This is a genomic window from Micromonospora sp. NPDC049049 (genome assembly GCF_040649115.1).
Taxonomy (GTDB): Bacteria; Actinomycetota; Actinomycetes; order Mycobacteriales; family Micromonosporaceae; genus Micromonospora.
The window spans coordinates 1-114,602 of record NZ_JBEZEX010000022.1; the positions used below are offsets into that span (position 1 = coordinate 1).

Annotated in this window: 99 protein-coding genes (1 of these 99 running past the window's edge); 40 read left to right on the forward strand and 59 right to left on the reverse strand. The window is 70.1% G+C overall.

Annotated elements, in window-relative coordinates; all coding sequences use genetic code 11:
• Positions 1–110: 110 nt before the first annotated feature.
• Together AB0B68_RS21745 and AB0B68_RS21750 are read right to left on the reverse strand one after the other, a co-directional pair.
• Positions 111–1,244 carry a cupin domain-containing protein gene (locus tag AB0B68_RS21745; RefSeq protein WP_357206654.1) on the reverse strand — a complete coding sequence of 378 codons (1,134 nt, stop codon included), beginning with the start codon at positions 1,242–1,244 and terminating at the stop codon, positions 111–113.
• Between the two features lie 13 nt (positions 1,245–1,257).
• Positions 1,258–1,518, reverse strand: a complete 261-nt coding sequence (locus AB0B68_RS21750; protein WP_357206652.1) for a hypothetical protein — start codon at positions 1,516–1,518, stop codon at positions 1,258–1,260.
• A 198-nt stretch (positions 1,519–1,716) separates the two neighbouring features.
• On the opposite strand from AB0B68_RS21750, the gene AB0B68_RS21755 reads away from it, so the two are divergent.
• Complete coding sequence (locus tag AB0B68_RS21755) at positions 1,717–3,297, forward strand: helix-turn-helix transcriptional regulator (RefSeq protein ID WP_357262154.1); 1,581 nt, start codon at positions 1,717–1,719, stop codon at positions 3,295–3,297.
• 27 nt (positions 3,298–3,324) lie between these two features.
• Here the strand turns inward: AB0B68_RS21755 and AB0B68_RS21760 are convergent, their stop codons facing one another.
• Positions 3,325–4,335: an aldo/keto reductase gene (locus AB0B68_RS21760; protein ID WP_357262157.1), complete on the reverse strand. Its 1,011-nt coding sequence runs from the start codon at positions 4,333–4,335 to the stop codon at positions 3,325–3,327.
• A 114-nt stretch (positions 4,336–4,449) separates the two neighbouring features.
• On the opposite strand from AB0B68_RS21760, the gene AB0B68_RS21765 reads away from it, so the two are divergent.
• Positions 4,450–5,058 carry a TetR/AcrR family transcriptional regulator gene (locus AB0B68_RS21765; protein WP_357206646.1) on the forward strand — a complete coding sequence of 203 codons (609 nt, stop codon included), beginning with the start codon at positions 4,450–4,452 and terminating at the stop codon, positions 5,056–5,058.
• Positions 5,059–5,069: 11 nt separating this feature from the next.
• Here AB0B68_RS21765 and AB0B68_RS21770 read toward each other — a convergent pair whose 3' ends face one another.
• Genes AB0B68_RS21770 through AB0B68_RS21785 form a run of 4 tightly spaced genes read right to left on the reverse strand, consistent with a single transcriptional unit; the run spans position 5,070 to position 8,682 of the window.
• On the reverse strand, positions 5,070–5,951 hold the full coding sequence (locus tag AB0B68_RS21770) for a TauD/TfdA family dioxygenase (protein WP_357206644.1): 882 nt from the start codon (positions 5,949–5,951) through the stop codon (positions 5,070–5,072).
• A gap of 18 nt (positions 5,952–5,969) precedes the next feature.
• Entirely contained in the window at positions 5,970–6,749 is a 780-nt protein-coding gene (locus AB0B68_RS21775) for an ABC transporter ATP-binding protein (protein WP_357206642.1), read from the reverse strand.
• A complete protein-coding gene (locus AB0B68_RS21780; RefSeq protein ID WP_357262160.1) occupies positions 6,733–7,779 on the reverse strand; it encodes an ABC transporter substrate-binding protein in 1,047 nt (348 codons plus the stop codon). The genes AB0B68_RS21775 and AB0B68_RS21780 overlap by 17 nt, the downstream gene beginning before the upstream one ends.
• A gap of 36 nt (positions 7,780–7,815) precedes the next feature.
• Positions 7,816–8,682, reverse strand: coding sequence for an ABC transporter permease (locus AB0B68_RS21785; protein WP_357262163.1), 867 nt, complete (start codon positions 8,680–8,682; stop codon positions 7,816–7,818).
• Positions 8,683–8,909: 227 nt separating this feature from the next.
• Here AB0B68_RS21785 and AB0B68_RS21790 point away from each other — a divergent pair, with 227 nt between their 5' ends.
• Positions 8,910–11,747, forward strand: coding sequence for a BTAD domain-containing putative transcriptional regulator (locus AB0B68_RS21790; protein ID WP_357207938.1), 2,838 nt, complete (start codon positions 8,910–8,912; stop codon positions 11,745–11,747).
• 43 nt (positions 11,748–11,790) lie between these two features.
• On the opposite strand, the gene AB0B68_RS21795 is transcribed toward AB0B68_RS21790, so the two are convergent.
• From AB0B68_RS21795 to AB0B68_RS21815, 5 genes are all read right to left on the reverse strand, one after another.
• Positions 11,791–12,630 carry an AfsR/SARP family transcriptional regulator gene (locus AB0B68_RS21795; protein WP_357262166.1) on the reverse strand — a complete coding sequence of 280 codons (840 nt, stop codon included), beginning with the start codon at positions 12,628–12,630 and terminating at the stop codon, positions 11,791–11,793.
• A gap of 311 nt (positions 12,631–12,941) precedes the next feature.
• Positions 12,942–13,571 (reverse strand): VOC family protein, encoded by a 630-nt coding sequence (locus tag AB0B68_RS21800; RefSeq protein WP_357262169.1) that lies wholly within the window; start codon positions 13,569–13,571, stop codon positions 12,942–12,944.
• Positions 13,572–13,637: 66 nt separating this feature from the next.
• On the reverse strand, positions 13,638–14,828 hold the full coding sequence (locus tag AB0B68_RS21805) for an MFS transporter (RefSeq protein ID WP_357204946.1): 1,191 nt from the start codon (positions 14,826–14,828) through the stop codon (positions 13,638–13,640).
• 148 nt (positions 14,829–14,976) lie between these two features.
• Positions 14,977–15,861, reverse strand: a complete 885-nt coding sequence (locus AB0B68_RS21810; protein ID WP_357204949.1) for a pyridoxal-phosphate dependent enzyme — start codon at positions 15,859–15,861, stop codon at positions 14,977–14,979.
• A gap of 8 nt (positions 15,862–15,869) precedes the next feature.
• A complete protein-coding gene (locus AB0B68_RS21815; protein WP_357262172.1) occupies positions 15,870–16,406 on the reverse strand; it encodes a hypothetical protein in 537 nt (178 codons plus the stop codon).
• A 273-nt stretch (positions 16,407–16,679) separates the two neighbouring features.
• Here AB0B68_RS21815 and AB0B68_RS21820 point away from each other — a divergent pair, with 273 nt between their 5' ends.
• The gene (locus AB0B68_RS21820; RefSeq protein ID WP_357204955.1) at positions 16,680–17,090 is read left to right on the forward strand and encodes an STAS domain-containing protein; all 411 of its coding nucleotides are present in this window, start codon (positions 16,680–16,682) and stop codon (positions 17,088–17,090) included.
• Between the two features lie 158 nt (positions 17,091–17,248).
• Here AB0B68_RS21820 and AB0B68_RS21825 read toward each other — a convergent pair whose 3' ends face one another.
• Positions 17,249–17,962, reverse strand: coding sequence for a GAF and ANTAR domain-containing protein (locus tag AB0B68_RS21825; RefSeq protein ID WP_357204958.1), 714 nt, complete (start codon positions 17,960–17,962; stop codon positions 17,249–17,251).
• A gap of 230 nt (positions 17,963–18,192) precedes the next feature.
• On the opposite strand from AB0B68_RS21825, the gene AB0B68_RS21830 reads away from it, so the two are divergent.
• Positions 18,193–18,903, forward strand: a complete 711-nt coding sequence (locus AB0B68_RS21830; protein ID WP_357262175.1) for a DNA alkylation repair protein — start codon at positions 18,193–18,195, stop codon at positions 18,901–18,903.
• Here the strand turns inward: AB0B68_RS21830 and AB0B68_RS21835 are convergent.
• The gene (locus AB0B68_RS21835) at positions 18,900–21,179 is read right to left on the reverse strand and encodes an LLM class flavin-dependent oxidoreductase (protein ID WP_357262178.1); all 2,280 of its coding nucleotides are present in this window, start codon (positions 21,177–21,179) and stop codon (positions 18,900–18,902) included. The genes AB0B68_RS21830 and AB0B68_RS21835 overlap by 4 nt on opposite strands.
• A gap of 277 nt (positions 21,180–21,456) precedes the next feature.
• Here AB0B68_RS21835 and AB0B68_RS21840 point away from each other — a divergent pair, with 277 nt between their 5' ends.
• Both AB0B68_RS21840 and AB0B68_RS21845 read left to right on the forward strand, forming a co-directional pair.
• A complete protein-coding gene (locus tag AB0B68_RS21840) occupies positions 21,457–22,392 on the forward strand; it encodes a hypothetical protein (protein ID WP_357262181.1) in 936 nt (311 codons plus the stop codon).
• A gap of 252 nt (positions 22,393–22,644) precedes the next feature.
• Positions 22,645–24,276 (forward strand): cellulose binding domain-containing protein, encoded by a 1,632-nt coding sequence (locus AB0B68_RS21845; protein WP_357204986.1) that lies wholly within the window; start codon positions 22,645–22,647, stop codon positions 24,274–24,276.
• A gap of 85 nt (positions 24,277–24,361) precedes the next feature.
• On the opposite strand, the gene AB0B68_RS21850 is transcribed toward AB0B68_RS21845, so the two are convergent.
• From AB0B68_RS21850 to AB0B68_RS21880, 7 genes are all read right to left on the reverse strand, one after another.
• A complete protein-coding gene (locus tag AB0B68_RS21850) occupies positions 24,362–25,348 on the reverse strand; it encodes a LacI family DNA-binding transcriptional regulator (protein WP_357204970.1) in 987 nt (328 codons plus the stop codon).
• Positions 25,349–25,460: 112 nt separating this feature from the next.
• On the reverse strand, positions 25,461–27,188 hold the full coding sequence (locus AB0B68_RS21855; RefSeq protein ID WP_357262184.1) for an IlvD/Edd family dehydratase: 1,728 nt from the start codon (positions 27,186–27,188) through the stop codon (positions 25,461–25,463).
• An 87-nt stretch (positions 27,189–27,275) separates the two neighbouring features.
• Complete coding sequence (locus AB0B68_RS21860) at positions 27,276–28,160, reverse strand: carbohydrate ABC transporter permease (protein WP_357204976.1); 885 nt, start codon at positions 28,158–28,160, stop codon at positions 27,276–27,278.
• Positions 28,160–29,101: a sugar ABC transporter permease gene (locus AB0B68_RS21865; RefSeq protein ID WP_357204979.1), complete on the reverse strand. Its 942-nt coding sequence runs from the start codon at positions 29,099–29,101 to the stop codon at positions 28,160–28,162. Before AB0B68_RS21865 ends, AB0B68_RS21860 begins: the two co-directional genes overlap by 1 nt.
• A 75-nt stretch (positions 29,102–29,176) precedes the next feature.
• Positions 29,177–30,517, reverse strand: coding sequence for an extracellular solute-binding protein (locus AB0B68_RS21870; RefSeq protein ID WP_357204983.1), 1,341 nt, complete (start codon positions 30,515–30,517; stop codon positions 29,177–29,179).
• 104 nt (positions 30,518–30,621) lie between these two features.
• A complete protein-coding gene (locus AB0B68_RS21875; protein WP_357262187.1) occupies positions 30,622–32,805 on the reverse strand; it encodes an alpha/beta hydrolase-fold protein in 2,184 nt (727 codons plus the stop codon).
• Between the two features lie 171 nt (positions 32,806–32,976).
• Positions 32,977–33,999 carry a LacI family DNA-binding transcriptional regulator gene (locus AB0B68_RS21880; protein ID WP_357203918.1) on the reverse strand — a complete coding sequence of 341 codons (1,023 nt, stop codon included), beginning with the start codon at positions 33,997–33,999 and terminating at the stop codon, positions 32,977–32,979.
• Between the two features lie 729 nt (positions 34,000–34,728).
• On the opposite strand from AB0B68_RS21880, the gene AB0B68_RS21885 reads away from it, so the two are divergent.
• Positions 34,729–36,252 carry an alpha-N-arabinofuranosidase gene (locus tag AB0B68_RS21885; RefSeq protein WP_357262191.1) on the forward strand — a complete coding sequence of 508 codons (1,524 nt, stop codon included), beginning with the start codon at positions 34,729–34,731 and terminating at the stop codon, positions 36,250–36,252.
• 110 nt (positions 36,253–36,362) lie between these two features.
• Here the strand turns inward: AB0B68_RS21885 and AB0B68_RS21890 are convergent, their stop codons facing one another.
• From AB0B68_RS21890 to AB0B68_RS21920, 7 genes are all read right to left on the reverse strand, one after another.
• Complete coding sequence (locus AB0B68_RS21890) at positions 36,363–37,937, reverse strand: alpha/beta hydrolase-fold protein (protein WP_357262194.1); 1,575 nt, start codon at positions 37,935–37,937, stop codon at positions 36,363–36,365.
• A gap of 321 nt (positions 37,938–38,258) precedes the next feature.
• Positions 38,259–39,776: an aldehyde dehydrogenase family protein gene (locus AB0B68_RS21895; protein WP_357262197.1), complete on the reverse strand. Its 1,518-nt coding sequence runs from the start codon at positions 39,774–39,776 to the stop codon at positions 38,259–38,261.
• On the reverse strand, positions 39,773–40,975 hold the full coding sequence (locus tag AB0B68_RS21900) for a fumarylacetoacetate hydrolase family protein (protein WP_357262200.1): 1,203 nt from the start codon (positions 40,973–40,975) through the stop codon (positions 39,773–39,775). The genes AB0B68_RS21895 and AB0B68_RS21900 overlap by 4 nt, the downstream gene beginning before the upstream one ends.
• Positions 40,972–42,153, reverse strand: a complete 1,182-nt coding sequence (locus AB0B68_RS21905; RefSeq protein WP_355006254.1) for a mandelate racemase/muconate lactonizing enzyme family protein — start codon at positions 42,151–42,153, stop codon at positions 40,972–40,974. Before AB0B68_RS21905 ends, AB0B68_RS21900 begins: the two co-directional genes overlap by 4 nt.
• Before the next feature lie 8 nt (positions 42,154–42,161).
• Positions 42,162–42,992: a carbohydrate ABC transporter permease gene (locus AB0B68_RS21910; RefSeq protein ID WP_196926036.1), complete on the reverse strand. Its 831-nt coding sequence runs from the start codon at positions 42,990–42,992 to the stop codon at positions 42,162–42,164.
• Positions 42,989–43,942, reverse strand: coding sequence for a sugar ABC transporter permease (locus tag AB0B68_RS21915; protein ID WP_357262203.1), 954 nt, complete (start codon positions 43,940–43,942; stop codon positions 42,989–42,991). The genes AB0B68_RS21910 and AB0B68_RS21915 overlap by 4 nt, the downstream gene beginning before the upstream one ends.
• A 75-nt stretch (positions 43,943–44,017) precedes the next feature.
• Entirely contained in the window at positions 44,018–45,265 is a 1,248-nt protein-coding gene (locus AB0B68_RS21920; protein ID WP_357203931.1) for a sugar ABC transporter substrate-binding protein, read from the reverse strand.
• Between the two features lie 161 nt (positions 45,266–45,426).
• Here AB0B68_RS21920 and AB0B68_RS21925 point away from each other — a divergent pair, with 161 nt between their 5' ends.
• Positions 45,427–46,221: an IclR family transcriptional regulator gene (locus AB0B68_RS21925; RefSeq protein WP_357262206.1), complete on the forward strand. Its 795-nt coding sequence runs from the start codon at positions 45,427–45,429 to the stop codon at positions 46,219–46,221.
• Positions 46,222–46,240: 19 nt separating this feature from the next.
• Here AB0B68_RS21925 and AB0B68_RS21930 read toward each other — a convergent pair whose 3' ends face one another.
• Entirely contained in the window at positions 46,241–46,555 is a 315-nt protein-coding gene (locus AB0B68_RS21930) for a chorismate mutase (protein WP_357203935.1), read from the reverse strand.
• A gap of 139 nt (positions 46,556–46,694) precedes the next feature.
• Here AB0B68_RS21930 and AB0B68_RS21935 point away from each other — a divergent pair, with 139 nt between their 5' ends.
• The gene (locus AB0B68_RS21935) at positions 46,695–47,579 is read left to right on the forward strand and encodes a CDP-diacylglycerol diphosphatase (protein ID WP_357203937.1); all 885 of its coding nucleotides are present in this window, start codon (positions 46,695–46,697) and stop codon (positions 47,577–47,579) included.
• 9 nt (positions 47,580–47,588) lie between these two features.
• On the opposite strand, the gene AB0B68_RS21940 is transcribed toward AB0B68_RS21935, so the two are convergent.
• Positions 47,589–48,206 carry a TetR/AcrR family transcriptional regulator gene (locus AB0B68_RS21940; protein ID WP_357262209.1) on the reverse strand — a complete coding sequence of 206 codons (618 nt, stop codon included), beginning with the start codon at positions 48,204–48,206 and terminating at the stop codon, positions 47,589–47,591.
• Between the two features lie 81 nt (positions 48,207–48,287).
• Between AB0B68_RS21940 and AB0B68_RS21945 the strand changes: the two genes are divergently transcribed.
• Positions 48,288–48,716: a hypothetical protein gene (locus tag AB0B68_RS21945; RefSeq protein ID WP_357203941.1), complete on the forward strand. Its 429-nt coding sequence runs from the start codon at positions 48,288–48,290 to the stop codon at positions 48,714–48,716.
• Between the two features lie 247 nt (positions 48,717–48,963).
• On the opposite strand, the gene AB0B68_RS21950 is transcribed toward AB0B68_RS21945, so the two are convergent.
• The 3 genes from AB0B68_RS21950 to AB0B68_RS21960 form a co-directional block, all read right to left on the reverse strand.
• Positions 48,964–49,554 carry a WHG domain-containing protein gene (locus tag AB0B68_RS21950; protein WP_357203945.1) on the reverse strand — a complete coding sequence of 197 codons (591 nt, stop codon included), beginning with the start codon at positions 49,552–49,554 and terminating at the stop codon, positions 48,964–48,966.
• Positions 49,547–50,383 (reverse strand): alpha/beta hydrolase, encoded by an 837-nt coding sequence (locus AB0B68_RS21955; protein ID WP_357262212.1) that lies wholly within the window; start codon positions 50,381–50,383, stop codon positions 49,547–49,549. Before AB0B68_RS21955 ends, AB0B68_RS21950 begins: the two co-directional genes overlap by 8 nt.
• 75 nt (positions 50,384–50,458) lie before the next feature.
• On the reverse strand, positions 50,459–51,109 hold the full coding sequence (locus AB0B68_RS21960) for a hypothetical protein (RefSeq protein ID WP_357262215.1): 651 nt from the start codon (positions 51,107–51,109) through the stop codon (positions 50,459–50,461).
• Between the two features lie 185 nt (positions 51,110–51,294).
• Between AB0B68_RS21960 and AB0B68_RS21965 the strand changes: the two genes are divergently transcribed.
• A complete protein-coding gene (locus AB0B68_RS21965) occupies positions 51,295–51,897 on the forward strand; it encodes a class I SAM-dependent methyltransferase (protein ID WP_357262218.1) in 603 nt (200 codons plus the stop codon).
• Between the two features lie 80 nt (positions 51,898–51,977).
• On the opposite strand, the gene wrbA is transcribed toward AB0B68_RS21965, so the two are convergent.
• Entirely contained in the window at positions 51,978–52,577 is a 600-nt protein-coding gene (gene wrbA, locus AB0B68_RS21970) for an NAD(P)H:quinone oxidoreductase (RefSeq protein WP_355006269.1), read from the reverse strand.
• 195 nt (positions 52,578–52,772) lie between these two features.
• Here wrbA and AB0B68_RS21975 point away from each other — a divergent pair, with 195 nt between their 5' ends.
• The 3 genes from AB0B68_RS21975 to AB0B68_RS21985 all read left to right on the forward strand — a co-directional run bounded on the left by AB0B68_RS21975 (position 52,773) and on the right by AB0B68_RS21985 (position 59,406).
• Positions 52,773–55,598 carry a BTAD domain-containing putative transcriptional regulator gene (locus AB0B68_RS21975; protein WP_357262221.1) on the forward strand — a complete coding sequence of 942 codons (2,826 nt, stop codon included), beginning with the start codon at positions 52,773–52,775 and terminating at the stop codon, positions 55,596–55,598.
• 69 nt (positions 55,599–55,667) lie between these two features.
• The gene (locus AB0B68_RS21980; RefSeq protein WP_357262224.1) at positions 55,668–57,233 is read left to right on the forward strand and encodes an alpha/beta hydrolase; all 1,566 of its coding nucleotides are present in this window, start codon (positions 55,668–55,670) and stop codon (positions 57,231–57,233) included.
• Positions 57,234–57,522: 289 nt separating this feature from the next.
• Positions 57,523–59,406, forward strand: a complete 1,884-nt coding sequence (locus AB0B68_RS21985; protein ID WP_357262227.1) for an alpha/beta hydrolase-fold protein — start codon at positions 57,523–57,525, stop codon at positions 59,404–59,406.
• Between the two features lie 67 nt (positions 59,407–59,473).
• Here AB0B68_RS21985 and AB0B68_RS21990 read toward each other — a convergent pair whose 3' ends face one another.
• Complete coding sequence (locus AB0B68_RS21990) at positions 59,474–60,187, reverse strand: alpha/beta hydrolase (RefSeq protein ID WP_357206379.1); 714 nt, start codon at positions 60,185–60,187, stop codon at positions 59,474–59,476.
• A 184-nt stretch (positions 60,188–60,371) separates the two neighbouring features.
• On the opposite strand from AB0B68_RS21990, the gene AB0B68_RS21995 reads away from it, so the two are divergent.
• The 3 genes from AB0B68_RS21995 to AB0B68_RS22005 all read left to right on the forward strand — a co-directional run bounded on the left by AB0B68_RS21995 (position 60,372) and on the right by AB0B68_RS22005 (position 62,895).
• The gene (locus AB0B68_RS21995; protein WP_357262230.1) at positions 60,372–61,610 is read left to right on the forward strand and encodes an MFS transporter; all 1,239 of its coding nucleotides are present in this window, start codon (positions 60,372–60,374) and stop codon (positions 61,608–61,610) included.
• A gap of 198 nt (positions 61,611–61,808) precedes the next feature.
• Positions 61,809–62,603: a hypothetical protein gene (locus AB0B68_RS22000; protein WP_357262233.1), complete on the forward strand. Its 795-nt coding sequence runs from the start codon at positions 61,809–61,811 to the stop codon at positions 62,601–62,603.
• Positions 62,604–62,724: 121 nt separating this feature from the next.
• The gene (locus tag AB0B68_RS22005; protein WP_357262236.1) at positions 62,725–62,895 is read left to right on the forward strand and encodes a hypothetical protein; all 171 of its coding nucleotides are present in this window, start codon (positions 62,725–62,727) and stop codon (positions 62,893–62,895) included.
• A gap of 394 nt (positions 62,896–63,289) precedes the next feature.
• Here the strand turns inward: AB0B68_RS22005 and murQ are convergent, their stop codons facing one another.
• Positions 63,290–64,183: an N-acetylmuramic acid 6-phosphate etherase gene (gene murQ / locus AB0B68_RS22010; protein WP_357206386.1), complete on the reverse strand. Its 894-nt coding sequence runs from the start codon at positions 64,181–64,183 to the stop codon at positions 63,290–63,292.
• 253 nt (positions 64,184–64,436) lie between these two features.
• Here murQ and AB0B68_RS22015 point away from each other — a divergent pair, with 253 nt between their 5' ends.
• The 3 genes from AB0B68_RS22015 to AB0B68_RS22025 are packed head-to-tail and all read left to right on the forward strand — an operon-like array spanning position 64,437 to position 70,097.
• Positions 64,437–66,002: a sodium:solute symporter gene (locus tag AB0B68_RS22015; protein ID WP_357206388.1), complete on the forward strand. Its 1,566-nt coding sequence runs from the start codon at positions 64,437–64,439 to the stop codon at positions 66,000–66,002.
• 11 nt (positions 66,003–66,013) lie between these two features.
• A complete protein-coding gene (locus AB0B68_RS22020; RefSeq protein WP_357262239.1) occupies positions 66,014–67,198 on the forward strand; it encodes an anhydro-N-acetylmuramic acid kinase in 1,185 nt (394 codons plus the stop codon).
• Positions 67,199–67,223: 25 nt separating this feature from the next.
• Entirely contained in the window at positions 67,224–70,097 is a 2,874-nt protein-coding gene (locus AB0B68_RS22025) for an FAD-binding and (Fe-S)-binding domain-containing protein (protein ID WP_357262242.1), read from the forward strand.
• A gap of 70 nt (positions 70,098–70,167) precedes the next feature.
• Here the strand turns inward: AB0B68_RS22025 and AB0B68_RS22030 are convergent, their stop codons facing one another.
• From AB0B68_RS22030 to AB0B68_RS22055, 6 genes are all read right to left on the reverse strand, one after another.
• Positions 70,168–71,091, reverse strand: a complete 924-nt coding sequence (locus AB0B68_RS22030; RefSeq protein WP_357262245.1) for a SpoIID/LytB domain-containing protein — start codon at positions 71,089–71,091, stop codon at positions 70,168–70,170.
• A 6-nt stretch (positions 71,092–71,097) separates the two neighbouring features.
• Positions 71,098–71,982 (reverse strand): peptidase inhibitor family I36 protein, encoded by an 885-nt coding sequence (locus AB0B68_RS22035; protein WP_357202257.1) that lies wholly within the window; start codon positions 71,980–71,982, stop codon positions 71,098–71,100.
• Positions 71,983–72,015: 33 nt separating this feature from the next.
• Entirely contained in the window at positions 72,016–72,879 is an 864-nt protein-coding gene (locus tag AB0B68_RS22040; RefSeq protein ID WP_357262248.1) for a peptidoglycan-binding domain-containing protein, read from the reverse strand.
• A 197-nt stretch (positions 72,880–73,076) separates the two neighbouring features.
• Positions 73,077–74,018, reverse strand: a complete 942-nt coding sequence (locus AB0B68_RS22045) for an NBR1-Ig-like domain-containing protein (RefSeq protein WP_357202262.1) — start codon at positions 74,016–74,018, stop codon at positions 73,077–73,079.
• Between the two features lie 127 nt (positions 74,019–74,145).
• Entirely contained in the window at positions 74,146–76,179 is a 2,034-nt protein-coding gene (locus AB0B68_RS22050; RefSeq protein WP_357202265.1) for a hypothetical protein, read from the reverse strand.
• A 67-nt stretch (positions 76,180–76,246) separates the two neighbouring features.
• Positions 76,247–77,485, reverse strand: coding sequence for an MFS transporter (locus AB0B68_RS22055; RefSeq protein ID WP_357262251.1), 1,239 nt, complete (start codon positions 77,483–77,485; stop codon positions 76,247–76,249).
• A 45-nt stretch (positions 77,486–77,530) separates the two neighbouring features.
• On the opposite strand from AB0B68_RS22055, the gene AB0B68_RS22060 reads away from it, so the two are divergent.
• The gene (locus AB0B68_RS22060; RefSeq protein ID WP_357262254.1) at positions 77,531–78,076 is read left to right on the forward strand and encodes an ABATE domain-containing protein; all 546 of its coding nucleotides are present in this window, start codon (positions 77,531–77,533) and stop codon (positions 78,074–78,076) included.
• Positions 78,077–78,164: 88 nt separating this feature from the next.
• On the opposite strand, the gene AB0B68_RS22065 is transcribed toward AB0B68_RS22060, so the two are convergent.
• The 3 genes from AB0B68_RS22065 to AB0B68_RS22075 form a co-directional block, all read right to left on the reverse strand.
• A complete protein-coding gene (locus AB0B68_RS22065) occupies positions 78,165–78,311 on the reverse strand; it encodes a hypothetical protein (RefSeq protein ID WP_167337290.1) in 147 nt (48 codons plus the stop codon).
• A 124-nt stretch (positions 78,312–78,435) separates the two neighbouring features.
• Positions 78,436–79,077 carry a GNAT family N-acetyltransferase gene (locus AB0B68_RS22070; RefSeq protein WP_357262257.1) on the reverse strand — a complete coding sequence of 214 codons (642 nt, stop codon included), beginning with the start codon at positions 79,075–79,077 and terminating at the stop codon, positions 78,436–78,438.
• Positions 79,078–79,273: 196 nt separating this feature from the next.
• The gene (locus tag AB0B68_RS22075) at positions 79,274–80,485 is read right to left on the reverse strand and encodes a cellulose-binding domain-containing protein (protein WP_357262260.1); all 1,212 of its coding nucleotides are present in this window, start codon (positions 80,483–80,485) and stop codon (positions 79,274–79,276) included.
• Positions 80,486–80,919: 434 nt separating this feature from the next.
• Here AB0B68_RS22075 and AB0B68_RS22080 point away from each other — a divergent pair, with 434 nt between their 5' ends.
• Entirely contained in the window at positions 80,920–81,306 is a 387-nt protein-coding gene (locus tag AB0B68_RS22080; RefSeq protein WP_357202276.1) for a YciI family protein, read from the forward strand.
• Positions 81,306–82,526, forward strand: coding sequence for a DUF6596 domain-containing protein (locus tag AB0B68_RS22085; RefSeq protein ID WP_357202279.1), 1,221 nt, complete (start codon positions 81,306–81,308; stop codon positions 82,524–82,526). The genes AB0B68_RS22080 and AB0B68_RS22085 overlap by 1 nt, the downstream gene beginning before the upstream one ends.
• A 27-nt stretch (positions 82,527–82,553) precedes the next feature.
• Here the strand turns inward: AB0B68_RS22085 and AB0B68_RS22090 are convergent, their stop codons facing one another.
• Positions 82,554–83,108 carry a hypothetical protein gene (locus AB0B68_RS22090; RefSeq protein WP_357262263.1) on the reverse strand — a complete coding sequence of 185 codons (555 nt, stop codon included), beginning with the start codon at positions 83,106–83,108 and terminating at the stop codon, positions 82,554–82,556.
• A 116-nt stretch (positions 83,109–83,224) separates the two neighbouring features.
• Between AB0B68_RS22090 and AB0B68_RS22095 the strand changes: the two genes are divergently transcribed.
• Positions 83,225–83,593, forward strand: coding sequence for a VOC family protein (locus AB0B68_RS22095; protein ID WP_357262266.1), 369 nt, complete (start codon positions 83,225–83,227; stop codon positions 83,591–83,593).
• A 223-nt stretch (positions 83,594–83,816) separates the two neighbouring features.
• Entirely contained in the window at positions 83,817–85,937 is a 2,121-nt protein-coding gene (locus AB0B68_RS22100; RefSeq protein ID WP_357262269.1) for a ThuA domain-containing protein, read from the forward strand.
• Between the two features lie 80 nt (positions 85,938–86,017).
• Here AB0B68_RS22100 and AB0B68_RS22105 read toward each other — a convergent pair whose 3' ends face one another.
• The 3 genes from AB0B68_RS22105 to AB0B68_RS22115 form a co-directional block, all read right to left on the reverse strand.
• Positions 86,018–88,345 (reverse strand): M14 family zinc carboxypeptidase, encoded by a 2,328-nt coding sequence (locus tag AB0B68_RS22105; protein WP_357262272.1) that lies wholly within the window; start codon positions 88,343–88,345, stop codon positions 86,018–86,020.
• Between the two features lie 427 nt (positions 88,346–88,772).
• The gene (locus tag AB0B68_RS22110) at positions 88,773–89,726 is read right to left on the reverse strand and encodes a cyclase family protein (protein ID WP_357262275.1); all 954 of its coding nucleotides are present in this window, start codon (positions 89,724–89,726) and stop codon (positions 88,773–88,775) included.
• A gap of 20 nt (positions 89,727–89,746) precedes the next feature.
• On the reverse strand, positions 89,747–89,995 hold the full coding sequence (locus AB0B68_RS22115) for a hypothetical protein (RefSeq protein WP_357202296.1): 249 nt from the start codon (positions 89,993–89,995) through the stop codon (positions 89,747–89,749).
• A gap of 234 nt (positions 89,996–90,229) precedes the next feature.
• Between AB0B68_RS22115 and AB0B68_RS22120 the strand changes: the two genes are divergently transcribed.
• The 4 genes from AB0B68_RS22120 (at position 90,230) to AB0B68_RS22135 (ending at position 95,597) form a co-directional block, all read left to right on the forward strand.
• Positions 90,230–91,423, forward strand: a complete 1,194-nt coding sequence (locus tag AB0B68_RS22120; RefSeq protein ID WP_357262278.1) for an amidohydrolase family protein — start codon at positions 90,230–90,232, stop codon at positions 91,421–91,423.
• A gap of 369 nt (positions 91,424–91,792) precedes the next feature.
• Positions 91,793–93,217, forward strand: coding sequence for a family 43 glycosylhydrolase (locus AB0B68_RS22125; protein ID WP_357262281.1), 1,425 nt, complete (start codon positions 91,793–91,795; stop codon positions 93,215–93,217).
• Positions 93,218–93,372: 155 nt separating this feature from the next.
• On the forward strand, positions 93,373–94,953 hold the full coding sequence (locus AB0B68_RS22130) for an RICIN domain-containing protein (RefSeq protein WP_357262328.1): 1,581 nt from the start codon (positions 93,373–93,375) through the stop codon (positions 94,951–94,953).
• A gap of 119 nt (positions 94,954–95,072) precedes the next feature.
• On the forward strand, positions 95,073–95,597 hold the full coding sequence (locus AB0B68_RS22135; protein WP_357262284.1) for a hypothetical protein: 525 nt from the start codon (positions 95,073–95,075) through the stop codon (positions 95,595–95,597).
• 52 nt (positions 95,598–95,649) lie between these two features.
• On the opposite strand, the gene AB0B68_RS22140 is transcribed toward AB0B68_RS22135, so the two are convergent.
• Entirely contained in the window at positions 95,650–96,915 is a 1,266-nt protein-coding gene (locus tag AB0B68_RS22140; RefSeq protein WP_357262287.1) for a PHB depolymerase family esterase, read from the reverse strand.
• Between the two features lie 173 nt (positions 96,916–97,088).
• Here AB0B68_RS22140 and AB0B68_RS22145 point away from each other — a divergent pair, with 173 nt between their 5' ends.
• From AB0B68_RS22145 to AB0B68_RS22155, 3 genes are all read left to right on the forward strand, one after another.
• Entirely contained in the window at positions 97,089–98,237 is a 1,149-nt protein-coding gene (locus AB0B68_RS22145) for a sensor histidine kinase (protein WP_357262291.1), read from the forward strand.
• Positions 98,234–98,896 (forward strand): response regulator transcription factor, encoded by a 663-nt coding sequence (locus tag AB0B68_RS22150; RefSeq protein ID WP_357202653.1) that lies wholly within the window; start codon positions 98,234–98,236, stop codon positions 98,894–98,896. The genes AB0B68_RS22145 and AB0B68_RS22150 overlap by 4 nt, the downstream gene beginning before the upstream one ends.
• 98 nt (positions 98,897–98,994) lie before the next feature.
• A complete protein-coding gene (locus AB0B68_RS22155) occupies positions 98,995–99,639 on the forward strand; it encodes a DUF2306 domain-containing protein (protein WP_357262294.1) in 645 nt (214 codons plus the stop codon).
• On the opposite strand, the gene AB0B68_RS22160 is transcribed toward AB0B68_RS22155, so the two are convergent.
• Genes AB0B68_RS22160 through AB0B68_RS22195 form a run of 8 tightly spaced genes read right to left on the reverse strand, consistent with a single transcriptional unit; the run spans position 99,626 to position 105,839 of the window.
• Entirely contained in the window at positions 99,626–100,447 is an 822-nt protein-coding gene (locus tag AB0B68_RS22160) for an IclR family transcriptional regulator (RefSeq protein ID WP_357262296.1), read from the reverse strand. The two genes, AB0B68_RS22155 and AB0B68_RS22160, sit on opposite strands and share 14 nt — an antisense overlap.
• Positions 100,444–100,824 (reverse strand): 4-carboxymuconolactone decarboxylase, encoded by a 381-nt coding sequence (gene pcaC, locus AB0B68_RS22165; protein WP_357262299.1) that lies wholly within the window; start codon positions 100,822–100,824, stop codon positions 100,444–100,446. The genes AB0B68_RS22160 and pcaC overlap by 4 nt, the downstream gene beginning before the upstream one ends.
• Complete coding sequence (gene pcaD, locus AB0B68_RS22170) at positions 100,821–101,600, reverse strand: 3-oxoadipate enol-lactonase (RefSeq protein ID WP_357202664.1); 780 nt, start codon at positions 101,598–101,600, stop codon at positions 100,821–100,823. Before pcaD ends, pcaC begins: the two co-directional genes overlap by 4 nt.
• On the reverse strand, positions 101,597–102,937 hold the full coding sequence (gene pcaB, locus AB0B68_RS22175) for a 3-carboxy-cis,cis-muconate cycloisomerase (protein WP_357262302.1): 1,341 nt from the start codon (positions 102,935–102,937) through the stop codon (positions 101,597–101,599). Before pcaB ends, pcaD begins: the two co-directional genes overlap by 4 nt.
• Positions 102,912–103,484 (reverse strand): protocatechuate 3,4-dioxygenase subunit alpha, encoded by a 573-nt coding sequence (gene pcaG / locus AB0B68_RS22180; RefSeq protein ID WP_357202670.1) that lies wholly within the window; start codon positions 103,482–103,484, stop codon positions 102,912–102,914. Before pcaG ends, pcaB begins: the two co-directional genes overlap by 26 nt.
• Positions 103,477–104,226, reverse strand: a complete 750-nt coding sequence (pcaH, locus tag AB0B68_RS22185; protein WP_357262305.1) for a protocatechuate 3,4-dioxygenase subunit beta — start codon at positions 104,224–104,226, stop codon at positions 103,477–103,479. Before pcaH ends, pcaG begins: the two co-directional genes overlap by 8 nt.
• The gene (locus AB0B68_RS22190; RefSeq protein ID WP_357202676.1) at positions 104,223–104,993 is read right to left on the reverse strand and encodes a CoA-transferase; all 771 of its coding nucleotides are present in this window, start codon (positions 104,991–104,993) and stop codon (positions 104,223–104,225) included. The genes pcaH and AB0B68_RS22190 overlap by 4 nt, the downstream gene beginning before the upstream one ends.
• A 27-nt stretch (positions 104,994–105,020) precedes the next feature.
• The gene (locus tag AB0B68_RS22195; RefSeq protein WP_357262307.1) at positions 105,021–105,839 is read right to left on the reverse strand and encodes a CoA-transferase; all 819 of its coding nucleotides are present in this window, start codon (positions 105,837–105,839) and stop codon (positions 105,021–105,023) included.
• A gap of 245 nt (positions 105,840–106,084) precedes the next feature.
• Here AB0B68_RS22195 and AB0B68_RS22200 point away from each other — a divergent pair, with 245 nt between their 5' ends.
• The 7 genes from AB0B68_RS22200 to AB0B68_RS22230 all read left to right on the forward strand — a co-directional run bounded on the left by AB0B68_RS22200 (position 106,085) and on the right by AB0B68_RS22230 (position 113,332).
• Complete coding sequence (locus AB0B68_RS22200; RefSeq protein WP_357262310.1) at positions 106,085–107,545, forward strand: benzaldehyde dehydrogenase; 1,461 nt, start codon at positions 106,085–106,087, stop codon at positions 107,543–107,545.
• Between the two features lie 17 nt (positions 107,546–107,562).
• Entirely contained in the window at positions 107,563–108,744 is a 1,182-nt protein-coding gene (gene pobA / locus AB0B68_RS22205; protein WP_357202685.1) for a 4-hydroxybenzoate 3-monooxygenase, read from the forward strand.
• 189 nt (positions 108,745–108,933) lie between these two features.
• The gene (locus AB0B68_RS22210) at positions 108,934–109,908 is read left to right on the forward strand and encodes an ABC transporter substrate-binding protein (protein ID WP_357202688.1); all 975 of its coding nucleotides are present in this window, start codon (positions 108,934–108,936) and stop codon (positions 109,906–109,908) included.
• Between the two features lie 71 nt (positions 109,909–109,979).
• Positions 109,980–110,780, forward strand: coding sequence for an ABC transporter permease (locus AB0B68_RS22215; RefSeq protein ID WP_357202691.1), 801 nt, complete (start codon positions 109,980–109,982; stop codon positions 110,778–110,780).
• Positions 110,777–111,601: an ABC transporter permease gene (locus tag AB0B68_RS22220; RefSeq protein ID WP_357202694.1), complete on the forward strand. Its 825-nt coding sequence runs from the start codon at positions 110,777–110,779 to the stop codon at positions 111,599–111,601. Before AB0B68_RS22215 ends, AB0B68_RS22220 begins: the two co-directional genes overlap by 4 nt.
• Positions 111,594–112,406 (forward strand): ABC transporter ATP-binding protein, encoded by an 813-nt coding sequence (locus AB0B68_RS22225; RefSeq protein WP_357202696.1) that lies wholly within the window; start codon positions 111,594–111,596, stop codon positions 112,404–112,406. Before AB0B68_RS22220 ends, AB0B68_RS22225 begins: the two co-directional genes overlap by 8 nt.
• 38 nt (positions 112,407–112,444) lie before the next feature.
• Positions 112,445–113,332, forward strand: a complete 888-nt coding sequence (locus AB0B68_RS22230) for a PaaX family transcriptional regulator C-terminal domain-containing protein (protein ID WP_357202699.1) — start codon at positions 112,445–112,447, stop codon at positions 113,330–113,332.
• On the opposite strand, the gene AB0B68_RS22235 is transcribed toward AB0B68_RS22230, so the two are convergent.
• Positions 113,256–114,602, reverse strand: the 3' portion of a protein-coding gene (locus tag AB0B68_RS22235; RefSeq protein WP_357202702.1) for a long-chain fatty acid--CoA ligase. 180 nt of this gene lie beyond the right edge of the window; 1,347 of the gene's 1,527 nt are visible here — the last part of the coding sequence; its start codon lies beyond the right edge, outside the window; its stop codon occupies positions 113,256–113,258. The genes AB0B68_RS22230 and AB0B68_RS22235 overlap by 77 nt on opposite strands.

The window sequence follows — 114,602 nt, forward strand, 5'->3', positions numbered from 1 at the left end:
CCCCTACCCCCACACTTCCCCCCCCCCCGCCCCACCCCATCCCCGCCCCCGGGGGGGCGCTCAACCCCGGCCCGCCGCCCGGCCCGCGCCGGCCGGCCCGGACGGTTCGCTCAGATCACTACCTGTTTGGTGGTCGGCAGGCTGTCCACCATCGACTTCTGCACGTTGATCGTGTCCGCGATGATCTCGTGGGGCGTGTTCGCCATCCACTGCATCACCGAGATGTCCTCGAATCGGGGATGGCGGAACATCTCCAGGAACACCAGTGGCTCGTCGCCGGTGTTCTCGATGTAGTGGCCGTACGCGAAGGGGACGTAACCCACGTCGCCGGCCTGGAAGTCGAACGTCCGGGCGGCGGCCTGCGAGGCGAAGACGCCCATCCGCCCGGTGCCGGAGATGTAGTACTGCCACTCGTCGGTGGTGGGATGCCAGTGCAACTCGCGCATCCCACCCGGCTCGACCTCCACCAGGGCCGCGGCGGTGGTCACGGAGGCGGCGAAGTTCGTCGAGTCGGTGATCCGGACCGTGCCCCCACGGAACCGTTGCGGGGTCTGCGCGAGCATCCGGTGCTTGAAGCTGCGGGGGATGTCACCGGTCGGGCTGACCACCCGGTCCTGTTGCAGGGGCGGTGGGACATCACCCTGGAAGATGTACTTCTCCCGCTCGGGCAGGTTCTCCATCTGTTCCAGCGTCCAGCCGAAGTTCTTCGCCAGGACGTGCCGAGGGGTGTGTGCGAAGAAGTCGCTGAGCAGGAACGTGTTGTTCTCCGAGAACGCCCCGTCGTTGAAGACCAGCAGGAACTGTGCGCCGTCCTCCAGCGCCTGGATGTTGTGCGGCACGCCCTGCGGAAAGAACCACAGATCGCCGGCCTTCACGTCCTCGATGAAGTTGCGTCCCTCGTGGTCGACGGCGCTGATCCGGCAACTGCCGCTGAGCATGTACGCCCACTCCGACTGCTGGTGCCAGTGGATCTCCCGGTATCCGCCCGGCTCCAAGCCGAACTGGACACCAGCCAACTGCGTGGCGATCGGAAGGTCGCGACTGGTGACCTCCCGGGTCCAGCCGCCCTTCTCCACCCGGGTGTGCGCCTGCGAGAAGGAGAACTTGAGGTTGGGCACCAACCGGCTGTCGGTCGTCGGCGGCACCACCAGATCAGGATTCTGCCGCTCAAGCTCGACGTTGCGGCCGGCAAGGGGCGCGGCACCCTGATCGCCGCGCCGCGGCTGGGGATCGCTGTTCGCCATGATCGCTGCCTCCTCAGTCGGGTTGGATCGGATTGGGTGCGGGAAGGGATCCGCCCCGCAGCCGTAGCCGGGACGAGGCCCCCAGCAGGGCACGCAGTCCGGGCCAGCCGTACTGGACCGTGATCGCGACCGGAATCGCCGCGGCGGTCGCCATCAGCACCAGACGGGTCCACGCCGGAGCGTGACCACCCGCCCCGGTGCCGGCGTAGAGGACGAACATCAGCAGTACGACCCGCAGCCGATGCAGACCGGGAAGTTCGATGAGCTGGGCCATGACTCGATGATTGGCGCCGAACGCTGCCGGTCGCATCACGTGATCGCGCCATTGCCGCCGGTCAGATCCCGGACGGCGCAGGCCATTCCACCCAATCGAGCCGGTTCGTCGATCTGGTCGCCCCTGCCTGACGCCATGGATAGGCTCGGTCGCAGGACGGCCCTTCGACGCGCCTGGTAACAACCGGGGAGAACGCCATTGTCCGAATCACCCTTCAACGGCGGGACGCTTCCGGCCGACGACATCGCCGCCGACGCCGACCAACGACGGCACCGGCTCTTCGCCACGGCGGACCAGCTCCGGCTGGCCGGGCGCGGGATGGAGGCGCTGCACGTCCTGGCGGCCGAGATCGTCACGAGTCGCAGCGGCGAGCGCCACCGCGCCCTCCTGCTCGGGCGCCTGGCGCAGATCGTGGCACTGGAGCAGCCGACCATCGCCCTCGCCGGTCTGCGGGAAGCGCTGCACCTCCGCCTGGACGCCCGGAGCCGCAGCACCGTGCTCGCCCTGGTCGCCACGATCGCGGCCCGCACGGGACATCCGGACACCGATGCCCTGCTGCGCGACGCGGGTACCGCGCACGCCGCGTCGGGTGATCAGGCGTCCGCTCGCCATCTCGCCATCGGCCGGGCCGCCCGCTCACTCGCGCACGGCGACCTGCCGGGCGCCCAGGCCGTGCTGGCGACCCTCGACCCGGACTCCTGGGCGGCACGCGCCGACGCCCCGTCCATCAGGGCGGAACGCATCCTCGTACAGCTCGGTCTGGGCCGGCACCAGGACGCGCGGGCCGCGACCCACCAGCCGCCCGAGGCGACCGACGTCTCACTCACCGGGCTGACCGCGCTGGACTGCCTGCGCATGGTGGCCGTGGGAGAGCTACCCGAGGCGGCCGCGCTGGCCGTCACGACGCTCAGCTCCGGTTCGGCGAACCTCAGCAGGGAGGTGCGTGCCCTGTTGGTCGCGGTGATCGGCGAGGTCCGCTACCGCCGCGGCGAACACGACGACGCCCGCGCCATCCTCCGCGCCTGCCTGGCCGAGGACCGGTGGCCCGACCGTACGATGTGGACGTTCGCGTTCTGTGTGGCGATGCGCGATGCCACCCTCAGCACTCCGGCGGGCCTGCTCACCAGGGTCGTCACCGACCTGCACCGGTCAGTCCGGCCGCTCCTGCCCGTGCCGCACTTCGGCCCCCGACTGGTACGCGCGGCGATGGCCGCCGGCGACACCCAGGCCGCCGGTCGGGTCACCGAACTGGTGGAGCTGGTGTCCACCCGTACTCCGGTGCCGCTGTGGCGAGCACTGGCCGACCAGAGCCGAGGGTTGCGCGACGGTGACGCTGGCGCACTCCGGTCGGCGGTCGACCAACTGCGCACCACCGCCGCCCGGCCGGCGCTGGCCGACGCGTTGCTGGACCTCGCGAACTGCCCTCGGACGCGGTCCGGAGAAGCGCGCGATGCCGCGCACGAGGCGGCCGCCCTGTACGCCCGGATCGGTGCCCCAGGCGACCAGGCGATCGCGGACCAGCGCTGCGCCGCCCTCGCCGCCACCCCGCGCCACCGGCCCTCAATGGACGAGCTGCCGAGCCGGGGCATCGACGCGCTCACCCCCGCCGAGGAGCGGGTCGCCGAGATGCTCGCCACCGGTGCCACGAAGAAGGAGGCGGCCAGGAGCCTCTTCGTCTCCTTCCACACCGTGGACACCCAACTCCGCTCTATATACCACAAGCTGGGCATTCACAATCGGATGCAGTTGGCGCGGGCCTGGGAACGCGCCGGACGATAATCAGCCGATGAGCCGGCTCCCCCGCCGTCACTTCTCGCTGTCGAGCAGGCCCATCATGGCGGTCGCGTACCGCTGGCCGGAGGCTGCGCCGGCCGGGACGGCCCGCTCGATCTCGTCCACCGCGTCCTGGTCGAGCAGCACGTCGACAGCGGCCAGCGACTCGGTCAGCCGGTCCCGCCGCCGCGCCCCGACCAACGGCACGATGTCTTCGCCCTGTGCCGCGACCCAGGCGATCGCCACCTGACTGGTGGTCACCCCGAGCCGCTGTGCGACCCGGCCGAGCGCGTCCACCAGGCGGAGGTTGGCGGCCAGGTTCTCGCCCTGGAACCGTGGGCTGTTCGCCCGGAAGTCCGTGCCGGTCAGCTCACGCTCCGCGGACCAGTGGCCGCTGAGCAGACCTCGGGACAGCACCCCGTAGGCGGTCAGCCCGATGCCCAGCTCGCGCAGCGCCGGCAGGATGGTGGCCTCCGGGCCTCGGGAGAGCAGCGAATACTCGATCTGGACGTCGCTGATCGGTGCGACCGCTGCGGCCCGGCGGATGCTGTCGGCACCCACCTCGGAGAGCCCGATGTGCCGGATGTAGCCGGCCTGCTGCATCTCCAGCAGCGCACCGACGGTCTCCTCGACCGGTACCTGCGGGTTCAGCCGCGACGGCCGGTAGATGTCGATGTGGTCGGTGCCCAACCGTCGCAGCGAGTACGCCAGCCGGTCCTTCACCGCCGCCGCCGACACGTCGTACGGTGCCGCCTGGAAGCCGCCGTCGGGTGTCCGGCGTGCGCCGAACTTCACGCTGAGCACCACCTCGTCCCGGCGACGCTCCCGCAGCACCCGGCCGATCAGCATCTCGTTGTGACCCGAACCGTAGAAGTCGGCGGTGTCGATCAGGTTCACGCCGGCATCGATCGCGGCGTGCAGCGTCGCGACGCTCTCCGCCTCGTCGGCCGGCCCGTACAGGTCGGACATGCCCATCGCGCCGAGCCCGATGATCGACACCTCCGGACCGGAGGCACCCAACCGTCGCCGTCGTAGACCCGTCATGTTCCTCGTCTCCTTCGGTCGTCCTCGGTGCCTGGTGGCGTCCAGGGACCGCTGTGTACGCTGTGTCCATATAACCAACAAGTAGACAGCGTGTCCATATAACCGGGAGGACCAGTGGCCGAGCTCACGCCGGATGCCCAGCCGCCAGCACGCCGTGGTCGCGGCCGCCGGCCCACCGATCAGGTACGAACGGAGATCCTCACGGCCGCCGGTGAACTCCTGCTGGCCGAGGGCATGGCCGGCTTCACCATCGAGAAGGTCGCCGCCCTCGCCGGGGCCAGCCGGATGACGATCTACAAGTGGTGGCCCTCCAAGGGCGCGCTCGCCCTGGACGGCTACTTCACTGTCGTCGCGCCCACGCTGGCGTTCCCGGACTCCGGCGACATCGTGGCCGACCTGACCGACCAACTGGTCGCCTTCGTCCACCTGGTGCGGGACACCACCGCCGGACGGGTCATCAGCCAACTCATCGGGCAGGCGCAGACCGACCCGGAACTCGCCGCCGCCTACCGCGAGCGCTACTCCGCCCCCCGCCGGGCCCTCGCCGTCGAGACCCTCACCCGGGCCATGACCCGTGGGCAGCTACGCGCCGACATCGACCCCGAATCGGTTGTCGACCAGCTCTGGGGGGCCTGCTACCACCGGCTTCTCATCGCGGACCTGCCGCTCACCGAGGACTTCGCCCGCACCCTGGTCGACAACCTCATCCGCGGACTGCGCTGACCGGCAACCGGTCAGGCCACATCGCCACGCCAGGGGTCGACCGGGCCCCGCGGGTGGTCGCCACGCAGGGTGATCCGGTGTACGACCCGCCGCGCGCCGCCGTAGTCCCGGTTGGCGTAGTGCGCGGTGCTGCGGTTGTCCCACATCGCCACGTCACCCGGCCGCCAGCGGTGCCGCACCAGATGCTCCGGCTTGGTGAGGTGGGCGTAGAGCAGGTCCAGGATCGCCCGGCTCTCGACCTCGGACACGCCCACGATGTGCGAGGTGAAGCCGGGGTTGACGAAGATGCCTCGACGGCCGGTCTCCGGGTGGACGCGTACGACGGGGTGCTCCACCGGGTCGAGCCGGGTGACCGTCTCCCCCTCCCACACACTGCCCCGGCCACCACGGCGCTGCGCCAGGTAGTAACCGAACTCCCGGTTGCCGTCGTGCACGGCGACCAGTTGGTCCACCAGCCGCCGCACCGGTTCGGCGAGGGAGTCGTACGCGAGTTGGCTGTCCGCCCAGGTCGTGTCACCGCCGCTGGGCGGCAGCGTCACCGCGCGCAGGATCGAACCGAGCGGCGGACGGGCCACGAAGGTCACGTCGGTGTGCCAGACGTCGGCGAAACCGTTGTCCGCACTGTCGAGGGCGTACACCTCGGGGTGTTTCTCGTCGACACCACCGACCACGGGATGCGAGGCGGTCAGCTCGCCGAGCCGGCGACCGAGGCGTACCTGGCCATCGTCGTCGAGGCGTTGGTCGGCGAAGAAGAGGACCTTGCGCTGCACCAGAGTTGCCCGTACCGCGGCAAGTTCCGCGTCCGTGGCGTCGTGCAGGTCCAGGTCCCGCACCTCGGCCCCGAAGTGCGGCCCGAGTGGCTCCAGCGCCAGTTTCACGAGAGTGTCGGTCATGACGGTGTCCTTTCGTTGTCAGGCGGCGGCGGCACGGACGGCGTGGCCGATGGTGGCGCGCAGGGCCGCGTACTCCGGTGAGCCACGCAACTCGTCCGGCTCGACGTCGGTGCGTGGAAGACCGACGTCGAGGTCAAGGGCCACCCGACCGGGCCGCCGGGTCAGGACGATCACCCGGCTGCCGAGGAACACGGCCTCGTCCACGCTGTGCGTGACGAACACACACGTCCGCCCGGATTCCGCGCTGACCTGGCGCAGGTCCTCCTGCAGTCGCTCCCGGGTCAACGCGTCGAGGGCCGCGAACGGCTCGTCGAGCAGCAGCAACGGGTTGTCCACGGCCAGTGCCCGCGCGATGGCCACCCGCTGCTGCTGGCCGCCGGAGAGCTGCCAGGTGCGACGGTGCCCCACGTGCGGCAGGCCGACCCGGTCCAGCAGCGCGGACACCCTGCGGGACCGCTCCGGGCGGGGCACTCCGGCGTAGCGCAGCGCGAGCCCGACATTGCCGCCGACCGTCTTCCAGGGCAGCAGTCGGGGCTGCTGGAAGACCAGACCGGCGTTACGTCCCGGCACCGGTGGTCGGCCGGCCGCGGTCACCGTGCCGACCGTCGGCCGCTCGAAGCCGGCGATCAGCCGCAGCAGTGTCGTCTTGCCGCAGCCCGAGGCGCCCACGATCACCAAAAAGGCGCCCGGCGGTACGCGGAGGTCGACCGGGCCGAGGGCGGTGACGGCGGCCGAACCGCTCCCGTAGGTGTGGGTGACGTCGCGGACCTCGACCGCGGCGTCAGGGCTGGAGGACATTCGGCAGACCCTTGGTGTAGATCGCTGCCTCGAACACCGACCGGTCCGGGATCGCGTCGATCTTCTTCTGTCCCTTGAGGAAGACCGCTGCGTTGTAGAGGTTCTCGGCGAGCGCGCCGACCTTGTCAGGCGAGCCCAGCCACTCCGGGCTGGCCAGGTCGGCGGGCTTGAGGAACACGCCCTGACTCAACTGGTGCTGGGCGACGGCGGTGTCCAGGTTCAGCTCGCGACCCACGGCCGTCGCCGCGGCGGTCGGGTCGCTCGCGATGAGGTCGAGGGCCTTTGCCTCGGCCTTGCGCCACGCGTCGACAGCCTCCGGGTGCGCGTCGGCGAAAGCCGTGGAGACCACCCCGAGATCCAGTGTGGGCTTGCCGGCGGTGGCCAACTCGCGGCTGCTCACCAGCACCTTCCCGGTCTTCTTCAACTCGTCGAGGGACGGCAGCCAGGAGTACGCGGCGTCGAGGTCACCCCGGGTCCAGGCGGCGAGGATGTCCTGCGGCTCCAGGTCGACAAGCGTCACCTCGCTCTCCTTCACTCCGGCCCCTTCCAGGGCCGCGAGCAGACTGAAGTGCGCGGTCGACGCGAACGGGGTGCCGATCTTCTTGCCCCGCAGGTCGCTGACGCTGGCGACGCCGGTGCCGTTGCGTGCCACCAACGCCTCGTTGTCGCCGGCGACGTCGAGGACGAAGGCCACCTTGTAGGGCAGGTTCAGCGGCGCCGACAGGCCCCGCGCGACCGGGCTGGAGCCGATCGCGGCGATATCCACGCTGCCGGCCGCGAACGCGGTGTTGATGCTCGCGCCGGAGTCGAACTTGGTCCAGGTGATCTTGTAGTCGGGTAGCGCCTTCTCCAGCAGTTGCTGATTCTTCACGATCAGGTCGCCGCTCGGGAACGCCTGATAGGCGAGCCGGAGACTCTTGCGCTCTGGATCGCCACCGCCGCTGGCGGCACCGTCGCCGCAGGCCGCGAGTGGCACGACGGCAGCGAGCAGAGCGGCCGCGATGAGGGTTGGGGTGATCGGTCTACGCACGGGACGCCCATTCTGAGAGGTTGTGGACAGCGCGGGTCAGCTTCGACCGCGCCAGGGAACGAGCCGGTCCTCCGCCGTGCGCAGCAGTGCGTCGATGAGGAGGCCGGACAGGCCGATGGCGAACAGCCCGAGCACCACCACATCGGTCTGCGAGTACCGTTGCGCGTCGCGGACCATGCCGCCGATGCCCGGCACGCCGTTGATGGTCTCGGCGGCGACCACCGACGAGTAGGCGATGCCCACAGCAAGACGGATGCCGGTGAAGATCTCCGGCAGCGCGTGCGGGAGCACCACGTCGCGGGTGACCGCCCAACGGCCGCCGCCCAGCGCCCTGGCGGCTTCGACGAGGGTGGCGGGCGCGGCCTTGACGGCGGAGGCGGTGGCGACCGCGACCGGTGGCAGCGCGGCGATGGACAGCAGCCACAGCTTCGGCGTCTCGTCGATGCCGAACCAGATGATGAACAGGCTGAAGTACGCCAGCGGTGGCAGCGCGCGGACGAAGGTGACGACCGGCTCGGTCGCGACCCGCACCCAGGCGACGGTGCCCATCACCAGGCCGAGCACCAGCCCGGCGGCCACGCCGACCACCGAGCCGATCAGGATGCGGCGCAGACTGACACCGAGGTGCTCGATAAGCAGGTGGCCGCTGTAGCCGCGAACGCCGTCGTGGGTGGTGGACGTCTGCACCAGGCGGTCCCACACCGCACCCGGTGACGGTATGAACGTGGGGTTGTCGGTCAGCACCGCGAGGATCTGCCACAGGGCCAGCAGCGCCAGCAGGGAGACGACGCGGAGCGTGGTGCGTCGCCTCCAGCCGGCCCTCCGCTGCGCGCGCGGTGGGTGTGCCGGCGGTGCCGCGCCGCTGTCGGTGGGCGTGGTCTGTACTGCGGAAACAATTGTCACGGCTTCTCCCGATCACGATGACCTACTATTCCTACAGCTTTGGTGGGGTATCCACAAGGCCTCACCCACTGCATGGAATTCGGGGCTGGACGCCGCCACCCCACGCGTCCAGGAGGTGTGCCGGCCCGGCCAAACATGAAGATCATGTTCAATCGGTGCTAACGTCATTGCTCGATGCTCCAGCGATCGTCAGTCTCGCCCGGCCGACACCGCAACCTGAGGTGAGGATGCCCCTCCACTTCGACCTGCTCGGGCCGCTGACAGCGTCGCGGGACGGCCGGCCGGTCCCCCTCGGGTCGACGAAACAGCAGCTGGTGCTGGCCGCTCTGCTGCTACGCCCGGGTGAGGCGATCTCCGCCAACGAACTGATGACGATGGTGTGGGGCGACCAGCCGCCCGCCTCGGCCGCCGCGAACCTGCGCACCTACCTGCGAGGGCTGCGCCAGGCACTCGACTGCGCAGCGGACGAGCGCCGCCGAATCCTCACCACACCGGGCGGCTACCTGCTTCGCGTCGAACCGGACGAGCGGGATGTGGACCGGTTCGACGCGGCGGCGGCGCGCGGACGGGCAGCGCTGGCCGCCGGCGACCCGGCGGCGGCGCAGCCGGAGCTGGCCCGCGCGCTGGGCATGTGGCGGGGGTCGGCCTTCGCCGGGCTGCCACTGCCCCGGCTCCTCGCCGGCCGGGTCGCGCGGATCACCGAGCGGCGTCTGCTGACCGAGGAGGACCACGCCGCAGCGCGGCTCGCGCTCGGCGAGGGCGCCCAGGCGATCCCCCGGTTGAGGGCACTGCTCGACCGTCACCCACTGCGGCAACGGGCCTGGTCCCAACTCATGACCGGCCTCTACCAGATCGGCGACATCGCCGGGGCGCTGGCAGCCTTCCAGCAGGCCAGGCGCGCGCTGGCCGAGGAGACCGGGATGGACCCCGGCCCCGAGCTGACCCGGTTGCACGACGACATCCTGCACCACCGCCTCGGCCAGCGGACCGCGACGACCGGGCCGGTCGACGACACGTCGACCCGCGCGGCACCGGGCCGCCCTCGGCAACTGCCACTTGCCCTGCCCGGCTTCGTCGGGCGCAGCGCCGAACTCGACCTCCTCGACGCGACCCTCGGCGCCCGACCCGCACAACAGACCACCGTGGACATCGTCACCATCAGCGGCATGGCCGGCGTGGGCAAGACGACGCTCGCGCTGCACTGGGCCCACCGGGCCGCCGACCGCTTTCCCGACGGCCAGTTGTACGTCAACCTCCGAGGCTACGACGACGCGGACGCGGTATCCCCCGCCGATGCCCTGGTCGACTTCCTGGAGGCGCTCGGCGTATCTGTCGGCCGTATCCCCAGCAGCGTCGACGCTCGGGCCGGGCTGTACCGCAGCCTGCTCGCCTCGCGTCGGATGCTCGTCGTCCTCGACAACTCGCGCGACGCCGACCAGGTGCGCCCGCTGCTGCCCGGCGTGGGTCGGTGTGCCGTCCTGGTGACCAGCCGCGACCAACTCAGCAGCCTCGCCGTGGCCGAGGGCGCCCGACCGTTGACGCTGGAGGTGCTGACCGCGGCCGAGTCGACGCGGCTGCTCCGCAGCCGACTCGGTGACGTCCGGGTGGCGGCGGAACCGGCGGCGACCAGCGAGGTGATCGAGTCGACGGGACGCCTCCCGCTCGCCCTGTCCATCGTGGCGGCCCGGCTGACCGCCCGGTCCACCTTCCCGATCGACGCCGTCGCGGCCCAACTCCGCCAGTCCGAGTCCCGCCTCGAGCAGCTGGCCGACGGGGACGTCCGCCGGATCTTCTCCTGGTCGTACCGGACGCTGAGCGCCGAGGCGGCCCGCCTGCTGCGCCTGCTGGGCCTGCACCCGGGCCCCGACCTGACCGGAGACGCCGCCGCCGCGCTGCTCGGCCGCCCCCGGGCGGCGGTCACCCCGCTGCTGAAGGAGCTGACCCGGCTGCACCTGCTGACCGAGCACCTACCCGAGCGATACGCCCTGCACGACCTGCTCCGGTCGTACGCCGCCGAACTGGCCCAGGCATCCGACCTGGCCGAGGAGCGACAGGTCGCCGCGCGCCGGATGCACGACCACTACCTGCACAGCGCGCACCCCGGCGCGGTGCTGCTCCAGCCGACCTGGACACCCATCGAGCTGGAACCACCGATGCCGGCGAACGTGCACGTGCCGATGCCCGATCGGGTCGTCGCGGCGGCCTGGTTCCACGCCGAGCACCCCGTCCTGCTGCGGGTACTACGTCAGGCCGCGGAGACCGGCTTCGAGCGGTACGCCTGCCAGCTCGCCTGGGCTCTGGCCGCGTACCTCGCGCCCAGAGGCATGTTCCAGGAGCAGCTCGCAGCCCAGCAGGCGGCGCTCGCGGCGGCGCAGCGGATCGGCGACGTCCGGGCGCAGGCGCAGGCCAGCCGGATGCTCGCCCGCGCGCTCATGCGGCTCGGCGATCAGCACGCGGCCGAGCACCACGTTCAGCGGGCGCTGGAACTGTACGAACAGCTTGAGGACCTGGACAGCTTGGCGCTGATCCTGCGCCAGTACACCGAGCACTGCACCCAGTACGGCCGGTTGGACGAGGCGCTCAAGCACAGCGCCGAGGCGCTGCGGGTCTCGCAGCTCATCGGCAACCGGTACGCCGAGGCGCGCGCGCTGAACGTCAAGGGTTACCTGCACGCCCTGACCGGTGACTACCAGCAGGCCGTCGTCGACTGCGCCGAGGCGCTGACCCAACAGGAGGCGATCGACGATCGCGTCGGGCAGGCCGCGACGTTGGACAGTCTGGGCTTCGCGTACCACCGGCTCGGTGACCCGGCCAGAGCTGCGGTCTGTTACGAGCAGTCCGTCCAACGCTTCCAGGAATCGGCCAACCGGTATCACGAAAGCCTGACCCTCGTCCGGCTCGGCGAGGCGCGCGAGGCGATGGCGGACCCTCCGGCCGCCGCCGAGGCATGGCAGCGGGCCATCCGGATCTACGACGACCTGGGCCACCCCGCCGCAGACGTGGTGCGGCAACTGCTGGTGCGCGTCGCGCCCGGCCACCGCGGCCCGGTGACCCCGCCTGAGTGAGACGCCCGGCTACAGCGGCCGGGCCGTCTGAGCTGGTCGCCGATCAGCGCCTCGGCCGACAGGTGCGGGTGACCGTAGACCCCGGGCGGGTCCTTCGGAAAAACCGCCCGGCCCCGACGGCCGGGCCCAGGTCGCCCCGCAACATCGAGGTGTACGCGGCGAACAACGTCGGGGTCGGCTCGACGCCCAACTCGGTCGCCAGGCGGGTACGGAAGGCCCCGAACACGTCCATCGCCTCGCCCTGCCTGCCGGTCTGGTACAGGGCGGTCATCAGCATGATCGCCAGCCGTTCCCGCAGCGGATACTCCGTCTGCAACGCGGTGAGCGCGGGGATCGCCCGGCGGCAATCGCCCAGCCGCAGGTGCAGTTCCAGCCGGTGTTCCAGGCAGACGATGCGGCGTTCGAGCAGGTGCTGTCGACGGCTCTCCGCGTACGGGCCGGTCAGGCCCGCCAATGGTTCGCCCGTCCAACTCTGCTCGGCCTCGGCCAGTAGCGCCGCCGCCCCGGCGAGGTCGCCGGCCGCCTCGGCCACGGCGGCCCGTTCCATCGCCTCGTCGAAGTCCGCGACGTCGGTGCGGGCCGAACCGAGACGCAGCCGGTAGCCGATCCGGGAACTGTCGATCGCGGGGTCGTCGGGGTCTCCGCACGCCGCCTGAAGTGTGCGTCGCAGGCGATAGATGTACGGCGGGATCAGCTTGGCACCGGTCGCCGGGATCTGGCAGCCCCAGACGCCCTGCAGGATCGACGCCGGTGTGACCACGCGGTCCGCGTTGAACAGCAGGATCGCGAAGACCGCCTGTTGCCGGACGGGCCCGAGGTCCAGCCACTCCCTGCCGACCTCGGCGTGCAGCGGGCCGAGGGCGTGAAACCGTACCCGCGTCACGGCACCGCACCGCCCGCACCAGGACTCGTCATCGAGGTCTCCTCCCTACCGGCGGCCGGGGAACCGCGCCCCGGCGACGAGGCACGGCACGCCCGATTCAGCTCTGAACCCGGCGGTGCCGCTTGGATCGAAGATCATCGCGTCCGGGGGAATGGTAGGGCGCTCGGCGTACAACTCGCGTACATCGCCCGTACGAACAGCGCGCAGCAGGTGGCGGCGCGCACTCCGAAGCGGAGACGGTGCTGCCGGTTGAGTCATCAGGTGACTCACCGGCAGCACGTCGATCAGTAGGTCCCACGCGTGGGCGTAGCTCACTCGGGCGGCTTGGCCCCGGACTGCTCGCTGACCATGTACGCCGCGTACCAGTCGGGCCAGTTGTCGTCATGCTCGCCCGTACGTTTCTCGTGTTCACCGTGCGCGGCGGCCGCGCGCCGTAGCGCGCTCGCCAGGTCGCTCGTGGAGCCGAACGACGTGAGGCCGCCCTCGATGCGCCCGGGAAGCCTGGTCGTGATCTCCTGCATCAGCCAGGTGTTCCCGTCCGGGTCGCGCAGCGTGGCACGCGAGAAGTAGCTGCGCCGCTGCGGGTCCGGCCCGTCGACCGGGCCGTCCGGGCTGACGTGGAAGACGTCACCGACCTCGACACCGGCGGCGACGAGGGTGTCGTGGGCCGCCTCGATGTCGGACACGATCAGGTACGCCATGGCCGAGCCGGGTGCCGCCGGTGTGAGCCCGGGGCCGAACTGCACGGAGCACGCGGAGCCGTGCGGAGTCAGCTGGACGATGCCGGGCGGCGTCTGGTCGAGTCGCCACCCGAGCCGTTCGTAGAACGCCTTCGCCCGGTCGACGTCCGACACCGGGATGACGATCACCTCGAGCTTGACGTCGAGGCTCTCGATGCGCGATGTCGCGCCCGCGTCTCCCTGGTCAACCTTCGGGCTCATCCCCCGCTCCCTTCCTGATCATCACGCTACTGTCTGCGTTACTGGCTCGACCCCGACTCTCCGGCATCACCCCGGCGTTGTCCTGGTGGCCCTGCGCACCCCCAACAGGGCGACCACGGCGAGAAGGATGACGGCGACCGAGTACTCGTCGGCGGTCCTCGGCAGGCCGCCGGCGTAGACCACGAGGAAGCCGGCGATCACCGTGGGGAGACCGAAGCCGACGTAGCAGACGACGTAGAGCACCGACAGCACGCTGGCACGTTGGTGAGCCTCGACCAGCGGCATGACCGTCTTGAGACTGCCCTGGAAGCCGCTGCCGAAGCCGACGCCCCCGAGCGCGAGGCCGACGAAGAAGCCCGGGACGGACTTCGCCATGACCGACACCAACGTGACCACCATGCCCAGGATGAGCGCGGTGATCCCGGTCAGGATCACGGTCCGCGCGGCGGTGTTGCGCTGTATCAGAACGGCTGCCGACCCGAAGACGGCGAAGACGAAGAGGACGAGACCGCCGATCACGATGGACGTGCTCATGAGACTGCGGACGAGCGCTGGGCCGAGCGCGCCGAAGAACCCGGCCAGTGCCCAGACCGCGAAGAGCACCGGCACGACGACCAGGACCGGCTTGCGCACTGGACGGGGCAGGGCGATGTCCGGCCGGAGGCTGCGGCGGGCCCCGCCCATCGGGCTCACCGTCTCCGGCATCAGCGCGACTCCGACGGCCTGGATCAGCAGGATGACGAGCAGCACGACGTACACCAGTCGCGTCGGCGCGGGCAGGAACTGGATGAGCAACGCCGAGAGCAGGGCGCCGCTTCCGGTTCCGATACCGGGGGCGAGAGAGTTCGCCAGCGTGCCACGGGCCCGGTCGATGTCGAGCATGGCGGCGCCCACGGCGCCGGTGGCGGCCCCGGCTGCCAGCCCTTGCACGAGTCGGGCGACCAGCAGGGACGCAACGCCGTTGGCGAAGATGAAGACGACAAGCGCGAGCATCTGCACCGCGATCGCGACTCCCAGCACCGGCCGCCGACCGACGTGGTCGGACAACTTGCCGAAGGTGAGCAGCGAAGCGAGCACCGCGAGGGCGTAGACGGCGAACACAATCGTGGTGGTGACAGGCGAGAAGTGCCAGCGTTCCTGGTACGTACCGTAGAGCGGGGTCGGAGCCGCCGACGCGGCCAGGAACGACACGAGGATGGACGCCAGCAGCACCAGGGAGACCGTCGGCGTGAGTCGGGCCCGCCCCGCGATTGGCATGTCGGTGCTCCTCGGCTGCGTGGAGAGCGGTCAGCCTGGGCGTTCCGCCGGCCCCCGGGGCCACGGCGGGCTACCCGTTCGGCACCGACACATGCCCACGGCTCAGCCTCGGTGTCCGAGGGCACCGCCGTGCGTGCCTGGCTGGTGCCTACAGCTCGGGGTGGCCGAAGAGCCCCGGCAGCCCGCCGCTGTGCAGGAAGACGACCCGGTCGCCGCGCGGGAAGCTGCCGGCCAGCAGCGCCGCCATCGCCCGACCGGTGTACGTCGGGTCGAGGAAGACCCCCTCCGTACGCGCTGTCACCTCCAGCGCGTCGCGAACGGCGTCGGTCAGCGTGCGGTAACCCGCACCCACCTGGGTGCCGTCGATCCGCAGCTCCCCGGGCTCCACCTCGCCGACGAGCAGCCCGGCGACCGTCGCCCGTGGGTCCGGCACGGCGCCGACGTCCACGCCGACCACCCGCTGCACGCCCAACTCCCGCACCAGGCCGGCCATCGTCCCGCCGGACCCGAGCGCCGTCACGACCTCGACGCCGTCGGCGTCCGGCAACTGGGCCCGCAGCTCCCGACCGCAGTCCACATAACCCTGTACCGACGCGGGAGAGGTGCCGCCGAACGGGATGACGTACGCCGATCGTCGCTCCCCCTCAGCAGCCGCCACCTCGGCGGGCGGACGGTCTCCGCTCCAGACGATCTCCGCGCCCGCGAACTCGTCGAGCAGCAGGTTTCCCCGCCTGGTCTCCGGGGGCGGGCCGGCGAGCACCAGCACGCAGGAGAGGCCGAGCCGCGCGGCCGCGGCCGCGGTGAGGCGGGCGTGGTTGCTCTGCGGCGCCCCTGAGGTGATGACAGTGGAGGCGCCGACGGCCATCGCCTGCGCGCAGGCGTACCGGAGTTTACGGATCTTGTTGCCACCCCCACCGAGGCCGCTGAGATCGTCACGCTTGAACCAGAGCTCGGCCAGCCCCAGCCGGGCGGCAAGCCGGGGCGCGGCCTCCAGCGGCGTCGGCCAGGTACCGAGGGGAACGGGTGTGATCATCCCTTCAGCTAAGCACTCCGCGCCCAGGCTGTCCGGGGCAGCGGTCCGACGTCCGAGTGACGACCGGGACGGAGCGCCGCGTGCCGCTGCCCGGGACCCGCCCCGTCGCGGGCGGCGAGCGCGTCGGCCACCGCTCCGGTGGCGAACGCGTAGATGGACTTGTGCAACACGTCGATGGCGAGCTCGGAGCGGGGCCAGGTGAACGGTGGCGCCCCCACGCCGGTGGCGTTCTCCAGGATCTGGTCGTTGCTCAGGCGCAGCGCGGTGAACATCGTCGACGCCCAGACGCCCCGCAACCCGGCCTGCGCCATGACGCTGCGCAGCACACCGACCAGCACGCCCTGGCCGTAGTGCATTGCCAGGTTCTGCCACCGGGGCGGCTGCCCGGGGGATTCCGGCAGGCCGGTCAGCCGTGCCAGAACCCGGGCCGGAACGTAGGAGTCGGGTCGACCGGTCACCCGCTGTTCGATCTTCTCCGCGGCCGTCATCACCGCTGTCCCGGCCAGACCCGCCACCAGTCCCTGCCACACCGCTCTCTTCAGCATGTGCGGGCCCTACCCCCCGGAAGCTCCCCTACACCCCCACATGCCGCCGACCCGCGAATCGTCGGTCGGCGGGCGCCGGGTTGGTTTGAGCCCCAACCCCGCGGGTACGGTCCTTGTCGGGTCAAGACATGCGCCCTCCAGTGGTCACCTCGCCTCGGCACGCACGCGGCGGGCGGCCACCCTCGTCGAGGGCGGAGGCATCGTGTGACCGACCAGAACCCCCCATTCCGGTCTTCAGGACCCGACCCGCAGTACGGCCCGGACCGGCCCATCATGTCGCTGTCGTTGAGCCGTGACGGCTCCGTCAGCCAGATCAGGGTCGTCGGTGAGATCGACATGAGCAACGCCCACCTGCTCACCGAGCTGGTGGAGGTCCTCTGCCGCACGCCCACGCCACTGGTGGTCGTCGACCTCGCGGCGGTCCGCTTCCTCGGCGCGCACGCCGTCAGCGCCCTGCTCCACGCCGGCCACGTGGCCGCCCAGGCCGGCGGTCGGCTGACGCTTCGCGACCCCTCGCCGTTCGTCCTCCGGGTGCTCGACGTGGCCGGCGTGCTGGGGCGTCTCCACCTCCACGGCACATCCACGCCGACCGGTGCTCGCCTCAGCGGCGTGGTCCCACCCCTGCCCCGCCGTGCCGCACCGCCGCGTCAGCCTCTCGGCCCGTCCGTCGCCGCCCAACCGTAGGCGGCGCGGCCACCGTCCCCCCGACAAGGACAGACGACCGGCTCGACGAGGAGCGGCAGGCCAAGGAGGCCCTGCAAACCCTGATCAAGGGTGCCGTGGACGCCGACGGCTTCGACACCGGCATCGTCCTCCGCGATCTGTCGACAGGCAGGGCGCGTTCACCGCTTGGTCCTGCCCTCCGCCTGGGCGACCAGGGACTCCGCGACCTCGCGCACCTTCCGGTTGGTGTCCTGGGAGATCTTCGACAGCAGTGCGAACGCCTCCTCGGACGAGCACCGCCGGCTCCCCATGATGATGCCTTTGGCCTGCTCGATCACCGCCCGATTGCGCATCGCCTCCTGCATCTGGGCCGCCAGCGTGGCGGCGTTCTCGTACAGGTGCGCGTTGGCCAGTGCCACCGCCGCGTACGCGCCGAAGCCCTCCGCGCTGGTGATCGAGGGCGGGCCGAAAGCGTTCACCGAATCGCTGTAGACGTTCAACGCGCCGACCACCGATGCCTGGACGGGAAGCCCGATCGAGAGGGAACTCCCCACCCCGGCGGCGCGAGCCCTCTCCGCCCATACCGGCCAGCGCTCCTCGGTCGCGATGTCCGGCACCGAGATGGTGTCACCGCTGGCGGAGGCATCCAGGCAGGGACCCCGGTGCTCCTCGTACTGCCACTCGTCCAACTGACGGGCCAGCTCGCCGGTAGATGCCCCGGTCCAGCCGACCCGACCCCGAACCAGCGTGACAGTCACCTCTCTCGTCCCGGCGATGCTCGCCTTGGCGAGCTCGGCGATCCGGAGCAGCATGTCATCGAGGCTGACCTCGTCGAATCTGACCTTGCCCAGCTCGGCCAACGCGTCCGCGGGATCCATCGTCGGCTGCATCATCGCAATAGACCCTTCTCGGTCGGCGTCCGCCAGAGTGACAGTTCCGGCGCGGCCCGCGGGGTGGGCGTCAGCAATCCTGGTCCTACCCCTCGGGTCCCCCGCTCACACCCGGCCCAGGCGTGGTGGCCGGCGCCCGTACCGGGCAGCTCACGCGGCTCACGGCCGCAGGTGCCGGGCCGGTGTCCGGACGTCCACGCGATGCCGGCCGGCCCTCGGTAGCGTGGGCGGTCATGGCCACCAGCGCCGACGTGCGTCGGGCACTCGCCAGCCTCGCCGACCCCCGTCGCGCCGAGGCATCGAGCCGGTTCCTCCAGATGGTTCCCGGCGGGTACGGCGAGGGCGACCGGGCCCTCGGTGTCTCCGTGCCCGACCAGCGCACGGTGGCCGCCCGGTTCTGGCGCGACCTGTCGCTGGCCGAGACGACGACGCTGCTCATCGAGGGCGCGCACGAGGAGCGGTTGACCGCGCTGTTCATCCTGGTGCGCAAGTTCGCCAAGGGCGACGAGCAGGAACGGGGTCGGATCTTCGGCACCGTCCTGGCCAACACTGCCCGCATCGACAACTGGGATCTGGTGGACTCGTCCGCGCCGTACATCGTCGGCCCCTGGCTGATCGACAGGGACCGGGGCGTCCTGGACCGGTTGGCCGAGTCGAGCCTCGTGTGGGAGCGGCGTACCGCCGTCATGGCGACCTTCGCCTTCATCAAGGCCGGCGACTTCGAGTGGACCTTCCGGCTCGGCGACCGGCTCCTGCACGACCCGCACGACCTGGTCCGGAAGGCGGTGGGCTGGATGCTGCGCGAGGTGGGCAACCGGGACAGAGCGGCGGAGGAGGAGTTCCTCGCCCGCCGCTACCGGGTCATGCCACGGGTGATGCTGCGGTACGCGATCGAGAAGTTCGAACCACAGCGTCGCCGCGAGTACCTGTCCGGCATGCTCTAGTCGACCGCCACGGCCGGTGGGATGGGGAAGTTCCGGTTGAAGACGTTGTCCGGGTCGTAGCTGGCCTTGATGGCACGCAGGCGGCCGAGGGTGGGCTCGGGCCAGGCATCCAGCAGTCGAGCCGGATCGGTGTCGCTCTCGAAGCTGAGGTACAGGCCGTCGAGGTGCGGGTACAGCTCGGTCCACAGCTTGTCGAGCTGGGGTCGGCGCTCCGGAACGGTGGCGGCGAGCACCGAGAAGTTCTGCTGCCGGTGCGGGTAGGCGGTCGCGTCCCGGGCGACGTCGTTGACCGCTCCACCGACGGACCGCACCTGCATGATCATCACGTCGCCGGAATGGATCATGTTGTCCACGAGGTCGGCCACCTGCGGTGTGACGTGGTGCAACAGGCCGCTGCGGGTGTCCTCCAGCCCCTGCCCCCGATGCTGGTTGCCCGGCGGAATGACGATCGCCGGGTACGGCACGAGCTGCGCCTGCTGGTCGAGGATCGGTCCGATCTCCAGGAACGGGCTCAGGGCGGACTGCGCCGCCTCGACATCGTCACCGGCGTAGACGAGGGTCACCTGGGCAGCCGGGGGGTTGCCACGGCGGCCGGGAAAGAGGGAGAGGAAGCTCGTCAACTCCCGTGGTGCGTCCTCGACCAGCTGGCCCCACCGGAGCAGCAGTCGGGCGGTGTCGGTCGCGTCCGCGACAAGCTGCGCGTGAACGACGTTGTCGACCTCGTACGCCTCCAGCTCGAGCGCGGTGACCACACCGAAGTTCCCGCCGGCGCCCCGGACGGCCCAGAACAGGTTGGGGTGATGCTCGTCGTCGACGCGGAGCAGGCGACCGTCCGCGGTGACGATCTCGGCGGCCACGACGTGGTCGATGGTCAGGCCGTACCTGCGCGCCAGGTAGCCGACGCCACCGGTGGTGGCGAGACCACCGACGCCCACGTCTCCGTAGTCGCCTGAGCTCATGGCCAGGCCGTGCGGGGCGAGTGCCTGGGCCACGTCGCCCCACCGGGCACCCGGTTCGAGCCGCACCCGACGGGTCGCCCGGTCGAGCACCTGGACCCTGTTCATCCTCGACATGTCGATGACGACTCCCCCGTCGTTCGTCGACCGGCCACTGATGCCGTGCCCGCCGCTGCGCACCGACAGGGGGACGTCCTGGGTCCGGGCGTACGTCACGGCGTCGACCACCTCGGCGGCGTTTCGCGGACGGATCACCAGGGCCGGCGACCCGTGCCGGCTGTAGGTGTGGCGCACCCGCTCGTACTCCGGGTCACCGGGCTCGACGGCGCCGCTGACCAGTGACGGGGGCAGCGCGTCGTAGTCGAGAGCGGGGTGCCGCTCGGCCAACGCGACGGTTGTGCGGGTCGGCCCGCCGCCGACCTCACCGCCGGCGCGCTCCCTGGCTACCGCCTCCCGCAGCGCGGGGGCGATCTCCTGCCCGAGGGTCTGGATGAGGCGTGGATCGTCACGGCCGATCAGGAAGGTGCTGAACCCCTCCTCGACGACCAGCGGAAGGAGCTGGTCGACCCACTGCGCGACAGGACCCTGGAGGAAGCCGCGGCTGCGCGAGGAGACGTCGACAGTGAACAGGTTGAGCAGCCGTCGGACCTCCCGGGGCTCGCGCCCCGCGGCGATGGCCGCCTCGTCGATGAGCCGGTTGGCGGTCACCCGGTCCGGGGACCGCAGGTATTCCAGCGTCGGCAGCCAGCCGTTGGCCTTCTGGCCGGTCAGGGCCAGCATTTTCGGCTGGTACGCGCCGAGCCAGATGTCGATGTCATGTGCCGGCTTCGGGCCGCGCTGCATGCCGGGTACGGGGTAGTACTCCCCGGTCAGCCGCAGCGGGCCGGTGGCGATGTCGTCCCAGACGCCGCGCAGGACATCGATCGCCTCCCGCAGCGCCGTGACGCCCTGGCCTGCGGTCAGCCGACGAGCTCCCATGCCCTCGATCCCGTCCCAGAACGCTCCGCCGCCGAGGCCCAGTTCGAAACGGCCGTGCGACAGTCGGTCCAGGCTCGCCGCGGCCCGGGCCAGCACGGCCGGCGGGCGCAGCGGCAGGCTGAGGACGTTCCCCGAGATCCGGATCCGCCGCGTGCGGGCGGCGACCCAACTGAGCAGTGTCCAGGTGTCGAGGAACTCCGCGTTGTACGGGTGGTCCTGGAAGGTGACCAGGTCCAGCCCCGCAGCCTCGGTCTGCTCGGCCAGTGCCACCACCTGGTCCGGGTTGTGCACGCTGGGTGTCAGGAACGACCCAAACCGGAGTTCGTGCCCGTAGTCCGACATTGCTTCACCATCCACGCGATCGTTTGATCAACTGATCATGTTGTGCGCCTATCGTCTGTCACACAACTTATCTGCATCGCCAATCATTCCTGGAGTGCGGTGATGTCAGACGAGAATCAGCGCGGACTCAACGCCGCGAAGCTCGACGCCGAGAAGACGGTGAGCGCCGCCCCCGAGTCCGCCCGCCGCCCGCCCCGTCGGCCCTTCCCTCCTGGGAGGGAGTGCCCTCCCCTGCCAGCGGGGCCCGCCCACCCTGGGACGCCGGCAGGATCGGTCCATGACGACATCGACACAGATCGTCGGGCGGAGCGTCCATGGTCTGACGTACGCGGTGCTCGGCTGGGCCGTGGCATACGGGGGCGTGCGTCTGGCCTGGACGGTCGGCGAGGCTCCGGAGTTCGGGCGGCTCGGGCTCGACCTGCTCGGCTTCACCGGTTGGTGGTCGGTGGCGTTGTGCGCGGTCGCGGGCGGGCTGGCGGTTGCCCTGGACCGGGTGGCGACCTGGCGGCCAGCGCTTGCGGGGCTCGCCTGGGCTGTCGCTGGAGCGCTGGTCGCGGCAGCCGCGATCCTGCTGCCGGAGCTGGTGGGCTTCCTGCTGTTCACCGTCGGCCCGTTCTTCGACCCGTTGGCGTTCGTCAGCAGGCTCGGTTGTGTCACCGGAGCGGCACTGCTCGCTCTGGCCACCGGGCGCTATCAGCGGCGCACGCGGGGCGACTGCCCGGCCTGCTGCCGGACGGTCCGACCAGGTACGCGGCGCTCGGCACCCGCCCGGTGGGCGCGCTGGGCCGCGTGGGTCGCCGTGGGCGGTCTCGTGACCCGCTTCGCGGCCCAGTTCGTGGTCGGGTTCGACAGCGTCGACCAGAGCGCCTCCCTGCTCGGGTTGGAGATCGGCCTGGTGCTGGCCGGAGCGCTGTTGCCACTGGCGCTGGTGCACCACTGGGGCGAGGTCTGGCCGTGGTGGGTTCCGCTGCTCGCCGGCCGGACGATTCCTCGCCTTGTGCTTCTGGTACCCGGCTTCGGGCTCGGCGCGGGCATCGTGGCCTACTTCGGCATGGGCATGGTGCAGGTGACGACGGGCTCGCACAGCGAGTTCTCCGACGCGTTCCTGTGGGTGGCGATGTCGGCGTACCTCGTCATCGGGCTGGGCCTGCTCGTCGCGTCCACCGACTACCACCTGCGCACTCGCAGCCCGTGCGGTGCCTGCGGCCGCTGACGGGACCGCTGGCCGAGGATCGGTTGCATTGACAGGGATCGTTGGACGAATTAACTTTCTGAATCAAGCACCTGGGAGCGCTCCCAACCACTCACCGTCCGACCATCTCTGAAATCCGCCACAGCTGAGCCCTCCCGAGGCGTGGATACCACCACCAGTTCAGGAGGAGTTTCAGTGAGAAGAAGCAGAAGAGCGACGAACGTCGCCCTGCTGTCGGCCGGCGCCGTCCTGGTGGCGTCCGCAGGCGTCGCGATGGCGGTGCCGGCGGGAGCCGCAGCCGCCGGCTGCAGGGTGGACTACAGCGTGTCGTCGCAGTGGCAGGGTGGCTTCGGCGCGAACGTCACCATCACCAACCTCGGTGACGCGGTGACGAGTTGGACGCTGACCTGGAACTACAACGCCGGCCAGACCGTCACCCAGGCCTGGAACACGACACTGACGCAGAGCGGCACCGCGGTCACCGCCAGGAACGTCAGCTACAACGGGGCCATACCGACCAACGGGACGGTGTCGTTCGGCTTCAACGGATCCTGGACCGGCAGCAACCCCGATCCCACCACCTTCGCGTTGAACGGGGTGGGCTGCACCGGTGGCACAGAGCCGACCTCGCCGCCGACGACGACTCCGCCGCCGACCGACCCACCGCCGCCCACCGGGCCGGCGGACATCACTGTGAACAACGCGACCAGGTACCAGACCGTCGACGGGTTCGGGGCCGCGCAGTCGATCTGGGGTAGCGCCTGGTCGACGACGGACACCCAGACGTTGGTCGGGATGGGTGCCAACCAGTTGGGGCTGTCGATCGTGCGGACCGGGTTGTCGCCAGTGTCCAGCGAGTGGGCGACGCACGTGAACTCGTTGAAGACGGCGAAGTCGTACGGGTCGAACGTGAAGATCCTCGCCTCGCCGTGGACCGCGCCGGCGGCGTGGAAGACCAACAACAGCCGGGTCAACGGCGGCAAGCTGAAGACCGACTACTACGACGACTACGCCAACCACCTCAACAGTTACGTGCAGTACATGCGTGGCCAGGGCGTACCCATCGACGTCACCTCGGTGCAGAACGAGCCGGACTGGCACCCGGACTACGACTCGATGGACTGGAGCGGCACCGAGCTGCGCACCTTTGTCCGCGACCAGGGCACCAGGGTGCAGAACACCAAGCTGATGGTGGCCGAGGCGGTGAACATGAACTACAACTTCACCGACCCGACCCTCAACGACGCGACCGCCCGCAACAACATCGGCTACATCGGGGGGCACCTCTACGGCACCGAGGAGTCCGGCCGGCTGCGGCCGTACTCGCTGGCCGAGCAGCACAACAAGCCGGTGTGGATGACCGAGTGGAACCTGCACGCCGCCGACGGTGGTGGCTCCAACATCTGGGGCAACCCCGCCAACGCGGCGGTCTGGAACGAGACCCTCGACGACATCATGCGCACCGTGCACAAGTCGATGGAGGCCAACTGGAACGCCTACATCTGGTGGTACGGCAAGCGCTACTACTCCTTCATCGGTGACGGCGAATCGGCGTTCGGCACCGTCGCGGGCGCACCCCTCAAGCGCGGGTACGCCTTCTCGCAGTACGCGAAGTACGTGCGCCCCGGCTACCAGCGGGTCGCCCTGACGAAGAGCTCGAAAGCCTCCCCGCTGGAGGTGACCGCCTACCAGGGCGACGGGAAGATCACCCTGGTGATCCTCAACCGCTCCAACAACGCGGTCAACAACGCAGTGGTCCAGGCCCCGCAGAACGTCACCCGGGCCGAGCACTACCTCACCTCGCAGAACGCCAACGCGGCCAGCCAGCCCACCAGCGTCAACGGCGGTCAGGCCACCATCAACGTCGGCGCCCGCAGCATCTCCACCCTCGTGTTCACCCTCTGAACACCTCGATCACCACGTACGTCGCGGGAGCCCCGGCCACACGCCGGGGCTCCCGCCCGTCGACGGGGTTCGGAGCGTCGGATGGTCAGGTGGCTGTCGGCGCCGCCGTGCTCTGCCGCACCACGAGCTTGGGGACGACCAGCGGCAGGCGGTGCGGCACCGTGTCGTCGATGGCCTGGGTGACAGCGGTGATGGCCCGCCGGCCGACCGCGTCGAAGTCCTGCTGGATCGTGGTCAGGGGCGGAATGAGGTAGGGCGCCTCGGGGACGTCGTCGAATCCGACGACGGAGATCTCGTGCGGCACCCGCCGTCCACGCTCGTGCAGCGCGCGCAGCACACCGATCGCCATCTGGTCGTTGGCGGCGAACACCGCTGTGGCCCCGGGCATCTCGTCGACCCGCAGCCCGGCGAGGTAGCCGCTGTGCGCTCTCCAGTCGCCCTCGACCGGCTCCGGCGGGCGTAGACCCGCCGCACTCATCGCCTGACGCCAGCCTTCGAGTCGGGCACGGGCCTCCGCCCAGTTGAGCGGGCCGCTCACGTGCACGATCTCCCGGTGCCCGAGGTCGAGTAGGTGGTCGGTGGCCATCCGGGCGCCGAGCACCTGGTCGACGCCGACTGTCACGCTGGCCCGGGACACGTCGCCCTCCACGACGACGAACGGGACGCCCGATCGCGTCATCCGCACCACCTCGAGGGCCTCGTCGTTGCCGGCGATCATCACGACGCCCTCCACGCCGACGCGCATGAGGTGTTCGGTGGCGTCGCTGAGCGCCCGTACCGTCACCTCGGACAGGCTCACCGAGGTGGCGAAGTAGCCGGCCGCCCGGGCCGCGTCCTCGACGCTGCGATGGATGCTGGTCGGACCGAACAGTGTCCTGGCCGTGCCGATGATGCCGATCATCCCGGACCGTCCGCGAACCAACGCGCGGGCCGCGGTGTTGGGGCGGTAGTCGAGCCGTCGGATCGCTTCGAGGACCCGTTCCCGGGTCTCGCGCCTGATGCTGGGCGCGCCGTTGATGACCCGGGACACCGTCTGGTGTGACACGCCCGCCAGACGAGCGACGTCAGCCATGACCGGTGGCCGGTCGGCCGCCGTCACAGCGGCCTTTGTGTGAACTCGCACTGGCGGGCCATCCGTTCTTCCATGGAATCAGTTCCTCGTGGGCCTCGTCCGTTCGTGGCCGTCAGTGTGAGTGACGGGGCACCGCGCTGCCGCTGCCACCGACGAGGAAGTCGAGGTCCGCGCCGCTGTCTGCCTGCTGAACGTGTTCGCTGTAGAGCCGTACCCATCCCCGGTCGGCCACCGGCTTCGGAGGCTGCCAGGCGGCGCGGCGTACGGCGAGCTCCGCGTCGTCGACCAGAAGGTCGAGGCGGCGCGTCGCGACGTCGACGGAGATCAGGTCGCCGCTGCGTACCAGCGCGAGCGGACCGCCCACTGACGCCTCCGGTGCCACGTGCAGGACACAGGTGCCGTAGCCGGTGCCGCTCATTCGGGCGTCGGAGATCCGCACCATGTCCGTGATGCCGTCGGCGAGCAACCGTCGTGGCATGGGCACGTTGCCCACCTCCGGGAAGCCGGGGTAGCCCCGGGGGCCGGCGTTGCGGACGACGATCACCGTGTCGGGGGTGACGTCGAGGTCCGGATCGTCGGCGGCGACGACGTACTCCTCGATCCGGTCGAAGACGAGCGCCGGGCCGGTGTGCGTGAGGAGGTGGGCGGAGGCGGCGGAGACCTTCAACACCGCCCCGGACGGCGCGAGCGAGCCGCGCAGCACCACGGTGCCCGACCCGGCGGGCTGGAACGGCTCCTGCATGGTGGCGATGACGTCCCGGTTCCAGCACTGGGCGCCGTCGACGTTCTCCGCCACGCTCCTGCCGCTGACGGTGATGTGGTCCATGTGCAGCAGCGGAGCGAGTTCCTTCATCACCACCGGGAGGCCGCCCGCGTAGGCGAAGTCCTCCATCAGGTACGTCCCGGACGGCATGAGGTTGACGAGCATGGGCACGTCGGCGGTGAGGGTGTCGAAGTCCTCCAACGACAGGGGGACGCCGAGGCGTCCGGCGATCGCGAGCAGGTGTACGACAGCGTTGGTGGAGCCGCCGATGGCGGCGTTGACCCGGATGGCGTTCTCGAACGCCTGCCTGGTGAGCACCGAGGACAGCCGTTGGTCCTGTTCGACCATGGCGACGATCCGGCGTCCGGCGGCGTGCGCGAGCGCGTACCGCCGGGAGTCGACCGCCGGCACGGCGGCCGCCCCCGGCAGTTGCACGCCCAGCGCCTCGGTCACACAGGCCATCGTGGAGGCGGTACCCATTGTCATGCAGTGGCCTCGGCTCCGGGACATGCCGACCTCCGCCTCGGAGCAGTCGGCCGCGGTCATCCGACCGGCCCGCATCTCCTCGGTGAAGCGCCAGACGACGGTGCCGGAGCCGATGTCCTGGCCGCGGAACTTGCCGTTGAGCATCGGGCCACCGGTCAACATCAGGGTCGGCAGGTCGACGCTCGCCGCTCCCATCAGCAGGCCGGGGGTGGTCTTGTCACAGCCGGAGAGCAGGACCACCCCGTCGAGCGGGTTGGCGCGGACCGACTCCTCCAGCTCCATCGCCAACAGGTTGCGGTAGAGCATGGTCGTGGGTCGCATCAGCGGCTCGCCCAGGCTCATCGCCGGGAACTCCAGCGGCAGGCCCCCGCTCTCCCACACGCCCCGCTTCACCGACTCGGCGAGGTCTCGCAGGTGGGCGTTGCAGGGTGTCAGCTCCGACCAGGTGGTGGCGATGCCGATCACCGGGCGACCGTCGAAGACGTCGTCCGCAAACCCCTGGTTGCGCATCCAGGACCGATGGATGAACCCGTTGCGGCCTTCCGCACCGAACCACTCCCCGCTGCGCAGCGGTCGATTCGTCGTCGACATCAGCACACCTCTCTGTCATCCGTCCGGCCGCGTCCTGCGCGGCGATCAATGCGCGTGTGGTGGATTGGCTGGTGGCGTCGGCGCGGCCTACCGGAGACCTCCGACGGAGAGTCCGCCGCGCCAGTGTCGTTGCAGGCTGAAGAACGCGATGATCAGCGGGATCACGGACACCAGGGAACCCAGGATGATGAGGCTCCACAGCGAGGTGGTTCCCGCGTTGTTCGCGGACGCGATTCCCTGCCAGAGGCCAAGACCGACGGTGACCGGGAAGAGCCGGTTGTCGGAGAGCATGGCCAGCGGCAGGAAGTAGTTGTTCCAGGACGCCACGGCCGACAGGAGCAGCACGGTGACCACAGCGGGACGCATCAGCGGAAGGGCGATCTGGATGAACGTCCGTATCTCTCCCGCGCCGTCGACCCGCGCCGCGTCCAGGAGCTCGTCGGGCACCGCGTCGCGCGCGTACACGTGCATCAGGTAGACGCCGAACGGGTTGAGCAGCGACGGGAGGATCACCGCCCAGACCGTGTTCGTCAGGCCGAGCCGGGAGAACATGATGAAGGTCGGGATGACCAGAGCGGTGGCGGGCACCATCAGCGCGCCGAGCACGACGGCGAAGCTGAAGCGTCGGGCGGCGAACCGGTACTTGGCGAACCCGTAGCCGGCCATGACCGCCAGGACCGTGGCGCCGACGCCGCCGGCGATCGCGTAGAGCGTGGAGTTGAGCATCCACCGCAGGTAGATGCCACCGTCGTAGGTGAAGAGCTGCCGCAGGTTCCCGAGGTAGTCGACCTGGTCGGTGAACCAGAGGGTGTTGCCGCCGCCGAACAGCCCGGGTGCGTCCTTGGAGCTGTTGACGATGACCCACCAGAACGGTACGAGGAAGTAGATCACCAGGAAGCCGAGGAGGATCTGCAGGGGGAGATAGCGCTGCGGTCGGCGGGCGCCGGCGCGGACGCTGGTGTGGTCGGTCATCAGAGGAAGCTCCTCCGCTTGCGGGTGAAGAACAGGAAGGCGTACACGCAGATGAACACGAGCCCGCCGAGGGCGAAGGAGATCGCCGACCCGTAGTTGAAGTTGGCGAGCGAGAACGCCTGTTGGTACGCGTACATGTTCGGGGTGAAGTCCGCGCCGATGGTGCCCGCGGCGAGGTATCGCAGGATCTGCGGTTCGTTGAAGAACTGCAGGGTGCCGATGAGCGAGAAGACCAGGATGAGGATCAGGGCGGGCGCGATCAGCGGGATCTTGATCCGGGTCGCGATCTGCCACCGCCCGGCGCCGTCCATCCGGGCCGCCTCGTAGAGCGTCGGGTCGACGCCCTGCAACGCCGCGTACAGGATGATCATGTAGTAGCCGGCCCACTGCCAGGTGACGACGTTGAGCAGCCCGTAGAAGATCAGGTCGCTGCTCAGGAAGTCGGGTGCGGTGGCGCCGAACAGCCCGAAGATGTCGGTGAGCGGGCCGAAGCCCCTGCTGTAGAGGAACCCCCACATCACCGCCCCGATGACTGTGGGGATCGCGTACGGCAGGAAGATCATGAGGCGGGAGAAACGGGCGAACAGGGTGGTCACCGAGTCCAGGATGAGGGCCAGCGCGAGCGCGATGACGATCTGCAGCGGGATCGAGACCAGCGAGAAGCGGATGACGAACCACGCCCCGGACAGGAAGCTCGGGTCGGTGAACGCCTTCACGTAGTTGTCGAAGAGAACGAAGCTGGTGCCGCCGATCAGCTTCTTCTGAAACAGACTGAGGTACAGCGCGTACCCCAGCGGGGCGATGAGGAACGCCAGGAACACGATCCCGAACGGCCCGACGAAGAGCCACCCCATCAGGTGTTCGCGGAGGTGCACCTTGCCACGGATCTTGCGCGTCTCAGGCTGAGGACGCGGTGCGCGCTTCTCGGTCAGGAGTGTCATCTTGGTCTCCGGGACGTGGACGGTGAGGGTGGAGGGTGGGCCGGCCGCTCGGTGCGGCGCGGCCCACCCATCCGGTCACTGAACGGTGAAGCCTTGTTCCTTGGCGTACTTCGCCACGTCCTCCTGGAGCCGGTCGGCAGCTTGCGAACCGGTGACGGAGCCCTTGATGATCTCGCTGACCTGCTTCGTCATGGCGTCGAGGTAGTACTGACCGAACGGGGCGTACGCGACGCCCTTGTAGGCGTCCGCGGCGGGAAGGTAGACCTCCTTGTTCGCCTGCTGGCCGTCGAAGAACGCCACCTTCAGGTCGACGAACGCGGGGTCCTTGAGCGCCGTGAGGTTCAGCGGGAAGATGATCTGGTTGGTCCAGCCGTCGGTGAGTGACTCCTTGTCGGCGTAGAGGCCGTAGGCGACCTTCGCGGCCAGCTCCGGCTTCTTGGCCTGCTTGGTCACCGAGAAGGCCGACCCACCCCAGTTGACCTGCACCGGGTTGGCGGAGTCCCACTGCGGCAGCGGCGCCACCGCGAACTTGCCGGTGTCCTGCCCCTTACCGACACCCGCGCCGGTGAGGTAGCCGGGCGCCCAGGCAGCCGAGATGTACGTCGCGTAGTTGCCGTTGATGACGCCGGAGATGTATTCCGGGGTGAACTGGTCCTGCGTACCGACCAGGCCCTTCTTGGCGAGGCCGCCCCAGTAGTCCAGCACGTCCTTGGACGCCTGGTCGTTGAGCTTCACCCCGATCGCCTTCGGCTGCGCCGGATCGTAGGTGAAGGGAGCAGCGCCCTTCTGGATCTGCAGCGCCATGGTGAGCGCCGAGACGTTCGCGCCGAGGTCACCGAAGAGCGGACCGCCGGCGTCCTTGACCTTCTGGGCGGCCTGCTCGTACTCGGCCCAGGTCTTCGGCGGCGTGATCTTGTACTTGTCGAAGATGTCCTTCCGGTAGATCATCGCCACCGGGCCGCCGTCGACCGGGACGCCGTAGACCTTGTCGCCGACCGACACGTCCTTCCAGGCGCCCTCGCCGTAGTTGGCCTTGACCGCGTCGAAGCCGTACTGCTTGATGTCGACGAGCGCGCCCTGGATCTGGAACGTCGGGATCCGGTCCGCCTCGACCATGATCACGTCAGGTGCGCCGGTGCCCGCCGAGATGGCGGTCTGGAACTTGTCGTACTCGTCACTGCCCTGGCCGACGTTGGTCCAGCAGACCTGCACATCGTCGTGCTGCTTGTTGAAGTTGTCGACGACGAGCTGGGTGTTGGGGTACCAGCCCCACATCGTCACGACCGGCACGTTCTGCTTGGTGATGGTGTTCGTGCAACTGCTCGCGTCGCTGCCGCCCTCGTCGGAGGAGCAGGCGACGAGGCCGGTCCCCGCCGCGAGCATGGCTACCGTGGCGAGTATTCGGCTTCTCTTCATTGAGATGGTTCCCTTCGGCGATGGCGGTGCACTGCATCCATGCGCTGGCGGGCGCCACCGGGGGCAGGAAACCCTGCTCCCGGTGGCGTCGCCGGCGACGGCTCCTAGCGCTTGAACAGACGGGGCGCCAGGTCGATGAGGTTCTTCTGCCACACGTCCCAGCCGTGCGGCCCGGGGGTGACCCCGTCGAACTCGTAGCGGATACCGAGGTTGTCCAACGTGGTCAGCGACGCCATGAAGCTCGGGTACACGAAGTCGGTCTGGTCACCGACGTAGAGGCGCAGCATCCTGGTGCCGTTGTTGATCGCCGCCACGTCGACGCCGGTGCCGCTGCCGAAACCGGCCGAGAACGCGGCGACGTAGGCGAACTCACCCGGGTAGGCCCGCAGCACTCCGAACGCCTGCCCGCCGCCCATCGACAGACCGGCGAGGGCCTGCTGCGACGGATCGCTGGAGATGTTGTAGCGGTCACGGGCCGTCGGAACGATGTTCTCCCGCAGTTCCCGGTTGAAGTTCGACGAGTTGCCGTTGCCCATCACGACGACCATCGGCGTCAGGTCGCCGTCGAGGAACTGATTGTCGAGGATCTGCTTGGCGCGGCCCATCTCCACCCAGTCCGTGTAGTTCTGGCCGCCGCCGTGCTGAAGGTAGAGGACCGGGTACGGCTGCGTACGGTTCGGGTCGTACCCGGGTGGGGTCCACACCAGCGCGGTGCGGTCCTGGCCGACCACCGTGCTGGGGTAGGTCATGCTCTCGACCTTCCCGCCACGACCGGCGGGTACGTCCGACAGCAGTCGGGCGCCAGGCCCGGGGATGAGGAAGGTGCTCCACATCGGCTCGGTGGTGACCTTCGTCGGGTTGGAGGTGTCCTTGACCGCGACCCGGTCCACGATCAGCCGGTAGTAGTAGAACCAGGGCTTCAGCGGGCCCACAGTGGCCCGCCACCGGTCACCGTCACGGGTCAGTGGCAGTCGCAGCCAACTGCCGCCCGGTGCGACGTTCGCCCAGACCGTGACGTGCTGAGCGTCAGCGAAGTCCGTGGTCGTGTCGAAGGTGACGAACCCGTCCTCGGTGACGAAGGGCGTCGGGGTGGTACCGGCCGGCGGCGGGGTGAACTCCCGCTTGAGCGGCTGGTGACCGGGGCTCGGCCCGTGGTCCCGCACGTGACCGAACAGTCGCGGCAGGAAGTCGACGAGGTTCTCCTGCCAGGTGGTCCAGGTCGCGCCGCCGTCCGGGTTGACCCCGTCGAACTCGAACCGGACGTCGGCCCGTTCCAACGCCTTCGTCAGCCGGTAGGTGGTGTTGTACGCGGGATCGGTGACGTTGCCCGTGTAGAGGCGGAGCAGCTTGACGCTGCGGTTGATCGCCTTGGCGTCCTTCCGGTCGATCTCCGGCGCCGACGTGCCCGAGAACCAACCCACGTGACCGAACTGACCCGGCTTGGTGAGCGCGGCCCGCACCGCGTCCGTCGCACCGTCGGACACGCCCGCGATGGCCTGGTGCGCCGGGTCGCGAAGGACCCGGTACCTGTCGGTGACCGCCTTCCGGAGGTCCTTCAACCCCTTGTCGTCGGAGCCGTCGACATCGTTGATCACCACCACCATCGGGCGGATGGCGCCCGCGGCCGAGAGGTTGTCGAGGATCTGCTTGGCTCGACCGAGGTCGAGCCAGTCGGTGGCGGCCACGCCGTCCCCCGACTGGAGGAAGAGCGCCGGGTAACCCTTCGGGCTCTTGGCCGCGTAACCCGGTGGCGTCCAGACCAGGGCCGAGCGCTGCGCGTTCCCGGCCCGATAGGTCAGCGTCTCGATCCTTCCGCCGGTGCCGGCCGGCGCGTCGAGCAGCCATCGTGCCGAGTCACCCGCGACGAGGAAGGTGCTCAGGAGCGGGTTGGACGCGACACTGGTGCTGTTCGTCGGGTCCTTGATGGTCAAGGTGTCGTCGGCGGTGAGCTGGTAGGTGTAGAGCCCCGGCTCCAACGCGCCGAGAACACCCGACCACACGTCACCCCGACGGGTCAGACCGAACTCCGCCCAGCTGGCCGACGGGCCGAAGTTTCCCTCGACGACGACCTGCGAGACGGTGCCCAGGTTCTCCTGGACGTACGCCGCCGGGACGGCGAACGTGGCGTAGCGGTCCGCGGAGACATCCAGCCACGGCGTGTCCGCCGCAGCTGGCTGCGGCGCGAGGAGCACCGCCGCGGCGGTGATGACCCCGGCGGTGAACGCCGCCGAGAGTCGCCGGCGTACGCCTAGCTGGCGTAAACGCCCGTGATACTGTCCGGTAACCACACTCCACTCCCTTCATGCGCCGGCAGCGGATGCGACCCGTCTGACCGGCTCAACTCAACGGTGGATCTGGCCGTGCGTGCTGCGTACACCTCCTTCAGGCTGCCGCCACGGGCACACCTGCCGTGATCGCTGCGTCGGGAGCGATCCGGCTCGCGCACCAGTGGGTTGAGGTCATGGCCGTGCCGCGCTCCTGGGTGGTGCGGTCGAGTCGCGCACGACGAGGCTTGTCGGTAGCACGATCTGGCTCGGCTCGTCCCACTCACCGGTCACCAGCGACTTGAGCATCCGCGCGGCTTCGTACCCGAGCTGATACATCGACTGGTCCACTGTGGTTAGACCCGGCTGGGTCGACGCCGTTTCGGGGATGTTGTCGAAGCCGACGACGGACAGGTCCCCCGGCACCGAGAACCCCAGCTCCCGGGCGACCTCCAGAACCTTCAGGGCCATCCCGTCGCTCGCCGCGAAGATCGCCGATGGCGGCTCCGATCGTCGCAGCAGGTCACGCGCCAACGGAGTCGCCGACTCGGGGTTGAAGTCCCCTCGGCCGATGAGCGTCGGGTCGACCGGGATGCCGGCGTTGGACAGTGCGGCGCGGTATCCCTCCTCCCGCGACCAGGCTGAGGCCAGGCTGTCGCGGCCGGCGATGAAGCCGATGCGCCGATGACCCAGGTCGACCAGGTGCTGGACCGCGGTGGTGGCGCCCGCGAGGTTGTCGGCCATCACCGAGGGCGCCGTCGAGCCCCGCACCGGGTCGATGGCCACGACCGGCGTCCGGCTCCGGATGTCACCCCAGGGCGTCACGACGATGCACCCGTCGGTGAGGGTGCCCGACAGGCGGGTCAGGTGCCGCTGCTCCCAACCCTCCGAATACGACCCGTAGAGGTCGCTGTTGGCGTAGATGATCAGATCGAAGCCCGAGCGGCTCAGCGCCTTCATCACGCCCTTGAGCACTTCCGCCGTGTACGACTGGAAGCTGTGCGCCACGAGGCCCAGAACGTTGGTGCGGCTACGCCGGAGGCTGGTCGCCACCAGACTCGACTCGTAGCCGAGCTGCTCGATGGCGGAGCGCACCTGAGCGACAGTGCGAGCGCTGACGCCGTAATGCCCGTTGACGACGCGCGAGACGGTGGCGGTGGAAACGCCAGCAGCTCGGGCGACATCACTCATTGTCACCGGCGCATTGACTTCAATCATGCCGCTCTCTCTGGACTGCAATCGTTATCGGTTACGTTTCCAGGATGTTGCCAAGGTAACTGAGAACTATTACGAACACAAGACCTCCTCGCCCTTACCCGGCCTCACGAATGGGCTGTCCTAAGTGGAGTCCGGCGAGGGTGCCGGTGAGCCTCGGATGCCGTTGCGGATAACGCAATCGGCATCGTCTGCCAGGGGTCGAAGTGGGGGCCGAATCCGCGTCGGTGCTACCCGTCGACAACAGGACGGCACGCTCCGTCAAGAACCATTCCCCAACCCGGGTGAACGATCACAGCTGCCGAACTTCGACGGTCCCGGTAAAGACCTTCGACGTCGACCGGTCCGAGTCGGCACCGATGACGGAACCCCTCAGTCGACGGGGTCGAGGACGTCTCAGCCCGGTGCGGGCGCTGTCGCATCCGCGTAGGTCGCCTTGATCTCCGGCTCAACAGTGGTCACCCGGTCACCCCCATCACCGCGACAAGCTGGTCGTTCGGCCCCGCCGGGCGTGCCGGCCGGACATTGATCCAGGCGCCATGTTCCCTTACGTAAACGTAATCGGTAACGTTTACATAGATCGACAACGTAATCGAAGTCGATCACGTTGTCCAGAGCTCACACTGCCTCCACCACCCCTCGGTCCCGGCGTTCGAGCAGTGCTGTCGCGTCGGACCCGCACGAAGGGAGCCAGCCCTGAACACCCACCTCGACAGCGCGCCGGACAACGGCGTGCACACGGCCCGCCTGACCCTGGACCCCCGCCGACGCGTCGCACCGGTGCCACGTCGACTCTTCGGCTCGTTCGTCGAGCACCTGGGGCGCTGCGTCTACAACGGAATCTACGAGCCGGGGCACCCGACGGCCGACGCCGACGGCTTTCGGGGCGACGTCCTCGCACTGGTGCGCGAGTTGGGCGTCACCACCGTCCGCTACCCCGGCGGCAACTTCGTCTCCTCCTACCGCTGGGAGGACGGCGTCGGTCCGGTCGACAAACGCCCGGCGAGGCTCGACCTCGCCTGGCACAGCCTGGAGACCAACGCGTTCGGGCTCGACGAGTTCATGCGGTGGGTCGGCAAGGCCGGTGTGGATCCGATCATGGCGGTCAACCTCGGCACCCGTGGCACCGCCGAGGCCGTCGACCTGCTCGAGTACGCCAATCACCGCGGTGGGAGCCACCTCGCCGACCAGCGCCGCGACAACGGCGCTGTCGACCCGTACGGCATCAAGCTGTGGTGTCTGGGCAACGAGATGGACGGCCCGTGGCAGGTGGGTCAGCGCAGCGCGACCGAGTACGGGCGACTCGCGGCGCAGACCGCGAAGGCCATGCGACGCTTCCACCCCGATCTCGAACTCGTCGCCTGCGGCTCCTCACACCTCGGTATGCCGACCTTCGGCAGCTGGGAACGCGACGTGCTGACCGAGGCGTACGACGACGTCGACCTGATCTCGCTGCACGCGTACTACCAGCCGGTCGACGACGACCTGGCCAGCTTCCTCGCCTCGGCCGAGGACATGGACAGGTACATCGACGCCGTCACCGCCATCGCCGACTCGGTCGGAGCGATCCGTCGGTCGACCAAGAAGATCATGATCGCGTTCGACGAGTGGAACGTCTGGTACCAGTCCGCCGCCCCGTCCACGCCCCCGAGCGGCGAGGACTGGCCGGTCGCGCCACCCCTGCTGGAGGACCACTACAGCGTTGCCGACGCGGTCGTCGTCGGCGGCCTGCTCATCAGCCTGCTCCGGCACAGCGACCGGGTGAGCGCGGCCTGCCAGGCCCAACTGGTCAACGTCATCGCACCGATCATGACCGAAACTGGCGGCGCGGCCTGGCGGCAGACCATCTTCCACCCCTTCGCCCGCACCGCCCGGCACGCCCAGGGCACGGTGTTGGACGTGCTGCGGGAGGGCAGCACGACGACCACCGACCGCTACGGTGAGATCGACGCTGTCGACGCGGTCTCCACCTGGGACGACACCACCGGGGAGATGACAGTCTTCCTCGTCAACCGCGCTCTCGACACCCCGGCCGAGGTGACCATCGACGTCGCCGGCGCGCAGGTCGGCGACATCGTCGAATGCGTCACCGTCGGTGGCACCGACCTGCACGCCAAGAACACGGCCGACGGTCCGGACCACGCCGCGCCGCGTTCCAACGGCACGGCACGCGGCACCGACGCCAGCGTGCAGCTGACTCTTCCGCCCGGGTCCTGGACCATGCTGCGACTCCGCGCCACCGACACGACCCCGTGACCGGCTGACGGACGGACCGGGACGTGCCCCGGCCGCGCACACCCTGGCTTCACCAGGGGCCGCGCGGCCGGGGCTTCCCCACCACAGGGAGTACGGCGTCGAGCCGGCTGTTACCGGACGTCGACAGGGGTGCTCTGGGAGTCGTTGAAGAGCCTGTTGCCCTGGTAACGGGCGACCACCGGCGCGTTCAGCTCACCATGGACGGTCTTCTTCAGCCGGGCGACGCCGTGGTGCACCGGGGCCGACCCGAGGTGCGTGTCACCCGCGTAGAAGTCGACAGTGCCGGAGGGCGCCGACGTGCTGGTGCTGACCGTGCCGACCGTCGCGGTGGCGGTGACCTTCGTGTGGTGCGAGCCGCCCGCCGGTGACGTCGTGACGACGAGGTCGGTGGTGGTGGCCCGGAACGTCAGCGTACGCAGGTAGTGGTTCAGCAGCGGACGCCACACGTGCCAGGTGTGCACGCCCGGCACGTTGTACTCGTCCAGCTCGACGCCAGCGGCGCGTAGGGCAGCGGCGTTGCGCTGCGAGTTCTCGGCAATGTTGCCCAGCCGATCCTGCAACCCGGTGCCGATCATGATGCCGCCGGCCACCGCCTTCATGCTGTCAACCTGGGCCTGGGTGGCGGCCGGACCGCCCGCGCTCCAGGCCGCGTGGTAGCCGAACAGGTCGGTGTGGTTGTACATGATGGTGTACGCCCGGCTGCCTCCGGCGGAGAAGCCGGCGAACGCGCGGTCCTGTGCCCGGGTCGAGACGCGGTAGTTCTGCTCGACGAACGGGAAGATGTTGTTCCGTAGTTCGTTGACGTAGCCCTCGTTGCCACCGGGGAGGCCGTTGAAGTCGGTGGACACGATCACCATCGGCTGCGCCGCACGTTCCATGATCGCGTTCTCCAGGATGAGGTGGGCAACGCCCTGCATCGTCCAGGCGGTCGAGTGGTCGCCGCTGCCATGGCTCAGGTAGAGGGTCGGGTACGGCGTGGCCCGGTTGGGGTCGTAGCCGTGTGGCAGGTAGACGACGATGTCGTGGACTCCCGCCGGGTTGGTCGACAGCGGCGAGGTGTACCGCCGGGACTCCAGCCGGCCGACCCTGGCGACCGGAGCCTGGTAACCGGTGTCGTACGTCGGGAACTTCTTGCTGGTCGGGACGTAGATCGTGCTGCGTACCGCGCCGGGCGCTCCCGGGTACTGCGGCTGGATCTGCCAGCGGTTGGCGGGGTCGTCGTGCAGGGCGCAGCCGGTGGCGAGCTCGTTGGCGCAGTCGTGGGTGAACGCGTAGCGGAAGGTGCCCGCCGGCAGCGGAGTAGTGAAGGTCCAGACCCCGTCCGGGCCCTTCCGCATCGCCTGGGTGTGCCACGGGGTGGCCGCGACGTCGCCGGGTTGCCACTCGGCGGGCGGTCGCGCGTCACCGCAGTCCTGGCAGGCGATGTTCTCCGGTCGGGAATAGAACCAGTCGCCGTAGACGTGGACCTGCCCGACGTCCTCGGGCGCCCGGTACCGGAAGGTGACTGTGTAGCCGGTCGGGGGCTTGTCGGTGCGGGTGACGGTCGGGCCCAGCGGCGCCGGCGGTGCGGCCGAGGCCGCCGGAGCGGCGACCGTTGCGGCCGTCACTGTGACGGCGGCGAGCAGCGCGAGCAGCAGCCGGCGTGTCGGTGCCGGCGTCGGGGGACGGGGAGGTGCGACGGGCATGTTCCTGCTCCCTCTTCGGCGTGTGGTCAGACCGCACCGAGCGGTCGACCGACCATTCGATGGTGAGGTGAAGGGATACCAGTAACGAGCGATGCAGCGATGCGAGCGCTAACATCGTTCCCTGTCGAAAACACAACCATGAATTGCATTGACGGTCAAGGCGGAAATTGGATCGGAAAATCGCATCCCCACCATTCGGGCGTGCTTCAGCAACACCGGGGCAACTGGCGCGCAAATTCTCTGTCGGATTGATTCTTCAAGGAATTCGCGCGCCAGTCACAGGTGGCCCGGAACGCGCCCGGGAAAAGCCAACGGACGCGGTTATTCGACCGCTGGCTGCAACCTCCCGTCGACCCGCCGGGAGATGGCGGTGTACTCGTCGCGCAACTCCTCGGGCAGGATCCAGGCCGGGGCGTCCTGCCACGCCAGCGGGCGCAGGAACCGTCGGATCGACGTGGCGCCCACCGACGTGTGCACGGCGTTCGTCGACGGCCACGGTCCACCGTGGTGCTGGGCCCACGACACCCGGACACCGGTGGGGTATCCGTCGAAGACGATGCGACCCGCGCGGGCGGCGAGCACGTCGACCAGTCGACGTACGACCTCGGCGTCGTCGCCCGGTCCCCGGTGCAGCGAACCGGTCAGCGACGGCGGGACGGCGGCCAGCGCGGCGTCGAGGTCGGCGGCGTCGTCGTAGCGGACCACGATCAGGAGCGGGCCGAAGCACTCGTCGGCGATCTCGGCGCTCAGCCCGGCGAGGCCGACCTCCAGGAGGGTCGGCGCCACTGTGAAGCCCGCCCCGGGTTCGACAGTGGGCCGCGCCGACACCCGGGCGCCGGCCCGCTCGAACTCCGTGGACCGGTTCTCGTACGCGTCCCGGATGCGCTCGTTGAGCAGGACCGTGCCGCCCGACGCGTCGACCTTCGCCCGCAGCGTCTTGACCAGGCCGTCACCACTTGGATCCGACGGAACGAACGCCAGGCCGGGCTTGGTGCACAGCTGGCCGCCCGAGTTCGTGAAGGAGCCGAAGAGCCCCTCGGCGATCTGGTCTGCCCGAACGGCGGCCGCGTCGGGCAGGACGACGATCGGGTTCACGCTGCTCAGTTCGGCGTACAGCGGAATGGGGTCGGGTCGTTCGTCGATGGCCGCCTGGATGGCGCGGGCGGCGTTGACCGAGCCGGTCAGTGCGGCCGCGCGGATCGCCGGGTGACGCACCAGCGAGCGACCGGCCTGCTCCCCGTACACGGTCGCGACGACACCCTCGGGCCCGCCGAGGTCGCGGACGGCCGACTCGATCGCGGCGGCGGAGGCGTGCGAGGTCAGGGGGTGGGACGGGTGGGCCTTCAGGATCGTCGGACACCCGGCGGCGAGTGCGGCGGCCGTGTCACCGCCGGCGACCGAGAAGGCGAACGGGAAGTTGCTGGCGCCGAAGACGGCGACCGGCCCGAGGGGTACGAGCATCCGCCGCAGGTCCGGGCCCGGTCCGAGTGGTGTGTCGGCGGCGTGGTCGATGGCGGCCTCGACGTACGCTCCGTCGCACAGCACCTCGCCGAACATCCGGAACTGGAGCGCCGCCCGGCTGAGTTCCCCGTTGAGTCGCGCGTGGCTCAGCCCGGTCTCCGCCTCCGCGGCAGCGACCAGAACCTCCCGGCGGGACTCCAGCGACGCGGCGATCGCGTCCAGCAGTTCCGCGCGGCCGAGCCTCCCGCGGGCGGCCAGCCACTGCGCCGCCGCCGACGTCTGACCGGCGATCACCTCCAGCCGAGACTCGTCCGTCTCGGTGAGATCCGTCGCGCGACTCTTACCGTCGCGCGGATCGACAGTGTTGACCACGTTCACAGCAGTCCTCTCCTCACCAGATTGCCCATGAGATCGCGGACGCCGAAGTGCCAGGGCTCGCACTCCTCCGCGTGCCGCACCCGGTTGACCAGGGTCCCGAGCGCTGGGCAGCTGATCCGTACCACGTCGTCGACCTTGTGGGTGAAACCCTCACCGGGGCGGTCCCGGTCCTGGATGGGCGCGAACATGGTGCCGAGCATCAGGGCGGCGCCGTCGGGATAGTGGTGGTGCGGCCCGATCAGCTGCCGGACCAGTTCCTCGGGATCACGCGACATCTGGGTCATCTCCGAGACCGCCTCCAGGTGGAAGCCGTCCACGCCTCGAACCTCCAGGCGCACCTCGAGTTCGCGTACCCGATCCATGCCGAACCGGTCGTCGAAGAGCCGGATCAGCGGGCCGAGGGCGCAGGAGGCGTTGTTGTCCTTGGCCAGGGGAAGCAGGAGCGCCGAGCGGCCCTCGATGTCGCGCAGGTTCACGTCGTTGCCGAGGGTGGCGCCCACGATCCGGCCACTGGACTGGACGATGAGCGTGACCTCGGGTTCCGGGTTGTTCCAGGTCGAGGCGGCGAGCACGCCGACCGGAACGGCGGTGCCGACGGCGGAGAGGATCTGGCCCTTGGTGAAGATCTCGGCGTCCGGCCCGATGCCGACCTCCAGGTACTGGCTCCACATGCCCTCGGCGATCAGCAGACTCTTGAGCCGATCCGCCTCCGGTGAGCCCGCCTCCAGGCTGTGCAGGTCGACACCGACGTCGGCGAGCATGCGGTGCCGGATGTCCGCCGCCAGTGCCAGGTCTCCCCGCGCCCGCTCCTCGATCACCCGCTCGATCATCGAGATCGGGAAGGTGACCCCGGCGGCCTTGAGCGCCTGGAGGTCGACCGGGGCGAGCAACCAGGGCCGGCTGCGGTCGCGGCTCGCGGCCCCCGTGTTGGCCAGCATCTCGGCGAAGTCGCCAACCCTCGGCCCGTCGAGCCCAGCCACTGTCGCGGCGGGATCGGGCAGCTCACAGATGTCGCGGACGGTCGGGAACCGGCGGCTGATGTCGATGACCTCGCCGTCGCGGACGGTCACCGGTGAGGGTCCGTCGCTGGACGGGTCCCAGATCCGGCCGATGAGGACGCTGTCGGCATCGTCCGGCAACGCTTCGGCGGCGGTACCGACCCAGTTCGCGGCCGACCCTCGGGGCCGTGGCAGCGTCATGAGTCGCTCTCCAGGTTGAAGAAGGACCGCTCGTCGCGGGGACGGATGTCGAAGACGGCGTCCTGGAACATCCGCAGCGGGTGCGGTGTGAACGGATGCTGCTCGATCGCTGTGAGGTCCACCTCGATGCCCAGGCCGATCCCGGTCGGGATGAGGATGTCGCCGTCGTCGGTCAGTACCAGCCGCTCGTTGGTGATCTCGGGGCGCCAGGGCACGTCGGTCGCCATGATCTCCAGGTACCGGAAGTTGGGCAACGTGGCCCCGAGTTGCAGCGTCGCGGCGGTGCTGAGTGGACCACTCGGGTTGTGCGGCGCGAAGCCCACGTAGCTGGTCGCGGCGAGCGTGGAGATGAAGGCCAGCTCGGCGATCCCGCCGGCGTGCGTCACGTCGGGCTGGACGAAGTCGACCGCCTGGCGGGCCAGCGCCGGCGCGAAGCCCTGCCGCCCGTACCACCGCTCCCCCGCGGCGATCGGCACAGGCGACGCGCGACGGATGTCGACGAGCGCGTCGAGGTTGTCCGGCGGGCAGGGTTCCTCGAACCACACCGGGTCGAACTGGGCGATCTCCTTCGCCACCTTGATTGCGTGGCGGACGTCGAAGCGCCCGTGCCCCTCGACGAACAGCTCCACCTCGCGGCCCACCGCGCCACGGACCGCGTCGATCTGGGCCAGCACCCGGTCCAACTGGGCGGTGGTGATGGTCAGGTCGTAGTTCTCGAACGGGTCCCACTTGAGGCCCCGGAAGCCCGATTCCACGGTTCGGCGCGCGGCGGCCGCGTAGTCCTCCGGCGTGACGGCACCTGAGAACCAACCGTTCGCGTACGCGCGGACCCGGTCGCGGGTCGCGCCGCCGAGGAGCCGGGAGACCGGTACGCCGAGCTCACGCGCCGAGATGTCCCAGAGGGCCATCTCCAGCGAGCTCAACGCCGTCATGATCACCGGGCCGCCGCGCCAGTACCAGTCTCGCGCGGTCTCGTAGAGGATCTTCGAGATGTTTGTGGGATCGAGGCCCACGACCGCCTCGGCCAGCTCGGCGATGGCACCCTGGACGGCACGTTCCTTGCCCTCCAGGGTGGCCTCGCCGAGCCCGACGATCCCCTCGTCGGTGTGGACCCGCACGATGACGAGGTTCGTGCGGTAGAAGTCGACGACGAGTGTGTCGACAGAGACGATCTTCATCTTTCGGCTCAACCCTTCACCGCGCCGGCGGTCATGCCGGACACCACGTACTTCTGCACCAACAGGTAGAAGGCGACGGCCGGCAGCGTGAACAGGAAGGCGACGGCCATCACCGTCTGGATCGGTGTACCCAGCTCGCCGATGAAGTTGGCGATGCCGACGGAGGCGGGTTGGAGGTCCGGGTTGAAGATGAACGTCACAGCGAACACGTACTCGTTCCAGGCGTGGAAGAACGCGATGACAGCGGTGGCCGCGATCGACGGCGCGATGAGCGGCACGTTGATGCGGGTCAGGGTGGTGAAGGGCCGGGCGCCGTCGGCACGCGCGGCCTCCTCCAACTCCTTCGGGATGCCGTCGATGGCGCCCTTGAGGATCAGCGCGACGATCGGCAGGACGAAGGCGGAGTTCACCAGGATGAGGCCGGTCAGCGAGTCGAGCAGTTCGAAGCGGCGGAACAGCGCGAACAGCGGGACGACCATGAGCGCCTCGGGAAGCATCTGCGTGAACAGCAGAACGACTGTCAGCACGGCCTTGCCCCAGAACGAGAACCGGGACAGCGCGTAGCCGAGCGGGATGCCCAGGCCGACGGAGAGCACCATCGTGCCGACGGCGATGATCAGGCTGTTGAGCAGCCAACCGGCGGCCTTGCCCTCGGCGAGCGCGTCCACGAAGACCCCGAACTGACCGAGGTCCGGCGTGAGCCGGGGCTGATCGGCGAAGAGGTCGCTGTTGCTGGACAGCGCGGTGACGAACATCCAGTACAGCGGGAACACCGCGACACCGAGCACGACGAGCACGGCGACGATCCGTGCGGTGACACCGAAACGGAAGCGCCTCATCGGACGTCCCCCTTCTCCACGGCGCGGGCGACCAGGCGGCTGCCGATGACGACGATGAGCGAGATGACGACGCCGACCATGCCGATGGCCGCCGCCGAACCGAGTTCCTTCGAGTCGAAGGCCTGCGAATAGAGGTCGATGACGAGCGTCTCGGTGGCACCGACCGGCCCGCCCTTGGTCATCAGCCAGATCAGCTCGAACCGCCGCAGCGACCAGATCGTCATCAGCAGAGCCAACAGACCCACCGTCGGCTTGATGACCTGCCAGGTGACGGCCCGGAAGGTGGCCCACCGTCCGGCACCGTCCACCGTCGCGGCCTCGTTGAGATCCTGCGGTACGGACTGCAGGGCGGAGAGCAGCACCACGGAGGTGAAGGGGAACAGCTGCCAGATGGTCGTGGCGAGCACCGCCGGGAGCGCGTAGCGCGGGCTGTCGAGGATGGCGCCACCCGGGACGCCGAGCCCGACCGCGTCGAGGAGTCGGTTCACGATGCCGTACTGCGCGTTGAGCATCCAGGTGGCGATGAGCGCCACCGCGATGCCCGGAGCCGCCCAGGGGACGGTCACCAGCGCCCGTGCCACGCCACGGCCGCGGAACTTCTTGTTGAGCAGGAGCGCGACGGCGAGCCCGGCACCGATCGCGACGGCCACGCAGGTGATCACGTAGACGACTGTGATCAGCAGGGTGCGGTGGAACTCGGGGTCCCCGAAGATCCGGTTGAAGTTGTCGAGCCCGACCCACTCACTGCGGGTGGGGTTGAGCAGCCTCGTCCTGGTGAAGCTGAGGTACACCTCCTGGACGAGGGGTACGGCCTGGAAGACGAGGATGAACAGTGCGGCGGGTGCCAGGAACAGGTACGGCGTCCACTTGCTACCCAGCGGGCTGGGCCGGCGCCGGGGCCGGCCTGAGGGTGTTGTCTTCGGTACTCCGGTCTGCTCGACCACAGTCATCGGATCGGTCCTTCTGGGGGAAGGACGCCGCCGACGCACGAATCCTTGCGTCGGCGGCGTCGCCGTGTCGAGCGGTCAGCGGACCAGTTCGGTCGCCTGCTGCTGGGCGCGGTCCAGTGCCGACTTGAGGTCGGCCTTGCCCTGCAGTGCCGCGACCACGTTCTGCACGACCACCTTGCGGATGTCCGGCGTCTTGGCCTCGAACCCCAGCACGATCTGCGGCAGGCTGGTCTCGGTGAGCCCGTCGAAGACGGGGAGGAACGGCGTGGCCTTGAGCGCTTCCGCGCTGCGCTGCGTGGTGGTGGCGACGCTGCTCGCGCCGAGGATCTCCTGGAGCTTCACCTGGTTCTGCGGCTCCAGCGCCCACTTGATGAAGGTGCCGGCCTCGTCCTTGCCCTCGCTGGCCTCGTTGATCACGATTGGTGCGAGGATCGCGCCCTGCTTGCGGACCGGGAACGGGATGGGCGCGACGTTGAAGTTCAGCTTGGCGTTCTGGCCACGCGTGGCGGTCACGTAACCGCCGTTGTTGAGCTCCATCCCGACCTTGCCCTCGGCGAACATCCGCCGGAACGTGGCAGCGTCCGCGCCGCGCGGGATCACGTTCGCGTCGTACAGGTCCTTGAACGCCTGGAGGCCCTTGAGGTTCTCCGGCGAGTTGATCGTCAGGTTCTTTCCGTCGGACCACGCGCCGCCGAAGCCGTAGACGTAGTTGAAGATGTCCTGCCAGACACCGGCCTCCTCGGCCTCGGTCTGGCGGAACGCCAGGCCGAAGACGTCGCCCTTGGTCAGCGACTTGGCGGTGGAGGTGAACTGCTCGTAGCTGGTCGGCGGCGTCGGGATCAGGTCCGCGTTGTAGAACATGGCGTAGTTCGACGCCTCGAAGATGACGCCGTGCCGCACACCGTCGTGGACCATGAACTGGTCCGGCTGCTTGAGCAGGTCGTACTTGCTGGCGTCGATCACCTTGTCCAGCGGTGCGACGAGGCCGGCGTCGGAGGCCGCCTCGAACTCGGGCATGTCGAAGCGGACCAGGTCGGGGCCCTTGCCGCTGCCCATCTGCGTGAGCACGGTCTGGCCGAAGGTCGGGTACGGCACCGCGGCGGCGGAGACCTGGACCTTGGTCTGGCTCTGGTTGAACTCGTCGAGCCACTTCGTCAACAGGGGCCCGCGGCCCGGGTCGCCGAAGGTCGAGGCGGCGAAGGTCAGTTTGGTGACGCCGTCGCCGGAGTCGCCGTCGGAGCCGCAACCGGTCAGGAGCGTGGCGGCAAGGCCGAGGGCACATGTCGCCCTGGCGATGCCGAAATAAGCGCGCTTGTTACCCATCGTTACTCCACTGTTACGAGATGACGTCAAGCCGATGAAATTGCAACGATCGTAGCGTCATGTGCAACGGTGTCAAGTGGCGATTGCGCATGGCGTCATCTATATTGCACAATATGCAATGACAGCGACGGCGCTACCGTCGCGCGAGGGGAGACACAGCCTTGGCGCAATCGATTCGCCGCGCGATCGACCTCATCCGTCGATCCGCGGAGCACCCGCTGTCCCTTACGGAGGCTGCGGACGTGCTCGGCGTCCACAAGTCCACAGCGCTACGCATACTGCAAACACTGGAGTCCGCGCGCTTCGTCCGCCGGACGGGCGCGGGCACCTACGTGCTCGGCAGCGGCCTTATCGAGTTGTCCGAGCTCGCGCTCGGCTCGATGGACCTTCGCCAGCCCGCCGCCACACACCTGCGTACGCTGCAACGCGAGACCGGCCACACCGTACACCTGGCGCAACTGACCGGCGACGAGATCATCTATATCGACAAGGTCGACAGCCCGGCGTTCGACGCCGTCAAGCTGCCGTCGCGGGTGGGACGCGCGGTGTCGATCTACGCGAGCGCCGTGGGCAAGACCATCCTCGCCTACCTCCCCCGGCAGGAACGCGACAGGCTTCTCTCCCACGTCGTCTTCGAGAAGTTCACCGACACCACGTTCACCGACCACGACGCTCTGGAAGCCGAACTTGCCCGCATCCACGACTGTGGCTGGGCCATGGACAACGGCGAGCACGACGCCTACGTGATGTGCGTGGCCGCGCCGATCAGGGATTCACGGGGGCAGGTCATCGCCGCTGCCTCGATCACGGCGATCGAGGTCATCGCGAGCCTCGACCAGCTCAAGAGCAACCTTCCGCTGCTCCTGGAGACCGCCAACAAGATCTCGTACGAGCTCGGCTACGCGCCGCCGCCCACCGTGGCCAGCCCGGACGGCGAGATCCTCTCGGCGACTTGACCGCGCACGTCCCGGGCGATCACCGCGTTCTCGGCGCCGACCCGCCGGCGACGCGGTGGTGCTCGTCGGTCTCCATGTCGATGAATGCCTGGATCATGCCCCGGTAGATCCGTTCGATCAGGTCCGGGTCGGCACCGGCCTCGCTGGCCAACGTGCGGACCCGGGCCACCACCTGCGCCACCCGGTCCGGCGCACGGACGGCCTGACCGTCGCTCTTGAGCGGGGCAGCCTGCCGGACCAGCTCCTCCCGACGGGCGAGCAGCCCGACCAGGTCCCGATCCAGCTCGTCGATCCGAGCGCGGATCGCTGTCAACGTCGTCGCGGTCTCTGCCACGCCGGAAATCGTCGCACGACAGCGACACGATCAGGGGACCCGTTCGCCAGCAGATGCGTCGAATGCCGGCTATCACCCTAATCTCGACACGTTCATGTTCGCCTCGGCACAGTAACCACGGAGGGTGACGATGGGCGGAATGCCACGGCGTCAGTTCGTCAGACTCTCCGGAACCGCCGGCGCCACCGGACTGCTGGGACTGGTCGGCGCGGACCGGGCGTTGGCCGACGGGGGCCCGGCCCCCGCGCCGTCCCCCTCGACACCCGGCGGCCCCGGAGCCGCGGCCTGCCCCACACCCTCGGCCCTGTGCGGCTACCCCGCCGACACCGGCGGGAGGTACGACCTGTGGGACCGGGTCCAGGTCTGCGAGGGCACGAAGGCCGGGCCGCCATTTCCCCAGTGTCTGCGGACCACTCCCACGTATGTTGTCCTCAATGGAGGGTCGGGCTCGAACCACGACTTCCTGCTCGTGCCCAGTTGCCGGATCAGCGGCATCGAGTGCCCGTTCATCACCACCGCCAGCGCGCCGAACTACTGGCTGGACGCCTGGGACAACGCCCAGCCGGGGCAGCCGGGGCACGTCGTCTACCCCCACCTCGGGCTGGGCGTCAACTCGGCCGACCCGACGATCCGTCAGCAGGACCAACTCCACATCCACCTCGCCGGGATCCACTCGGGGATCCAGACGCAGCTGAACAACCACGACAGCGCGATCAGCAACGACCCGACCCGGTGGCGCAACCAGATCGTGCCGATCTGGGGCCTGACGAGCACCGGCCAGCCCGCCCCGCGCTCGTACCGGGTTCTGCACGTCGCGAACCTGAACGGGAACCTCTTCCGGCTCCTGCTGGACAGCGTCGTGCGGCCGACCGGAGCGGCCATGGCCGCGCAGATGCTGGCCGTGACGCCCCGCCTGATCGGCGGCGGCGGGTTCTACGTCCTGAACAGCGAGCCGGGCCTACCCGTCCCGGCCGGTCAACCGGGCGGTACGGGCACCGTCGACTTCCTGCTGGCGTACGCCTGAGCCGCCCGCTCAGCGCAGCAGCGCCATCCGGTCGATGATGGAGTCGCGCAACTCCGGCGGCCAGGGAAACAGCGGCGCTGCCACGCGGAGCTGGGCGAACCCGTGCAGCCCGACCCAGAGCGCTGTCGCGTCCCCGAAGGGGTCGGCGCTGGTCGACCGTCCCGCCGCGACACAGTCCGCGAGCGTACGCCGCAAGACCTCGAAGGCCCCCATGCCGAGCACGGCGAGCTCGTCCGCCATGGCGGGCGCCCGCTCAAGGGCCTGCCCGGCGTCCCAGACGGCGCCGAACATCACCCGGTACTGGTGGGGCCGGCGTTCGGCGAAGGTCAGGTAGGCCGCGCAGGTCGCGCGTAGACGCTCGACCGGATCCGCGTTCTCTGGTGTGCCCAGTTCCTGCTCCAGGATGTCGAACGCGCGTTGCGCGACCGCGAGCAGGATCGAGTCCAGGTCCGGAAAGTGCGGATAGATCGACGGCGCGGAGATGCCGGCCTGCCGGGCGATCCCGCGCAGGGTCACGCCCTGCGGCGCTCCGTCCTCCAGGAGCGTCATCGCGGCGTCGACGATCTCGTCGCGCAGCTGGGCACCTTCGCCGCGCTTGTTGCGGGCCCGTGTTCTCGGTGTGGTCACCCCTTGACTTTACAGGTGTTAGGCGAGCGCGTAAGTTAACGGCTGTAAGTTGACGGACGTTTTCTCAAGAAGGAGCCTCTCATGACCACAGCGACCGCTACCCGAATCGACACCGCCGCCCCCACCCACCGCGCTGACCTTGCCGGCCGTGCGCTGGCGGCCCTCGCGTCCCTCGCCACCGGCGTCGCGTTCGTCAACGGCGTACTACTGACCATCAACGCCAGCGACGAGCGCCTGTTCATCGAGGGCTGGCGGGTCTCCAGCTTCGGCATCTTCGCCGCGCTCTTCGCCCTGCTGGCGGTCAGGCCGCGCCAGGCGGCCGGCGTCTGGGAGATCGTGCTCGCCGGCAAGGCCGCCCTCGTCGTGTTCGGCGCGTTGATCGGAGACGTTCCGGAGGCCCGCCTGTCGGCCGTCATCGACTTCGGGCTCGTCGCCGTCGTCGCGACCGCGTACGTGCTGTGCCGCGGCTGGTTGGCGTGGCGTCCCGCGACCACCAACCCGACCCGATGACGCCCCGAGCCTGTCCAAGGACATGCACCCGGTCCTCGCCGCGCTGATCGTCGTGACCGCGCTGGCCGCGGCAGCTGCCCTCCACCTCGGCAGGCGGCGTCCGAGCAGGCCCGACGGCTCGTCGAACGAGCGGCCGTTCTCCCGGACCGCGCCGTGACCGATCCGCTTCTCCCCCCGCGAGCGAAAGCGCCGGATCGCCCGTCGCTGTCATCCGACGGTGGCGGGCGATCCGCGAGGCGACCAGGTGTCAGCTCGCGACGTCGCTGCCACTGACGGCGCCGGCGCGAAGGCCCTGATCGATGAAGCTGACCAGCCAGCTGAAGCTCTCGTCGACGGACGCGTCGATCTGGAACCCGCCGGCCACCTCAAGGGTGGCGAACCCGTGCAGGACGCTACGCAGCGTCCGCATGGCGTGGATCACCTGGCCGGGTTCGAGGTCGTACCCGCCCAGCATGGCCGCCCATGAGGCGAGCACCCGCTCGCTGGCCGGGATGAACGGGTCGTCCGGGCCGGTCGGGCGGGCCGCGTTGCTGGCCGCGTACCGGCCGGGGTGTTCCCGCACGAACGTCCGCATCGCCTGCGCTCCGGCGGCGAGGGCTTCACTGCCGGAGCGGCCCTGGATGGCGTCACGGAGGGCGTCGCCGGCCTGGGTCATCCCCAGGATGGCGATCCGGTGTGCCAGGTCGGCCTGGCTGGCGACGTGCTTGTAGAGCGAGGGAGTCTTGATTCCCAGCCGTTCGGCGAGCAGACCCATGCTGAGGTTGTCGAAGCCGACCTCGTCGACCAGCGCGGCGGCGGCTTCGGTGACCGATGCCGGGGTGAGCCGCGCCTTAGGCACTGGTCAGCGTCCGGGCGAGGAAGGGCAGGGCCAGCGCGAGGACCTCGTCGGGCGCCTGGACGTGCGGGTAGTGGCCCGCGCCCTCGATGACAGCCAGCTCGCCGAGCCCTCGCGGCAGGTCGGCGAGGATGCGCTCACCCTCGGCCCGTGGGTCGGCCCAGTCCGGGTCGACGCTGCCCTGGATCACCAGGACCGGGCAGGTGACGTTCGGCAGTTGCCGACCGGCGTCGGCCGGGCTGCTCTTGGCCATGGACTGGAGGGCCTTCATCCGGCCGGGCTCACTCATCTTGGCCTCGATGCGCGCCAGCTCACCGTGCCAGTCGGCGGGCTTGGTGGGGATCGCCACGTCGAGGTACCTGCGCCAGTTCGCTACGCTGCCCCGGACGAGCACCTGCGCCAGTTGGAGGTAGCCGGCGCGGAAGCGCTTCACCCGCACCAGCCCACCCAGGTCGAAGGACTGCGCGCGGGTGAACGGCGCCAGCTCGATGACGCCGGTGATCAGCTCGGGGGCGGTGGCGGCCGCGATGGTCGCGGCGCCGCCGCTGATCGACTGGCCGATGATCACGGCGGGGCCTCCGAGGTGGCGCACGACGGCGACGAGATCACCAGCGATGTCGGTGCGGCTGTAGCCGTCCCAGCCGAGACTGGAGTCGCCGCAGCCACGGATGTCGACGTTGGCGACCCGGTATCCGGCCGAGGCGAGGGCCGGCGCGACAAACCGGTAGGAGTGCCGGCTGTCGCCCATGCCGTGCGCCAGGACGACAAGTGGGCCCTGCCCGGTCACCTCGTACGCGAGGGTGTTGCCGGCGATGTTCAGGTATTCGGTCATGACGTCCTCCACCAAGCTAACGTGATTAGCTAAAGGCTAACCGCATTAGCCACGGTAGGCAAGTGTCGGTCGCCGCTACTTCCCTCCACCCATGCCGAGCTGGGGATAGAGGGCATCGGGGGCGGCGACCGCCCCGGTCGGCCGAGCGACAGTGACTGTCGTACCAAAGTCGCTGTAGCGCAGGGACGCGTTCGGCAACCCGTTGGCTTCCGGGATCAGGAAGCTGACCAGCCGACCCTCGGTGTCCAGCGTCGCCCGGAAAGCGTGGCTGCGCGCGCCGTCCGGGAAGACACCACCGGGAGGGGGGCGGAAGCTGATCCCGTTGCCGGCTGCAACCCGGGTCACGTCGATCGTCCCGGTGATCTGGGTGCCGTTCACCCGTGCGGTGACGATCGCGTCGATGAGGCGGCCGGAGCCGCCGAAGTCGTTTCTGCCCGGCGCGAAGCTCAGGGCGAAGTCCGGCGGCAACCGGGCTGGGTCGAGGACCATCCAACCGTCGCCGACACCGCGAAGGAGTGCGCCGGCCTTCATGTAGACCTCGTCGTCGATCATCCGGATCTCGATGACCCCACCCGGCGCCGAGATGGTGGCGATCGAGCGCTTGCGGACGTTGTCGCTGTGCGACAGCGCCGCGATCTGACTGGCGATATCGACGTCGCTGCGAAAACTCGTCCGATCGACGAACGCCGTACCCGTCCGCAGCAGACCGATCGCCTCGGCCGTCATTGTGGCATCGGCGCTGGCCGCCGAGGCCGGGGCGGATCGAGGCTTGGGTGCACTGTCCTTTGGTGCGCCAACCGAGCAACCCAGCATGAGCAGGCCCGCAGAAATGCCGGCCAGTGTGGCTCGACCTGTCATGCCCGTCACGGTAGGCCAACCTGGCAAGGCCCGGTGACCCGTATGGTTCCACGATGGAAACGGACACGGTGCGACAGGCTTACACGTCCGTCGCGGAGCTCTACATCGAGCTGTTCGGCACGAGCCAGCAGGTGGACGCCGACGACCTCGCCCTCATCCGGCGACACCTGGGCAGCCGGCCCGGCCGGGTGCTCGATCTGGGGTGCGGGCCTGGCCACCTCACCGGATACCTTCGCGAGCTGGGCGTCGACGCAGCAGGGATCGACCTGGTCCCCGAGTTCATCGCCCATGCGCGGGCGGCCCACCCGGGCGTCGAGTTCCACCTCGGCTCGATGGAACGCCTCGATATCGCCGAGAAATCCGTCGACGGCATCCTGGCCTGGTACTCGTTGATTCATCTTCCGCCGCCCGAGTTCGACGGCATGCTCAAGGAGTTCCGAAGGGTGCTGGTCCCGGCCGGGCGGTTGGTCCTGGGCGTCTTCGACGCCGAGGAGGTCGGCGCCTTCGACCACAAGGTCCTGACCGCCTACCGCTGGCCGGTCGACGAGATCTCCGAACGACTCGGCCGGGCCGGTTTCCGCGAGGTGGAACGCCTCCGGCGGTCCGCCACCGACGAGCATCGGCAGCTTGCCGCCATCGCGGCGATCGCGGTGTGAGGACGCCGAGGGCCGGCCTCCCGTCCTGGGAGACCGGCCCTCGCCCAGCTGAGCACCCGCGTCCGGGCGGGCGTCAGCACTCAGGCGTTGAGCTTCCCGGCGATCGTGACGACCCGCTCGGCCATGTGGTCGAGCGCGGCGAACTGGGCGTCGCCCAGCGGGGCGTCGTTGCTGCCGCCGGTGACGTGCGAGACGCCGTACGGGTTGCCGTCGGCGAACTTCAGCGGGTCGGTGTAACCCGGGGCGACGACCAGACCCCCGAAGTGGTGGATGGTGTTGTAGAGCGCGAGAAGGGTCGACTCCTGGCCGCCGTGCGCGGTCATGGAGGCGGTGAAGCCGGCGTACACCTTGTTGGCGAGCTGGCCCTGCGCCCACTGCGGACCGAGGGTGTCGAGGAACTGCTTGAGCTGGCTGGCGACGTTGCCGTAACGGGTGGGCGTGCCGAACAGCACCGCGTCCGCCCAGACGACGTCGTCGGCGGTCGCCTTCGCCTCGTCCTTGGTGGCGTCGAAGTGCTGGCTCCAGGCGGCGTTGGAGGCGATGGCCTCGGCCGGGGCGAGCTCCGGAACCTGACGCAGACGCACCTCGGCGCCAGCCTTCTCGCCAGCCTCGGCGAGCCGCTTGGCCATGGCGTGCAGAGTGCCGGTGGACGAGTAGTAGATGACGGAGAGCTTGGTCATCGGAGGCATCCTTCCCAGAAAAGTAGTTGCCGCTGATAAATTTGCGGCCGCAACAATCTCGACATTAGCAGCCGCCTGGCGGCGTCCCAACCTCCTGACCATGCCCACCGGCGTGACGGAGCACACCAGGGGAACGGCGCGGGCCGCAGCCGTCCAGCCGATGAGGCGGAATGTGCGCGCCCCTACGATGAGGTGATGGACCCCGCGGGGACGCCACCGGCGGCGCGGTACCACCTGCTCGGGCCGGTCGAGGCGCGGTCGGCCCGCGGGGAACCGCTGGCCCTCGGCACGCCGATGCAGGTGCGCCTCCTGGCCGTGTTGATGTCGCAGCCGGGCACCGGGTGGTCCATCGACCAACTCGTCGACGAGCTGTGGCAGGGGCGCCCACCGAAGACGGCAGCCGGCAACGTGAAGACCTATGTCTGGGCGCTGCGCCGGGCACTGCGCTCCCCGGGCTTCCCCGACCCCGCCATCGCCGCCGGGCCCACCGGCTACCGTCTTGCCCTGAACGGGCTGACGGTGGACAGCGTGGCCTTCGACGACCTGGCCCAGCGCGGGTATTCCGCGCTGCGGCAGGGTCACTGGTCAGCCGCCCAGGAGACGTTCGAGGCCGCGTTGGCGCTCTGGCGTGGGGAACCGTTCGCGGGCCTCCCCGGCTGGGGGGTGTTGCGCTCAGTCCGAGCGCGCCTCGAAGAACAGCGCTCCAGCCTGGTGGAGGAGGTCGTCGACCTCAAACTGCGCGCCGGACAGCATCACGAGCTGATCGAACCGCTGCGGAGCCAGGTCGACGACGACCCGCTGCGCGAGCGCCCATGGGGGCAACTGATGGTGGCCCTGGCGCGGACCGGCCGGCGTGCCGACGCGCTGGCGACGTACCGGCAGCTTCGTCGCCTCCTCTCGGAGGAGGTGGGAGTCGAGCCCGGTCCCGATCTCCAACAGCTGCACACCCGCATCCTGCGGGCGGAACGCGAGCCGTTGGCATCCGATCCGCGGCCCTCGGAAGGAACCCCGCCGCGATTCGTCCCCCGGCAGCTGCCGGCCCCACCGACGTTGTTCACCGGCCGGGCCGGGGAGTTGGCCCGGCTCACCTCGCTGCTGCTCGATGACCCCCGCTCGGCCAGCACCGTCGTCATCACCGGTACGGGCGGCGTCGGGAAGAGCTGGCTGGCGCTGCGCTGGGCGCACGACAACCGGCATCACTTCCCCGACGGGCAGCTCCACGTCGACCTGGCCGGATTCGGCACCGCGACGCAGGAGGCGTCACCCTCGGCCGTCGTACGCTCGCTGTTGCCCGCCCTGGGTGTGAAGCTCCTGGAGATCCCCGCGGAGCCGGCGGCCCAGTTCGCCCTGTACCGCAGCCTGACCGCAGCCCGACGGCTGCTCGTGCTGCTCGACAACGCTCGCGACGCGGAACAGGTGCGGCCACTGCTTCCAGGGTCGACCCGCTGCGGTGTGCTCGTGACGAGTCGCCACACCCTGCCCGGCCTGGTCACCACCGATGGCGCCCATCTCCTCGCCCTGGACCTGCCCAGCGACGACGAAGCGCGCCAACTGCTCGTCCGCCGACTGGGCGCGCAGCGGGTCATCGCCCAGCCGGCAGCGGTCGACGAGCTGATCGGACGTACCGCGCGGTTGCCCCTGGCTCTGTCCATCGTGGCCGCGCGAGCCGCCGCCCGGCCCACGTTTCCGCTCCAGGCCATCGCCGACGACCTGGCGGCGAGCCGGGGCGGGCTCACCGCCCTGGCCACCGACGATGCCGCCACCGACGTGCGCACGGTGCTCTCCTGGTCGTACCGACTGCTCAGCGCGGACGCGGCCCGGCTGTTCCGGCAGATCAGCCTGCATCCCGCCCCGGACGTCAGCGCGGCGGCGGCGGCCAGCCTCGCCGGGGCGCCACCGCACCTGATCCGGCCGGCGCTCGACGAGTTGGCCCGGGCGAACCTGCTGGCCGAGCAATCCCCCAACCGCTTCCGCTGTCACGATCTGCTCCGCGCCTACGGGGAGGAACTGACGCGCGCTCTCGACCCTCCGGCCGACCGTGGCGCCGTCCGCCGGCGCGTGCTCGACCACTACCTGCGTGTCGCTCGTGACTCGGCGAGGCTTGTCGACCCCGGCTGGCAGCCGCTCGATCCGCCGCCCCTGCCCACCGACGCGTCACCGTCGGCGTTCGCCGACCACCGGGCCGCGCTGGCCTGGTTCACCACCGAACAGCGGGTGCTGCTGGCCGCCGTCGCCGACGCGGTCGCGCACGGCTTCGACGGCCACGCCGGGCAGCTCGCCCAGGCCCTCACTCCCCTGCTCGGGCGGCTTTCGCAGTGGCACGACCTGGCCACCCTGCAGACCATCGCGGTCGCGGTCGCGCGCCGCCGCGCTGACCCACAGGCCGAGGCGCTGGCCCACCGGGACCTCGCGCTGGCCCATATCCAGAACCGCCGGTTCGGTGCGGCCCACCACCACCTCCGGCGCGCGATGGCACGGTACGACCAGGCCGGCGACCGCCCGGGGCAGGTCAGCGCCCATCTGCACCTCGCCTGGCTGTCCGACATCGAGGGAGACGCCGGGGCGGCGCTGCCGCACGCCAGGCACGCGCTGGCACTGGCCAGCCACACCGGCGACCGGCTCGGCGAGGCGGCGGCGCTCAACGCGCTCGGCTGGAGCCACGCGCGGCTGGACGAGCACGCCCGCGCCATCGCGTACTGCGAGCGGGCGCTCGCGCTCTACGAGGAGGCCGAGGATAGGCTCGGCGCGGCGCACACCTGGGACAGTCTCGGATTCGCCTATCACGGCCTCGGAAAGCACCCGAGCGCGGCGGACTGCTATCGGCGCGCGCTCACGCTCTATTCCGAGGTCCAGGACCCGTGCGGGAGGGCGGACACGCTCGTCCGCCTCGGCGACACCCATCAGGCGTTGGGCGACCACGACACCTCGGTCGACCTGTGGCGGCAGGCGTTGGCGATCCTCGACCGGGTCGGTCATCCACAGGCCGCGGTGCTGTCCGAACGGCTGGCCGCGTACCAGTGAACGTCCTGCGCCGGCCGTCCCCGGACCGGCATGGATCCGACGTGGACCGGGCGTCGGCAGGCTGGACGAATGTTGACCACGAAGAGAACCACCATCCGGCATCCGCGCGGGGTCGACCGTCGACGACGGCGGCTCCTCGGCAGCGTCTCGGCCGTCGTCGCGGCCCTCGTCACCCTGTCGCTCAACGCCCCACCGTCGCTCGCGGGCACCACGCCGACGACCGGCGGTGCCAGGCCGGTCACCGTGGACGTCACCGGCGGTGGGAACGATCGCATCGACTGGCAGGCGTGCCCGGAGCAGCCCGACGATCCGGGCACGCGCTGCGGCACCCTGCGCCTGCCGGTCGACTGGGCCCGACCGGGAGGGGAGACCTTCCCTCTGGCGCTGGCCCGGCGTCCCGCCACCGACCCGGCCGCCCGCATCGGTGTCCTGGTCTTCAACCCGGGCGGTCCCGGCCTATCCGGGGTGGACGTGGCGTTGACGGCTGCCAGCCAGCTCGGGCCGGACGTGCTGCGCCGCTTCGACATCGTCGGCTTCGACCCCCGGGGCACGGTCCGTAGCGCACCGGTGCGCTGCTCATCGGCGCTGCTCGGTCAGCACCCCTCCCTGACACCCGCGAACGCGGCGGAGTTCGAGCGGCTCCGCACCTACAACCGGCAGTTGCGAGACGACTGCCGTGCCAACAGTGGCCCACTGTTCGACCACCTGGACAGTGTGAGCGTCGCGCGCGACACGGACGCTATCCGGGCCGCACTCGGTGAGCGGCAGCTGAGCCTCTACCAGTGGTCCTACGGCACCCTGATCGGGCAGTCCTACGCCGAGCTGTTCCCCGACCGTGTCCGCGCCCTGGTCATGGACAGCGTGATGGACCACAGCCAGGGGGTCCGGGAATACTTCCGCAGCGGCGCGGCCAGTGACGAGGCGCTGTTCCACGAGTTCGTGACCTGGTGCGAGCGAAACCCGGGCTGCGCGCTGCACGGCCGTGACGTGCCGGCGCTCTACGACCGGCTGATGCGCCGTGCCGATGCCGGCACGCTCGTCGACGCGGCCACAGGCACCCCGCTGAGCTGGTTCGAGCTTGGGTTCGCGACGTTCGTCAACTTCTTCGACGCGACCTGGGCCGATCTCGCGACCATGCTGCTCGCGCTGGAGCGGGGCGAGCCCGCCTCACTCGCGTCCCCGATGGTGCCGGTCGACGGCGACGAGGACCTGACCGAGTACGCACTACCGGCGTTCTGCCAGGACTGGTCGCTGCCGATCGACGGGTTCGCCGACTGGAACCGGTATCTCGACCTGTCCCGCGCCACGGCACCGCACCTGCGAGCCTCCCCGTTGGCCGTCCGCTTCGCCGCTGTGTGCCTGGGCTGGACGGCGACCAACCCACAACATCGACTGCAGGTCCGGACGAGCGCGCCGCTGCTGGTGCTCAACGGGCGGTACGACCCGGCCACCCCGTACGACGGGGCCCAGCGGGTGGTGCGCCAGCTCGGCAGCCGGGGCCACCTCCTCACCTACGACGGATCGGGCCACGCCAGCTACCCGAGGACCGAGTGCACCCGCCGTCAGGTGGAGCGGTACCTCATCACCAGAACCACGCCGCCGGCCGGCGCGAGCTGCCCGGCCGCCCCGGTCTGACGCGCCGACGGTGTCACGGCGACGCTCCAGCTCACGGTAGGTGGTGCTGGGGCGTCGCCGCTCGCTCGGCAGGGCGGCGACGGTAATAAAGCCCGGAGAAACCCGCAGGTCGGGGGTGGTGGACCTATCGCGGCGGGCGCGGGCCCGAACCTGGGCACCCTTGACATCGAAAGGGGTACCCATGCCACACTCCCGATGCTAATTCGATTTAGCGACCACCACCCAAGCCCTCAACTCCCCACACCGGACCAGACCGCGACGAGCGACCACCACAAAGGAGTCTTCGCGCATGAGGGAAACGACCGGAAGACGCAGGCTCCGGCTTGCGATCTCGATTCTCGCGTTCACGGCGCTCGCTGCGGGGGCCGTCGTCCCCGCGCCGGCTGCCGCCGCCGGCAGGCCCGCGCCCGCGCCGGGTGCGACCGTCAAGGCGGACCGCAGCTCACCGACCGGATACACCGTCACGTTCGTCTACCGCAATCCGCAGGCCACCCAGGTCCGCCTCGCCGGGGACCTGACGCTGCTCGACGTCGGCACCGGCACCACCCGCTACCAGCCGGAAGAATGGCAGCCGGGGCGCTATCACGCGGGCGGCACGGAGTTCCTCCGGGACATGACCAGGGATCCGAAGGGGAACTGGTCGGTCTCGGTCCCGCTGCACGCCGGCGGTCTCAGCTACTGGTACCGCGTCTGGGACCCGACGCAGGGCTGGGAGAACAAGCGCATCTGGGACCCCGCCTCGACGAACCCTCGGCCGCCGGGCGACGCCTCGTTCCGGGTCAGGAACAACGACGTCCTCGATGCCGTCCACGTGCCGTACGCCAAGAAGCAGAACGACCCGGTGCTGAAGGCGCGTGCGGACTACGAGTTGCCGGTGGCCGACCGCGCTAAGCGAGGAACCGTCAGGTACGTCCCGTACACCACGATCCTTGGCGACAGTGGCCACTACCTCGGCGTCTACCTGCCGGCCAACTACGACGCCAACCGCGCGGAGCCGTACAAGGTCGCGTACCTCGCCCACGGCATCTTCGGCGACGAGACCGACTTCATGGTGCCCGCGAACGTCCCGAACATCCTGGACAACATGACGGCCAGGGGCGAGATCGAGCCGACAGTGGTCGTCACCATGGGCAACCACTTCACGGGCACCAGCCTCGGCTTCGCGTCCTACAACCAGACCAACGCGGCCAACAACCTGGTCCAGACGATCCTGCCCCTCGTCGAGAGCAGCTACAACGTCTCGACCGAGCGCTCCGGGCGGGCCTACGCGGGGTTCTCGTACGGCGGGATGACGGGCGGCGTCGTCATCAAGAACTACCCGACCACCTTCGCGTTCTACGGACACTTCTCGGGTAACCCGTCGCTCACCACCCAGGACTACGACACCATCGCGAACGCGGTCGGGGACGACGATCTCTCGGTCTTCCTCGGCAACGGCGTCTTCGAGGGCAACCTCAACGCCCAGAACGCCATCGCGGACAACTTCCGGGCCCGGGGATACGCCGCCGCGACGACCCAGGTCCCCGGCGCGCACGACGGGATGACGGCGGGCCAGCTGTTCACGATCTTCGCCCGGGATCACCTGTGGTCGGGGGTCGACTCCGTGTCGGTGACGCCCGCGACGGTGAACCTGACGAAGGGTTGGAACTGGGAAAGGCAGTTCACCGCCCAGGTGACGACCAACGAGGGTGTGAGCCCGGCGGTGACGTGGTCGGTGCAGGGAGTGACCTCCACCGACACCAGCATCTCCGCGGAGGGTCTGCTCTCGGTCGCCGCAGCGGAGACCGCGTCGTCGCTGACCGTCGTGGCGACGTCGGTGGTCGACCCGTCCAAGTCGCGCTCGGCCCGGATCACCCTGACGCCTCCGGGCCCGGGACGGGTTGCGGTCAAGGCGAAGGCCACGCCGGCCTCGGTCGTTCGCGGTGGCACGTTCACGCTGACCGTCGACGTCCGGGCCCAGTCGCCGCATCCGAAGGCTCCGAAGGTGACCGGCGAGGTGGCCGTCACCTTCGGCGGCACCACCCGGGTGGTTGCCCTCCGTGGTGGCACGGCCGTCGTCGAGCTGCCGACCGCCGGGCTGCCCGCAGGGGTGTACCCGGTGCACGTCGCCTACTCCGGTGACGCGGCCCACGCCCCCACCGCTGCGGTTCACCAGCAGCTGCGGGTCCGCTAGGCAAACAGCCGGTGGTGGGCCGGCGACCTCTCGTCGCTGGCCCACCACCGGCTGTCCGTCCGAACCGTCAGCTCACGCCCCGGACCGCCTCGATGATCGTCTCGGCGACCTCGCTCGGCCGGGCCACCGCCATCGCGTGCGACCCGCCGACGACCTCGCGCTGCCCACGGGGGTTGGCCCGCTCCGCCATGAAGCGGTGCGCCTCGGCGGGGATGTTCTTGTCGGCGTCGCCGAACACGAACCAACTGGGCAGCGATCGCCAGGCGGGGTCGCCGGTGAGCTTGTCGCCCAGGCCCTGTTCGGTGATCGGCCGCTGGGTCCGGGCCATCAGCGCGGCCATGTCGTCCGACGCGTCCGCGCAAAACTGGGCGTGGTACTGCTCCTGGCCGATCGCCACCTCGTTCCCACCGGTCGACACCGGGTACTGCACCAGCGTGTCGGCGAGGGTGCTGCCGGGAAACTTCGCGGACAGCGCCAGCGCCGACTCACCGGTGTCCGGGGCGAAGGCGTTGACGTACACGAGGGCCCGCACCGAGGTGTCGCCGGCTGCGGCCTGCGTGATCACCATGCCGCCGTACGAGTGGCCGACGAGGACGACCGGACCGCCGATCCCCCGCACGACATCCTGCACGTACGCGGCGTCGCCCGCCACGCTGCGCAGGGGGTTCGCGACGGCCACCGAGTCGTACCCGGCGCCCAGCCGCTCGAGCACACCGTTCCAGCTCGCCGACTCGGCGAATGCGCCGTGCACGAGCACGAGCGTGGGCTGTGGATCAGGCATGACAGGTGCCCCCTCACTCCGTGAAGCTGTTACCGCAGGTCGCACTGGTACGCCTGGATACCCGTCACGCGAGTGTGAAACGTCGGGTCCGACCGGCTCGCCGATGACGCCGACCGCCCGCCAATGACCACCCGGATACACGGGGTCGACCGCCCGCGCGCCGGACCCTATAGTGAGTTCCATTATGAGACTTACTGCATTCTGGCGGTGGTGGGTCGCCGGCACGACCAGCCAACTCGGCTCGGCGGTCGGCGCGCTGGCCCTACCGCTGACCGCGTTGACAGTGCTCCACGCGTCGGCCTTCGAGATGGGTCTGATCACGGCGGCGGGCTATCTGGCGTACCTCCTGATCAGCCTGCCGGCGGGCGTGATCGTGCAGCGTCTGCCGCTGCGCGGCATGCAGGTCGCCCTGGATCTGGTCCGGGCCCTCGCCATCGCGTCGGTCCCGCTGGCCTGGTGGTTCGACATGCTGACGGTGGCCCAGCTGATCGCTGTCGCCCTGGTGGTGAGCTTCGCCAACGTGCTGTTCGACGTGGCGAACCAGACCTTCCTGCCGGAGATCGTGCCGGCCGCGCAGTTGCAGGCCCGCAACAGCCTCACCTCCGGCACGCACGCCGCCACCTCGCTGGGCGGGCCATCCCTGGGCGGTCTCGCGGTGCAGGTGCTGGGCGCCGTGCCGACGCTGTTCGTGGACGCCGTCAGCTACCTGCTCTCCGCCACGCTGCTGCGCACCCTGCCGGCCCGGCGGGTGCAGCGACCGGTCGAGCGGCCGCCGATGACCACGATGATCCGCGAGGGCTGGCACTTCGTGATCCGGCACCCGATCATCAGACCGGCCATGTGGGACGCCACCGCGACGAACTTCGTCAACGGTGGCATGCTCGCCCTGTTCCCGTTCTACCTGGTGCGTGAGCTGCACGCACCGCCGCTCATGGTCGGGCTGTTGATCGCCGCCGACGGCCTCGGTGCGCTCATCGGCGCGGCGTTGACGACCCGCTTCACCGATCGGTTCGGCACCGCCCGCGGCCTCATCATCGCGGCCTTCGTCGGTGTGGCCGGCGCGCTCATCATCCCGCTGGGCACCGGCACCGCCGCGTTCGTGGCCTTCGCCGTCGGAAACCTCATCTTCGCGAGTTCCAACGTGGTGCTCAGCGTGACCACCCGTACGTACCGCATGATCGCCAGCCCGCCGGATCTGTTGTCCAGGGTGATCGCCACGGTCAAGTTCGTCTCCTGGGGTGCGATCCCGGTCGGCGGCCTGCTCGCCGGCATCCTGGCCGGGCCCCTCGGTGCCCGTACCACCCTGCTGATCTTCGGGGCGCTCACCGTGCTGTCCCCGATCATCTACCTGTCGACGCCGATCCGCCGGATGCGTGACCTGCCGCTCGACGCCACGCCGACACCCGCCGAGGCACGGGTGTGAACCAGCCGGATGCGCTCCCGATCTGCCCACATCGCTCACCGGATATCGACAGAAGGTGTAGCCCTCAGTCCCCTCGGGCAAGAACCCGCCCATGGAGGGAACTGCAGGGTGCGCGGGGCATCCGCACGGCCAGCAGCACCGAACCGGTGACCCGGGCCAGGTAGGGCTGGCGATCCCACTGACGGCAGTCTGCGTCTGATGCGGCTGAGGCACAGCCTTCCCCCGGTGGCGCTCGGCGCGGTGGCGCTCGGCGCGGTGGCGCTCGGCGCGGCTCTGGGTGCCGACCCCGCCCACGCCGACACCCCGTCGCCGTCGCGGCTCCCACTGGTGGAGGTCGCCACCTCGCCGGAGGCCATCAAGGTTTCGGTGGCCGACGTGGTCGAGGTGGATCTGACCGTCCCCCTGCCCCTGCCGACCGCTGTCGTCTCCGTGCCCGTGCCTCTACCGTCGACGGACCCGCTGCCCCTGCCGTCGGCGGTTCCAGTTTCGGTGCCGACGCCGTCAGCCAAGCCCTCCACCGCCCGGCCAAGTCGGCCGGCTGGGACCCCCTCGTCGTCGCCCAAGGCCACACCGGCACCGTCCACCTCGGAGTCCCCGGAGGCACGGGCCGACTCGCAGCCACCGCCGACACCGCAGACGCCCGTGCCGGCGACGGTGTCCCGGGGCGGCGCGGACGGCACGTCCGACGGCGAGGCGTCGAGGCAGGCGAGGAAGACGGTGGCCGCCGTCACCGGACAGCGGCCCATCCCGCCCGCCCGGCCCGCACCGGGGCCACCGGCGTTCGTCCTGGCGCTCGCGTCCGCACCGACCGGCGTCGGTGCCGGCGGCGCCGATCCACCCACCTCAACGGCCGAAGCTCCGCCGCGCACCTCGCCTCTGCGCGCAGGGCTCACCGTCACCGCCGTCGACATGCGCGCTACCAGTCGACCCGTCGAGCGTGGCCCTCCTCCGCCCCGCCAACTCCTGATCACCCACTCGCGTCCACGACGTTGATCAGGAGAGGTTCATGGAAATCGCCGTTATCTGGATCCCCGCCGACATCGAGCCGTCGGAGCCCGTCGTCGCGAGGTGTCTCAGCCACCTCCGTCGAAACTCCTACCGATTCGCAGGAGTCATGCGGGCTCCCTGGGAGACCATCGAGCAGTCGATGATCGACGGAGAGGTGGATGTCGTCGTCATCGCCGACTTCGCCCACCTCCCGCCGGACCGGTCCCCCCGGATCGAGCTGGCCAGTACCCCCGACGTCGACGAGGACCGAACGGTTCCGGATTCACCGCTCAACTGACACCACGAAGCGCCCCGTCTGCTGCGGACGGGGCGCTTCGTCGACCTGACGAGATCGCCACCCCGGCTCAAGCCGCTGCGCGGGCCTGGACACGGTTCGGTCAGAGCTGCGTGAGGCGTGGGACGAAGCCACCGTCGCGCATCCTGGCATCGCCATCATCGGCGGTGACGGCTCCCGAGAACAGCTCGTCCTCGACCTGCGCAGTGACCCCGCCCCGGTGCTGCTGGTCGACATCACCAGCGGCGGTTGGGAGGACGCCGTCCAGCTGGCCGACGATGTCCGTCAGCTCATCGACCGCATCGAGGCGGGCACGTTCGCGTTCGACCTGGAGACCTGACGTCCGACCGGGTGACGAGCACCTGACCGGATCAGGGTCTCACCGCGAACCCGAGGATCAGGCCGCGACGGCCGCCCGTACGTCGTCGTCGGCGGCGCGCAGCCGAGCGGCGGCCTCTTCGGCGGTGCAGTTCGCCAGCAGCAGCACGATGGCCGTCTTGGCGTGTCCGTGCGCCGCCGCGAGCGCCCTCGCGGCCGTGTCGAGATCGGTGTCGGCGGCGTCGGCGACGATCCGACGCGCCCGGTCGACGAGCTTCTCGTTGGTAGCGTTCATGTCCACCATCAGATTCCCGTAGACCTTGCCGAGCCGGGCCATCGTTGCCGTCGAGAGCATGTTGCAGACCAGCTTCTCGGCGGTGCCGGCCTTGAGCCGGGTGGAGCCGGTCAGCACCTCGGGGCCGGTGGGCACCTCGATGGCGACGTCGGCGTGGCGGCTGGTCACCGCGTCGGTGTTGCAGGCCACCGAGACGGTCGCCGCGCCAAGCGCGCGGGCATGATCCAACCCACCGACCACGTACGGGGTACGGCCGCTGGCGGCGAGCCCGACCACAGTGTCGCGGGCGGTCAGGCCGACGGCGTCGAGGTCGGAGACAGCGCGGGTCGGGTCGTCCTCAGCGCCCTCGACCGCGACACCGAAGGCTCGTGCCCCGCCGGCGAGCAGACCGAGGACCCGCTCGGGCGTCGTGCCGAAGGTGGGTGGGATCTCGACGGCGTCGAGCATGCCGATCCGGCCGCTGGTGCCCGCGCCGAGGTAGATCAGCCGTCCGCCCTGACGGAGCGAGGCCACGATGACGTCGACGGCGGCGGCGATGTCCGGCACGGCCCGGCGGACGGCGGCGGCGACGGTCTGGTCCTCGTCGTTCATCGCGAGAAGCAACTCGGTGGGAGACATCCGGTCGAGGTCGCCGGTCTTGTCGTTGCGGGTCTCGGTGCCGAGGGTGCTGAGGTCCACGGGGTGCTCGTTCCTCTCGCTGGTGTGCAGTCGCCGGCCGGCGGGGAGAGGTCTCCGGTCGCCCGGTGGCGGCTCGTCGTCGAGCGCGTCTCGCGACCCGCCGCCGCGGCCAGGCCGAGGGCGCAGCTGCGAACAGTCCCCGTATCAGCAGGCTGAAACCACAGCGTAACCAGCCCGGACCGGCGGTGGCAAAAAGTTTCGAGTTAGGCTGGCCCAACGTCACTTATTGACAACCGCTGGTTGGGAGCGAGCCGTGCGTCAACTCGACCTCGTCGTGATCGTGCTGTACCTCGTGGTGATCGCCTTCGTCGGACTACGCCTGTCCGGTAAACAGAAGTCCGCCAAGGACTACTTCGTGGGCGAGGGTCGGCTGCCCTGGTGGACCGTCTCGTTCTCGGTGGTGGCCACCGAGACCAGCGTTCTGACCGTGATCAGTGTTCCCGGCGGCGCCTACAGCGGTCAGGGCTTCGGCAACGTCGAGCTGGCCCTGGGTTACGTCATTGGTCGGGTCGTGGTGGCAGCGGTGCTCATCCCGCTCTACAAGCGGGGTGGGTTCGTCAGCGCCTACCAGTACCTCGGTGAGCGGTTTGGCCTGAAACTTCAAGGGCTGGCGTCGGTGACGTTCGTCTTCACCCGCCTGCTCGCCGAGGGTGTACGGCTGTTCGCCTCGGCCATCCCCATCAAGCTTCTTCTCGACGAGTTCGGGCTGAATGTCGGCTATCAGGCGATCATCATCGTCCTGACGCTCATCACTGTGGTCTACACCTACCTCGGTGGCATCAAGGCGGTCATCTGGACCGACGCCATCCAGATGGGGCTGTACCTGGGCGGGGCCATCCTGGCCATCGCGGTGCTCAGCCACGCCGTCGGCTTCGACGGCTACTCGCAGGCGCTGGACGCCGGCAAGTTCCAGCTCTTCGACACCAACTTCAACCTCGCGCACGTGCTCACCAGCCCGTTCGCCCTGCCGACCGCCATCATCGGTGGCGCGATCTTCGCGATGGCCAGCCACGGCTCGGACCAGCTGATCGTGCAGCGCATCCTATCCACCCGCACGCTGCGCGAGGGACAGAAGGCGATGATCTCCTCGGGCATCTTCGTGGTGATCCAGTTCGCGGCGTTCTCCCTGGTCGGGGCGCTGCTGTGGTCGTACAACAAGGGTCAGACCTTCAAGGAGCTCGGCCTGGCCAGCAGCGACAACCTCTACCCGAGCTTCATCCTGCACGCTCTGCCGGTGGGCATCTCGGGTCTGCTGGTGGCCGGCATCCTCGGCGCCGCGATGGGCTCCTTGTCCTCGGCGCTGAACTCGATGTCGAACTCCACTGTCGCCGACTTCATCCACAGCTTCTTCCGCACGGTGCCGTCCGACGACACGATGCTCCGGCTCGCCCGGGTGATGACCCTGGTCTGGGCGGTGCTGATGGCGATCTTCGCCTGCGCGTTCAGCTCCAGCACCGGAAACGTCTACCTGACCGGTCTGACCATCGCCGGCTACACCTACGGGGCGTTGCTCGGTGCCTTCCTGCTCGGCCGTCTCGTCAAGCGGGCCAACCAGGTGGACGCGGTGATCGCCTTCCTGGTCACCGTGGCGGTGATGACCTACATCGTCCGCTACGTCAAGATCGATGTGACGACGGCCGGAGCCACCACCGCCACCGCCATCGCCGCCCAGTGGCTGGTCCCGATCGGCGTCCTGATCACCCTGGTCGTCGGCGCGGTGTCCAGCCGGTTCCACCCGGCCCCGGAGACGCCGTACGACCATGGACGTACCGACGAGGTCGACGACGACACGGCGGCGGCGCCAGCCGGCCGGGCGTGAAGGAGGACGTGATGCGCGTGATCGGCCTGATGTCCGGAACCTCCTACGACGGCATCGAAGCCGCAGCGGCCGAGTTCGAGCTCAGCGGCGACACAGTGCGGATGCGACCACTGGGCCGGCTCAGCCACCCCTACTCGGACGAGTTGCGCACGCAGATCGCCGCGGCTCTGCCGCCTGCGGCGACCACCACCGAGGCGATCTGCGTGCTGGACACCGGCATCGGTCAGGCCTTCGCCGAGGCCGGCGCGGGGGCCCTCGCCCAGCTGTGCGACGGCAACGCCGACCTGCTCGTGTCGCACGGGCAGACGATGCATCACTGGGTGGAGGACGGCAGGGTTCGGGGCACTCTCCAGCTGGGTCAGCCGGCCTGGATAGCGGAGGCCACCGGCCTTCCGGTCGTGGCCGACCTGCGCAGCCGCGACGTGGCCGCCGGCGGCCAGGGCGCCCCCCTGGTCGCCCTCTTCGACACACTGCTGCTGGGTGGCCTGCCCGGCATCCCGGCCGCGCTGAACCTGGGCGGCATCGCCAACATCACTGTCGTCGCGCCGGACGCGGACCCACTCGCCTTCGACACCGGACCGGCGAACGCACTCCTCGACGCCGCCGCCCGCCACTTCAGCGGAGGCACCGAGGAGTACGACAGGGACGGGCGCGGAGCGGCTGCCGGGCAGGTGAACCCGGACCTGCTGCGGCGGCTGCTCGACGAGCCGTACTACCGGCTGCCCGGCCCGAAGAGCACCGGGAAAGAGCTGTTTCATCTGCCGTACCTGCTCGCCGCCCTCGCCGACGCGCCCACACCGGACCCGCAGGACGTGCTGGCCACGCTCACCCGGCTGACGGCGGTCACTGTGGCCGGCGCCTGCCGCGACCACGGCGTCACCCGGCTCGTCGTCTCCGGCGGCGGCGCACACAATCCGATCCTGATGCGCATGCTCGCCGACGAGCTGCCCGGCGTCCAATTGTCCTCCAGCGACGACCTGGGCATCGCGTCGGACGCCAAGGAGGCGCTGGCCTTCGCGCTGCTGGGCTACCTGACCGTGCACGGGCTGCCCGGCACCCTGCCCTCGGGCACCGGCGCGCGGCACGCCTCGGTGCTCGGCAGCATCACCCCCGGCCGGCAGCCGCTGCGGCTGCCGGCTCCGGCCAGCACCGCCCCCGCCCGGTTGCTTGTCGTCGCATCTCCGGTGGCCGACTGACCATCCCTTCTCGGAGGATCCGCCCATGAGCACCGTCGTACCCGTGCCGCCGCCGAGCGCGGCCGGCGCTCGCGCCCGCGAGGTCGCCGAACTGCTGCGCTCGCGTCTCGACGATCCGAACCGGGCCAGCGCCGAGCTGCCCCGGAGGTTGGCGGCGGCACACGACGCCTCGCCGTACCTGTTCGAGCCGCAGGCCGTGGTCCGCGCCTCCTCGGCCGCCGAGGTGGGGGCGCTGATGGCCGGCGCCCGCGAGGCCGGCGTGCCGCTGACCCTGCGCGGCGGCGGTACCAGCCTGGCCGGGCAGGCCGGCGGCGCGGGCGTGCTGGTCGACGTCCGCACCGACTGGCGTCACGCCGAGGTCCTCGACGACGGCCGCCGCATCCGGCTCCAGCCGGGCCTGACGATCCGGCAGGCCAACGCCCGGTTGGCCCGCTACCGACGCCGACTCGGCCCGGATCCGGCCAGCGAGGCCGCCTGCACTGTGGGCGGCATGGTGGCCAACAATTCCAGCGGGATGACCTGCGGCACCACCGACAACGCGTACCGCACCATGGAGTCGCTGCGCTTCGTGCTCCCGTCCGGCACCGTCATCGACTCCGGCGCCCGCGACGCCGACGACCGGCTGCGGGCCGACGAGCCCGAGCTGCACGCCGGGCTGCTGCGCCTGCGCGACCGGGTGCGCTCGACGCCGGGGTCGCGCGCCACCATCGAGCGGCTGTTCGCCATGAAGAACACCATGGGGTACGGGCTGAACTCCCTGCTCGACCACAGCACCCCGGTCGAGATGCTCGCCCACCTGATGATCGGCAGCGAGGGCACGCTCGGCTTCGTGGCCGAGGCCGTCTTCCGTACCGTCGAGATCCACGGCCACGCCGCCACCGGCCTGCTGATCCTGCCCGGTCTCACCGACGCCACCGACGCGCTGCCGGCGCTGCTCGCCGCCGGCGCCCGTACCGCCGAGCTGCTCGACGCGGCCGCGCTGCGGGTCAGCCAGCGCGACCCGGGTGCCAGCACAGCCCTGCGCGGGCTGACGGTCACCGGGCACGCCGCGCTGCTGGTGGAGTTCGCCGAGGACAGCGCGGAGCAGTTGGCCGCGACGCTGGCTGACGCCCGGCCCGTACTCGACCGGCTGCCGGCCGTCACCGGCACCGAGCTGACCCGCGACCCACGCGAACGGGCCAACCTGTGGCACCTGCGCAAGGGCCTCTACACCGCCGTCGCCGGGGCCCGCCCGCCCGGCACCACGGCCCTGCTGGAGGACGTCGCGGTGCCGATGCCACGCCTGACCGGCACCTGCGACGGGCTGATCCGCCTGTTCGACAGGCACGGCTACCCGGACGCGGTGATCTTCGGACACGCCCGGGACGGCAACCTGCACTTCATGCTGACCCAGTCCTTCGACACCCCCGCCGAGATCGACCGCTACGCCCGGTTCACCGACGACATGGTCGACCTGGTGCTCGCCGAGGGCGGGACACTCAAGGCGGAGCACGGCACCGGTCGGGCCATGGCGCCCTTCGTCCGCCGGCAGTACGGCGACGAACTGTACGACGTGATGCGTGAACTCAAGCGGTTGTGCGACCCGAGCGGCCTGCTCAACCCCGGTGTGCTGCTCAACGACGACCCGACCGTGCACCTGCGGCAACTCAAGGCCGTCCCGACGGTCGACCCCGAGCTGGACGCCTGCGTCGAGTGTGGCTACTGCGAGCCGGTCTGCCCCACCGCCGACGTCACCACCACACCCCGGCAGCGCATCGTCCTGCAACGGCAGATCGCCCTCGCCACCGCCGCCGGCGACGAGGAGCGCCGCCGGGAGCTGACCGCCGACTACGAGTACGCCGCGGTGGACAGCTGCGCCACGGACAGCCTCTGCGTCACCGCCTGCCCGGTCGGCATCGACACCGGGGCGGCGATGAAACGGCTGCGCGCCGAGCGACACAGCCCTCGCGCCCAGCGCACCGCCCGCACCGCCGCGAAGCACTGGCAGGCCGCCGTGACGGGCGTCCGGATGGGGCTGACCGCCGCGCACGCGGTGCCGACACCGGTCACCCGCGCCGCCACCGGGATGATCCGTGGGCTCGGCGCCTCCGAGCTGGTGCCACTGTGGACCGACGATATGCCGCGTGCCGGCGCGCCCCGCCCCACCCCGCGCAGCGCGCCGGACGCCCAGGCGGTGTTCTTCGTGGCCTGCGTCGGCAGCCTCTTCGCCCCCGAGGACGGTTCGTCCGGCGGGTCGGCGGCGGCGTTCCTGCGCCTCTGCGAACTGGCGGGGGTGCCGCTCGTCGTACCGACCGGCACGGCGGGCCTGTGCTGCGGAACCCCGTGGCAGTCCAAGGGTTACCCCGCCGGCCACCGCGAGATGGCACAGCGGACCCTGGAAGCGCTCTGGACGGCCAGTGACGAGGGTCGCCTGCCCGTCGTGTGCGACGCGTCATCGTGCACCCACGGCTTGACGCAGCTGACGGCCGCGCTGGCCGAGGAGGAACAGGCACGCTACGGCGCGCTGCGCTTCGTCGACAGCGTCACCTTCACCGCCGAACACCTCCTGCCGGCGCTGCCGCAGCCCCGGCGACTGGGCTCGCTGGCGCTGCACCCCACCTGCTCCACCGTGCACCTGGGCGGCATCGACGACCTGCGCGCGGTGGCCGGGGCGGTCGCCGACACCGTCACCGTGCCGGACAGTTGGGGGTGCTGCGCCTTCGCCGGTGATCGGGGGCTGCTGCACCCCGAGGTCACAGCCGGCGCCACGGCGGCGCAGGCCGCCGAGATCAATGAGCGCGACCACGACGCGTACGCCTCCTGCAACCGCACCTGCGAAATGGGCATGAGCCGGGCCACCGGCCAGCCGTACCGGCATGTGCTCGAGGTGCTCGTCGAGGCGATCGAGCCGCTGGCGTAACCGGCGCGTGCCCATGAGCGCGCCGCCCGCCACGGATCTGCGGCGGGCGGCGCGTTCGTGCGTGGAACCCTCAGGAGAGGGCGATGTCGCGGTAGTAGTAGCGCAGGATCGCCTGGTAGCTCTTGCCCTCGTTGGCGAGGTCACGCGAGCCGTACTGCGACAGCCAGTCCCCGTCCACCCAGCCACCGCATGCGGTCGTCGTCGCACAGTAGTGCGCCCGCAGGATGTTGCCGCTCCGGGTCATCCGGGCCGACCAGGTCCGGTCCACCGCGGCGGACGTCGACGTCTGTGCCGACGACGGCCGGTAGACCTGGTCACCGGTGTCGTCACGGACGTCGTAGCACTGCCCGCCGGACGTCTTCCGGGTCGAGTGCAGCGCCCAGTACCAGCCATAGCTCTTGACGGCCATCGCACCGGCGTCCAGCGAGGCGGACGGCCAACTCGTCACCCACTCGTTCGGGAGGACGTTCTTGACGTACGTCTTGAAGTCGACCCGGTCGACCCGGCCGAGACTGACCCGGTAGACGAGGATGGTGCTCGGCAGCTTGCTGTTGGTGCCGTCGGTGCTACAGCCCGTCGGCCCGCTCAGCAACTCGTGCGAGGCGTTGTTGTTCTTCAGCGTGGCGTTGAGGTTGCCCTTCGTGCCGGACGTGAAGTCCTGGCTCGCACCGGCGAAGTTGCTGTTGAACCAGACGCGCACGGTCTTGCCGGTGCGGTTCCACACCGACGCGGCGTTGTTCTTCACGCACAGGCCCTTGCCGCTGCCCGAGCCCTTGAAGTCGTAGCAGGTCGGCTGGGTGGTGCCGTAGTCGTCCAGTGAGTCCGTGAAGTCGGAGACCGAACCGGCCTGGTTGCTGTTGTAGTAGTAGCAGAACTCACCGCTGTCGCAGGTTCCGTCCCGTGCGGCCGCCGCTGCCGGCGAGGCCACACTCAGGATGGAGGTGGACATGGCGAGGACTGCGCCGATGACGGCGAGGCCCTTGCGAATATGCACGGCGTCCTACCTCTCGTTGTAGCCCTGGGCGTTCCAGAACGCGGTCGGGTCGGCGTTGTCCAGGGTGGGGTCGCCGACGCTCACGGCCGCGTGGGTCTGCCGGCCGGCCCGGACCTCGACGTGGGTGTGCGCGCCCGAGCTGGACGACACCCCGTGCCACGACTCGTCGGCGATGATCTCGCCCTTGCTGATGGCGTCGCCCACGCTCACCCCGGACCTCGGCGCGGTGTGCAGGTAGATCACCGTCTTGTTGAGCGAGGAGTTGTAGACGGAGATCGTGGACAGGCCGCCGCTGCCGGTGCTGCCCCGCGCGACGTAGATGACCGATCCGGAGACCAGGGCCCGCACGTCCGAGCCGACGCTGCGGGCGATGTCGATGCCCTCGTGCCGCCCGGGCGTGGTGGTGTAACCGTCGAAGCCGCACGTGACAGTGCCGCCGCTGGCCTGGTAGAGGCCGTACGACAGGTTCGTGCGCGCCGACGGCGAGAACTGGTGCGAGGCGTTGTTGTTCTTCAGCGTGGCGTTGAGGTTGCCCTTCGCGCCGGCCGCGAAGTCCTGGTAAGAACCGGCGTAGCCGCTGTTGTAGTAGACGCGCACGGTCTTGGTGCTGCGGTTCCAGACCGAGGCGGCCTCGTTCTTGATGCACAGGCCCTTGCCAGCGCCAGCGCCCTTGAAGTCGTAGCACGAGGGCTGCTCGGTGCCGTAGTCGTCGAGCGATCCGGTGAAGTCAGAGATCGATCCCGCGTTGTCGCTGTTGTAGTAGTAGCAGAACTCGCCACTGTCGCAGACCCCGTCTCGGGCCGCCGCCGACGCGGGCGACGCGACGCTGAGGATCGAGGTGGTCGCGGCCAGCGCGACGCCGACGGCGGCGAGGCTCTTACGGATGTTCATGGTGTCCTTTCCCAAACGGTGAGAGGGTGCGGGTCACTGCCCGCGCTGGTACTGCTCCCAGGTCTTGATCGGGACCCGGGGGCCGTCGTCCGGTCCCTGGTTGGCCAGGCCGTTCATGCCCAGGTAGTGGTCGCCGACCTGGTGCTGCGCCTGGCTGGACAGGTCCGTGTCGTTGATCGCCGTGGCGTGGATGTGCCACGGCCAGTCGCCCTGACTCGGGCTACGGACCCAGGCGGCGAAGCCGACCTGACGCAGCGCCCTGGCGACGGCGGTGCGCCTGGCAGCGGTCATGCCGGTGACCGCGATGTCCACCACACCCCCGCCGTCGTGCGTACCGGCCGAGGTGGGGTCGCCCCCGGGGTTGTAGGAGCCCTGATCGAGCACCAGGGAATAGCCGAGGAGACGCTGCGCCTCGGACAGCATGGCCTGGGTGCGGGCGTTGACGACGTACCCGTCACGCGAGACCTTCCCGCCCGGGCCGATCGTGTTGCCGACTGTGTAACGGTTCAGCCCGAGCTTCGTCAGCGACGTCGTGCCGGGTAGCCCGTTGGCGGCCAGCCCGGTGTAGCCGAGTGAGCGTTGGTACGCCGCGTACGCCGAGACGGTGACGGTCCCGAAGTAGCCGTCGACCCACTGTGCGTTCAGCAGGCCCCGCGCCTGGAGCGCCTGCTCGACGGCGAGCACCGAGTTCTTCGCGCCCGGGGTCAGTGTGTTGTCTGCGCGGCGGGGGTCGATCTGGGCCGCCAGGACGGTGGCCTCCATGTCCACGACTGGCCGCGCGGCCGTGGTGACGGGCTGCTGCGCTGTGGCGCCGGATGTCGCGGCTCCGGCGTGGGCCGGGACGCCGACGGCCACGCAGAGCGCGGCGAGCCCGACGGACAACCAGGGACGGCGCACTGTCGATCCTCCTCGCAATTGGTGAGTCGTTCGGAACGGACATCACCTTGCGAGAATCGGCCTGCTGTTCGGTACCCCTGCTGTGCTGTCAGATCCGTCAGGCCCTCGCCGACCTCGATGGATGTGGTGTTGTCAGATTCGGTGGCGTCCGGGGCTGACATCGAGCGATGGCACTCCGGCACCGGCCGGGAGCGCGTTCAGGCGGTGACGGTGACCATGAAGTAGACCGGCCGGCGGGTGGGGAAGTACTCCTGCCCGTTCTCGTCGACCATCTTCCAGCTCACCCAACACTTTCCGGGGCGGCTGGGCGCGGTGACCTCAACACTGATCATCACCTGCTCATCAGGTGGTGTGTCACCGATCGCCACCCGATCCGGCACCTGGCAACCGTCGGCGTCGGCGGTCGGGTTGGTCCGCGCCAGGAAACGGTTGTGCCAGGCCACCTTCCCCACATTCTTGAGCGCCCACACCTTGACGAACTGGGAGTTCACCCGCACCCGGGTGCCGTCGGGAATGGTGACGTCGGCGATGAACTTGCTCGAGTCGCCGGGGATCAGCGAGTCCGAGAACGCCGACGGCGACACGGTCGGTGTGGACGACGCCGAAACGGCGTCGGGGGCGTCCCGGGACGACCGGCCGCGGACGACGACTCCCAGCACGGCGACCATCGCCACCACCAGGACCACAGCGGCGGCGGCGAGCCACGGCAGCCGGTGCCGAGGTCCCCTCGCGACGTCCTGGTCGGTCGGCGGATAGTCGGTGCCCCGCAGCGGGTTCTGCCGCTCCGGCGACGGCACGGGAACGACAGACGCGACGGGCCCGGTCGTCTCCGGGGCGGTATCGCCGTCCTCTGAGCCGGAAACGGACGCGGGACGCTGCGCGTCCTCCCAGCGACGCCGCCACTGGGCCTCGTCCGCCTCGCAGGCGCGGACGAACTCCCGGACCGTTTCCCAGGAGGGGAACCTGGTGCCGGCGGCGGCCTCGTGCAGCGTGGTGTGCGAGATCCGGCCCGAGCGCCCGGCCATCTTCCGGAACGACGGGTCACCCACGCTGGTCCGCAATGTCCGAAGCTGCTCGGCGAAGCTCTCGGCGGCTCGTCTGTCCTGAAGCGACTGGGTGGCAGCACGCTGGTCCTTCATCACTCCCCCATGTCAGACGACACCGTCCGGCGTTGTCAGAGCGTGCCAGAGGGTACCGATCGGGACAAGGCCGCCATCAATGTGGCGCATCGACGACACCGGGGTGGTGGTCCCGGCGGGCCGGGCCTCACGGGCAGGGTGTCCGCGCGCAGACGTCGACGACCTTGCCGGTGAGCAGGAAGACTGCCTTCTGTTTCTGGGCTCCGGCCTGGGCGCGGGGGAACTCGTGCGGATCGTCGCCGTACTCCGGCCCCGCCGGGGCGAGGTTGGTTGGGGGCGGCGCGTGCGCCGCGCCGCTGTTCCAGATCACGATCGCCGAGCCGGTGTACGGGTAGCGGCGGATCGGCGCGATGCCCCAGTACGGTCGCGCGTCCAGTGACCAGCCGTCGGCGAGCGCGGGTGTGTGCAGGCGCGCGCCGATGGTGCGCGCCTGCACCTCCGCCGCGGCGGGCGAGACCTGCTGGTCGGCGAAGGCCACGTGCATCAGCACCTGGTGCGCCGGTGTACGTGGCAGCGGCCGGTCGGTCATGTGCTGGGCGTACCCGTTGGCCTCGGACCGGTCCCACAACATCTGCAGCAGCGCGAGGACCAGCTGTTGGTCGACCTTGTCCGGGTAGTAGCCGTCCAGCACGGTCTGGAACGGTGCGAAGTCCACGCTGCGTTGCAGCAGCGTGGAGTAGTTCATCGCCGGTACGCCGAGCACCGACCGGGTCCAGTCCTGGGCGATGGCGGTGAGGGCACCTCCGTTGATGCCGCCCTGGCTGTTGCCGTCGTAGTGCAGCCCGCCGACGCGATCGATCAGTGGCCGGGCGGTGGCGTCCCGAAACGCCGGGTGGGCGGCGAACCCCGCCGGGTGGATCATCGCGCGACCCAGGAAGAGGAAGTTCAGGAAGCTCTGCTGCAACCGGTCCGCCACCGCGGGGAAGGCGCTGAGGTCGGTGAAGGCGTTGGCCACGAAGGGAACGTCTGCGGCGGCCATGCCGATCCAACTGGTCGCGCAGAAGGTGAAGTTGTGGGTGTTCGACATCGTCCTGACGTTGCCGGCGTTGATCTCGGTCGGTCGGCCGAGCAGTCCGTGGCCGTAGAGCGAGAGGTGAGCCGGCCGCGCAGCCGAGGCGCTGCGCGGGATGTTGCAGACGAAGTCGGCCGCCACCGTCGCGCCGGACGGCGTGGGCAGGGCGTTCGGCGTGGGCGGCGTTCCGGCGCCGCCGGCGGGCCCGTAGTGCAGACGGGAGCCGGGCCCGCCATCGCCGGTCAGATAGGACGGTACGCCGACGGTGCCGGTCACCTGCCGGGCGATCAGCGGATCCTGCTCCGGCGAATAGTCGGTCACCTGGGTGACGGTGAGCGGCGGCGCGGCCCGGCCGAGGTCGGCGAACGCGTCGTCCCGGACCGCCAACATCCTCCCGGTCAGCCCGTGCCGACTGGCCACCGTGAAGTCCCAGGCCAGGTAGAGGCTGTGCCGCTTGACGCCGGCCCGACTCAGCTCGGCGACGATCCGCCTCAGTTGCGACCCCCGCGCGTCCCGCTGCTTGAGGCCAGCACCGGACAGGTACGCCGTGAACGTCTTCGGCGCCGGGATCGACGCACCGTTGCCGTCCCGCAGGCCGCGCAACCCGACGACGTAGCGGGTGCCCTCGGTCAGCGCCACCGCCGGCCGGATGATCAGCAGTTGCCGGTCGGGCTGGCCGGTGGCGTGCGCGTCCAACTCGGCCCAGTACGGCGTGCGCTCACCGGTCCGGGTGTTGAGCAGCACGATCGGCGCGTTCGGCGCCAGCGAGCGGCCGATGTCGGTGACCGGCGCGATCCCGCTGGCCGCGGCGTCGAGACCGGGTACGCGCACCAGGATCGGTGAGCCTGGGCTGAACCCGTCCTGCCGATTCCACTCCGTCGGGTCGATCGGGGTTCCCTGCACGTTGGCGGGCATCGCGGCGGCGGCGAACCGCACCCGCTTGCCGGTGGGGCTGCTCCGGTCCGCCACGGTGAAGTAGTCGTTCGGGAACGGCAGCAGGCAGGCCGCCGGGTCGATCGGGTCACAGGACGGGTGCCCGACCGGTGCGGGAGCCGTTGGCGGTGCGGCGGGGGCCGCCGTGCCGAGCAGGACGGCACCCGCCGTCACCAGCACGGACACGGCGAGACGGAGCCCTCTGGAGGTGGTCACACGCATCTCCTTCGACGCTGGACGGCGGATCGACGGGTGGTGTCCTTCCTACGCTTGTGAAAGAAACTCAGCAAGCATCGATGTGTTCGCCCGCAACCGCTCGTGGGCGCCGCAGCAGTACGCCGCCGGCGACGCCCGCGAGAATTGGGAAGGCGGCCACCACCAGCAGTTGAGCACCAGCCGGCAGGTCGGTGGCGAGGCCCAGGAGACCGATGCCGATCGCCGAGGCGGCCACCTTCAGCCCGGCGCCGATGGTGAAGACCTGCGTACGGGTCGTCTCGGCGGCCAGTTGACTCCGGGCCAGGAACAGCGCTGCGGCGAACGGTCCGGTGAAGAGCCCGGACAGCGCGAACAGTGCGGCGGCCAGCGACAGGGAGTGCACAGTGGCGGCCAACGCGAGGGGTACGCCGACCGCGACCATGGCCCAGACCGTCACGAGAGGCGCGCGGGACGCCGGCATCGGACGCCACGCCCAGAGCAGTGATCCCACGAACGCGCCACCGGCGGTCACGCTGAGGAGCAGCCCAGCTCGGCTGGGTTGGTGCGCAGCCGCAGCGAGGGTGGTGGCGACGACAGCCAGACCGCCGAGGCCCAGTTGGCCGACGCTGGTGGCAAGTGTGATCGTTCGCAGGGCCCGGTTCCGCACGAACTCGCGGGCACCCTGGAACAGGTCGACCGCTCGGGTCTGCTTCCCAGCGGAGAGGGCTGGCAGGCGCAGGGATGCGACGCCGAGCGCGCCGAGCCCGCCGGCGACCGCGAGCGCCATGATGGCGGCGCTCGGGCTGGCGTACGCCACCGCCAGCCCCACCGTCGCGGGCCCGACCATGCCGGCGACGGTGTAGGACAACGAGTCAAGCGCGAAGGCACGAGCGTGCGCGGAACCGGCCAGGGCAGCCAGTTGGCTGGTGAGCCCGCCGGTCACCGCCGGTCCGCAACACCCCGCTATCGCGAGGACGAGGTAGGTCTGCCACAGCGGCGCGTGACCGAGCAGGGCGACCGTTGCCGCGAGGGCGCTGGCGAAGACGGCGATCGCGGCGGCGAGCACGGCTGCCGGTCGTCGCGACCGGTCGACCAGCCCGCCGACCAGGGGCGCTGCCACGACGTGTGGGAGGAGCAGGGTCGCGACCAACATCCCTCCGACGGCTGCGCTGCCCGTCCGGTCCAACGCGAAGATCACCAGTGCGACCCGGGCGCCTTCGTCAGCGGTACGGGCCAGCAGTGCCATGACCAGGTAGCGGCTCAGCCGAGCGGCGTCGCGGCGACTACCGGGATCCAGCTCCGTCACCTGTTCGACCGGTGATGACATCGCCTCACTCTTGCACCACGTCGCGTCACCGGTCAATATGGTGACGTGGAGTTTGAGTTCATCGCCGATCGGCCGGTACTGGACTTCCTTCCCACCCTCGCCGAGCGCGGCCACGCTGACGTCGAGCAGCTGACCACGCCGACAGATTTCGCGGACTGGGCCGTCCAGGCCGGCATCGTCGAGCAAGCGCCTGATGTGGACAACGCCGGCCTGCGGCACGTCAAGGCGGTCCGAGAGGCGATGTTCCGGCTGGTCCAAGCCTTGATCGAGGGCACGGACGCGGCCACGGCGGATCGCGATCTGGTCAATGAGGCGGCAGCGGGACCACTGCCCACGCTGCGCCTCGATGTCGACGGGGTGCACCGCAACGGCGGCCTGAACGCCGTCCTGACAGTCCTCGCCCGCGACTGCCTTGAGTTGCACGCCAGCGACGACCGGCTGGCCCTCCGCTGGTGCGCCGACGAGCACTGCACCCGAGCGTTCGTCGACCGGTCGCGAGGCGCACGGCGGCGCTGGTGCGGCATGCGCGGCTGTGGGGACCGCGCCAAGGCCGCCGCGTACCGCCAGCGACGGCGAACGGCGGCCCAGTGACGGCAACAGAATCGCAGTCGGTGGCCGGCAGCGCGATCACGCTCTGGCTGCTGGCCACCGGCCGCACCAACGACGACTCACGCCAAGGTCAGTCGGTGATCACCGGCCAGGCGTAGGCCAGCAGGGCGCAGGCGGCGCCCAGAAGCGCGAGCGAGACACCCCTCGTGGGCAGCGGCAGAGCAGCGAGCACGATCAGGATGACGGCGACAACGTAGAGAAATGCCTGGACCGACATGGTGCTCTCCTCAATCAGGGGTAGCGGGCGGCTGCCTTCAACCGCCGGGATACCCCCCGGCGTGATCTCGGAAAACCTCCCGCTGATCACGTTTCGGCCCACAGTGGTGCGTCCGCTGCGGTGTCTACGTCGCGAGCAGCAGCGCCTCGGCGCCAACAGGTCGAAAACCCGCTGCCTGGAACGCGCGCACGCTGCGCGCGTTGCCGGCGGCCTGCTGGGCCCAGACCGGCTGACCGTCGGGCACGAGGTGTCGGGCGGCCGTCGCCAACGCCCGTCCCAGACCCCGGTGGCGACACTCGTCGTCGACCTCTATCGCCGCCTCCCACCGGCCGGCCACCCCGCGGCCGAGCACGACCACCCCACCCTCGGCGGCCCAGACACGGATGTCGTCACGACGCCGACGTGCCCTGACCTCGCGAGGATGACCCGCGTCGGCCAGCTCGGTCAGCGGCAGTGGAGGTGGCCCGCCAAGGCTGCTCGCCACGGTCAGCAGGTCGATCGTGTCCATGGAGCGCCGAGTGTGGTCGAGCAGCGCACCCAGGAAACGCGGATTCATCGTGGCCGCCAGTGGATCGCAGTCGATGGACGCCATCGTACGGCGTACCCACTGGGGGTCCTCGTCGGTGAACACCACCGAGTGTCCGGTGAAGGCGATGACCCCGGCGTCACGGCGGCTTGGCTGTGGCACCACTGTGGTTCCGCCGTCCGGTGGCGGGAAGCGCCCGTGCGCCGCCGCGTCCAGGATGTCGGTCAACGTGCTGGCCATTGTCGCCCTCTCCTCGGTCCCCGATCAGACAGTCTTGAGACATCCTGCCGCGCGAGGTGAGCAGCTGTGGGGCCCGCCGTGACGCGATGGAGATCAATGACGGTCAAGGGTGTGACCCGGCCTCCGGATCACACCCTTGACACATTCACTGATCTGGACGGGCACCGGCGACGGCCCCGCCCGCTACCCCGAAGGGTCAGCAGCCGATCCGGCTCGATCCCATCGCGACGTCGTCGTACCAGAGGGTGTCGGCTCCGCCGCCGTAGCTCTCCCAGCCCAGCTTCAGGTCGGTGAGCTGCGGCCGCCAGGTGCGGTTGTACCACTGGCCGTCGATGTCGTGCGTCGGTGAGCCGTCCGCCGTCAGCCCGGGAATGGCGGTCCCGTCCACCCAGGTACGCAGCTGACCGGCCGCGCCATCCACCATGAACTCCACGCAGGTCCACCGATTGGTGGGCAGTGGCAGGCTCTGCGCCACCCCGGCCGGGCTCTGCTCGGGCAGGGTCGCGTCGTCCGAGGCGCGGTTCCATTGGAGGGCGCCGTTCTGGCCACCCAACCGCAGATCCTTGTTGCCGTCAGCCGCGTCGGCCATCGCCATCATCGTGGTGTGTTCGGTGGGTTGGGCGGTGGTGTGCCGCACCCAGATCCGGCCGTACCGGACGTTGCCCACGCTGCCGAGGTTCTTCGTGGATCTGATGAAGACGTGGTTGCAGTACCCGGCGGCGCCGTTGATCCGGACCGACCGGCTGCCGCTGCGTGCGGTCGCCGTGTCGATGGTGGCGGTACCCGCGCCGGAACAGTCCGGGCTCACCACGGTCCAGTCACCGGATGGCGTCGAACCGGTCTGGCCCTCGAAGCCGTCGCAGAGCACCGCGCCGGCACACCCGGTCGGCGGCTCGGTGGTGGGCGGCGGCGTGGTCGGCGGAGGCGTGGTGGGCGGCGGGGTGGTCGGTGGAGGCGTCGTCGGCGGCGGGGTGGTCGGCGGCGTGGCGCCGTTGCACGGCACGCCGTTCAGGCTGAACCCGGTCGGGGCGCCACCACTGGTGCCGTACGTGCCCTGCAACCCGAACTCGGTGGAGCCCCCGGCCGGGATGCTGCCGTTGTACGACGCGTTGCGGGCGGTCACCGTCGATCCGGACTGGCTGACAGTGGCGTTCCAGCCGCTGGTGACCCGCTCGTCCCCGGCGTACGTCCAGGTGACGCTCCAACTGGAGACGGCGGCGTCCCCCGGGGAGACCTTGACGGTGGCGGTGAATCCGCCGGGCCACTGGTTGGGTGTGTAGTCGACCCGGCAGCCCTGGGCGGCGGCGGCCGGGCCGGTGAGTAGGGCCGCTCCGGTGGTGGTCACGGCGGCGGCCAGCGCCGCGGCGACCACCAGGGTCGCGGCGGGGCGGGCACGGAAAATCGTCATGAAGGGTCCTTCTGCCATCGAGCTGAGCGGAGGCGGCACGGCGGCGCGTCCTGGACGGACGCGGCGTGGCAACGTGCCCTGGATGCGGCGCGGCGGTGCGCCACAGCGACCGGTCGCGCGTACGACCGACATGCCCGGCTCGGGGTGGACCTGTCAGCCGCCGACGGCCCGGTCCCCGGACCCCGGCGGCGCCCACCCTCAATCTATTGACGAATGCCGATCGAATCAAGCGTCGGCGGCGCTACCCAACCGCGGCGATCATGCAGTTTCGGTTGTCGACACAGGCGGAATGCCCCTTATGCCGGGACAGCAAGAGCAAGATCGCCGAGCAAGGGACAGAGAAGAATGCTCCGGGCTCGTGTCGATCCGCGGGCCGCCCGTTCGACGTGGGGATGCTGGGGTCGAGAGGCGGCCCGCCGGATGAGGAGAACGCGATGTCGAAGTACATGTTGATCATGCGGGGCACCGATGAGACGAACGCGGCCATGATGGCCAACCTCGACGAGATGATGGCCGCCACCCGCCAGTTCATCGAGGACATGATGAAGGCCGAGGTTCTCGTCGCGGCCGAAGGGCTGGACGATCCGCGCCAGGGCGTCGTTGTCGACTTCGGTGGCGCGGCACCGGTGGTCACCGACGGTCCGTACGGCGAGACCAGGGAGTTGTTCGGAGGCTACTTCCTGCTCGATGTCGCCACGAAACAGGAGGCCGTCGCGTGGGCCACGCGGGTCCCGGCGGTCCGCGGGTCCAAGATCGAGGTCCGGCGGGTGGCCGAGGCCGACGAGGTCCCGCAGGGCGGCGAGAGCAACGGCCAGGTCTGATGGGTACGGCCGACGTCGAGGCCGTCTGGCGGATCGAGTCGGCGCGGATCGTGGCCGCGCTGACCCGGTTCACCGGTGACTTCGGGCTGGCAGAGGACGCGGCCCAGGAGGCGGTGGCCGAGGCGCTGGTGTCCTGGCCGCGCGCCTCTCCGGCCAATCCGGCCGGGTGGCTGATGGCCACGGCCCGGCGGCGGGCGATCGACGCGATCCGCCGTCGGGTCGCCCTCCACGAGCGGTACGCCCTGTTGGCGGCCGATTCCGCGCTCGATCAGGACATCGACATCGACACCGACCGGATCGACGACGATGTGCTGGCGCTGATGTTCGTGAGCTGCCACCCGGTGCTCTCCCGCGAGTCGCAGGTGGCGCTGACCCTGCGGGTGGTCGGCGGACTGTCCACCGAGGAGGTCGCCCGTGCGTTCCTGGTGCCGGTGCCGACCGTGCAGGCCCGCATCACCCGAGGCAAGAAGGCGATCACTGCGGCCGGGGTGCCGTTCGAGCTGCCGCCGGTCGGTGAGCGCCGCGAGCGGCTGGGCGGTGTGCTCAACGTCCTCTACGTGATCTTCACGGAGGGGTCGACTGCCACGTCGGGCGACCACCTGCTGCGCCCCGACGTGGCGTACGAGGCGATCCGGCTGGCCCGCACACTTGCCGCGCTCCAGCCGGACGAGCCGGAGGTGCACGGCCTGCTCGCCCTGTGCGAGCTGACGGCCGCGCGTTTCCCGGCCCGGACCGACCCGGACGGCACCCCGATCCTTCTTGCGGACCAGGACCGCCGGCTGTGGGACTTCCCGGCTGTCCGCCGTGGGCTGGCCGCGCTGGCCAGGGCAGCGCAGCGCGGCCTCGGCCCCTACGGTCTACAGGCCGCGATCGCGGCCACGCACGCGTCGGCGCCCTCGGTCGAGGAGACCGACTGGGCCCGGATCGTCGGGCTCTACGAGACACTCGGCAGGGTCGCGCCCTCGCCGGTGGTCGAACTCAACCGGGCCGTCGCCGTCGCCATGGCCTCGGGTCCGGCGCCAGCCCTGGTCATCGTGGACGCGCTGATCGCCGCGAACCGGCTGTCCGGGTCACACCTCGTCCCGACCGTGCGCGGCGAGCTGCTGACCCGCCTCGGACGGCTTCCGGAGGCGCGCGCCGAGCTGGAGCTGGCCGCCCGGCGCTGCGCCAATCAGCGCGAACGCTCGGTGCTGCTGCGCAAGGCGGCCGCGCTGAGCTGACGTAAGGCAGTTCTTATGAAACAGGCCTTAGTGGTCGTTCAGCATGAAGAAGAGCGTCTGATGCTCGACGTCGAGGAATCCGACGCGCCATCGTGTCGACGAATCCCTCTCGTTGTACAACGTGCTGTGCAGCCATCTCGGCGCGGTCGGCAGGAAGGGCACGAGGGCTGACCACGCGTCCGTGGGCTTGCTGGAGTGGGACAGTTCATCCAGGTTGACGGAGGACCAGGGCCGAAATTCGTACCGCTCTGCCAACACTCTGGTGTCTTCCGGCCGCAGCTTGATCACACCCTGGTACGCCCAGTCCGTCGGGCCGGGCGCTCGGGAACACGGATTGCCGCTGGCATGCACCTGCCAGTGGATCTCGAGGTAATCGCCGAGGTCCGGCATCTCCTCTGGCGGGTCCCAGCGGTCGGTCCGAACTTTCGCCTCGGCGACCTGCAACGACTTCTGGCACGAACGCATGTCGGCAGGATCATCTCGGACGGCCAGGATTCCGGCCGCGACGCACCCGCCGACCACCAGCACCATCGTGGCAACCGTGACGAGGGCGACCACCAGCACCGGCCTGCGCGTCTTCATGGTCAACAGACTAGGAGTCCAGGACCACCCGTCGCCGCCCGAGCCCGAAGTGCGCGGTCAGGGTCATGTCAGGCGGATAATCGGGCAGGCCGAAAACGTCTGAGCTGGAGGTCCGCGTGCGCGTGATCCGTATTCTCCCCAACCTTCCGGTGGCTGGCATCGACGCCGCGAAGGGTTTCTACACCGACTTCCTCGGTCTCGGCACCGAGGAGTTCAACCTCGGCTGGGTGGCCCGCTACACCTCGCCTGACACCGACAATGGCGTCGGGACCACCGCCGTGCAGCTCGTCTCCGGCGACGCGACCGCACCCGAGGACTCGGTCATCAGCGTGCAGGTGGATGACGTGGACGCCGCCTATGCGGAGGCACAGCGGCTCGGCTACGAGATCGTTCACCCGCTGACCACCGAGCCGTGGGGCGTGCGCAGGTTCTTCGTCCGCGCTCCGGACGGCAACGTCATCAACGTGGCGGCTCACCGCTCCTGAGGAAACCCGGGCCATCCCAAGGGATTGACCCTCACTGACGCCCGTTGTTAACTGCACATCAACGATGTGGATCGATGTTCATCCGGTTGCCGCCAACCCGGCACGGTGACGCCGCTCCGCGTTGTCTCGACATCGCCCTCGTTTCGGCGGACGCGGGCACACCGGGGCACTTCCCGGGGTGCGAGACCTGCATCCGCACGACGATCCAGAGGAGATCGTGTCGATGAAGTTGACTCCGCTCGCCGCCGCCGTCGTCACCGGACTCACCCTCGCCGCCGGTACGGCGACGGTGACCTCGGCCCCTGCCGAGGCCGCACCGTTGGGCAAGGTCCTGGTCTTCTCCAAAACCGCCGGCTTCCGGCACTCCTCCATCCCCAACGGCATCGCCGCCATTCAGCAGCTCGGAGCCGCGAACGGCTTCACAGTCACCGCCACCGAGGACGCGGCGACCTTCACCACTGCCAACCTCGCCCAGTACCAGGCGGTGGTCTTCCTCAGCACCACCGGGGACGTGCTCAACGCCGGCCAGCAGGACGCCTTCGAGGCGTACGTGGGCGCCGGCGGCGGGTTCGTCGGAGTGCACGCCGCCGCGGACACCGAGTACGACTGGCAGTGGTACGGCGGGCTGGTCGGCGGGTACTTCGCCTCGCACCCGGCCACCCAGCAGGCGACAGTGCGGGTCGAGGACCGGGCCAACATCTCGACCGCGCACCTGCCGTCGGGATGGACCCGCACCGACGAGTGGTACAACTACCGGGCCAACCCCCGCTCGGCGGTCAGGGTGCTGGCCAACCTCGACGAGTCGTCGTACACCGGTGGGTCGATGGGTGGTGATCACCCGATCACCTGGTGCCACAGTTACGGCGGCGGACGCTCCTGGTACACCGGCCTCGGCCACACCGAGCAGAGCTACACCGACCCGAACTTCACCCGCATGCTGCTGGGCGGCATCCAGGTGGCGGCGGGCGCGGTGGCGGCCGACTGCCGGCCGGAGCCCGGCTACACCCCGCTGTTCGACGGCACCCAGGCCAGCCTCGGGCAGTGGCGGCAGGCGGGGCCGGGCGGCTTCACCCTGGCCGACGGCACCCTCACGTCGAACGGTGGCATGGGGTTGCTCTGGTACCCGGTGCGTACCTTCGCCAACTACTCGCTCAAGGTCGACTGGATGATGCCGGGCGACGACAACGGTGGGGTCTTCATCGGGTTCCCCGATCCGCAGGGCGACCCGTGGGGCCCGGTCGCCGCCGGTCACGAGATCCAGATCGACGCCACCGACGGCGACCCGACGCGCACCACCGGCAGCGTCTACAGCTTCCAGGCACCCAACCAGGCCGCCCGCGCGGCGGCGCTCAACCCACCCGGCTCCTGGAACACCTACGAGATCGGCGTGCACGGCCAGCGGGTCGAGATCTGGCTCAACGGCGTCAAGATCAACGATTACGTCAGCAGCCGGGCCATCGCCAACGGCTACATCGGGTTGCAGAACGACGGCGCCGGAATGGACATCAACTATCGCAACGTGCGGATCAGGACCGACGGCCCGAGTGAGCCGCCCGCCACCGACCTGGCCCAGGGCCGGCCGGTGACGGCGTCCAGCGTCGAGCCGGGCAGCGCGCACGCGGCCGCCAACGCCGTGGACGGCAACACGACCACCCGCTGGGGCAGCGCGTACGCCGACCCGCAGTGGATCACCGTCGACCTGGGAGCCTCGTACGCGATCAACCGGGTTCGGCTGGCCTGGGAGACGGCCCACGCGCGGGCGTACCAGGTCCAGGTGTCGCCGGACAACGCCACCTGGTCGCCGGTGTACACGACGACCACCGGCGACGGCGGCGTCGACGACCTCACCGTCACCGGCACCGGCCGCTACCTGCGGGTGTACGGCACCCAACGCGCCACCCAGTGGGGCTACTCGCTGTGGGACCTGAACGTCTACGGCACCGCGGCCGGCAGCACCCTGCTCTCCCGGGGCATGCCGGTCACCACGTCCAGCGTGGAGCCGGGGAGCACACACGTGGCGGGCAACGCCGTGGACGGCAACACGGCCACCCGCTGGGGCAGCGCGTACGCCGACCCGCAGTGGATCTCGGTGGACCTGGGCGCGTCCCGCACCCTCGACCGGGTCCGGCTGACCTGGGAGGCGGCGTATGCACGCGCGTACCAGATCCAGGTCTCCCCGGACAACGTCACCTGGTCACCGGTGCACACCACGACCACTGGCGACGGCGGTGTGGACGACATCGCCGTCTCGGCGACCGGTCGCTACCTACGTGTCCAAGGCACCCAGCGGGCTCTGCCCGCGTACGGCTATTCGCTGTGGGAGCTGGAGGTGTACGGCCGCTGAGCGGCGTGACGTGTTCATGCAGAAGTTGCCCCGCCGGCGCGGGTGGTCCGCACCGACGGGGCAACGATTGTCGCGGGGCGCTACCTCTTGGCGATTGTGATCGTCGCGGTGCGGTAGTTGTTGCGTTTGTCGTTCTTCGTCGGGTCGTAGTTCTTCTCGATGTTGCCAGCGCTGTCGACCGAGAACCAGCGGAACGTCGTCGTCTCGGTCACGTGGAACACCTGCCCCGGCTCACGGAACTCGGTCGCGGCGTAGCGGGGCGACTCGAGCGTGGGCCGGCTGCCGTCGGTTGTGTAGTAGATGGTGGCCGGCTCGCTGGTCTCGAAGCGCACGTCGACAGGCCCGGAGTAACGCCCCGCGCCGGGGACCAGCTGGGACGTGGGGTTCTTGTTGTCCCTGCCCCAGTCCGCCGCGACCCGGAACATCTCCATGATCCCGTTGGCGTACTCCATGGTCTCGGCGTGGCCACTGACCAGCTCGGGGTTCCCGTCCCACTCCGGCTGGAACGAACCGCCCTGCCAGTCGCCGGTGGCCGGGTTGTAGACGGAGCCCCCGACCTCCCAGCCGAACGCGTAGATCCCGTAGGTGTGGTACAGGTCCTCGCGTACGTTGCCCGCCGAGGAGTACAGGACGTCGGACGAGCCGCCGACGTTCTCCGGCGTGACGACGGTTTCCCGGTGGGCCTTGACCTGGGACAGGATCCGGGCGGCGGACTGCCAGTAGAACGCCTCGTCACCCAGCGGCGGGCGCGGCGTGGTGATCCGGCCGTCCGCGATGTAGGCGCCGGGCTGCCAGAAGAGCTGGCCGCCGTTGGAGTGCACCGACATCATGAACTTGATGTTCTTGTACTTCTCGACCAGCCAGATGATGTTCTTCGACTCGGGCTCGGACAGCTCCTCCGGCCCCTGGTAGGTGCCACTGACGCAGTTGGTCGACCCTCCCGCGTAGCCGTCGTGGCCCGACCCGACCCGGTAGTTCCGGTTCAGGTCGACGCCCCAGGAGTTCCGCTGCCCCGGATCGGCGCTCGCGTCCGGGCAGTGGTTCGTCATGTTCTTACGCTGAGACGCGAAGTTGTAGAAGCTGTAGTTCGCCCCGTCGGGGTTGTTGGACAGGATGAAGAAGACGTCGGTGTTCTCAACGATCTTCTTCGTCTCCCGGTCGGAGCGGTAGTTGTGCACCAGACGTTCGGCCGACTCCAGGCTGGTCGTCGCCGGCACCCACTCGCGGGCATGGTCCTGCGCCTGGATGAGGACACCAGGCTTCTTACCGTCACGGTGCTTGCCGATCCGCAGGACCGGGATCGTCGCCGGCCCGCGCGGCACCTCGCCCTCCGGTGCTCCGACGCGCTTCTGGTCGAGGAAGTCGGTCAGCGCGACCGGGCCGGCCGTCGGAGCGACGATGCCGGTGCCCTCGTTGGCGCGGTACGGGTGAGCCCGGTCGATGAGCCCCGCAGAGCGGGTCCGCAGCGCCTCGGCCACCTCCACTGCCGTGCTCGTCGGTGCACCCGAGGCGTCAGTGGCGAGCAGGACACGGACCGCCGTGCCGGTGACCTCCACCGCCAGCGGGAGATCCGGGTCCGGCCGGTCCACGAAGTCCACTGTGATGTCGTTGCCGCCCTGGTGACCCCACGCGGCCGAGGAGACGACGACCGCCGACTGCCCCGTACCGCCGATCTGGGCCTGCGCCTTGCGTTGGTACCCGTTCGTCTGGTTCGGCAGGTAGACGATCTCGGCGATGTCCGGGTACTGCCGGGCGATCTCCTTGGCCCGGCTGTAGAGCTGCTGCGGGTGCCGGTAGCCGTCCACGAAGTCCGACTTGTAGGACGGGTTCGCCGTCAGCGGCGGCGGGGCGCCCTCCAGCCAGTTGGAGACGACGCCGGTCGCGACACCACCGGTGGAACTTGTCAGCTTGATCTTGTTGGGGCGTACGTCGAGCTTGAACAGGTTCCGGTGGAACATGTACTGCCCCGAGTCGACGAACCGGCTCATCGTCCGGGCGAAGGCGAACGGCGTGCCCTTCCCCGAGTCGTTCTCCAGCTGCATCCCGACGATCGGGTCCTCCTGCTGCCCCTCGGTGGTGCGCGCCTCGACGTAGAGGAAGCCCTGACCCTTCGTGGTGAACCAGTCGGCGCGGACGACGCGTACCGTCGCGTCGTGGTTCGCCGGTTGGGCGGCCCGCGCGCTCGCCGCGTCGATGCCAAGGCCACCGTCGGCCTCGTCGCTCCACGCGAAACCCGCGTCGTCGCCGAGCACCTCGACGCCCATCGCCGTGAGTTCGGTGACCTGCTCGGCGGTCACCACCACTTCGCCCTCGATGCCGTCAGGCACGCGGCGGAGGCCGTGTTCGAGGTCGATGCCGGCCGCGGACACCGTGTCCAGCATGTCGGCACCGGTCAGCCTGATGTGCACGAGGCGTACCGCTGCACGATCCTCAGGCTGGGATCGGCTGGCGGCGGCTGCGAGCCCCGTGGGATCCGCGCCCGCAGGGCCGGTCGTCACGAGAATGCTACCCACCAGGGTGGACAGCGCGAGTAGCGCGATGCGCCGTTGTGATCGCCGCATTCCCTCTCCTTCTGCCTACGACGGGTGATTGCCGGCGGACCGGTCGGGTGAGCGTATGCGGGTGGGCGGCTTCAATGGATCACGTCGATCGAATTTGAGCATTCCTTGAGGCGACAGTCGATGGCGTCCCGCGCCGCCACGTCCGTACCCCGGGCAGCCTGTCCCCCGTTGGAGGGAGCGCCTCCCGTTTCCGCGCCTGCGGGAGCGGAACGTCCAGTCCTGTTCTTGCGCGGTGTCGTGGCGAGCCCTCGCCGCGTCGGGTGGGCCGCAACAGTCAGAACGTGGCGATCGGGTTGACCGGGCTGCCGGACGTGCCGGCGAAGCGAACCGGTGCGACCGCCAGCTGGAAGCCCCACTGGCCAAGCTCGGCAGCCGTCGTCGCGCAGGCCTCCAGGTCGCAGTTGTCGAGCATCCACAGACCCATCGCGACGAGGCTCACGGCGTGGACCGGCATCAACACGTCGTCGTACCCCGACGGTTGAACGTCCTGTGGGGTGTCGGCGCCGATCAGCGCCACCCCCCGTTCGTGCAGCCACGGCAGGCAGGACGCGTGCCAGCCGGCCTGGGTGAAGCCGCTGGCCGCACCATTCTCGTGCCGAGAGCGTCCGTAGCCGGTCCGCAGGAGTACCGCGTCGCCGGGTCGTACCCGTACGCCCTGGCGGCGCTCGGCCTCTTCGAGGTCGTCGGGGAACACCCCCTGGCCCGGCTCCAACCACGGCACACCACGGGTAGTCGCAACGTCGAGCAGGACACCACGCGTGACGATTCCGTTCGCGGCCGCCGTGACGGCCGCCCACGCTGAGCCCGTCGCGGGGTCGACGAACGAGTGCGACCGTCCGTTGTACATGGTGCCGTCCCAGTAGATGTGACACGGCGAGTCGAGGTGGGTGAGGGTGTTGCCGTGGAACGAGATGCCGAGCCGCTCGGACGAGAAGCCCCAGCGCCGGTCGGCGTGGAATGCGGGCGGCATGTTCTCCGCACCCGGCATGTCGGCGGTGCATGGGCACGTCGTCGTCGACCGTTCCATGTCTTCCGGTGCGGTGACCTCCCAGGCGCAGGACACGCTCCTGCCGTGCCGCACAGCCCGCGCCGCGGCGAGCCGGACGTCGTCGGTGATGTGGTTGAGCGTGCCGAGTTCGTCGTCGTCACCCCATCGCCCCCAGTTCGACAGCGTGTCGAAGTACCCGAGCACTTCGTCCTGGGTCGGCATCGGTCGCCCTGACGTCATGTCAGCATCGACTCCTCTGATCACGGGGGCTTCGAGTCATCGCAGGTCAGGGTAGCCCGCCGCTTGATCGACAGAGGCTCGCTCATCACCTCGTCGTCGGCATACCCACCGATATCGGCGCTGGCCAGCCCTTCATCGGGCGGCCAGAGGCCGTCGGCCAGCGCACGGAGTTCGTCCAGGTGCGGCAGGGCAACCTTCAGGTCACGGGCCAACTGCTGCCGAAACGTCCGGGGCGCGCAGGTGGCGGTGGCCCGACCTCCACCAGCCACACCAGAGACACCCCACCTTTGCTCTGCACCCGCCCATGCGCCAGTTACGGACCGTGCCTGGTGCGTGGGCGGGTGCAGAGCAAAGGGCGGATTCCCGGCGCGGAACACCACGCCGCGGGCCGCTAACTCGGCTGGGGGACGAGACATCGCTCCGGCGAGGGAGGCTGCGCGCGCTCGGCGGTGCGATGGTCAGGCCATGACCGGTGGTAACTGCGTCGAGCGGAGTGGGCTGCGATGACGATGACGAAACATGCGGTCCGGGTGGCCCGGATGTTCGACGGCGAGCGGCTCGTGGACGGCGGGGTGCTGGTCCTGCTCGACGAGGGGCGCATCGCCGAGGTGCACCTGGGTGACGCCGAGGCGCCGGAAGGCTGGCCGGTGCGTGAGGAGCCGAACGGCACCCTGCTACCCGGCTTGGTGGACGCCCACGTACACCTCTGCGCCGACGCTGGGCCCGACGCGCTCGGCCGGCTCGTGGAGCGTCCCGAGTCGGACCTCGACGAAGTCGTCGAGGCGTCACTGCGGACGCACCTGACGGCCGGCGTCACGACTGTTCGGGACCTGGGCGACCGGCGCGGCGCGGTGCTCCGTTGGCGGGATCGGCGGGTGCGGGACGACCTGCCAACGGTGGTGGGGTCCGGCGCACCGCTCACCAGCGTCGGCGGGCACTGCTGGTCGTTGGGGGGTGAGGCGAGCGGTGTCGACGAGGTCCGCGAGGCCGTACGTCTGCGGGCGGCGTCCGGTGCCGATCTGGTGAAGGTCATGGCCAGCGGCGGGGTGTTCACCCCAGGCACCGACACCACGAGGCCCCAGTTCACCGACGAGGAGCTGACCGCGGCGTTGACGCAGGCCCATGACCTGGGCCTGCCGGTGACCGCGCACGCGCACGCGCTCAGCGCGGTCGAGCAGGCGCTGCGCGTCGGCGTGGACGGCATCGAGCACTGCACCTGCGTAACCCCTGCCGGCGCCCGTGTTCCCGTGGAGCTCGCGGACCGACTGGCCGCGTCCGGGGTGGCGGTCTGTGCCACGCTCGGCACCGACCCGGCCGTGGTCACGCCACCGGAGGTGGTGGACATGGCGGCGCGGGCCGGGCTCAGCGAAGCCGCGCTGCGCGACGGCGTTGCCACTCTGCACCGGGCCGGGGTCCGCCTGGTGGCCGGTTCGGACGCGGGCCTCGGCCCTGCCAAGCCGCACGGGGTCCTGCCCGAGACGCTTGTCGAGTACGTGGCCTGCGGGATTCCCGCTACCGCTGCCCTCGCCGCAGCGACCTCGGTCGGCGCGGAGGTGTGTGGTCTGGGGCGGCGCAAGGGCCGGATCCGCGCCGGATTCGAGGCCGACCTGCTGATCGTGGACGGTGATCCCACGAGCGACATCACGGTGCTGCGCCGCCCACTCGCGGTGTACCGCGCCGGTCTACCGGTGAAATGAAGGGTCAGGATGCGCGGAGCTGCTCGCGGAACCAGGCCCGGTCGGGGTTCGCGGATGGCCGCTGTTCCGGCCAGGTGAGCGGCTGGAACAGCTTGACAGGCATCGATGTTAACGCCAACATGAACTCCGCCACCTGGTAGCAACGCCACCGTCACATTCCCAGCCCTTCGTGCCTCTCCCCCGGTCCTGCCCGACGTCACCGCTCGGCGTCGACCGGATCGGCTACGGCATCGCCGCGGTGCTACAGGTGCTGGTGAATGGCCATCCCAAGCTCGCGGAGGACACATGCCGCTGCCGTCCCGTCGAACCGACCCGAAAAGCCGTCGGGCCGTCCACCGGGGGCCTGCCGGCCACCGCGTCCCTCGGCGGGTGCGGTCGCTGCTGGCCGCGGTCCTGGTGGTGCTGTCCGTGTCGGCCGGCCTGCCCGCGCCCGCGCACGCCGCGCCCGCCGTCAACTACACCAACCCGCTGGTGAACCAGCGGGCCGACCCGCACATCTTCCGGCACACCGACGGCTACTACTACCTGACCGCGACCGTTCCACAGTACGACCGGATCGTGCTGCGCCGGGCCACCACCCTGCAAGGGTTGGCAACGGCGGCGGAGACGACGATCTGGAGCCGCCACACCAGCGGAGAGATGGGTGCCCACATCTGGGCGCCAGAGATCCACTTCATCAACAACCGGTGGTACGTCTACTTCGCCGCGGGCCGGACCGACGACGTGTGGCGGATCCGGATGTACGTGTTGGAGAACGCCAACGCCAATCCGTTGACCGGTTCGTGGACCGAACGCGGCCGGATCACCACACCCTGGGACACCTTCAGCCTGGACGCCTCGACCTTCGTCGCCAACGGGGTGCGCTATCTGACCTGGGCCCAGCAGGAGCCGGCCATCGGAAACAACTCCAACGTCTACCTCGCCCGGATGGGTGCCAACCCGTGGCAGATCACCGGCACCGTGACCCGGCTCGTCGTTCCGACGTACGACTGGGAGACCCGCGGCTACCGGGTTGCCGAGGGACCGGCGGTGATCCAACGAAACGGCCGGATCTTCCTGACGTACTCGGCCAGCGCCACGGACGCCAACTACTGCCTCGGGATGCTGAGCGCCTCCGCCAGCGCGAACCTGCTCGACGCCGCCTCCTGGAGCAAGAGCCCCAGCCCGGTGTTCGCCAGCAACGCGGCCACCAGCCAGTACGGCCCCGGCCACAACTCGTTCACCGTCTCCGAGGACGGGCAGAGCGACATCCTCGTCTACCACGACCGGAACTACCGCGACATCAGCGGCGATCCGCTCAACGACCCGAACCGACGGACCCGGCTACAGAAGGTGTACTGGAACGCCGACGGCACCCCGAACTTCGGCATCCCGGTGCCCGACGGGGCCACGCCGGTGCGCCTGCGGTCACACGACCAGGCCAGCAGCTACATCCGGCACTACGACTACCGGGCGCGGGTCGAGCCGAACGTGACAAACCTGGCCGACTCCCAGTTCCGCATCGTCAGCGGTCTCGCCGGCGGCGGTTCGGTGTCGCTGGAGTCGACCAACTTCCCCGGTTACTACCTCCGTCACCGGGGCTACGCCCTGTACGTGGAGAAGAACGACGGCTCCGCGCTGTTCGGCGGCGACGCGAGCTTCCGCCGTCAGGCCGGCCTCGCCGACAGCGCCGGGATCTCCCTGGAGTCGCAGAACTTCCCGGGCCGCCACGTGCGCCACCGCGACGGACTGCTCTACATCGAGGCCGTCAGTTCGAGCGCCGAACGCGCCTCGGCCACCTTCCACCTGGAGTAACCGCTCACAGGTCGAGGTGCCCCTGTCGTCGATACCCGTTCCGGTTCGCCCGGAGCCCATTCCAGCCAGGAGGAGCGATGCCCTTCAGCAGCACGAGAGGACCGTCCGGCGGTGGGTCGTTCCGTCGCGGCCGGCGTACGGGCCTGGTGCTCGCCATGATCACCACGCTGGTCGGCGCCGCGGGCGCCGTTCTGGTCGGCGCACCGCCGGCAGCGGCGGCGAGCATCGACACCAACGCCTACTACGTCCTGGTCAACCGGAACAGCGGCAAGGTCCTCGACGTCCGGGACACCTCGACGGCGGACGGCGCGGCGATCCAGCAGTGGTCCCGTAACGACGGCGCGTGGCAACAGTTCCAGTTCGTCTCCTCCGGCAGCGGCTACTACCGCCTCAAGGCCCGGCACAGCGGCAAGGTCGTCGACCTCTGGGAGTGGAACACCGCCGACGGCGCCGAGTACCGCCAGTGGTCCGATGCCAACGGCACCAACCAGCAGTTCCAGGTTCTCGACTCCGACGGCGGCTACATCCGGCTGATCAACCGCCACTCGGCGAAGGCACTTGAGGTCTGGGAGCGGTCCACCGCCGACGGCGGGCGGATCAGCCAGTACGCCGACCTCAACGGGACGAACCAGCAGTGGCAGCTGGTCGCGGTGGGAGGTGTCAGCACGCCGCCGACCACCGGCTGTGGCACCGGGTCGACAAACGCCGAGGCCGTACTGAGTGGGAGCACCTGGACGGCCCGCAACGGCTCGTCGACGGTCTACTCGGGTTCGGACATGCTGTCGGCGATGCAGGCGGCGGTCAACTCGCTCTCGGCGGGTCGTACGTCGAAGCAGCGGGTGGTGGTTCGCGGCTCCGGCTCGATGAGTGCGGGCTCGCGGTTGTCGCTGCCGTCGTACACGACCCTGGCCGTGTGCGGCACGATCAACGTGACCGGGTCGGGCTCGGGTGACCAGGCACCGGTGTACTCGCGCGGAACCACCGACGTCGAGGTGCAGAACCTCACGCTGACCGGTTCGCCGTTGTACGGGATCTTCATGCGCAACGTGAACAACCTGACCCTCGGGCAGATCGACATGCGGCTCTCCGGCGGTCTGGGCATACGCATCGACAACCACGGGGGAGATCGAGCGGTCAAGGTGCGTAACATCCGCATCGACACCGTGTACGTGTCGGGGACCGGCACCCACGGGGTGGAGACGTACGGCGTGGACGGTCTGACGATCGGCACTGTCACCGCGAGGAACACCCGGGATTCCGGTCTGCTCCTCAATGACACGATCAACGCCACAGTGGGCACTGTCGACGCGCAGGGCGCCGGGGCCGGAACCGGGTATGCGGCGTTCCGGATGGCCAACCGCAACGGCCGGGTGGGCAACTCGTACCCGACCAACATCCGGGTCGGGACCGTGCTCGCGTCCGGCGGTGGCCGGGGGATCTTCTGCGTGTCCGAGTCCGGTGGCGCTGTCATCGACCGGGTGACGATCTCGAACACGGGGAACAACGCGATCCTGGTGGAGAACTGCTACAACGTCGTCATCGCCGGGGTTTCCGGGACGGTGACGGGCGGCGGCGAGGTACGGATCGCGGCCCGGAGCGAATTCCCGATCTCCTCTGGCATCCGGTTCCAGAATCTGACAGTCAGCGGCACCAACATCACCCAGAGCCCCTGCGGCGGGGCGAACAACACGATCAGCAACGTCACCCGGGTGAACTCGACGCTGACGTGGTGTTGACCCGGTGCGGAGCGGCCGCCCGGATCTCGGCGGCCGCTCCGCACCGGATCGTGGTCGGTGCGCCGGCCCGGGCCGGTGGCGGGGTTTCGCCCGCTGGCGCTTGCGGGTAGCGATGGCCCATGAACCGCAATCTCGTCAAGGCTCTGCAGGTCGCGTGGGAGTTGCCGGAGTTCCGCACCGGGGTGCGACACGTCGTCGATCTCGACGAGGTCGCGGTGCTGCTGGCCACGCTGTCCGTTCCGGACCATGACCACGAGGTGGAGCGCAGCCTGCTGAGCCTGCTGCGCTCAGCCCTGGACACTGTCGAGATTCGCGAAGCGGTGTTGCTGCTGCTGGAGCAGGACGAGGTGCGCAGGCCGCTCGTCGCGGCGGCGGTGGAGCCGCTGGCGGACCGGCCGGGTCAGGCTGCCGCCATCGCGTCGGCGGTTGAGGATCCTGTGGTGCGGCGTGAGGTGCGGGCGGTGCTGGCCAGCGCCAAGGTGCGCGAGCTGATCTGGCAGGCGATCGAGAACCAGCTGAGCGAGGACCGGTTCGGTCTGATCCGCCGGGCGGCGGTGCTGTTCGTGCGGCACCCGAGCGTCCGGCGCCTCGCCTGGGCCCTGCGCCGGCACGGCGTGTTGCGCGAGCTACGCCGCAACCGGTGATCGACGCCAGCCGGTGCCACCGGCACCGGCTGGCACGACCCTGGACGGCAGATCACCGACGGCGGCGGGCCATCCACTGCCAGATGTGGGTGCCGTTGAGGCTCGGGTCGTTGCGCGCCACGTAGATCCAGGACCAGTGGCCGGGGAACTGGTAGCCGTTCCAGACGACGTGGTCGTACAGGCTGACCAGTGATCCCGGGATGAGGTCGTGGGCGTGGATCGTGTTGGTCTCGGGCGGCACCGTGTCGTCGTCGAGCGAGGTGACCAGCCAGGTCGGGGTCTGGATCTGCGCCAGCTCCGCGTCGTTGATCAGCGGCGGGCCCTCCCCGCTGAGCGGCTCGACGATGCCGCAGATCGGCACCGACGCGGCGAACAAATCGGGGTAGGCGACTGTCATCTCCAGTGACATGTAGCCACCGTTGCTGCACCCGACCACGTAGATCCGGTCCGGGTCGACACGCTTGCGGCGGACGAGGTCCTGGACGATCTCGCGGATCAGTGGGGCGAACCGGGGGCCGTCCTCCATCCAGTAGGAGGTGCTCTGCGGAGCGACGACGTACGCGCCGGAGAAGATCCGCTGGGCCTGCGGGGTGGCGAAGCCGAGGGCTCCCCGGTTGGCGCGCAGCGTGGTCTCGTTGTCGTAGTAGCCGTCCGGCAGCGAGGCGCCCTCGCCGCCACCGTGCAGCCAGAGGATCAGGGGTCGCCTACCGTGCCGGGGCGAGTGGTCGGGAGAGTACAGCCGATACTTCAGACCCGAGCCCGAGACGTGGTGGCTGAAGGCGTCGACCTCAGGGTTGGACAGCCGCCCCTGCACGAAGCGCGTGATGGTGAGCGGCGAGCCGTGGCGTCGGACGATCGGGGTGTTCTGGGTGATGGTGTAGACGAGGTCCAGCCGGACGTTGCGGCCCCTGCTCAGGATGTAGCCGAGGGTGCCACCGCCAGGTTGACCCTCGGCATGGCTCAACTCCAGCACGATGTTGCCGTGCCGGTCGAGCCGGGCCGCGGTCACCGTGCGGTCCAGGTCGTACTCGCTGAAGATCAGGTCGCCCGGGGCGATCGGGATCGGGCTGGTGGCCTTGGCGTGCACGCTGAACGTGCCGGGAGTCAGCCCGGCCGGGTCGATCGGCCCGAGCCGGGCGGTGTCGAGGGTGACCGAGGTGACCTGCTCACCGCCGTCGAGCGTTCTCGCGTCGAGGGTGAACCTCACGCTGGTGGGATGGTGACCACCGGCGTGGGCGGCGACGCCGGGCAGGGCCAGGCCGATGGCGGCACCGGCCCCTCCGGCCAGAACGGTGCGACGAGTGACAGGCGTGGACATGCGGCCCCCGTACCTCAAGATTTAGACGAGCGTCGATGACATCTCAACGTAACGCGGTGGAGATCAGCTGGCAACCGGTGCGGACACTGGACTCCACCCCGCCTGATCCACCAGCGACCCGGCCACCCGAGTCGTACTTTGGGACGATCTGAAGTCGCACCACCGTTCGTACGATGAGTCCCATGCACCCTCGCCTGCACGCGGTGTTGGCCGAGCCGCGTGTCTCCCCCGCCCCGTCCCGGGTGTGGCGCGACTGGGCGGTGATCGCCGTCCTCGGGCCGGCGATCGTGGTGGAAGCAATCCTCCGACCTGATCTGCCCTGGCGGGTGGGCTGCGCCGTCGTCGCGCTCGCGCTGCTGCCCACGCTCCTGTGGCGGCGCACGGCGCCGCTCGCGATGGTGGTGATCGCGTTCGGCTGCACGACAGTCGCCCCGTTCGTGCTGCCCGGCGATCCGTGCCAACTGTTCACGGCGAGCTTCCTGGTCGTCCTGGTCCACGCGCTGTTCCGCTGGGGTTCCGGCCAGGATGCCGTGGTCGGCTCGTTCTTCGTGGTGGCCAAGGTGACCACCGCCGGTCTGGTCGGGTCGGTCGACGGTGGCGAGTTGGTCGCCGGCTTCGCGGTGATGTTCGCCGCCGCCACGCTGGGTGTGGCGATCCGCTTCCGCGCCGCCGCCCGGCTGCGCGAGCTCGATCGGGTGAAGCTGTTGGAGCGTGAACGGCTCGCCCGTGACCTGCACGACACTGTGGCGCACCACGTGTCGGCGATGGCGATCCGTGCCCAGGCCGGCATCGCCGCGTCGGCGGGCCAGCCGGGTGCCGCCGTCGAGGCGCTGCGGACCATCGAGGCCGAGGCGTCCCGTGCGCTTGCCGAGATGCGGGCGATGGTTCGCGTCCTGCGGCGCGACGAGCCGGCCGACCTGGGGCCCAACCCGCAGGTCGCCGACATCTGGCGGCTCGCCGGGCAGTTCCGCACCGGGCCGACCGTCGACGTGGAGCTGTACGGCGACCTCGGCGACATTCCGCCCACTGTGGGCTCCGCGCTCTACCGCCTCGCCCAGGAGTCGGTCACCAATGCCCGACGCCACGCCCGCCACGCCACCCGCATCGAGGTCAGCGTCGCTGCCGACGACACGTCCGTGCGCCTACGGGTCAGCGACGACGGCGAGGCCGGCACCTCCCGTCCGGCCGGCTCGCCCGGTTTCGGCCTGGTGGGCATGATGGAGCGTGCCGATCTGCTCGGCGGCACCTGCGAGGCCGGCCCCAACCCGGGCCGTGGGTGGACCGTCACGGCAGTGCTTCCGCGCGAGGGGGTAGGCAGGTGACGGTTCGCGTGCTCGTGGCGGACGACCAGGAGATCGTCCGTACCGGGCTCACCATCATCCTGAACACGCAGCCCGGCATCGAGGTCGTCGGTGGGGCCTGTGACGGCCGGCAGGCCGTCGCGCTCGCCCGGCGGCTACGCCCCGACGTGTGTCTGTTCGACATTCGGATGCCGGGCATGGACGGCATCGAGGCCACCCGGGCGCTCGCCGGGCCAACGGTCCCGGACCCGCTCGCGGTGGTCGTCATCACGACCTTCGACCTCGACGAGTACGTGTACGCGGCACTACGGGCCGGCGCCCGCGGCTTCCTGCTCAAGGAGGCCGGTCCCGCCCTGCTCAGCCAGGCGGTGCACGCCGCCGCGAACGGAGACGCGCTGATCGCGCCGAGCGTCACCACGCGGCTGTTGAAGGCGTTCGCCGAGGCGGATCCGGCCGCGCCGCGCACGCAGCCCATCGAGGCGCTCACCGACCGGGAGGAACAGGTACTGGTGGCCGTCGCGCGGGGGCGCACCAACAAGGAGATCGCCGACGAGCTCTACATCACGTTGAGCACCGTCAAGTCGCACGTCACCAGCCTGATGACCAAGCTGGGGGTGCGTAACCGGGTCGAGGTGGCGATGTGGGCGTACGAGACGAACCGCAGCCGACGGCACTGGTGAGCGACGGAAGTACGACGACGGCGTCCGACCATGGGCCGACCCGATCGCGGCCCTTGTGCTGATGAGCGGGGGCGGGTACGGCGTCCACCATCGGTGGCATGACGATCCGCGAGTGGCGGCTACCGGCCGCGTTGATCCTGCTGGGCCTGATACCGATGCTCGCCGGCGCGGGACGGCTCACCGAGTTGGGCAGCGGACCGGAGGTCACCCCGGCCAACGCCCGCTTCGTCGCCGATCCGCTGCCGGTGGTGCTGCACATCGTCGGCGCGGTGGTCTACACGATCCTGGGCGCGTTCCAGTTCGTGCCCCGGCTGCGCCGCTACTCCTGGCACCGCCGTGCCGGCCGGGTGCTCGTCCCCTGCGGGCTGACGGCGGCGTTCACCGGCCTGTGGATGGCCGTCGCGTACGACCTGCCGGCCCACGACAACGACGTGCTCGCCGGTATGCGGCTCGTCTTCGGCTCGGCCATGGCCGGCTCGATCCTGCTCGGTCTCGCCGCCGCGCTGCGCCGGGACATCGCCCTGCACCGCAGGTGGATGGTGCGCGGCTACGCGATCGGCCTTGGCGCCGGCACGCAGGCGTTCACCCACGCGCCGTACCTGATCGCGACCGGGGAACAGCCCGACGGGAACCTGCGGGCCGGCCTGGTGGTCGCCGGTTGGGTGATCAACCTTGCGGTGGCTGAGTGGTACCTGCGCCGTCCGGCGCGGGTCGTCACCGCGCCGGCCCTCAAGCTGAGCTGAGCCCGCCGGTCGTCGGTGACCGGCTCAGGCCGCCCCGGATGTCCTCCTCGATCCGCTTCGCGGCGGCCAGCAGCGGCGGGAGCAGCTCTCGACGGATCATCTCGAAGGACCCCCGGCTGGCGTGCGCGGAGACGTTGACCGCGGCGATCACCGACCCGTTCTCGCCGTGGATCGGCGCGGCCACGGAGCGCAGGCCCTCCTCCAGCTCCTGGTCCACGATGGCGTACCCCTGGGCGGCGATCTTCGTCAGGACGGTGCGTAGCTTCGCCGGGTCGGTGACCGTGCGCCGGGTCAGCGGCCGCAGCTGCGCGGTGGCGAGGTAGTCGTCCAGCCAGTCCGCCGGTTGCGCGGAGAGCAGCACCCGACCCATGGAGGTGGCGTACGCGGGGAAGCGCGTCCCGACGCTGATCCCCACCGTCATGATCCGCTTGGTGGGCACGCGGGCGACGTAGACCACCTCGTCGCCGTCGAGCACCGACACTGAACAGGACTCGTGCACCAGCGCGACGAGCGCCTCCATGTGCCGCTGCGCGAGCTCGGGCAGGCTCAGGCTCGACAGGTACGCGTAGCCGAGTTCGAGGATCCGTGCCCGCAGCGAGAAGAGCCGACCGTCGGTGTGCACGTAGCCCAGCTCGACAAGGGTGAGCAGGAACCGGCGCGCCGCAGCCCGGGTCAGCCCGGTGCGTCTGGCCACGTCGCTGAGCGTGAGCTGCGGGTGGTCGCCGTCGAACGCCCTGATCACCGCGAGGCCGCGCTCCAGCGACTGAACGAACTCCGGCGACCTCGTCGCCTCCTCGCTCACGCTCACCCGGCCTCCTGCCGCAGGGTCTCCCGGGCCACCTTGAACGCCCGGTTCGCCGCCGGTACGCCAGCGTAGACGCCGACCTGGAGCAGGACCTCCGCCACCTCCTCCGGGCTGAGTCCGTTGCGCAACGCGGCCCGGACATGCATCGCCAACTCCTCGTCGTGGTGCAGGGTGGCGAGCACGGCGAGGGTGATGCAGCTACGGGTACGCCGGTCGAGGCCCGGCCTGCTCCACACCTCGCCCCAGGCGTAGCGGGTGATGAAGTCCTGGAAGTCGGCGGTGAACTCATCGGTGCCGGCGACCGCGCGGTCCACGTGAGCGTCGCCCAGCACCTGTCGTCGCACCGCCATGCCGGCCTGGTGCCGCTCGTGGTCGTTCACCCGTCACCCCGTCCCTCGTGGAAGTGTTCCAACAGGAGTCGGCACACCTGCTCGGGTTGCTCGACGTTGGCCAGGTGCGCCGCCGCGTCGACCACGGCCAGCCGGGCCCGCGGGATGCGCTCGACGATCTCGCGGGCGTGCGCCACCGGGGTGGCCGGGTCGTCCGCTCCCGCGATGACCAGCGTCGGCGCGACGACCCGGCCGAGGTCAGGTCGGAGGTCCATGGTGGCGATCGCCTCGCAGCAGGCGGCGTATCCGGTCGGTGCGTTCGCGGTCAGCATGGCCCGGTGGGTGGCGACCACCTCCGGCCGGGCCGTGGCGAAGGCCGGGGTGAACCAGCGGGCCACCACCGCGTCGGCGATCGCCGGCATCCCGCCGGTGAGTACCGTGGCGGCTCGTTCCCGCCACTGCTCCGGTGGGCCGAGCGACGCCGACGTGCAGAGCAGCGCCAGCCGCCGCACCCGCTCGGGCGCGTACGCGGCGAGCCACATGCCCACCATGCCGCCGAGGGACAGCCCCGCGTAGTGGACCCACTGCACGTCGAGGTCGTCCAGCGTCCGCAGCAGTTCCCGGCCCAGCAGGTCCAGCGTGTACGGCCCGGGCGGCACCGCCGAGCGCCCGTGGCCGAGGTGGTCGTACCGGATGACTCGGAACCGTTGGGCGAGCGCCGGGACCTGGGGTTCCCACATGGCGGCGGCGGTGCCGAGGGAGCTGCCGAGCAGCAGCACCGGCGCGGCGGCCGGGCCGTCGACTGTGAGATGCAATCGGGACGTCATCGGCCCACTCCGCGAGCGGCGGCCAGGGCACTGTCGACGAACCGGCCGGCCGAGCCGAGCCAGCGGTGCGGGTCGAGCGCCTCGGCTATCTCCGTGTCGGACAGGTGGGCGCGTACCTCGGGGTCGGTGAGCAGCGCGGCGCGGAACGAGGGTCCGGCGGCGGCGCGGGCCACGAGGTCGTGTGCGACGCCACGACCGACAGCGGGCGCCAGTCGCGCGGCCACGGCCTCGGCGAGCAGCAGACCGCCGGTAGCGTCAAGGTTCTCCCGCATCTTGTTCGGACGGACCTGTAGCCCGTGCAGCATCCGGGCGCACCGGGCGGCGGTGCCGCCGGCCACGTGCAGCAGCTCCAGCAGGGGCTCCCACTCGGCGTGCCACGCGCCCGCGGCCCGCTCGTGCTCCTGCACCGCCGTGGCGAACAGGGTGGCGACGAGACCCGGGCCGCGTCGCGCCGCGGCGGTGATGAGGATCGAGTCCACGGGGTTGCGCTTGTGCGGCATGGCCGAGGAGCCGCCGCGTCCGGCGCCGCCCTCGGCGACCTCGCCCACCTCGTTCTGGGCGAGCAACCCGACGTCGAGGGCGACCTTTCCGGCGGCGACGAGCAGCCCGCCGAGGGCGGCGGCCAGGTCGAGCCAGGGCTGGCGACGGGTGTGCCAGGGCAGCGGGCTCGGCGGGAGGCCCAGGTGCGCCGCGAACCGCTCGGCGACTTCGGCGCCGGCCGGGCCGTACGCGGCCAGGGTGCCGACCGCGCCACCGAGTTGCGCGGGCTGCGCGGTGCGGGTCTGACGCAGTCGGTCCCGGGTCTCGACCAGCCCGGTCAACCAGCCGGCGGCCTTGAGCCCGAACGTGGTGGGCGCCGCCTGCTGCCCGAGGGTACGGGCGACCATCACCGTGTCCCGGTGCGAATCGGCCAGCTGGGCGGCGGCGTCCACGGCGGCGTCGAGGTGACGCAGCAGCGGCCCGAGCGCCCGCACGGCCACCAGGACCAGCGCGGTGTCCAGGACGTCCTGGCTGGTCGCCCCGAAGTGCACCCAGGCTCGGGCGTCCTCTGGCACGGCGGCGGTCAGCTCACCCACCAGCGGGACGACCGGGTTGCCCGTGGCGTCGGCCGCCCGGCCGAGCGCTCCCGGGTCGTACCGCTCGGCGCGGCACTGCTCGACGATCGCCGTGGCCGCCGGCGGGGGCAGGATGCCGGCGTCCGCCGCGGCCCGGGCGAGTGCGGCCTCCACGTCGAGCATCGCCTGGAGCACTGACGGGTCGCTGAGTTCCGCGTCGACGTCCGGGGCGCCGGAGAGGCCGCCGAGCAGGCCGTCAGACGGCGAAGAAGACGGTCTCATGGTCGCCCTGCAGGTGGATGTCGAACCGGAACCCGTCCGGGGCGGGACTCGCCAGCAGGGTGTCGAGGCGGTCGGCGTCGACGATGCGCAGCACGGGGTCGGCGGCGTTCGCCGCCGGCTCATCGGGGAAATAGAGCCGCGTGACGAGGCGGTGCAGCAGCCCACGCCCGAAGACCGACAGGGTCAGGTGGGGGGCTTCGGTACCGCCGCCCGGCTCGGGCAGCGAACCCGGCTTGACGGTCAACAGCCGGTACCACCCCTGCCCGTCGGTTTCGCTCCGACCGAATCCGCGGAAGCCCGCGAGCGCGGGTGGCCGGGCACCCCGAGGGTCGTCCGGATGGTCGAACCGGCCGTCCGGGTCGGCCTGCCAGCTCTCCACCATCGCGTCGACCACCGGCGTTCCGGTGCCGTCGAAGACCCGCCCCCTGATCCAGAACGCGCCCGGCGTGCCCTCGGGTACGACGTACGGGCCGTCGGGCCAGCGTAGGCCGATGTGCAGGTACGGCCCGACGGTCTGCGCGGGCATCACGCCCAACTGCTCAGTCATCGTCGTCCTCGTCCTCGAAGGGGGTGCTCTCCCGGCCGCGCAGCACGATGTCGAACTCGTACGCCAGTGCCCACTCCGGTGCGGTGGTGGCGTGGTCGTACCGGGCGATCATCCGCTCCCGTGCCTTCGGGTCACGGACCGAGTTGAAGATCGGGTCCTGGAAGAAGAGCGGGTCGCCCGGGAAGTACATCTGCGTGACCAGCCGCTGGGTGAACGCGCGGCCGAAGAGGGAGAAGTGGATGTGCGCCGGCCGCCAGGCGTTGTCGTGGTTGCGCCAGGGGTAGGCACCGGGCTGCACTGTGATGAACCGGTACCGCCCCTGGTCGTCGGTGAGCGCCCGGCCCACCCCCTCGAAGTACGGGTCGAGCGGGGCCGGCCAGGTGTCCCGGGCGTCGCGGTACCGGCCGGCGGCGTTGGCCTGCCAGATCTCGACAAGCGTGCGGGGCACGGGTCGACCGTCACCGTCGCGGACACGCCCGTGCACGATGATGCGTTGTCCCTGCGGCTCGCCGTCGTGCTGGCGGGTCAGGTCGTGGTCGAGCGCCCCGAGCCGCCCCTCCCCCAGTAGCGGTCCGGTGACCTCGGTCAGCCGCTGCGGCAGGTGGAGCAGCGGGTGTCGCGGCGCCCGCGTCACTGTCGACCCGTAGCCGGGGCTGAGCAGTGGTGGGTGGACGTCGACGTCGTCGCGCCGGTACCGCGGTAGCACGAGGCCCCTGTCTGCCCCGGCGTCCTGTGTGGTCATCGTCGTCTCCCGTCGGACTTCGTCGCCTCCAGTGCCCGCAGCGCCGCGAGTTCCCGCGCCGTCGGCGGTTCACCGGTGGTCAGCCCGTCGGCGACGGCGAGGTCCCAGCCGGTGGCCGCCCGCGCCTGCTCCCGGGTCACGCCGGGGTGCAGGCGGGTCAGCGTGAGCTCGCAGGTCACCGGGTCGGGTTCGAGGACGCCGAGATCGGTGATCACCACGCGGGGGCCGGCGCCACGCAGGCCGAGTCGCTCCCGGTCGCCCGGGCCGCTTCCGTAGCCGACCGAGGTGACGAAGTCGACCCGTTCGGTGAACGTCCGGAGGGTCTGCCGGACGATCACCACGACCTCCCCGCAGGAGGCGGCGATCTCCGGGGCGCCACCGGCGCCGGGCAGCCGGACCTTCGGGGCGTCGTAGTCACCGCCGACGACAGTGGTGTTGATGTTGCCGTACCGGTCGAGCTGCGCCGCCCCGAGGAAGCCCACGTCGATCCGGCCGGGCTGGAGCCAGTAGTTGAACACCTCGGGCACCGACACCACAGCATCAGCCGATTCGGCGAGGACCGCGTCCCCGATGGAGAGCGGGAGCCGGTCCGGCTTCGCGCCGAGGCACCCCGATTCGTAGATGAGCACCAGGTTCGGGGCGTGGGTCACCCGGGCGAGATTGGCCGCGGTGCTGGGCAACCCGATCCCCACGAAGCAGGCGGTGCCGTCGCGCAGTTGGCGGGCGGCGGCGACGGTCATCATCTCGTCGGCGGTCCAGTCAGCCATCGCGTTCCCCTCGCTCGCCGCGCTGACTCATGCCGCCGCCCCGGCCGTGTGCACGTGCTCGTCCAGCCAGGCGCGGAAGGTGTCGCGGTGCCGGCTGACGGCGTCCCAGTCCCGGTAGAAGTCGTTGTCCCGTACCGAGTAGCCGTGGGCGTAGGAGGGGTGCGCGCCGCCGGGCACCTCGGCCACCGCGGTGACCGCCCAACCAGGCAGGACCACCTGCCCCGGTACGGGTTCCAACTCGTCCACGATCTCCTCGACGGTGACCAGTGACCGGTGGGCGGCGAGCACCGCTTCCTTCTGCACCCCGGTGATGCCCCACATCTGCACGTTGCCGTCACGGTCGGCGCGCTGGGCGTGCACCACAGTCACGTCGGGACGCAGGGCGGGGACGGCGGTGAGCGTCTCGCCGGTGAAGGGGCAGGTGATGGGCCGGATGTTCGTTGTGTGCCCGGGCAGGTCGGTGCCGGTGTAGCCGCGCAGGACGGCGAACGGCAGCCCGGACGCCCCGGCGACGTACCGGTTCGCCATGCCCGCGTGACTGTGCTCCTCCAGTTCGAGCGGACGCGGCCAGGCGTGCTGCACGGCGTCCCGGAAGCGGTGCAGCGACCCGACGCCCGGGTTGCCGCCCCAGGAGAAGACCAGGCGGCTGGCGCAACCCGCGCCGATGAGCTGGTCGTAGATGACGTCGGGGGTCATCCGCACGAGGGTCAGCTCCTGCCGTCCCTGGCGGATCATCTCGTGACCCGCGGCGAACGGGATGAGGTGCGTGAACCCTTCCAGGGCCACCACGTCACCGTCGCGAACTAGGTGCGCCACGCCGTCGGCAAGCGAGACGAGCTTCGCCATGGGCCTCCCCGCATCCTGCGAAATCCGCGCTGCCGCCAGCTGTTCGCCATGCGGACTGCCGTACTCATATCGAACGTACGACGGAGGACGACATCCGTCAACGACAGGTCGGCCGGGCCCGCCCGGAGTCGTCCACTGTGCTCGACAGTCACGGTGGCCGATGCGTTGACGCGAGCCGGGCCACGTGCCAACGTTCAAGCAGAGAACGGCCGTTCGGTACGCGAACACCTCCGGGGAGGACCGCCATGACACTGCTGGACGCCACGACCTGGCAGGGCACCCTGCACAGCGACGGCTGGGTGAAACCCGCCGGCGGCACGGCGCCCGTGCGATCCCCCGCCACCGGAGAGGAAATCGGCCAGGTCGGCGTGGCGAACGCCGAGGACGTGACGCGCGCCTGCGCCCGCGCCGCCACCGCCCAACGCGCCTGGGCCGCCACCGGCTACGCCGTGCGGGCCGCGGTACTGCGCCGGGCCGGGCAACTGTTCGAGCGGCACGCCGCCGAGATCGGCGACTGGATCGTGCGAGAGTCCGGGTCCATCCCACCCAAGGCCAGCGTCGAGATCGCCGCCGCCGCGCAGGAGTGCTACGAGGCGTCGGCGCTGGCCTCGCACCCGCTGGGCGAGATCATCCCGAGCGCGCAACCGCGGCTCAGCCTGGCCCGCCGGTTGCCCGTCGGCGTCGTCGGGGTCATCGCGCCGTTCAACTTCCCGCTCATCCTGGCCACCCGTTCGGTGGCCCCGGCCCTGGCACTGGGCAACGCGGTGGTGCTCAAGCCCGACCCGCGCACCGCGGTCTGCGGTGGCGTCGCGATCGCCCGGGTCTTCGAGGAGGCCGGCCTGCCCGAAGGGTTGCTGCACGTCCTTCCCGGCGGGGTGGAGGCCGGCGAGACGCTGGTGGCCGACCCGAACGTACGCGTGATCAGCTTCACCGGCTCGACCGCTGCCGGCCGCAAGGTCGGTGAGGCGGCGGCACGCCACCTCAAACGTTCGCACCTCGAACTCGGTGGCAACTCGGCGCTGATCGTCCTCGACGACGCCGACCTGGACCTCGCTGTCTCCGCCGGCGCGTGGGGGTCGTTCCTGCACCAGGGTCAGATCTGCATGACCACCGGCCGGCACCTGGTCCACGAAAGTCTGTCCGAGCGCTACGTCGAGCGGCTGGCGGAGAAGGCGAACCACCTGCCGGTCGGCGACCCGGCGAAGGAGCAGGTGGCGCTCGGGCCGATCATCGACGAGCACCAGCGCGACAAGATCCACGCACTGGTCACCGCGAGCGTCGACGCGGGTGCCCGGCTGGCCGCCGGGGGCACGTACGAGGGACTGTTCTACCGGCCGACGGTGCTCACCGACGTCACCCCCGCGACCCCGGCGTACGCCCAGGAGGTTTTCGGCCCGGTCGCCCCGGTGATCACGTTTGCCGACCAGGACGAGGCTGTCGAGTTGGCCCGCCAGACCGAGTACGGCCTGTCGCTGGGCATCCTGAGCAGTGACGTGATGAGGGCGATGGCCCTTGCCGACCGGATCCCCAGCGGAATCGTGCACATCAACGATCAGACGGTGAACGACGAGGCGGTGGCGCCGTTCGGTGGGGTGGGAGCGTCCGGTACCGGCTCCCGGTTCGGCGGGCCGGCGGCGAACGTCGAAGCGTTCACCGAGACCCAGTGGCTCACCGTGCGCGGCGCCATCACGCGGTACCCGTTCTGACACCGGGAGGATCGGGCATGCCGGGAATGCGTACCCAGGTCGGCATCGTCGGCGCCGGGCCGGCGGGGCTCATGCTGTCGCACCTGTTGCACCTGCGCGGGATCGAGTCCGTGGTGCTGGAGAGCCGCAGCCGCGACCACGTCGAGCACCGGCTCCGGGCGGGCGTCCTCGAACAGGGCTCGGTCGACCTGCTCTGCCGCAACGGCGTCGGCGAGCGGCTGCGACGGGAGGGACTGCGCCACGAGGGCATCGAGCTGCGCTTCGCCGGGGAGTCGCACCGGGTGCCGATGGCCGACCTGACCGGGCGGGCGATCACCGTCTACGGGCAACAGGAGGTAGTCAAGGACCTGATCGCCGCCCGGCTCGCGGCCGGTGGCTCGATCCTCTTCGAGACCGAGGCGGTACGCCTGAACCGGCTGGACTCGGACTCCCCGGTCGTCCACTTTCGACGCGACGGGCAGGTCCAGGAGCTGCGCTGCGACTTCGTGGCGGGCTGCGACGGGTTCCACGGAGTGAGCCGCGGCGCGGTGCCCGACGGGGTGCTGACCACCTACGAGCGGGTGTACCCGTTTGCCTGGTTGGGCGTCCTCGCCGCTGCACCGCCGGCGGTGGACGAACTCATCTACGCCAACCACGAGCGTGGCTTCGCCCTCTACAGCATGCGCTCCCCCGAGATCTCTCGGCTGTACCTACAGGTCGCGCCCGACGAGGACATCGCCGCGTGGCCGGACGAGCGGATCTGGACGGAGCTGCGGGCACGGTTGGAGACGGTGCCGGGATGGTCGCTCAACGAGGGACCGATCCTGGAGAAGTCCATCACCCCGATGCGCAGTTTCGTTGTCGAGCCGATGCAGTGGGAGCGGCTGTTCCTGGCCGGGGACGCCGTGCACATCGTCCCACCGACCGGCGCGAAGGGCATGAATCTCGCCCTCGCTGACGTCGCGCTGCTGGGGGACGCCTTCGCCGCCTGGTACGACCGGGGCAGCACCGATCTGCTGGAGGCCTACTCGGCCACGGCGTTACGCCGGGTCTGGCGAGCCCAGCACTTCTCCTGGTGGATGACCTCGATGCTGCACCGGCTCGAGCGCGACGACCCGTACGAGACGAAGCTCCAGACCGCCACGCTGAGGTACGTCGCCACCTCTGAGGCGTACGCCGCGAGCCTGTCCGAGAACTACGTGGGCCTGCCCGAGGTCTGAACGCGAGCGTGCGAGACGGCACCACAGCAGAGCGTTGTTCAACTTATTTCTGACGGGCGTCAGAAATTATTGACTTTCAATGCCGGGGTGACTGACCATGGCCACCACAGCGAAGTGCGCCCCCGCGCCACCGTTGGTCACCTGAAAATCCGAGGCACCCACCACCCCCGCCCAGGAAGGGCCTCGTCCATGAAGAAGGTCATGGCTCTCGGGCTGATCGCCGTCACCGCGATCGCCCTCACCGGATGTACCGACTCTGACGCGTCCAACCCGTCCGAACAGACCTCGGGCGACCTGCGCAAGGTCCGGGTCGCGGCGCTGCCCATCACCGAGACCGCCGCGCTGTGGGGCGGCATCAAGGCCGGCGTCTTCGCCGAGCGCGGCCTCCAGGTCGAGGTGCTGCCCGCCCAGGGCGGCGCGCAGGCCATTCCCGCGCTCCTGAACGGCGACATCGACTTCGCCATCGGCCAGCCCTTCGGGCCGTTCCGGGCCGACCTGCGGGATCTCGGCGTCGTCATCATCGGCAACTACGCCTCCTCGTACGCCGACGGCGACGACATCAACGCCGTGGTGGCCTCGGCGAAGTCAGGCATCAAGCGGCCGGCCGACCTCGCGGGCAAGCGGGTCTCGGTCAACAGCCTGGGCGCCGCCGGCGACGTGACGATCATGGCGGCGGTCGAGAAGGACGGTGGCGACCCGTCGAGGATCAAGTTCGTCGAGGTCGCCTTTCCGGACGCCCCGGCCCAACTCGAATCCGGCAACATCGACGCCGCCTGGGTGCCGGAGCCCTTCGTCACCCAGTTGAAGACCCGCGGCGACACCTTCATCGTCGCCCCCTACCAGGCGGTGGTGCCCGGCCTGACCACGCTCACCACCATCACCACCAGGGAACGCACGGAGAAGGACGCCAAGCTGGTCGAGGACTTCACGGCGGCGATGAAGAAGACGTTGGAGTGGGCCAAGACCCCCGCCAACGAGGCGGCGCTTCGACAGGCCATCAAGGACAACCTCCAGCTGCCCCCACCGGTGGCCGAGTCGGTGCGGCTGCCGGCCTTCGGTTGGGAGGTCGACCGGTCGAGCCTCCAGACGCTCGCCGAGCTCGCGCAGAAGTACAAGGTGCTCGACAGGCAACCCAACCTCGACCGTCTCATCCAGCAGCAGTAGCCGGCGCGATCCTGCCCTCCCTGGCCCCGGAGCGGGGAGGGCCTCGTCGCCCGCCTGACGACGGGAGTGACATGCGCGTGTTTCCCACCCGACGCCTACGCGCGTTACGCAAAGCGATGCTGGGCGTCGTCGGCCTGACCGCGTTCCTCGTCGTCTGGCAGCTGATCCCGACGCTGGGCCTGATCAACCCGCTCTACCTGCCGTACGTGACCGACGTGTTGGCGCGGCTTGTCGAGCAGCTCGTCGACCTCGCGTTCTGGCGGCGGCTGGGCAGCACCATGACGTCCTGGGCGATCGGTCTGACGGTGGCGACGGTCGCCGCCGTCGTCCTCGGCACGGTCGTCGGGTTGGTGCCCTTCCTGCGGCGCGCGACCCACACGGTTGTCGAGTTCCTCCGCCCGATCCCGTCGGTCGCCCTCATCCCGCTCGCCGTGCTGATGTTCGGCATCCAGCGGCAGGCCGCCCTCGTCATCATCATCTACGCGTCGTTCTGGCAGGTGTTCGTGCAGGTCATCTACGGCGTCGCCGACGTCGACTCGGTGGCTCGCGACACCGCCCGCAGTTTCGGTCTGAGTCGGCGCGAACAGCTGTCGCACCTCGTCCTGCCGACCACCCTGCCGTACCTCATGACCGGCCTGCGGCTCGCGGCGGCGGTCGCGCTCATCCTCGCCATCACCGCGGAGATGGTGATCGGCAACCCCGGTCTCGGGCGCATGATCGAGCTGTCCCGGTCCGCCGGAGACGCCGCCGGCCTGTACGCGCTGGTCGTGGTCACCGGCCTGCTCGGGCTCATGGTGAACATCGTCTTCCGGTTCATCGAGCGTCGGGTGCTGTCCTGGCACCAGTCCGTACGAGGAGAGGAGGCGCTGTGACCACGTACCCCGGGCGGATCGCCACCACGGCACGCCGCCGGACGGTCGGAACCCGGATCGCGGCGAGCATCCTCTACCCACTGGGCCTGCCGACGATGCTGCTGGTGGTCTGGGGCCTGGCGGCGACGAGGGCGACGAACCGGTTCTTCCCCGACCCGTTGACGATCGCCAGAGCCTTTCGGGAGACCTGGGTCGGTCCGGCCTTCGTCGAGGACGTGCTGCCGAGCCTCGCCCGCCTCGGCCTCGGTGTCGCCGCGTCGATAGTGCTCGGCACCGGCGCCGGCACCGTCATCGGACTGACCCCCTGGCTGCGGGAACTCCTCGAACCGCTGTTGGAGTTCCTCCGGGCCATCCCGCCGCCGGTGCTGATTCCGGTGGTGATGCTCCTGCTCGGAATCACCGACACCATGAAGGTGGTCGTGATCGTCTCCGGCGCGGTCTGGCCGATCCTGTTGAACACGATCGAGGGTGTCCGGGGAACCGACAGCGTCATGAAGGAGACTGCGGAGTCGTTCCAGGTCTCCTGGTGGGAGCGGCTCTGGTTCCTCGTACTCCCAGCTGCCAGCCCACGGATCATGGCCGGGGTTCGTCAGGCCCTCTCGGTCGCGCTGATCCTGATGGTCATCTCCGAGATGTTCGCCTCCTCCTCCGGCCTCGGCTACCGGATCGCCTACTTCCAGCGCAACTACCTGATCGCCGAGATGTGGAGCGGCATCCTCCTCCTCGGTCTCGTCGGCGTTCTCCTCGCCGTAGCTTTCGGTCTCGTCGAACAGCGCGTTCTGCGCTGGTACCACGGAGTCAGGGAGGTCAACCGTGCCTGATCGGAGCAATCTGCTGCTGGTGGAGCACCTGCGGAAGGTCTACGAGTCCACCACGGGCAACGTCGAGGCGATCGGGGACATCAGCTTCACGATGGACGCCGGTGAGCTCGTCTGCATCGTCGGGCCGTCCGGTTGCGGCAAGACCACCCTGCTGAAATGCCTCGCCGGCCTGCTGCGGCCCACCAGCGGCCTGGTCGAGATGGACGGCTCTGCGGTGACCGGGCCCAGCCCGGCCATGGCAGTCGTGTTCCAGGAGTACGGTCGGAGCCTCTACCCCTGGCTGACGGTGCGCGGAAACGTCGAGCTTCCACTGCGGCACAAGAGGCTCAACCGCGATGCCCGAAACAAACTGGTTGTCGACGCTCTTGAGGCGGTGGGTCTCGGGCACGCCGCGCTGAGCCACCCGTGGCAGCTCTCCGGGGGGATGCAACAGCGCGTGGCGATCGCGCGGGCCATCGCCTATCAACCCGACGTCCTGATCATGGACGAACCGTTCGCCGCCGTGGACGCGCAGACCCGGGCCGACCTGGAGGACCTGGTCCGCGAGCTGCACGCCAGCCGGACCATCTCGGTTGTCTTCGTCACCCACGACATCGACGAGTCGGTCTATCTCGGTCAGCGGGTTCTAGTATTGTCCACGTCGCCGACCTGGGTCCAGGAGGACCTCGCGATCGACCTGCCGCCGGAGCGCGATCAGATCACGACCCGCGCTCTGCCCCGTTTCACGGAACTGCGGACGCACGTCTACGACCAGATCCAGCGGGCCAAGCGCGGGCAGGCCGTGGCCCCGCGATCCGCGCGGTGATTGGCGGCCAACCAACGAGTTCGCCGAAGGGAAGGGCTGTGGGTAGTCGTCAGCCGAAGCAGTTGTTGCTCGCGTTCTTCGGGGAGCACGTCGTCGACGGTGACACGGGACCGATCCGGGCGAGCGTCCTGATCAACGTGCTGGAGGGCGCCGACGTCGCCGCGCCGGCCACCCGCGCGACCCTGGACCGACTCGTGCACAGCGGCATCCTCGCCCGCAGCAGGAGCGGCCGGGAGACGCTGTTCTCGCTGACCGAGCACGGGGTCGCGGTGTTGCGCGAGGCGACGTACCGCGTTCGCGGGCCGCGGCCGTTCGACCCACAGGGCAACGGGTGGACCCTTGTCACCTTCTCGATCCCGGAGGGCCAGCGGATGCTGCGGCACCGACTGCGCTCAACCCTCATCTGGGAGGGCTTCGCGCCGATCCGCGACGGGCTCTGGCTCGCGCCCGGTGAGGTAGACCTCGCCGGCTCGTTGGAGCCGCTGCGGCAGGACCTCGCGCCCAACACCGTGGTCGCCTTTCACGCCCGCGAACTCGCCGGGTTCCCGATCGGCGAGAGCGTACGCGCCGCGTGGGACATCGAGGCGATCCGGCGCGCCCACCTGGCCTTCATCGACGTGTGGGACGACCCCTCCGCGACGGCGATGGCACCGAGCGCGCTCACCGTACGGACGATGCTGGTGGCGGACTGGCTCGCGCTGCTGCGCACCGACCCGAGGCTGCCGGCCGAGTTCATGGACGACGAATGGCCCGCCACGAGATCGGTGGAAACCTACCGTCGGACGCACGAGAAGCTGGCCGAGGCGTCAGCGGCGGAGTTCGCCGAACTCGTCGCGGCCCGACCCGCTGCTAGGAGCCGAATCGGGTCCTCAGATCGGCCTTCCGCACCTTCCCCGACGCCGTCCGCGGCAGCTCATCCACGATGACCACGTTCTTCGGGAGCTTGTAGCGGGCGATCCTGCCGTCCAGGCACGCCCGGACGGTGGCGGTGTCCACCGATGCCCCCTCCCGTACGGTCACGATCGCCCAGGGCACCTCACCCCAACGCTCGTCCGGCACGCCGATGACCGCCGCCGAGGTCACCCCGTCGACCTCGGTGAGCAGCTGCTCGAGTTCGAGCGGGTAGATGTTCTCGCCCCCCGAGATGATCATGTCCTTGAGTCGGCCGGAGATGTAGAGGTAGCCGTCGGCGTCCAGGTGTCCGAGGTCGCCGGAGCGGAACCACCCGTCGGCCGTGAACGCCTCGGCGGTCGCCTCCGCAAGGCCGTGATAGCCGGGGAAGACGTTGGGCCCGGCCACCTCGATCTCACCGACAGCGCCGGTGGGCACCACCGCCCCGGCCGCATCGGTGATCCGCACATCGGTGAAGAAGTGCGGCAGACCGACACTGCCCTGCTTGACGCGGGTCATCGTCGGCGGCAACGCGGTCGCGCCCGGCGCGGCCTCGGTCATGCCGTAACCCTGCGAGAACGACAGGCCCCGCGCCTCGTACGCGTTGAGGATGCGGGCCGGCACCGCCGAACCTCCGCAGGTGAGCTTCGTCAGCGTGGACAGGTCGGTCGACGCCCAGGCGGGATGGTCGGCCATGAGCTGGTACGTGGTCGGCACGCCGCTGAGCATGGTCACCCCGTGCCGCTCGATCTGCGCGAGCGCGCGGCCCGGCTCGAAGCCCTTCTCGATCACCATCGTGGCGCCCTTGAGGATGACGGGCAGGGCACCCATCCCGAGCGACGCGACATGGAACAGCGGCGAGATCATGAGCGCGACGTCAGTGGAGACGACGTCGTAGTCGACCACACAGTTGAGCGCCACCCAGGTGAGGTTGCCGTGGGTCAGCACGGCACCCTTGGCCCGGCCGGTCGTGCCCGAGGTGTAGACGATCGCCGCCGGGTCCTCGTGGGCGGTGTCGACGCGGCCGGTGAACGGGGAGACGGCGGCCCGCGCCAGGCGGGCAAGCCCGTGCCGGTCCGCGGTGCCCTCACCGTTGACGATGACGTACGGGGTTCGGGCGGTCGGCGCGGCGGAGGCCACCAGCGCCGCGAAGTCCGGGTCGTGGATCAGCACCCGCGCGCCGCAGTCGGCGAGGACGGCCACGATCTCGGGTGCGGCGAGCCGGGTGTTGATCGGCACGAAGACGGCCCCGACCTGCGCCGCCCCGAACATCACCAGGAGGAGCTCGGGGCTGTTCTCGCCCAG

Bases quoted from the DNA above. Each gene is read 5' to 3' on its own strand.
- AB0B68_RS21745 (WP_357206654.1), bottom strand. From the start codon at position 1,244: ATGGCGAACAGCGATCCCCAGCCGCGGCGCGGCGATCAGGGTGCCGCG.
- AB0B68_RS21750 (WP_357206652.1), bottom strand. From the start codon at position 1,518: ATGGCCCAGCTCATCGAACTTCCCGGTCTGCATCGGCTGCGGGTCGTA.
- AB0B68_RS21760 (WP_357262157.1), bottom strand. From the start codon at position 4,335: ATGACGGGTCTACGACGGCGACGGTTGGGTGCCTCCGGTCCGGAGGTG.
- AB0B68_RS21770 (WP_357206644.1), bottom strand. From the start codon at position 5,951: ATGACCGACACTCTCGTGAAACTGGCGCTGGAGCCACTCGGGCCGCAC.
- AB0B68_RS21775 (WP_357206642.1), bottom strand. From the start codon at position 6,749: ATGTCCTCCAGCCCTGACGCCGCGGTCGAGGTCCGCGACGTCACCCAC.
- AB0B68_RS21790 (WP_357207938.1), top strand. From the start codon at position 8,910: ATGCCCCTCCACTTCGACCTGCTCGGGCCGCTGACAGCGTCGCGGGAC.
- AB0B68_RS21800 (WP_357262169.1), bottom strand. From the start codon at position 13,571: ATGAGCCCGAAGGTTGACCAGGGAGACGCGGGCGCGACATCGCGCATC.
- AB0B68_RS21805 (WP_357204946.1), bottom strand. From the start codon at position 14,828: ATGCCAATCGCGGGGCGGGCCCGACTCACGCCGACGGTCTCCCTGGTG.
- AB0B68_RS21810 (WP_357204949.1), bottom strand. From the start codon at position 15,861: ATGATCACACCCGTTCCCCTCGGTACCTGGCCGACGCCGCTGGAGGCC.
- AB0B68_RS21815 (WP_357262172.1), bottom strand. From the start codon at position 16,406: ATGCTGAAGAGAGCGGTGTGGCAGGGACTGGTGGCGGGTCTGGCCGGG.
- AB0B68_RS21820 (WP_357204955.1), top strand. From the start codon at position 16,680: ATGTCGCTGTCGTTGAGCCGTGACGGCTCCGTCAGCCAGATCAGGGTC.
- AB0B68_RS21825 (WP_357204958.1), bottom strand. From the start codon at position 17,962: ATGATGCAGCCGACGATGGATCCCGCGGACGCGTTGGCCGAGCTGGGC.
- AB0B68_RS21830 (WP_357262175.1), top strand. From the start codon at position 18,193: ATGGCCACCAGCGCCGACGTGCGTCGGGCACTCGCCAGCCTCGCCGAC.
- AB0B68_RS21835 (WP_357262178.1), bottom strand. From the start codon at position 21,179: ATGTCGGACTACGGGCACGAACTCCGGTTTGGGTCGTTCCTGACACCC.
- AB0B68_RS21840 (WP_357262181.1), top strand. From the start codon at position 21,457: ATGACGACATCGACACAGATCGTCGGGCGGAGCGTCCATGGTCTGACG.
- AB0B68_RS21845 (WP_357204986.1), top strand. From the start codon at position 22,645: ATGGCGGTGCCGGCGGGAGCCGCAGCCGCCGGCTGCAGGGTGGACTAC.
- AB0B68_RS21850 (WP_357204970.1), bottom strand. From the start codon at position 25,348: ATGGCTGACGTCGCTCGTCTGGCGGGCGTGTCACACCAGACGGTGTCC.
- AB0B68_RS21855 (WP_357262184.1), bottom strand. From the start codon at position 27,188: ATGTCGACGACGAATCGACCGCTGCGCAGCGGGGAGTGGTTCGGTGCG.
- AB0B68_RS21860 (WP_357204976.1), bottom strand. From the start codon at position 28,160: ATGACCGACCACACCAGCGTCCGCGCCGGCGCCCGCCGACCGCAGCGC.
- AB0B68_RS21865 (WP_357204979.1), bottom strand. From the start codon at position 29,101: ATGACACTCCTGACCGAGAAGCGCGCACCGCGTCCTCAGCCTGAGACG.
- AB0B68_RS21870 (WP_357204983.1), bottom strand. From the start codon at position 30,517: ATGAAGAGAAGCCGAATACTCGCCACGGTAGCCATGCTCGCGGCGGGG.
- AB0B68_RS21880 (WP_357203918.1), bottom strand. From the start codon at position 33,999: ATGATTGAAGTCAATGCGCCGGTGACAATGAGTGATGTCGCCCGAGCT.
- AB0B68_RS21890 (WP_357262194.1), bottom strand. From the start codon at position 37,937: ATGCCCGTCGCACCTCCCCGTCCCCCGACGCCGGCACCGACACGCCGG.
- AB0B68_RS21900 (WP_357262200.1), bottom strand. From the start codon at position 40,975: ATGACGCTGCCACGGCCCCGAGGGTCGGCCGCGAACTGGGTCGGTACC.
- AB0B68_RS21905 (WP_355006254.1), bottom strand. From the start codon at position 42,153: ATGAAGATCGTCTCTGTCGACACACTCGTCGTCGACTTCTACCGCACG.
- AB0B68_RS21910 (WP_196926036.1), bottom strand. From the start codon at position 42,992: ATGAGGCGCTTCCGTTTCGGTGTCACCGCACGGATCGTCGCCGTGCTC.
- AB0B68_RS21915 (WP_357262203.1), bottom strand. From the start codon at position 43,942: ATGACTGTGGTCGAGCAGACCGGAGTACCGAAGACAACACCCTCAGGC.
- AB0B68_RS21920 (WP_357203931.1), bottom strand. From the start codon at position 45,265: ATGGGTAACAAGCGCGCTTATTTCGGCATCGCCAGGGCGACATGTGCC.
- AB0B68_RS21935 (WP_357203937.1), top strand. From the start codon at position 46,695: ATGCCACGGCGTCAGTTCGTCAGACTCTCCGGAACCGCCGGCGCCACC.
- AB0B68_RS21945 (WP_357203941.1), top strand. From the start codon at position 48,288: ATGACCACAGCGACCGCTACCCGAATCGACACCGCCGCCCCCACCCAC.
- AB0B68_RS21955 (WP_357262212.1), bottom strand. From the start codon at position 50,383: ATGACCGAATACCTGAACATCGCCGGCAACACCCTCGCGTACGAGGTG.
- AB0B68_RS21960 (WP_357262215.1), bottom strand. From the start codon at position 51,109: ATGACGGCCGAGGCGATCGGTCTGCTGCGGACGGGTACGGCGTTCGTC.
- AB0B68_RS21965 (WP_357262218.1), top strand. From the start codon at position 51,295: ATGGAAACGGACACGGTGCGACAGGCTTACACGTCCGTCGCGGAGCTC.
- wrbA (WP_355006269.1), bottom strand. From the start codon at position 52,577: ATGACCAAGCTCTCCGTCATCTACTACTCGTCCACCGGCACTCTGCAC.
- AB0B68_RS21975 (WP_357262221.1), top strand. From the start codon at position 52,773: ATGGACCCCGCGGGGACGCCACCGGCGGCGCGGTACCACCTGCTCGGG.
- AB0B68_RS21980 (WP_357262224.1), top strand. From the start codon at position 55,668: ATGTTGACCACGAAGAGAACCACCATCCGGCATCCGCGCGGGGTCGAC.
- AB0B68_RS21985 (WP_357262227.1), top strand. From the start codon at position 57,523: ATGAGGGAAACGACCGGAAGACGCAGGCTCCGGCTTGCGATCTCGATT.
- AB0B68_RS21990 (WP_357206379.1), bottom strand. From the start codon at position 60,187: ATGCCTGATCCACAGCCCACGCTCGTGCTCGTGCACGGCGCATTCGCC.
- AB0B68_RS21995 (WP_357262230.1), top strand. From the start codon at position 60,372: ATGAGACTTACTGCATTCTGGCGGTGGTGGGTCGCCGGCACGACCAGC.
- AB0B68_RS22000 (WP_357262233.1), top strand. From the start codon at position 61,809: ATGCGGCTGAGGCACAGCCTTCCCCCGGTGGCGCTCGGCGCGGTGGCG.
- AB0B68_RS22005 (WP_357262236.1), top strand. From the start codon at position 62,725: ATGCGGGCTCCCTGGGAGACCATCGAGCAGTCGATGATCGACGGAGAG.
- AB0B68_RS22020 (WP_357262239.1), top strand. From the start codon at position 66,014: ATGCGCGTGATCGGCCTGATGTCCGGAACCTCCTACGACGGCATCGAA.
- AB0B68_RS22025 (WP_357262242.1), top strand. From the start codon at position 67,224: ATGAGCACCGTCGTACCCGTGCCGCCGCCGAGCGCGGCCGGCGCTCGC.
- AB0B68_RS22035 (WP_357202257.1), bottom strand. From the start codon at position 71,982: ATGAACATCCGTAAGAGCCTCGCCGCCGTCGGCGTCGCGCTGGCCGCG.
- AB0B68_RS22045 (WP_357202262.1), bottom strand. From the start codon at position 74,018: ATGAAGGACCAGCGTGCTGCCACCCAGTCGCTTCAGGACAGACGAGCC.
- AB0B68_RS22055 (WP_357262251.1), bottom strand. From the start codon at position 77,485: ATGTCATCACCGGTCGAACAGGTGACGGAGCTGGATCCCGGTAGTCGC.
- AB0B68_RS22065 (WP_167337290.1), bottom strand. From the start codon at position 78,311: ATGTCGGTCCAGGCATTTCTCTACGTTGTCGCCGTCATCCTGATCGTG.
- AB0B68_RS22070 (WP_357262257.1), bottom strand. From the start codon at position 79,077: ATGGCCAGCACGTTGACCGACATCCTGGACGCGGCGGCGCACGGGCGC.
- AB0B68_RS22075 (WP_357262260.1), bottom strand. From the start codon at position 80,485: ATGACGATTTTCCGTGCCCGCCCCGCCGCGACCCTGGTGGTCGCCGCG.
- AB0B68_RS22080 (WP_357202276.1), top strand. From the start codon at position 80,920: ATGTCGAAGTACATGTTGATCATGCGGGGCACCGATGAGACGAACGCG.
- AB0B68_RS22085 (WP_357202279.1), top strand. From the start codon at position 81,306: ATGGGTACGGCCGACGTCGAGGCCGTCTGGCGGATCGAGTCGGCGCGG.
- AB0B68_RS22090 (WP_357262263.1), bottom strand. From the start codon at position 83,108: ATGAAGACGCGCAGGCCGGTGCTGGTGGTCGCCCTCGTCACGGTTGCC.
- AB0B68_RS22100 (WP_357262269.1), top strand. From the start codon at position 83,817: ATGAAGTTGACTCCGCTCGCCGCCGCCGTCGTCACCGGACTCACCCTC.
- AB0B68_RS22110 (WP_357262275.1), bottom strand. From the start codon at position 89,726: ATGACGTCAGGGCGACCGATGCCGACCCAGGACGAAGTGCTCGGGTAC.
- AB0B68_RS22120 (WP_357262278.1), top strand. From the start codon at position 90,230: ATGACGATGACGAAACATGCGGTCCGGGTGGCCCGGATGTTCGACGGC.
- AB0B68_RS22130 (WP_357262328.1), top strand. From the start codon at position 93,373: ATGATCACCACGCTGGTCGGCGCCGCGGGCGCCGTTCTGGTCGGCGCA.
- AB0B68_RS22135 (WP_357262284.1), top strand. From the start codon at position 95,073: ATGAACCGCAATCTCGTCAAGGCTCTGCAGGTCGCGTGGGAGTTGCCG.
- AB0B68_RS22140 (WP_357262287.1), bottom strand. From the start codon at position 96,915: ATGTCCACGCCTGTCACTCGTCGCACCGTTCTGGCCGGAGGGGCCGGT.
- AB0B68_RS22145 (WP_357262291.1), top strand. From the start codon at position 97,089: ATGAGTCCCATGCACCCTCGCCTGCACGCGGTGTTGGCCGAGCCGCGT.
- AB0B68_RS22155 (WP_357262294.1), top strand. From the start codon at position 98,995: ATGACGATCCGCGAGTGGCGGCTACCGGCCGCGTTGATCCTGCTGGGC.
- pcaD (WP_357202664.1), bottom strand. From the start codon at position 101,600: ATGACGTCCCGATTGCATCTCACAGTCGACGGCCCGGCCGCCGCGCCG.
- pcaB (WP_357262302.1), bottom strand. From the start codon at position 102,937: ATGAGACCGTCTTCTTCGCCGTCTGACGGCCTGCTCGGCGGCCTCTCC.
- pcaG (WP_357202670.1), bottom strand. From the start codon at position 103,484: ATGACTGAGCAGTTGGGCGTGATGCCCGCGCAGACCGTCGGGCCGTAC.
- pcaH (WP_357262305.1), bottom strand. From the start codon at position 104,226: ATGACCACACAGGACGCCGGGGCAGACAGGGGCCTCGTGCTACCGCGG.
- AB0B68_RS22190 (WP_357202676.1), bottom strand. From the start codon at position 104,993: ATGGCTGACTGGACCGCCGACGAGATGATGACCGTCGCCGCCGCCCGC.
- AB0B68_RS22195 (WP_357262307.1), bottom strand. From the start codon at position 105,839: ATGGCGAAGCTCGTCTCGCTTGCCGACGGCGTGGCGCACCTAGTTCGC.
- AB0B68_RS22200 (WP_357262310.1), top strand. From the start codon at position 106,085: ATGACACTGCTGGACGCCACGACCTGGCAGGGCACCCTGCACAGCGAC.
- pobA (WP_357202685.1), top strand. From the start codon at position 107,563: ATGCCGGGAATGCGTACCCAGGTCGGCATCGTCGGCGCCGGGCCGGCG.
- AB0B68_RS22210 (WP_357202688.1), top strand. From the start codon at position 108,934: ATGAAGAAGGTCATGGCTCTCGGGCTGATCGCCGTCACCGCGATCGCC.
- AB0B68_RS22215 (WP_357202691.1), top strand. From the start codon at position 109,980: ATGCGCGTGTTTCCCACCCGACGCCTACGCGCGTTACGCAAAGCGATG.